Source organism: Actinoplanes sp. 13 (genome assembly GCF_056134165.1).
Map to the genome: position 1 here is coordinate 56,149 of NZ_JBVYOQ010000012.1, position 114,445 is coordinate 170,593.

Genomic DNA, 114,445 nt, shown 5'->3' on the forward strand with positions numbered 1-114,445 from the left:
TCTCGGCCGAGCAGGTCGACTACTACCTGGACCGGGGCTACGACCGGATCGCCGGGTTCGTGCACCGGGCCTCCGAGGTGGAGCATCTGCGCACGCCGGGTGAGTTGTTCGGCGCGCTCGGGCTGCTCTACGACTCGTCGCCGTTCCAGCCGGACGCCAAGGAGGCGTTCGTGCTGCGCTGGCCGGCGTTCCGGCCGAGCCTCTACCGCATTCCGTACGGCGGGCAGAACGAGCAGGCGTTGCGGGCGATGGACGGCTGGGTGATCGAGCGGCCGCCGTTCCGGGGCAACGGCTTCGCGCCCGGTGACGGCAACGACGTCATCGCCGAGTTCAAGGTGGACAGCGTCCGGCTGCCGCACGGCGCGCAGCTGTGGCGCATCGACGCGGACGGCAACGAGCGGATGCTGGCGATCTTCGACGCGGACGGGCCGCTGTGGCGCCGGGTGGGTGAGCAGTGATGCGTGACGGCTACGTGGTGAGCTGGCAGGGCCGGGAGTACGACGCCGCCCCCGACGGGGACCGGGTCCGCATCTACACGACCGGTCCGGCCGACGGCTTCCAGGAGGTCAAGCCGGGGCGGTACGTCCGGGTGCTGGAGCCCGACGAGTACGACGAGGTCGCGTACGTGCGGACGCTCTGCACCTGGCGTGGTGAGCCGTTCATCGTGCTCGCCGAGGCGGACGGCTGGCTGCGCCTGGAGTACACGGGTGGTCGCGCACCGGTGGCCCAGCATCTGGGCCTGGAGGAGTTCGATTACGGCGTGTACCAGGGCTGGGCGCCCACGCACGAGGTGCGCGATCGGTACGAGCACCGCGTCTGACCGGTAACGATCACGCTGGGGTCTTCAGCCAGCGCAGGATCTCGCCGGTCACCACGTCCGGCGCCTCCTGGTGCAGGAAGTGGCCGGTCTCCGGGATGAGGCGCCACTCGTACGGCGCGGTCACGTAACGGCCCGAGCCCTGCGCGGTCCGCGGCAGCACCGCGGTGTCCAGCTCGCCGTGCAGCTGGAGGGTCGGCACGTTCGACGGCCGCTGCATGAGCTTCACGAAACGGTATCCCTGGAGCCGCAGCGCGCTCCGGGCCACCCACCGGTACGCCTCCAGCGCGCAGAACGCCGCCTGCGGGATCTGCATCGCCTCCCGGCACCGGGCCGAGTAGGCCCCGAATTCGGGGGTGGCCGCGTAACGCGGGCTGCTCCATTGGGTCATCAGCTCGCCGACCAGCGCGGCGTCGTCCCGGGTCAGCACGTGCTCGAAGCGGGGCACCTGGAAACGCAGGATGGCCGAGGAGGCGGAGAGCTGCCCGCGCGGGTCGGCGAACAACGCCGCGCGCAGCCGGAGCGGATGGGCCGCCCCGAGGACGACCAGCCGGTTGACGAGTTTGGGGTGGAACGAGGCGGCCGCCCAGCCGATCATGCCGCCGGCACCCGCGCCGACCACGGTCGCGGATCGCTCACCGAGGGCGCGGATCAGTCCGGTCACGTCGGCGGCCATGGTGTATCCGTCGTACCCCCGGGGTGGTTTGTCGCTGGCACCGTAGCCCCGCAGGTCGATGGCGGCGGCTCGGAAGCCGGCGTCGGCGACGCGGGTCATGATGTCGTGCCAGGCCCACCAGAATTCCGGGAAGCCGTGCAGGAAGAGGACGAGCGGACCGGTCCCCACCTCCGCGACGTGGAAGCGGCTGCCGTTGGCGCCGACGAAGTGATGGCTCCACGGCCCCTCCGTCAGGACCACCGACTCGTCCACCAGACCGCCCATGTGGTCAGCCTATGCGCCGCTGTCACGCGGCAGCGCGGGCACCTGCGAAGAGGAATCCGACCGTGATCATTGGATCGGCTCGGCCTCGAGCATCGCCATCAGCTTGCCGGGACCGCAGTAGATGCGCAGCATCGTGGTCTCCAGGTTCACCTTGACCCTGGCTCCCTTGGTCAACTCGATGCCCTCGGTGGAGTGCAGCGCGTACCGGGTGCCGTCGTCGGCGATGAGGCCGTAGCACGGACCTGTACCCCCACGGGTGACCATTCCGGCCACCCAGCCGGTGCTCGGCAGGTTGTCGGTCGGTTCCCTGGGCGGTTTCGCGGGCTTGCTGAGGGTGGGGAGTGAGGTGCCGGGGGGCGAGACGGGCGCAGAGGAAGGCGGCGCAGGGGAAGGCGGCGCAGGGGAGGGCGGCGCCGGCGAGGACACCGCAGTGGACGGTGCAGGGGCAGAGGATGACGGTGTGCTGCCGGCACACCCGGCCAGGACCGCGCCGGCGGCCATGGCCAGGCCGATCCGGAACGTGGCGTGATCGCGCATCTGTTCATCCTTCCCGCGAAGAGCGTATGAGATCCGACGAATCGGGAGCCTCGACGGTTCCCGGAAACGGACGGCGCCCGGGGAGCGGACTCCCCGGGCGCCGTCACGACGGCAGCGGTCAGTACACGGCGACCGTCATCGAGGTCCCGATCTGGCTCAGCACCGCGATCCTGACGCCGACTCCCGGCAGCTTGACGCCGTGGTTCGGCAGCTCCTCGTAGAAGTACTTGTCCTTGTCGTGGAAGACCGGGTCACCGAACTGCGGCTTGATGACCGACTCCGCCCCGTTCAGGTGCAGTTTCATCCCGTCGGTGGGGTAGAGGCTGAACGGCGCGTCGTAGACCTGGACCCGGGACCGCCACGGCACACCGGCCGGGTTGATCAGCGGCTTCGGGTGCGCGTCGATGATCAGGTTGCGTCCCTGACCCGGGTGGACGTTGGTGTTGTTGTCCGCCTGGGAGGTGTCCCAGTACGAGATCAGCAGACCGGTCTGGTAGTTGTAGTGCTCCACCCAGTCCGGCTTGGTGGTCGCCCACCCGAAGTTGTACGGGCCGGTCGCCAGGTACTTGTCGTACGAGGTGTAGCTCCGGTACCCCGCGATGTAGTACCCCGCGAAGTCCCGGATGTACGTGTTCGCGACCGACTGGAAGCCCTTGAGGTTCCACGTCGTGGCCGCCTCGGCGCCGTCGGCCAGCACCGGCGCGCCGTCCGCGGTGACCGTGATCTCGTCACCGTAGAAGCCACCCTCGGCCGTCGCGGTGTCGGTCAGGTACCGCATCCGGAAGGAGATCTTCTTACCGGCGTACGCGTCCAGCGGCACCGTGATGTCGGCCCAGCTGCCCTTGGTGTAACCGGTCAGCGCCGGGAACTTGCCGGGGTCGCGCGGGAAGGCCGCGCCACCCACGGTGCCGTCGAGCGTGGTCCACGTGGTGCCGTCGGTCGACGCCTCGAAGTAGAGGTAGTCATAGTTCAGCTCGATCTGGTACCGGCCCTTGAGCGAGAGGCTCGCGGTGGACTTGCCGGTGAGGTCGATCTCGCGAGTCATCGTGGTGTTGAGGTCGTCCTCGTTGCCGGAGAAGTACTGCTTCGCCCCGGCGTACGGCGCTCCGGCGTCGAACTCCACCGGCTTCTCCGGCAGCTGCACCACCAAGGCCTGCTTCTTCTTGGTGTTGTACTCCTGCGGGCCGAGCGGGACGACCTTCTTGGTGCCGGCCTTGACCAGCTCGTAGTCCAGCCAGCCGAGCTGCAGCTTGTTCCAGGCGCCCAGGTCGCCCGGCCGGGTGCCGATGCCCTGGTCGTTCTTCGCGCCGAGACGGCTCTGCGCCATCAGCGTCCAGTACTCGCTGTTGTTGTCGCCCAGGCCGCTGGTGTCGTAGTCGTCCGGCAGGCCCAGGTCGTGGCCGTACTCGTGCACGAAGACGCTGAGGCCACCGTTCTCCGGCTGGATCGTGTAGTCGCCGATCCAGACGCCGGTGTCGCCGATCTGCGTGCCACCCCGCTTGTTGGTGCCGGGGCCCTGGCCGGAGTACCGGTTCACGTACCAGCGGTGGCTCCAGACCGCGTCCTCGCCCTGGTACGGGTCACCGTCGGCCTGGTCGCCGCCGGAGTGGACGATCTGGAAGTGGTCGATGTAACCGTCGGACTCGTTGAAGTCGCCGTCACCGTCGACGTCGTAGCGGTCGTACTTGTCGAACGACTTGACGTCGGCAGCGATCTCCGCGTCGCTTCGCCCGGCGGCGCGCTGGTCCGCGACCCACTGGTTGGCGGCGTCGGTCACCAACTCCCAGACGTTGGGGCAGTTGCTGCCGGCGCAGACCTTCGGGTCGTCACCGTTGGCATCGGCCGGGGCGTCGTTGGACCGGCCGTACCGAGCCTCGTTGTACTTGACCTTGACCCAGTCGGTGACCTCGCCCTCCACGCTGTAGCGGCCCGAGGACTGGCTCTCGAAGTAGGTCTTGACCGACTCGACGTCCTTGCCCTCGCCGAAGTACAGGTTCTGGAAGTACTCCCGGTTGTAGTCCGGCCGCCAGATCGTGGAGTTGTCCACCGACCGGTCCGGTTCCGGGATCGCGTTGTGCAGCGGGCCCTCGAAGGTCGACGGGCCGGCGAACTGCGGCGTCGTGTCCTTGTCCGGGAAGTCGGGGTGCCGCTCGTTGCCGAACTCGGCGAGGATCACGAAGATCCGGTCGGTCTGCTCGCGCGCGAGCTCCACGTACTGGTTCTTGCCGTAACGGCCGAAGCCGCCGTCGCCGTGCGTCCGTCCGAGGTTGACGACCTTGCTGCCGTTGCGGGTCTCCACCTTGGACTCGCCGCTGAGAACCTGGCTGATGGCCTGCTCACGCAGGGCCCGGCGCTTGTCCTCCAGCGGGTTCGGCAGGTCATCGGCCGGGAGCTGTTCCTCGGCCCGTGCCGCCGGAGCCGGATCTGCCGGCGGTGCCGCCTGGGCCGCGGCCGGAACCAGGGTTCCGACGCTGGTCACCATCGCGGCGCCGAGCAGTCCCACGACCACCTTGCGCACTACGTTTACCTCCGTTTTTGCGGCCGGGCGCTGGGTGCAGCGCGCCGGCGTCAAACGGCCCCGGGGTTCGGGACTGAAGGTGAACGTATGCAAACAAGCCGATGTGTGCGAGACGGCCGAGGGATTGATGATCAATGGTTATCTGATATGCCCTGGCCATAACATCGAAGTACGAGCATAAAAACAAGGGCTGATGGCACCGGGGTGCCACCAGCCCTTATAGGGTTTCGTCAGTCTTCGGACTTGGCCGATTTCATGCCGGTCGAGATGAGATCCATGACCGCCGAGTCCTGCAGCGTGGTCACGTCGCCGAGCGACCGGTTCTCCGCCACGTCGCGCAGCAGCCGCCGCATGATCTTGCCGGAGCGGGTCTTCGGCAGCTCCGTGACGAGCATGATCTGGCGCGGCTTGGCGATCGGGCCGAGCGTCTTCGCGACGTGGTTGCGCAGGTCCTTGATCAGCTGCTCGCCGGCGTCGCCCTCGGTGTCCACATTGCCGCGCGGGATGGTGAACGCCACGATCGCCTGGCCGGTGGTCGCGTCGGTGGCGCCGACCACGGCCGCCTCGGCCACCGACGGGTGCGACACCAGCGCCGACTCCACCTCGGTCGTCGAGATGTTGTGCCCGGACACCAGCATCACGTCGTCGACCCGGCCCAGCAGCCAGAGCGAGCCGTCCTCGTCCTTCTTCGCCCCGTCACCGGCGAAGTAGATCCACTCGTCCGAGGAGCCGCTGTCCGCGCCGGCCCCGAACCGCGACCAGTACGTGTCCAGGAAACGCTGGTCGTCGCCCCAGATGGTGCGCAGCATCGACGGCCACGGCTCGCGCAGCACCAGGAAGCCGCCACCGCCGTTCGGCACCGACTGCGCCTGGTCGTCGACCACGTCGGCGCTGATGCCGGGCAGCGGGGTCATGGCCGAGCCGGGCTTGGCGGCCGTCACGCCGGGCAGCGGGGAGATCATGATGGCGCCGGTCTCGGTCTGCCACCAGGTGTCCACGATCGGGGTCCGCTCGCGGCCGACGTGCTCGCGGTACCACATCCAGGCCTCGGGGTTGATCGGCTCGCCCACGCTGCCGAGGACCCGCAGCGACGACAGGTCGTACTTGGCGGGGATGTCGTCGCCCCACTTCATCATGGTGCGGATCAGCGTCGGCGCGGTGTAGAGGATCGACACCTTGTACTTGTCGACGATCTGCCAGAAGCGGCCGCGGTCCGGGGTGTCCGGCGTGCCCTCGTACATCACCTGGGTCGCGCCGTTGGAGAGCGGGCCGTAAACGATGTAGGAGTGGCCGGTGACCCAGCCGATGTCCGCCGTGCACCAGTAGACGTCGGTCTCGGGCTTCAGGTCGAAGGCCGCGTGATGGGTGTACGACGTCTGGGTGAGGTAGCCGCCGGTGGTGTGCAGGATGCCCTTCGGCTTACCGGTGGTGCCCGAGGTGTAAAGGATGAAGAGCGGGTGCTCGGCGTCGAACGGCTGCGCCTGGTGCTCCGTGCCCGCCTGCTCGACGGTCTCGTGCCACCACTTGTCCTTGTCGGTCCAGGCGACGTCCTGGCCGGTGCGGCGGACCACCAGCACGTGCTCGATGCTCTCGGTGCGCGACACCGCCTCGTCCACCGTCGGCTTCAGCGCCGACGGCTTGCCCCGCCGGTACCCACCGTCCGCGGTGATGACGACCTTGGCCGCGGCGTCCTGGATCCGGGTGGCCAGCGCGTCCACCGAGAAGCCGCCGAACACCACGCTGTGCGTGGCGCCGATCCGGGCGCAGGCGAGCATCGCCACCGCGGCCTCGGGGATCATCGGCATATAGATCATGACGCGATCGCCTGCCGCGACGCCGAGGTCCGTCAGCGTGTTGGCCGCCTGCGAGACCAACTTCAACAGCTCGGCGTACGACACTTCGCGCGTGTCACCGGGCTCGCCCTCCCAGTGGATCGCCACCTTGTCGCCGAGGCCCGCCTCGACGTGGCGGTCCACGCAGTTGTACGCGACGTTGAGCTCACCGCCGACGAACCACTTCGCGAACGGCGGGTTCGACCAGTCGAGTATCTGGTCCCACGGCTTCGACCAGGCCAGGCGCTCGGCCTGGCGCGCCCAGAAGGCGAGCCGGTCGGACGCGGCCTCCTCGTAGGCCTCCGCCTTGACGTTGGCGTTCGCCGCCAGGTCCGCGGGCGGCGGGAACTGCCGCGTCTCGGAGGACAGGTTCTCCAGTGTCTCGCTCATGAGGGCGGCTCCTCTGCCTGACCGGGTCTTTTCGTTGCACACTAGTTCTGCCGGGCGGCCCGGCGAAGGCTTGCACGACGGAGCGCGCCCGATGGTGTCGTACGCGCGCCGACTGGCGATGTGGTGATCGCTCCTGCGCGAATCTTGCCAGTTACGCGCTCATTTGTGCACCCCATGGGGCGGCTGTTTTACCGGCTACCGTGTTCGGGTGGATCCACTCGCTCCGTTGCTCGACCTCGCCGACGTCGCGCCCGCCCTCGCCCGAGCCCGTGACTCCGTCGACGCCGCGATGCGGCACCGCGCCCTGCGCCGGCACGGCGGCCAGGTCGCCGCCGAGGCCAGCCTCCGCGCGGCGGTCGCCAGCGCCGCGCTCGAAGGCAGCCGCCACGACCTGGAGGACGTACGCGGCGGCACCGTCACCGACCCGACCCTCCAAGGCGCGCTCCGGGTCGCGGAGGCGCTCGGCGGCCTTGTTGACCTCTGGCCCCGGGCACCCCGCCAGATCCTCGCCAAACTGCACATCCTGGCCGCCCGCGGCATCGTGCACGACCACGACCTGGGCCGCCTCACCTCCGGCGCGGACCGGATCGACGCCCTGGCCGGCCTGGTCGCCGGCAACGACGAGACCCCGCCTCTGCTGCTCGCCGCGATCGTGCACGCCGAGCTGATCACGTTGCGGCCGTTCGCCGGCCCGGCCGGCGTGGTGGCCCGGGCCGCGGCCCGCCTCACCCTGATCGGCCGGGGACTCGATCCGCGCGGCCTGGTCGCGGCCGAGGTCGGCCACCTCGAACGCGAGCCGGAATACGTCGGCTCGGCCGGCGCCTACGCCACCGGAACCCCCGACGGCGTACGGTCCTGGCTGCGCCATTACGCGGCGGCGATCGAGGCCGGCGCCCGGGAAATCGATCAGGTTGGCGACAGCGTCCTGGCCGGCGTCTGAACGGCGGCATACTTCACTGCGTGGGTGAGAACTGGATCCGTCCCTACACGCCCGGGAACGGCCGCTGGCTGGTGATCGTCTGGGAGGCGCTGGCACTGCTGTTCCTGACCTGGGCCACCGCTCAGCAGTTCGACCTGATGGGCCACGGCACACGAGCCGTGGCCGGGGTGCTTGCCGTGGTGTGGGTGGCCGGCTCCTGGCGGATCATGCAGCACGGGGTGTACGTGGGCGCCGAAGGTGTGCTGATCCGCGGCCTGCTGCGGTCCCGCGTGCTGCGCTGGGCGGACGTCGAAGGGGTGCGGCTGCACAAGGCGACCCACCGGATCGGTCCGTGGGAGATCGAGAGCGGCATGACCGTGCTGATCGAACGCCGCGACGGTGCGACGGTGAACACCGAGCTGTGGGCGCAGGGGATCGACTTCCACTCGCGGCCGAAGCTGTTCCGCGCCGTCTACCACGAGCTCCGCAACCGCCACCTGGCCGCTGCCCGCTCCTGACCCGCCGCAACCTGGCCGCCGGCCTCTGTCCGCCGCCACCGGTCGCCTGCTTCTGACCGCCGCCACCGGCCGCCTGCTTCTGACCGCCGCCACCGGTCGCCTGCTTCTGACCCGCCGCTTCCGGTACCGGCCGGCCCTGAACCTGTCGGCCCGTGAACGTTAAGAGCCGGCGTCCCTAGAGGGGCGCCGGCTATGCGCGTCCAGACCGGGTTATCAAGCGTGCACCTGGGTCGTTGTCGCCAGTCCAATGCCCTTGGCAAAGGTCCCGACGCAACGTGCCTGCCGTGGCTGATCGCGCGTGGGTTCCCGGTGGCCGTGCACGGTGCCCGAGGTTCCGGGCCCGCGAGTCATTTCTACGCCGGTTCCCACATGATCGCCAGGTATCAGCCCGGCAAACCTGGCGTACCGCAATTACTCAGACCAATGCCATCCACCCAGCTCACTACCCCTCCACCCGGCCAACCCTGTGTGGGGACTTGCGGTGCGGGGCGCACCCGAACTCCCCACGCTGGGTGGCTGGGCGCGGAGTGCGGGGACTTGCGGTGCGGAGCGCACCCGAACTCCCCACGCTGGGTGGCTGGGCGCGGAGTGTGGGGACTTGCGGTGCGGAGCGCACCCGAACTCCCCACGCTGGGGGGCGAACCGGTTCGGCGCCAGTCGAACTAGGCGACGGCGGCACGCAAGCGGCGGTGCCGCCCATAGAGCGCGAACCCGATCGCCACGCCGACCCCCACCCCGAGGGCAGCCGCCGCGACCGGCACCGCCGGCCGATCCCGCAGGCGCCGCCCCAACGGAACAGGGTGCCGGAACTCGAGGACCGGCCACGACCGCTCCACAGCCACCCTGCGTAGTGCACGATCAGGGTTGACCGCACTCGGGTGACCGACCGACTCCAACAGCGGAAGGTCGCTGCTGGAGTCGGAGTAGGCGAAGCACTCGGCCAGGTCGTACCCCCGCTCCGCCGCGAGCTCCCGAACGCCGACGACCTTGGCCGGCCCGGCCGCGTAGAACTCGACCTCGCCGCTGTACCGCCCGTCCGCGATCGCCATCCGGGTGGCGATGATGTCGGTGATGCCGAGCAGCGCGCCGATCGGGCGGACCATCTCGTCGCCGGAGGCGGAGACCAGCACGACGTCGCGCCCGGCGGCCTGGTGTTCCGCGATGAGCGCGGCGGCCTCGGCGTAGACATAGGGGTTGATCAGGTCGTTCAGGGTCTCGGCGACGATCTGCTGCACCTGCTCGACCCGCCAGCCCTTGCACAGGGCGGCCAGATAGTCGCGGGTGCGGGCCATCGCCTGCTCGTCGGTGCCGCCGCCCAGCCGGAACATCAGCTGCGCATAGGCGGATTTCACCACGTCACGGCGGCTGATCAGGCCATCACGGTAGAAAGGCCGTCCGAAGGCCAGGGCGCTGGACTTGGCGATGACGGTCTTGTCGAGGTCGAAAAACGCGGCGCTCAGGCCCACGGGCCGAAAGTGTAGCCGCAAGGTGCTCGTTCCGGCTGACCCGCTGGTGCGCACCCGCCGGTGACGCGCAGTGAAAACGGTCAGACGGGCAGGAGAGATGCATCGGGTTACATTCGGTACTCGACGGGGGGCCTGATTCTGAGGCAGACTTGTGTTCGCACTGGGAAGCGTGTTGTTACCGTCGCGTCCAGTCAACGCAAGTGACTCAGCCCTCGGCGACCGCGCCCCCCGCGGTTGGCCGAGTTGATTCGGCTCGACCCCCCCGGAGCCGAATCCAAGGACGACCCCCGTCTCCCCCGACGGGGGTCGTTCCCTCTCAAGCTCCGGTGGCCCGCGTCCGCATCAGCCCGAGCTCCGATTCATCAGCCCGAGCTCCGATTCGGCGAGCCCGAAGAAGCCGGCGAGGCCGGTGACGGTCAGGACCCGGCGGAAGTTCTCGCTGGGGTTCACCACGACGAACCGGGAGTCCTGCTCCACGGCCGCACGGTAACCCTCGATCAAGGCGCCCAGCCCGGTCGAGTCGATGAACGTGGCCGCGCGCAGATCCACGTGGACAGCCGGCGGCGACCAGTCGACAACGGCGTCACGGATGCCGTGGGCCACCTCGTCGGCGTTCGAAAAGTCGATCTCTCCCAGCACGGCGACGGTCACCGTGCCGTCGTCAGCGAGCGTGGTCCGGATCGGGCTGTCCATGCCAACTCCATCGGTGCGGGTCGGCCCCCAACATACCCAACCGGCTGGAAAACATTCGTCGAGCGTTATCAGATCGACGAGGCCGGTGGGGCTTGTCCACAGACCCCCAAGTTATCCACAGCCGAGCCGGGCTGGATTGCCGTGGCCGGGGCCGCGCGGCGACGGTGGGCGCCCCAACGCCGCTGGAGGTAGCGATGCCCGCTCGCCGTCCCCTCATCGTGTCCGCCGACCCGGACCTGCTCGACGACCTGCTCCGGCTCGCCGCGGCCGGTGGCACCGAGGTCGACGTGGCGCCCGATCCGTCGGCCGCCCGTGCGCGACTGCCCGGCGCGCCGCTCGTGCTGCTCGGCGCCGATCAGGTCGGGCCGTGCCTGCGAGCGCGCCTGCCGCGCCGGTCCCGGCTGTTCATCATCGGTCGCGGCGAGATCGAGACGCAGATCTGGCGGGCCGCCGATCTGATCGGCGCCGAGAACGTGGTGGTGCTGCCGACCGCCGAGTCGTGGGTGATCGACCTGTTGAGCGGCTCGGACAAACCGGTGCGGGCGGCGCGGACGGTCGCGGTGATCGGCGGACGGGGCGGCGCGGGCGCCAGCATCCTCGCTGCCGGGCTGGCGACCATGTCGGTGCGAGCCGGCTACCGGGCTCTGCTGCTCGACGTCGACCCGCTCGGCGGCGGCCTCGACCTGGCGCTCGGCTGGGAGCAGCTGGACGGTCTGCGCTGGCGGGCGCTGGCCGGGGCGGACGGCCGGGTGGATCCGCCGGCGCTGCTGGGTGCTCTGCCTCGCCGCGGTGACCTGGTGCTGCTGTCCTTCGACCGGTCCGATCGCGCTGCGGGGGAGGAGTTCTCCGGGATACCGGCCGAGGCGATGGCGGCGACCGTGGACGCGGCCCGGCGCGGTCGCGACGTGATCATCGCGGATCTGCCCCGGCAGCTCGACGACGCCGCGGTGATCGCGCTGCAGTCGGCCGACCGGACGCTGCTGGTCGTCCCGGCGGAGGTCCGGGCCGCGGCGTCGGCCAAGCGCATGGCGGCGACGATCAGCACCCATTGCGCGGATCTCGCTCTCGTGGTGCGCGGTCCGGCGCCGGGGAAGTTGCGGGCGCGGGACATCGCGAAGGCGCTGAAACTGCCGCTCGCCGGGTCGCTGCGGCCGGAGCCGGCGATGTGCCAGGCGCTGGAATTCGGTACGCCGCCGGCGGCCGACGGGAAGGGGCCACTCGCGGTGCTCTGCGGCCGGCTTCTGGACGAGCTGATGCGTACGACCGATGCGGAGGCCGTGGCATGACCGGCACCCGGCCGGTGGTGGACCGGGTGCGGCGGCGCTTCGCGTACGACGGGGTGGAGGCGACACCGGCGGCGGTGGTGAGCGCGGTCCGCCGGGAGACCGCGGTGTTCGGTGACACGGCCGTGCTGCGGCTGGCCGGCCAGGTAAGGGACGAGCTGATCGGCGCCGGGCCGCTGGCGCCGCTGCTGGCCGACGCCGAGGTCACCGACGTGCTGGTCAACAACATGCGGGTCTGGGTCGATCGCGGGGCGGGACTGCAGCTCACGGCCGTGCGTTTCACCGATCCCGAGGAGGTACGACGACTCGCGCAACGCCTCGTCGCGGCGTGCGGCCGGCGTCTCGACGACGGGCAGCCTTACGCGGATGCGCGGCTCCCGGACGGCACCCGCCTCCACGCGGTGTTGCCGCCGGTGGCGACGCACGGGCCGTACCTGTCGTTGCGCACGTTCCGCCAGCGGCCGTTCAGCCTCGACGACCTCGTCGCCAACGGGGCGGTCGCTCCGACGGCTGCTCCGGTGCTCGCCGCCGTGGTGGCGGCCAGGCTGGCTTATCTGGTGACCGGCGGGACCGGCTCCGGCAAGACGACCGTGCTGTCCACCTTGCTCGGTCTGGTCTCACCGGCCGAGCGCATCGTGCTGGTGGAGGACGCTGCCGAGCTGCGGCCGGCGCACCCGCACGTGGTGGGGCTCCAGGCGCGTACGGCCAACGTGGAGGGTGCCGGGGCGATCGGCCTGACCGATCTCGTCCGGCAGGCGTTGCGGATGCGGCCTGATCGGCTGGTGATCGGCGAGTGCCGCGGCGCCGAGATCGTCGACCTGCTGGGTGCGCTGAACACCGGACATGACGGAGGTGCGGGCACCCTGCACGCGAACGCACCGGGCGACGTGCCGGCCCGGCTGGAGGCGCTGGGAATGCTGGGCGGGCTGCCACGGCCGGCTCTGCACGCTCAGGTGCTGGCGGCTCTGCAGGTGGTGGTGCAGGTACGGCGTACCGGCCGGGGCCGGGTGCTCGAGTCGATCAGCGTGCTGGCACCGTCCGGCTTGGACCGGTTCGCGGAAGTGGTGCCGGCCTGGCGGCTGGGCGGAGGTGCCGGTCCGGGAGCCGGCGCGCTGGGCCGGATGCTCGCCGACCGCGGGGTGGCGGTGCCCGCTGTGTTGCGGCCGCCCGTGGTGTCGGGCCGGTCGCCGGTGGCCGGCCCGGGGCGGTCCGCGTGAGCTGGGTGACGGCGGTGGCCCTGCTGGCCGGGGCTGTGGTGATCGTCTGGCCGGGCGGTGGGGCGCGCGGGCGACTCGCCGAGCCCCGGGGCCGGCGCGAGGGGATGGACCTCGCCGGGCTCCGGCGAAGGATCGCGGCGACACAGTCGCCCCGGCGGGTGGCTCTCGGAGTGTCCGGCGTGCTGATCGCGGCGGCGCTGGCGACCGGCGGGCCGGTTGCCGCCGTCGTGGTGGCGGCCTACGCGGGGCTGGGCGCTCGGGAGTGGGTCCGGCGGGCCGCCGGCAAGCGGGTCGCCGCCGAGCGGGCGGCGGCTCTGGACGGGCTCGGTTCGCTGGTCGCCGACCTGCGGGCGGGGATGCCTCCGGCTGCCGTCGCGTCACCGGCCGGTGTCACCGGGGCGGCTTCCGTCTCCGGGGACGAGCGGATCGCCCGGCTGGCGGGTGCGGTGTGGCGCCTCGCCGAACAGACCGGGGCGCCGGCCGCCGACCTGCTCGACCGGGTCGAGTCGGACGCCCGGGCGTCGGACCGGGCGGCGAAAGCGGCCGCGGCCCAGGCAGCGGGTGCCCAGGCCACCGCGATGCTGCTGGTGGGGCTGCCGGTGGGCGGGATCCTGCTCGGCTACGCGATCGGGGCCGACCCGCTGCAGGTGCTGCTGCGGACACCGGCGGGGGCCGGGTGCGCGGTCGCGGCGGTGGCTTTTCAAGCTGCCGGGTTCCGGTGGGCGCAGCGGATCATCAGCGGCCCGGCAGATCGGGTCGGCGGCCCGGCGGATCGTGCGGTGCCGGCTGGGGGGTCCGTCCGTGCCGGCGGCACCGCGGCTCCCGCTCTGTTTGCCGATCGGCGGGTCCGATGAAGCCCGTGTGCGGTGCGGCGGAACTGCTGCGGCAGGGCGGCCCGGTCCGGGTGCCGCTCCGCGAGTGCTGCGCCGCCGCGCTGATCGGCGTGGACACGACCACCACCGGGTGCGAAGCCCTGGAGGTCGCGGAGATGTCACCGGGCCGACCGTTGACCACCGGATCGGGACGGGCGACGCCGTGATCAGTCTGCTGGTGATCGCCTGCGTCGTCGTAGCGGCCGTCGTGGTCGCCCTACCTCGGAACCGGCGGGCTTCCGCCGGCCGCCGCCTGGCGAAAGTCCGCCAGGACCCGGACACCGCCCCGCCGAGCCGGGACGACCGGCGAGTCCGACTGCTCCTGGCTGCCGCGGTCGGCCTGGGCTCCGCCGGGTTCATCGGCACCTGGTGGGGTCTGTTCGCCGGAGTTGTCGCCGGAGCCGCCACCGAGCGTTTCCTGCGCACCCGCGAGCCCGCCGCCGTCAAGCGGGACCGTCTGGCGGCGCTGGCCGGCCTGCCTCTCGCAGCCGATCTGCTGGCTGCCGCGCTGCGGGCGGGCGCTCCGGTGGACCGGGCCGCGGCGGCGGTCGCCGATGCGCTGGGCGGGCCTCTCGGCGACCGGCTCCGGCGCACCGCCCATTCGCTGCGGCTTGGCGCCGCGCCCGGCGAGGCCTGGACCCATCTCGGCGACGTGACCGGCACCGAGCGGCTGATCGCGGCGGCCGTCCGGTCCAGCGCCAGCGGCGGCGCGCTCGCCGGAGCGCTGGAACGCCTCGCCGGTGATCTGCGCTCCGACCGGGCGGCCGCGGCCGAGGCCTCCGCCCAGCGTGCCGGCGTCCTGATCGTCCTGCCGCTCGGCCTCTGCTTCCTGCCCGCGTTCGTGCTCGCCGGCCTGGTGCCGGTCCTGGTCGCCGTACTCGGCGACGTCTTGTGAATCTCCGTGACCGGACGCCACGGATTCCCGTGGCGCGACGTCACGGATCCCGTGGTGCGGCGCGCCGGGCGCCGTGCTGCCCAACCGAGGAGGTCCACGTGCACAAACTCATCGTCAATTTCCGGCGGCTCCGGGCGGAGGCCGCTGACGCCGGGATGAGCACCGCCGAGTACGCCGTCGGCACGCTCGCGGCGGTCGCCCTCGCCGGGGTGCTGCTCAAGGTCGTGACCAGCAGCACCGTGCAGGCGGCCCTGACCGGCATCATCGCCCGGGCGCTGAAGTGAGGAGGCGCCGGCGGCCCGGCCGGGATCGGGGAGCGTTCACCGCCGAACTCGCGGTCGGGCTGTCGGCGCTGCTGGTCTTCCTGCTGGGCGGGATGGCGGCGGTGTCCGCCGTGATGGTCAAGGCGCAGTGCCTGGACGCGGCCCGGGAGGCGGCTCTGGCCGCGGCGCGCGGCGAGCCGTCGGATGCGGCCGCCGGTACCGCGCCGGAGGGTGCCGACATCCAGGTCACGACCGGCGAGCAGAGCGTGACCGCGGTCGTGTCGGCCCGGCTGCGGCCGCTGGGCGGCAATCTGCCCGGCTTCACCGTACGAGCCACCGCAGTCGCCGCGAGAGAACCCGAAGGGGTCCCGCTGTGAAGCCGGGCGACGACCGCGGCGCCGCGTCGGTCTTCGTGCTCGCCGCGGGCGTCGTCCTGATGTCGGTGGGCCTGGTCGGCGCCGCGGTCGGTGCCGCCCGGGTGGCACGGCACGAGGCCCGCAACGCGGCGGACCTCGGCGCCCTGGCCGGCGCCGGCCGGACGATCGAGGGCGAGGTGGTGGCCTGTGCCGAAGCTGCTCGCTATGCCGCGGCCAACAACGCCCGGCTCACCGCCTGCGTGGTCACCGGCCTGGAGATCGTGATCGCCGTCGAGGTCACCGTCGAGCCCGTGCCCGGCATACCGGGGGTCGCCCGGGCCGCCGCCCGAGCCGGCCCGCTCACGTCCCGCTGACCTCCGCCGGAAGAGCCGCCAGCACCGTGTCCAGCACCTTCACCGCATCCGCCTTGTTGAGCGGATTGTTGCCGTTGCCGCACTTGGGCGACTGCACACAGGACGGGCACCCCGCCTCGCACACGCACGAGGCGATCGCCTCCCGGGTGGCCCGGAGCCACTCGGCCGCCGTCTCGTACGCCCGCTCCGCGAAGCCCGCACCGCCGGGATGCCCGTCGTAGACGAAGACGGTCGGCGCCTCCGTGTCCGCGTGGTTCGCCGTCGACAGACCGCCGATGTCCCACCGGTCGCACGTCGCGATCAGTGGGAACAGGCCGATCCCGGCATGTTCGGCGGCGTGCAGTGCGCCCGGGAAGTCGGCCGGTTCCACGCCCGCGGCCACGAGCGCCTCCGGCGACACGGTGAACCAGACCGCGACCGTGCGCAGCTCCCGAACCGGCAGGTCCAGCGGCCGGGTGTCGATGACCTCGCCGCTGCCGATCCGCCGCCGCTGATAGGAGACGACCTGGTTGGTCACGTCGACCTCACCGAGGAAGAGCCCCACCGGGCCGGCGTCCACGTACGACCGGACGTTCACCACCGACAGGTTCGTGACGTCCCGGGCGTGCGTGGTCCAGTCCGGTTCCTGCTGGTGGACCAGCGCGATGGCGTCCTCGAGATCGAGGTCGTCCACCACGTACGAGACGCCCTGGTGCAGGTAGACCGCCCCGTTGTGCAGCATCACGTGCGACGAGCCGTGGTCGACGGTGCCGAGCAGCCGCCCGGTCGCCGATTCGACCACCGAGACCGGTGCCCCGCCGGTGCCGCGCAGGTCCACCTCCGGCCGGCCGCGGTGCGTCCAGTACCAGCCGGACGGCCGGTGCCGGAGCACCCCTTCGGCGGCCAGCGCGCGGGCCGCGGCCAGCGCCGGTGCCCCACCGAACAGCTCAAGGTCGGCGTCGGTGATCGGGGCCTCCGAGGCGGCACAGCACAGTTGCGGCCCGAGCACGTACGGGTTGCCGGGGTCCAGCACAGTCGCCTCGACCGGCCGGCCGAAGACCGCCTCCGGATGGTGCACCAGGTAGGTGTCGAGCGGATCGTCGCGGGCGATCAGCACCGCGAGCGCCTCCCGCCCGGCTCGCCCGGCCCGGCCCGCCTGCTGCCAGAGCGACGCCCGGGTGCCCGGGTAACCGCAGATCAGCACCGCGTCCAGTCCGACCAGGTCGACGCCCAGCTCCAGCGCGTTCGTCGAGGCCAGTGCGAGCAGTTCGCCGGAGAGCAGCGCCCGTTCGATGGCCCGCCGGTCCTCCCGCAGATATCCGGCCCGGTACGCGGCGACCCGGTCGCCCAGCCCCGGCACCGCCTCGTCCAGGGCCCGCCGGGTCATCGAGGCGACCACCTCGGCGCCGCGCCGGGACCGGACGAAGGCGAGCGTGCGGGTGCCGGCGGCGACGGCGTCGGCCAGCAGGTCCGCGGTCTCCCGCAGCGCCGACCGGCGGATCGGCGGCAGTTCGATGTCCACGAACCCGTCACCGTCGCCGGCCTCCTCGACGTCACTGGGGCCACCGGCGTTCTCGGGTTCGCCGGTGATGGCCGAGTGGGCGGAGAGGGGCGCCGGGAGTGGGACCGACGGCTCGGGGGAGATGGCGACGGCCGACTTCGACACCTGGGTGGGCAGCGAGAGCGTCGACGCGGGCAGCAACGGCGGCTCCCACAGCGCGAAGGTCACCGCCCCGCGTGGCGAGCCGTCGTCGGTGACCGCCTGGACCGGCAGCCCCACCAGGCGGGACGCCGTCCCGGCCGGGTCACCCGAGGTCGCCGACGCCAGGATGAAGGTGGGCGAGCTTCCGTACCGCGCCGCCGCGCGCCGCAGCCGGCGCAGGACGTGGGCCACGTGCGACCCGAACACCCCGCGGTACGTGTGGCACTCGTCGACGATCACGTACTCCAGGCGGCGGAGGAAGACACCCCACCGGGAGTGGCCCGGCAGCAGGGAGTGGTGCAGCATGTCCGGGTTCGTGAGCACGAACCGCGCGTGCTGCCGGATCCACTCCCGCTCTTCACGGGGCGTGTCCCCGTCGTACGTCGCGGGCCGGATCCCGTCCATCTTCAGACGCGCGATTGCCCGCAATTGATCAGCTGCGAGCGCTTTGGTGGGTGACAGATAGAGCGCTGTCGCCTTAGGGTCCCTTGTCAGCGCGTTCAGCGCGGGCAGCTGGTACGCGAGGGACTTGCCCGATGCGGTGCCGGTGGCCAGCACGACGTGCGTGCCTTCCCAAGCGAGGGTGGCGGCGGCAGCCTGATGGTCCCAGGGTGAGACGATGCCTTGCGCGGTGAACGCATCGCGCACCGAGGAATCGGTCCACGCGGGCCACGGCGCGGCGCGCCCGGCCCGGGCGGGCACCCGTTCGATGTGTGTGATCGGGGACACTGTCGCCGAGGAACCGCGTGCCCGCAGCCGATGCAGCAGCTCAGCAGGACCGTAGGCGGTTGAGGTCACGCATAGCACTGTGTCACCGGAATGCCCCGAACCCCAAACGGGTAGGACGGTGGGTGCCACGCGTCGCGCGCTGCTGGTCGGTGGTTAGATTTCGCGGGGGGAGATCAGGGAGGAGGACCGATGGAGCTGTCGCTGGCGACCCGTACCGTCGCCGAGCACACGGTGCTCGAGGTCGGTGGCGAGGTGGACGTGTACACCGCCCCTCGCCTGCGCGAGCGTCTCATCGAGCTGGTGGACGCGGGTGCTCGGGACGTCGTGGTCGATCTGGAGCGGGTCGAGTTCCTCGACTCGACCGGGCTCGGCGTGCTCGTCGGGGCGCTCAAGCGGTTGCGGACCGCGAACGGGACGTTCGGGCTGGTCTGTGCGAAGGAGCCGCTGCTCAAGATCTTCCGGATCACCGCGCTGGACCAGGTCTTCCCGATCTTCCCGACGGTGGAGGCGGCGACCGAACGCGACGGCAGCGGTCCCACTTCGTGATGGCGACTGTTCGGCTGTCCTTCTCGCCGGCTCCGGTGCACGTGCGCACCGCACGACTGGTCGGCGTCGCCGTGGCCCGGCGTGCCGGAGTCGCCGAGGAGCTTCTCGACGAGGTCCGGCTGGCCATCGGTGAGGCGTGCACCCGCGCGGTGGCCCTGCACCGTCAGTACGGTCTGGCCGATCTCGTCACCGTGGAGATGTCCGACTCGGACTCGTACACCGTGCGCGTGATCGACCACGCGCCCATCGAGGCGAGCGTCGGCCTGGCGAAACTGCCGCCGGACGAGCTCGCCGACGAGTCGCTGACCGACGAGGCGCTCACCACCGGCGTGGGCTTCGCGCTGCTCGCCGGTTTCGTCGACGACCTGCAGGTGCGTCCGGTGGAGGACGGCCCGGGCACCGAGGTTCGCATGATCTGGCCGGTCGCCCGCCGCTGAGCGGCAATACCGGACACCCCCCAAGAGGGATAAATCGGACACTCCCTAGCGGGAACTCGCCGGCCATCTCCGGCCGGGATCATCTTTCACCCAGCAAGCTGGACCCCGCGTGCCCATCCGTGGCGGAGCCGAGAGCTGGTCCCTTCATGCCCGCCGACCTGCGGCGGGAGATCAACTGGGGTCCATACCCCTTTGCGCCGGTGCTAACACAGCGGTGAACATCACCGCGACACGGCTGGTGGCGCATGTGACGATCGCCACGCGAGGCCTATACAGTACGCGAGTTGTTAGCTACTGCTGGTCCCGCAGCCGCGGGTCCGGCCGGTCTTTCCCCGCTCCCCGGGGAACGCACTCGGTGGTCTCGTCCGCCGCCCGGGTGCGGTTCGGTGTACAGGAGGACATTGATGTCCGGGACCTCGATAAACCTCGCCGCCGAAGGCGGTGGAGTGTCCCTCAGTGGGTCGAATGTCACATTCGTCATCGTCGCGCTGGTATTCGCCCTGGTCGCTCTGGGCTTCGCGGCGATGTTCGTCCAATCAGTGCTGCGTGCCGGCCGGGGCACGCCGAAGATGCAGGAGATCGCGGGCGCCGTGCAGGAAGGCGCCTCGGCCTATCTGATCCGCCAGTTCAGAACCCTGGCGATCTTCGTCGTGATCGCGGTCGTCCTGCTGTTCCTGCTGCCGGTGCACGAGACCGACAACGAGACGTGGGTGAAGATCGGCAGGTCGCTCTTCTTCATCGTCGGTGCGGTCTTCAGCGCGTTCATCGGCGGCGCCGGCATGGCGCTGGCGACCCGCGCGAACCTGCGGGTGGCCGCGGCTGCCAGCGAGGAGGGTGGCCGGGAGAAGGCGATGGGCATCGCCTTCCGGACCGGTGGTGTGGTCGGCTTCCTCACCGTCGGCCTGGGTCTGTTCGGTGGCGCGCTGGTCGTGCTGATCTTCAACAACGACGCGCCGACCGTGCTCGAGGGCTTCGGCTTCGGCGCCGCGCTGCTCGCCATGTTCATGCGGGTCGGCGGCGGCATCTTCACCAAGGCGGCCGACGTCGGCGCCGACCTGGTGGGCAAGGTGGAGCAGGGCATCCCCGAGGACGACCCGCGCAACGCCGCCACCATCGCGGACAACGTGGGCGACAACGTCGGTGACTGCGCCGGCATGGCCGCCGACCTCTTCGAGTCCTACGCCGTGACCCTGGTCGCCGCCCTCATCCTGGGTTCGGCCGCGTTCGGCCAGGACGGTCTGGTCTTCCCGCTGATCGTCTCCACGATCGGTGTCCTGATCGCCATCATCGGTGTGTTCATCACCCGGCTGCGGCCGAGCGACCGCAACGGCCTCACCGCGATCAACCGGGCCTTCTACATCTCGGCCGCGATCTCCGCGATCGCCGTCGCCGTGGTCAGCTTCCTGTACCTGCCCTCCACGTTCGCCGGATTCGGTGACGCGGGCATCGGCGAGGAGATCGTGAACAGCGGGCGGGACCCGCGCTGGGTCGCGGTCGGCGCCGTCGTGATCGGCATCGTGCTGGCCGCCGCCATCCAGGCCCTGACCGGCTACTTCACCGAGACCAACCGCCGTCCGGTCCAGGACATCGGCAAGTCCTCGCAGACCGGTGCGGCCACCGTGATCCTCGCCGGCATCAGTGTCGGCCTGGAATCTGCGGTCTACTCGGCGCTGCTGCTCGGCGCGGGCGTCTTCGGCGCCTTCCTGCTCGGCGGCTCGTCGCTCACGCTGTCCCTGTTCGCGGTGGCGCTCGCCGGTATCGGCCTGCTCACCACGGTCGGCGTCATCGTGGCGATGGACACCTTCGGCCCGATCTCGGACAACGCGCAGGGCATCGCCGAGATGTCCGGTGACGTCGACGAGCGCGGCGCGCAGATCCTCACCGAGCTGGACGCCGTCGGCAACACCACGAAGGCGATCACCAAGGGCATCGCGATCGCCACGGCGGTCCTGGCCGCCACGGCGCTGTTCGGGTCGTACACGAACAGCCTGGCCAGCGCGTTGACCGACGCCGGCGTGAGCGACGTGGGCAACGAGATCCTCGCCCAGCTGAACATCTCCAACCCGCGCAGCCTGGTCGGCCTGCTGATCGGCGCGGCGGTCGTGTTCCTCTTCTCCGGCCTGGCGATCAACGCGGTCTCCCGCTCCGCCGGTGCAGTCGTGATGGAGGTCCGCCGCCAGTTCCGCGAGTTCCCGGGGATCATGGACGGCACCCAGCGCCCGGAGTACGGCCGGGTCGTCGACATCTGCACCCGGGACGCGCAGCGCGAGCTGCTCACCCCGGGCCTGCTGGCGATCATGGCGCCGATCGGGGTGGGCTTCGGCCTCGGCCCGGGCGCGCTGGCGGCCTATCTGGCCGGCGCCATCGGCACCGGCACGCTGATGGCGGTCTTCCTCTCCAACTCCGGTGGCGCGTGGGACAACGCGAAGAAGCTGGTGGAGGACGGCAACTACGGGGGCAAGGGCTCCGAGGCACACGCCGCCACGGTCATCGGCGACACGGTGGGCGACCCGTTCAAGGACACCGCGGGCCCGGCCATCAACCCGCTGCTGAAGGTGATGAACCTGGTCGCGCTGCTGATCGCCCCGGCGGTCGTGGCGCTCAGCTACGGCCCGGACGCCAGCATCGGCGTGCGGGTCGGCATCGCGGTCCTCGCGGTCGCGATCGTCACCGCGGCGGTGATCTGGAGCAAGCGCAAGCCCATCTCGATGGGCGAGCCGGCCGGCACGCCGATCGCCGGTGCCGCCGACACGGCTCGCGCGGCGCGGGACGCCCGCGAGACCGAGGCGTCCCGGATCAAGGACAACGTCTAGCACCTGGCGAGCAGGACGAAAGGGGCACCCGGCGCCGGGTGCCCCTTTCCATTTCCTCGATCGAGGCGTGTGGAGTGACACACCGGAGTCGTACGCTGCTTCCCATGCGCGCGGTCCGACTGATCTCCCTGGCTCTCGCCCTCGTGCTCGCCGCCCCGCTGGGCGGCTGTGCCTCGCAGCCGGGCCCGCAGGCGTGGGCGGCGTCGGTGTGCACCGCGCTCAGCCCCTGGCGCAGCGAGATCGACACCCTGACGAGCCGCACCCAGCAGCAGATGACCACCAAGACCACGCCGAGTCAGGCGAAGGAGAACCTGGCACGGCTCTTCGACGGCGCGGCGGCGGCGAGCGAGGCCGCCCGGGTCGGTGTGGAACGGGCCGGCGTGCCCGACGTGAGCAACGGCGACGAGATCGCGGAAGGCTTCATCGGCTCGCTGGCCGGCATCCGCGACGCCTACGGCAACGCGCGCAGCGGCATCGAGGCGCTGGCCACCCACCCGGCGAAGGATTTCTACGCCGAGGTGGGCAAGGTGGTCGAGCGACTCACCGCCGACTATCAGAAGAGCGACCTGGACACCACGAACCTGGAGTCGGTCGAGCTCAGACAGGCCTTCGACTCGCTGCCCGAGTGCCAATGAGCACAGCGTCCCTGAGCAGCGGGCCGATGAGCAGCGGGCCGATGAGCAGAGTGCCGGTGAGATGACCGAGATCGGGTGGCCGCTGATCCCGCGCGAGGTGCTTCCGCCGCCTGTTCCGGTGGCGAAGCGGACCTCTCAGCGCGTTGCCACCGGCCCGGAGGTTGGCCGGCAGCTGTCGATGTTCGGCGCGGAGACCATCGAGCCCTCGCCGGCCGATCTCGCCGGCCTGCTGGCCGGGCCAGGCCGGCTCGGCCGGATGGGCGGGACGGCGCGGGTCACGGTCCGCGTGGACGCTGCCTGGCGGGTGCATGTGCTGGTCGCCGAGCTGGTCGCGCGCGGCCTCACCGCCACCTGGGCTCCGGCGACGGAGACCGAGACCCCCGATGGGGTACGCGACGATGAGCCCCCGTCGCCGGAGAAGGCGATCGGCGACCCCGGGTCACCCGAGCCCGGCGAGACGCAGCTCACTGATCAGGAACAGATCGAGCCCGCGGGTGACCCAGACCCGCCCCGGCCGCTCTTCGACGTGCGTACCGCGTACTCCCGGAGGTTGAACAGCCTGGCCCGCGCGTGGCCGGCCGCCGCCGCCGAGCTTTTCCTCAGCGGACCTCGGCTGCGTCTCTGGGTGGCCGCCGCCGGCGGTCCCGGGCCCGGCGGTTACGCGCTCGGCCTCGACCCGGAGAAAGACCGTCGTCCGGTGGAAGCGGCCCTGGTCCGCGCGGGTCTGGCGGGCCGGCTGTCGGATGATGGACGGCACTATGTGATCGTCGGGCGGCGACGGCTGCGGAGGCTGGCCGAGCTGGTCGGCGAGCGTCCGGCCGCCGCGCCCGAGGAAGCGTGGCCCGGCGGCGCAGCTGCGTGATCTTCCTGGATTGTGTCCGACATAACAACGTCTTCCCGGTGTACGGTGTCGCGGTCGGACGCATGCGGTGGCCGTGCCGTTACCATCCGACTGCGGGGTTCCCCGGGAATGAGGGCTCGTCCGGCGCGTTACGTTGAACATCTGTGCTCTCGCCGGCCGACGACCGGGAGCACCGAGTCGCCGTGAAGATTTGGGAGTGCCGTGCCGAGTGAAACCAGGACGACCCGTCTGGTCATCGTCGAGTCCCCGTCGAAGGCCAAGACGATCGCCGGTTATCTGGGCCCCGACTATCTGGTCGAGGCCTCCATCGGCCATGTCCGTGACCTGCCCCGCAACGCCGCTGACGTCCCCGCGGAGTACGAGGGCGAGGCCTGGGCGAAGCTCGGTGTGAACGTCGACAACGGCTTCAAGCCGCTCTACGTCGTGTCCGCCGACCGCAAGCAGCAGATCGCGAAGCTGCGGAAGCTGGCCCGGGAGGTCGACGAGATCTTCCTCGCCACCGATGAGGACCGCGAGGGCGAGGCGATCGCCTGGCACCTGATCGAGACGATCAAGCCCAAGGTGCCGGTCAAGCGGATGGTCTTCCACGAGATCACCAAGCCGGCCATCCAGGCCGCCGTCTCCAACCCGCGCGACATCGACCAGGACCTGGTCGACGCGCAGGAGGCCCGCCGCATCCTGGACCGGCTGTACGGGTACGAGGTCAGCCCGGTCCTGTGGAAGAAGGTGCGCCCGAAGCTGTCGGCCGGCCGGGTGCAGTCGGTGGCCACCCGGATCGTGGTGGAGCGGGAGCGCCAGCGGATGGCGTTCCGCACCGCGGAGTACTGGGACATCCTGGCCACGCTCGCCGTGCAGGGCCGGGTCGAGGGCCCGCGGACGTTCCAGGCGACGCTGATCGCGCTCGGCGGTGACCGCGTCGCCACCGGTAAGGACTTCGAGCCCACCACCGGTCAGGTGAAGCCCGGCTCGACCGTGGTGCACCTCGACGAGGGCGGCGCCCGGGGCCTGGCCGCCCGGCTGGAGGGTCGCCCGTTCACCGTCACCCGGGTCGAGGAGAAGCCGTACAGGCGCCGGCCGTACGCGCCGTTCATCACCTCGACGCTGCAGCAGGAGGCGGCCCGCAAACTGCGTTTCTCCTCGTCGCAGACGATGCGCACCGCGCAGAAGCTGTACGAGAACGGTTACATCACCTACATGCGTACCGACTCGGTGAACCTCTCCGAGACGGCCATCGCCGCCGCGCGCCGGCAGATCGCTGACCTCTACGGTCCGGCGAACGTGCCGCCGCAGCCGCGCCGCTACACCACGAAGGCGAAGAACGCGCAGGAGGCGCACGAGGCGATCCGACCAGCCGGCGACAACTTCCGGACGCCGGGTGAGGTCGCCAAGGAGCTGAACACCGACGAGTTCAAGCTCTACGAGCTGATCTGGCGCCGCACCATCGCGTCGCAGATGACCGACGCGGTCGGCAACTCGGTCAGCATCCGGATCCGGGCGATCACGAGCGCGCAGGAGGAAGCCGACTTCGGCGCCTCCGGCAAGACCATCACCGACCCGGGCTTCCTGCGCGCCTATGTGGAGTCCTCGGACGACGAGAGCGCCGAGGCCGAGGACGCCGAGCGCCGCCTGCCGAACCTGGTCAAGGACCAGCCGCTGACCGCGGACGAGCTGAACGCGGTGGGTCACCACACCTCGCCGCCGGCGCGGTACACGGAGGCGTCGCTGGTCAAGGCTCTGGAGGAGCTGGGCATCGGCCGCCCCTCGACGTACGAGTCGATCATGCGGACCATCCAGGACCGCGGCTACGTCGAGAAGCGCGGCCAGGCGCTGGTTCCGTCCTTCCTGGCGTTCGCCGTGATCGGGCTGCTCGAGGGGCACTACCCACGGCTGGTGGACTACAACTTCACCGCCGCGATGGAGGGCCAGCTCGACGACATCGCCTCCGGCGACCACACCCAGCTGGACTTTCTCACCTCCTTCTACTTCGGCAGCCAGACCGGCGGGGCGGACGACGAGATCGCCAAGGCCGGCGGCCTGAAGAAGATGGTCACCGAGAACCTCAGCGCCATCGACGCGCGGACGGTCAACTCGATCCCGCTCCACACCGACGAGCAGGGCCGCCAGGTCGTCGTCCGGGTCGGCCGGTTCGGGCCGTACCTGCAGCGGCAGGCGCCGGACGCGGCCGAGGACTCGCCGGAGGACCGCGCCTCGGTGCCCGAGGGTGTGGCCCCCGACGAGCTGACTCCGGAGAAGGTCGAGGAGCTCTTCCTCGCCGGCAACGGCGACAAGGAACTCGGCGCGGACCCGGCCACCGGCGAGCCGATCGTGGTCAAGTCCGGCCGTTACGGGCCGTACGTGCAGAGTGGCGAGCGCAGCTCCTCGCTCTTCAAGACCCAGTCGCCGCAGACGCTCACGCTGGAGGAGGCCCTCCAGCTGCTCTCGCTGCCCCGGGTGGTCGGCAAGGACGCCGAGGGCAACGAGATCGTCGCCCGCAACGGGAGGTACGGGCCGTACATCGCCCGGGGCACCGACTCCCGGTCGCTGGCCGGCGAGGAGCAGCTTTTCACCGTCACGCTGGACGAGGCGCTGGCGCTGCTGGCCACGCCGAAGACCCGGCAGGCCCGGGCCGCCAAGCCGCCGCTGCGCGAGATGGGCAACGACCCGGCCACCGAGAAGCCGCTGGTGATCAAGGACGGCCGGTTCGGCCCCTACGTCACCGACGGTGAATACAACGCGTCTCTGCGGCGTGACCAGACCCCGGAGGAGCTGACGCTGCAGCAGGCCTCCGAGATGCTCGCCGAGAAGCGCGCGAAGGGCCCGGCGCCGAAGAAGCGGACGGCCGCGAAGAAGGCGCCGGCGAAGGCGACTGCGAACGGCGCGGACGGGACTCCGGCCAAGAAGGCGCCCGCGAAGAAGGCGGCCGCCAAGAAGACGACCGCGGCCAAGAAGACCACGACCGCCAAGAAGGCGCCGGCCAAGAAGGCCGCGCCCCGGAAGGCCGCCGCCTCGGCCGAGTGAGCAGGCGGTTCAGGCGCCGAGGACCCGATCCAGGTATTCGTTGGTGAAGACCCGGTTCGGGTCCAGGCGGTCGCGCACCGCCAGGAAGTCGTCGAACCGGGGGTACGCGGCACGCAGTGACGCCGCGTCCCGGTAATGCAGCTTCCCCCAGTGCGGCCGGCCACCCAGCGGCGCGCAGACCTCCTCCAGGGCCCGGAAATACGGCTCGTACGGACTGCCCGCGTACTGGTGGACGGCGATGTACGCGGACTCCCGGCCGTACCCGTGCGACAGCCACACGTCGTCCGGGCCGGTGAACCGCACCTCGACCGGGAACTGCACCTTGAACGGCAGCCGTTCGACGATGCCCTTCAGCGCGCCGACGACCTCGGGCAGCGCGGCACGCGGGATCTCGTACTCCATCTCGGTGAATCGCACCCGCCGCGAGGAGCAGAAGACGTGGTCGGAGCGGCCGGTGTATGTCCGTGCGGTGAGCGCCCGGGCCGCGATCCGGTTGATCGCCGGAACCGTGGCCGGGGCCCGGCGGCCCAGCTCGCACACGCCCTGCCAGAGGGTGTTGGAGAGGAACTCGTCGTCCAGCCAGGCACGGAACCGGGGCAGCGGCCGGTCGTTCACCGGCACCCGGGTGTTGCGTTTGAGCTGCCCCCGGTCGGTGTGCGGGTACCAGAAGAACTCGACGTGATCGTGGTTCGGGATCCACTCGTCCAGGCCGGCCACCATGTCCGCGAGCCGCATCGGCCGCTCGTCGGCGCGCAGGACGAACGCCGGCACGCAGCGCAGCGTCACGTCGACCAGCACGCCGAGCGCGCCGAGCCCGAGCCGGACCGCGGGGAACTCCGGCGAGTCGGCGGTGTAGCGCTCGACCTTGCCGTTCGCCATCACCATCGTCACCGCCTCGATGCTGGACGCCAACGTCGAGTACGCGGCGCCGGTCCCGTGCGTGCCGGTGGAGATCGCCCCGGCGACGGTCTGCGCGTCGATGTCGCCGAGGTTGGGCATGGCCAGGCCGTGCCCGGCGAGGACCGTGTTCAGAGTGGACAGCGTCATGCCGGCCTGGACGGTCACCAGCGGGCCGTCGACGGACACCAGACCGGTCAGCCGGTGCAGGAACATCCGCTGGTCGTCGGCGACGGCGATGGCGGTGAACGAGTGCCCGGAACCCACCGCCTTGAGCCGGCGTCCGCTTTCAGCAGCCAGGTTCACAAGGGCCGCCACCTCGTCGATACTGCCGGGGGTCAGCACCTCGGCGGTGGACTCCTGGGTACGTCCCCAGTTGGTCCAGCGGCGGGCGTCAACGGGTCGGGTCATTCGGGCCTTTGTCCTCCGTCCGAGCGGACACCGGTACCCGGCGTCCCGTCGATGCGCCTCGCTCGTTGATCCGAGTAACGTTCGATTTAACACTGCTGAGAGGGAGTGGCGACGCGTGTCGACACCAACCGTCAGTACCGGACCGCTGCGGCGGGTTCCGGTGCAGGGCAGAAGCGTTGCCCGGGTACAACGCATGCTCGACGCCTGCGCCGAGCTGGTGGACGAGGTCGGGTACGAAGGCCTGACCACCACCCTGCTCGCGGAACGGGCCGAGGTCGCCATCGGCTCGGTCTATCAGTTCTTCCCCGACAAACGGGCCATCGTCCAGGCCCTCGCGCTGCGCAACATGGACGCGTACCTGCAGAGCCTGTCCGACCGGTTCGCGCGCGAGACCTTCGCGCACTGGTGGGACGCGGTGGACGCAGCCATAGACGCGTACATCCACATGCACCGCAGCGTGCCGGGCTTCCGCACCCTGCACTTCGGTGACGTGGTGGACCTGCACCTGCTCGACTCGGACCGGGACAACAACGCGGTCATCGCCGAGCGGCTGGCCGAGCTGCTGGTCGAGCAGTTCCAGCTGATCGACCGGATCCGGTTGCGGTTCGCGCTGCAGATCTCGGTGGAGGCGGCCGACGCGCTGATCAAGTTGGCGTTCCGCCGGGACCCCGGCGGTGACGAGGCGGTCCTGACCGAGGCGAAGGCGCTGATCCGGGAATACCTTCACCGGCACGTCGACGCCTGAGCCGGTCCGTCCCACCGGCCTTTCAACCGAGGAACGCACGGCCTTCTCCGCGGTACGTCGGGGCCGGCGTCGCTGTCTCGCCGTCGACGAGGTGCAACTCGTTGACGTGCTCACACAGCTCGCCGGCCTTGGCGTGCCGGAACCAGACCCGGTCGCCGGGACCCAACTGCTCGGCGGCTGCGCCGAGCAGGGGTGTCTGCACCTCGCCGGCGCCCTCGTCGGCCTTGAACCGGAGCCCTCCGGGCAGATAGGGCTCCGGGAGCCGGGATCTCTCCGCGGGTCCGGACGCCACCCAGCCGCCGCCCAGCACGGTGGCGATCCGCGGCGCGGGGCGCCGGACCACCGACAGCGCGAAGAACGCGGCCGGGGTGGGACGCCAGCTCCGGTACGCGTCGAACAGCGCCGGGCCGTACAGGCCGGAACCGGCGGTCACCTCGGTCACCGCCAGATCGGCGCTGGTCACGGCCACACTGCCGGTCCCACCGCCGTTCACGAACTCCAGGTCGGCGTGCTGGCGGACCGCGCGGACGGCGGCGGCGCGGCGCTTGCGCAGCTCGGGAAGGGCCCGGTTCTGCATCAGCCGGATCAGCCGGCCCCGCAGCGCCTGCCCGGGCGGGTCGTCGCCGACACCGGCGATGTGCGCCTCGTAGGACATCATCCCGATCAGGCGGAAGCCCGGGCGGTCGGCGATCCGGCGGGCCAGCTCGCCCGCCTGCGCCACGGAGTGCACCGGCGAGCGGCGCACGCCCACGTGCAGTGGACCGGCCGGGCGCCAGGACGCGTCGAAGTCCAGGCAGAGACGCAGGTCCGGGCGGCCGGTGGGCGGCACGATCTGGTCGATCAGGTCCAGCTGGGCGGGGTGGTCGGTCATCAGGGTCACCGCGGCTGCCAGCGCGGGGTCCGCGGCGATCTCGCGCAGGCCGGCGCGATGCGCGGTGGGGTACGCGACAAGCACGTCATCCGTCAGGCCGGCGCGGACCAGCCAGACCGCCTCGGCAAGCGTGTAAGCCATCGCGCCGCGCCAGCCCGGCCGGGCCAGGACACGTTCCAGCAGCGCCCGGCAGCGGACCGATTTGGTCGCGACCCGGATCGGCTTCCCGGCGGCCCGGGCGCTCAGCTGTGCGGCGTTGTCGTCGAACGCGGCGAGATCCACCACGGCGACCGGGGTCTCGAGATGATCGGTGGCCTTGTCGAGCCGCTGGCGCAGGGCGATGCGGTCAGTGAGCACGTCAGCACGGTAACCCGTGATTCAACTAACACGAAAGACATTCATCTCTATGCCACCCGTACGTGCCGGAATGTCGCCCGACGGTGTGTACCCCAGTGGGCTGCACCGGCCGGTTACAGTGCTCCGAGCAGTGACCACGGGAGGTAAGGGCCATCAGCACGGACAAGCAACCGGACCCCGGGCCCGTTGACCTCTCAGGGGCGGCGGCGCTTCGGTCCGTCCTCCGCCTGCGCGGATTCCGGCGGTTGTGGCTGGTACTCGCGGCCGCCTCCTTCGGCGACTGGATCGGCCTGCTGGCCACCGGCATCTTCGCCTCCGCCCAGTTCGAGAACCCGGCAGCTCAGGGCGCCGCGTTCGGCGGCACCATCGCCGTCCGCCTGCTGCCCGCACTGCTGCTCGGGCCGATCGCCGGCGTCTTCGCCGACCGGTTCGACCGCCGCTACACGATGGTCATCACCGACCTGCTGCGGTTCGTCATCTACGGCTCGATCCCCCTGGTGCCACTGTTCGGCGGTTCGCCCGCACTGACCGTCGCCTGGGCCACCATCGCCACCTTCCTCGGCGAGACGATCACGATGATCTGGATTCCGGCCAAGGAAGCCGCGGTCCCGAACCTCATCCCGAAATCCCGGATCGAGGTCTCCAACCAGCTCACGCTCGTCACGACGTACGGGATCACGCCGATCCTCGCCGCGCTGACCCTGTCCGCGCTCACCGCCGGGCTCCAGCAGTCCGGGGTCACGCTGCCCGACTGGGCCCAGCCCGTGCAGATCGCGCTCTACATCAACGCGCTGGCCCGGCTGGCCACCGCGCTCGTCGTGTTCTTCGGCATCAAGGAGATCGGCGGCAAGAGCCCCGAGCGGGCCAAGGCCGCCGAGCAGAGCATGACACGCCAGTTCCTGGAGGGCTGGAAATACCTCGGCAGCACACCGATGGTCCGCGGCCTGGTGCTGGGCATCTTCGGCGCGTTCGCGGCCGGCGGCGTGGTGATCGGCGCCGCGCGGACCTTCGCCACCTCGCTCGGCGCCGGCGAGGCCGCGTTCTTCCTGCTCTTCGGTGTCATCTTCATGGGTCTGGCACTCGGCATCGGCCTCGGCCCGATGATCGTCAAGGAGCTGTCCCGGCGCCGCTGGTTCGGCATGAGCATCGTGCTCGCCAGCGGCTCGGTGATGTTCCTCGGCGTCGCCTTCCACCTGTCGATGGCGCTGGTCGGCGCCCTGCTCGTCGGTGCGGGCGCCGGCATGGCGTTCCTGGCCGGCACCACCCTGCTCTACGGCGAGATCGACGACGCGCTGCGCGGCCGGGTCTTCGCCGTGGTCCAGATCGGCGTCCGGATGGTGCTGCTGCTGGCCATCACGCTCTCCGGGTTCCTGGTCGGGCTCGGCAGCTCCCGCCGGGTCGAGTTCGGCCCGACGCACATCGACGTCTCCTCCACCCGGGTCCTGCTGCTGGTCGCCGGTGCGATCGGCATCTGGGTCGGCATCGGCTCGTTCCGGCAGATGGACGACAAGCCCGGCGTGCCGGTGCTGGCCGACCTCTGGAGCTCGCTGCGCGGCCGGCCACTGTCGCGGCCCGACGCGCTCGTCCGGTCCGGTGTGTTCGTGGTCTTCGAAGGCGGCGAGGGCGCCGGCAAGTCGACCCAGGTCACCCGGCTCGCCGAGACCCTCAAGGCGGACGGGCGCGACGTGGTGGTCACCCGGGAGCCCGGAGCCACCCCGGTCGGCTCCCGGATCCGCGGGCTCGTGCTGGACAAGGGCGACGCGCCGTCGCCGCGCGCGGAAGCCCTGCTCTACGCCGCCGACCGGGCACACCACGTCGCCACCGTGGTCCGGCCCGCACTGGCCCGCGGCGCCGTGGTGATCAGCGACCGATACGTGGACTCGTCCCTGGCATACCAGGGCGCCGGTCGTACCCTGCCGGTCCAGGAGATCTCCTGGCTCTCCGCCTGGGCGACCGGCGGCCTCAAACCCGACCTCGTGGTGCTGCTCGACGTCGACCCCGCCGTGGGCCTGACCCGGGTCGACTCCCGCGGCGAGGGCGCCGACCGGCTGGAGAGCGAGTCACGTACCTTCCACGAGCGCGTCCGATACGCGTTCCTCGACCTGGCCGCCGCCGACCCCAAGCGATACCTGGTGCTGGACGCGGCCCGGCCGCCCGAGCAGATCGCCGCCGCGGTCGACGAGCGGCTGGCGGCACTGCTCACCGCGCTGGACAAGTCTGCCGCGGACGCCCAGCCCGAGCCGGAGGACGCGACGGCCCCGGAACCGCCGCCACTCCGCCCGCGCTGACCACCGACCAACTCACCCGCACCGACCATCGGGCGCTCACCCGCGCCGCTCACCCGCGCCGACCATCGGCCCGCTCACGCCCGGCACCACCGGTACCGCGAGCCACCCCGCTCAGCGGGAGTCACGCGCACCCGGGCCGCCCGCTGAGCGCGCATCACGGGCAGCTCGGGCCATTTGCAACACCCGCTCAGCCCCCGCCACCCTGGCGCGTCAGCTGCGCAGTGTGTGAAGTTGCGGTGCGGATTGGACCGCAACTTCACACGGTGGGTTGGGTGGGCAGCTTTGCCCGCCGGTGGCGTCAACTGCAGTGTGTGAAGTTGTGGTGCGGATGGGACCGCAACTTCACACGGTGGGGTGGGCTGGAGTGGGCAGCTCCGCCCGGCGGTCGCGTCGCCGGGCCCAGCCCGGCAATGAGGCCGCGGGGTAGCCCCGGGACTGGTCATGGGCGTACTGAATCAGAGTTTCTGTTCTGGTCAGTCGCGGAAGAGGTGCAGCGGGACGGCGGCCGCCATGGCTGCCATTCCGGCGTCGTTGGGGTGCAGGTGATCTCCGCTGTCGTAAGCCGGGTCGAGGCGCAGCGGATCAGCGGGATCGCGCACCGCGCGGTCGAAATCGATCACCGCGTCGTACTCGCCCGACGTGCGGATCCACTGGTTGAGAGCGGATCTCCTGCGCTCGTTCTCCGGTGTGAAGAAGCCGAGGGTGTCGTCCTTGAACGGCAGGATCGTCGCACCGTACGGGCGTAGGCCGGCCTGCCGTGCCCGTGCGATCAGCTGGCGGTGGCCCCAGATCAGGTCGTCGGCGGTGACCACCTCGTCCGGCGGCGCGACTGTGCCGGGGTGACCGAGATCGTTCACGCCGATCAGCACCACCAGATAGGCGGCGCCCGGCTGCGCGACGACGTCGCGGTCGAAGCGGCGCAGAGCGCTGTGCCCGAAATAGGCGGCGAAAGTCTCGGCGTTGCTGCCGGCCGGCGGATTGGGGTCGTGCAGCAGGCGGTTGCCGGAGATGCCGACGTTTGCCACGCCGTGCTCCCGGCGGGCCGCGCGGAGCCGGGCGGCGAGATAGTCGGGCCAGCGGTGGTTGGCGTTCGTCTCGGTGTTCGCGCCGTTGGTGATCGAGTCGCCGAGCGTGACTATCGCGTTCCGGCTGCTGCGAACGCTGACGCCGGAGAGGAAGAGGAACTGGCCGACGGTGCGCGACGGCGTGATCCGGCGGGCCGCGGTGACGTTGCCGGCGGCGACGGCGTTGTCCTGGAACGCGAAGGCGGCCAGCGTGGTGACCGGGGTCGCGGTGGGCAGGTAGATGCTGACGACCAGGTCGGCGCCACCCTTGACCGGCAGCCGGACCGGATCGCTGACCAGGGGGGCGCCGGCCGGCACGCGGGTCGCGGTGCGGCCGCCGAAGGTCACCCGGCGGTCGGTGCCCGGGACGGCGTCGGTGCTGGCTCCGCTGCCGGCGCGGACGGCGACGTGCACCTCGCCGATGTGCAGGGGCGTCGCGCCGAACTCGTTGGTGAGGCGCAGCCGCAGCTGGTCGCCGCCGACGCTGGTGTGCACGACCTGGCGGACGGTCTCGTTGTCGATGACCTGTGGGGCGCCGGGCGGGATCGTGGTCGGCGCGGCCGCCCAGGTGGCGACCCAGTCGCCGGACCGGTGTCCGCTGTCGTGGCCGGAACTTCGGCTTGCGCTGTCCGGGCGGTCTTCACTGTTTCGGTTGGCTGCTGTGGCGGTGGCCGCGGCGACGGCGGCCCCGGATGCCAGGGTGAGCAGATCACGACGAGTCGACATGAGACGCTCCGAAAGTTTCGGAAACCGGGCGGTCGAGTGGTCGTAACGTAGAGCGGGTCCGTCGATGCCGTCAAGGATGCTGGTTAACGGAGTAAATACTCCGAAGTTCGTCGATGTGAACATGTTGACGCGCAGGGTCCGCTGGGCATAGCTTGCCGAATTGAGGTCGGAAGTTTCGGCGATCCATGGGTGGGGTGCTGCCTGGTGTGGTGTTCTTCGGTGAAGCGTTTGCGCAGCTCGTGATGCTTCGGCCGAGGACCGGCGGCGGCTCTGCCCATCCGGAACTGAGCGGGGGACGACCGCACCGCGGCCGTGCCGGCACCGTCCGCCGGCACGGCCGTGGTGCCCTCCGGGGTTGTGCCCGGCACGGCGGTGTGAGCCCTCCGAGATCGCGCCGGCGTGGCCGTGGTGCTCGGCGGTCGTGCTCAGTGCGGCTTTCGCCGAGTGGTCAGCCGCGCCAGAGGGTGACCATCATGGCCTCGACGGCGATCTTGGGCTTGACGTTCTGCTCGATCGCCTCGCGGCAGGCCAGCACGGCTTCCAGGCGACGTAGTGCGCCCTCCGGCGACCACTTCCGGGCAGCCGCCTCCGCCTGGTCGGCGGTGTCACGGTGCACCACCGGGACCGGTGCCTGAAGTGCTGTGATCAGCACGTCCCGGTAGAAGCCCGCGAGGTCGACCAGGGCCCGGTCCAGCGCGTCCCGCTGGGCGCGGGTCGCCCGTGACTTCTGCCGTTTCTCCAGGTCTTTGATCTGCCCCGCGGCGCCCCGCATGGCACCGGCCGCACCCCGGCCGGTGCCGCCCGCGCCCAGCGCCTGCTCGAGAGCGGCCCGTTCGCCGGCGTCGTTCATGGCGACCGCGGCGGCAGCCTCCGCCTCGGCCGCCTCGATCAGGGCGGCGGCCGCGTCGAAGCAGGCGCCGATGCCGGTCAGCCGCCGGGGCACCGACAGCACCGCCTCCCGGCGGGAGCGCGCCTCCGGGTCGGCGGCGAGCAGTTTTGCCCGGCCCACGTGACCCTGCGAAGCCGCGGCGGCCCAGGCCGCCACGTCAGGGGTGACGCCGCCCCTGGTCGTCAGCACCTCGGCGACCGCGTCGGCCGGCGGTTGACGCAGGGCGACCACCCGGCAGCGGGACCGGATCGTCACCGAGATGTCGTCAGGATGGGTGGAGGGCGTGCAGAGCAGGAAGACCGTCCTCGGCGGCGGCTCCTCGATCGCTTTCAGCAGGGCATTGCCGGCCGCCTCGGTGAGCCGGTCGGCGTCCTCGATGACCACCACCTGCCAGCGCCCGCCGGACGGGGCGCTGGCCGCCCGCAGCACCAGCGCCCGCATCTCGTTGACGCCGATCGAGAGGCCCTCCGGCACGACGAACCGCACGTCGGCGTGGGTGCGCCCGAGCGCGGTGCGGCAGCCGTGGCAATCGCCGCACCCGGCCCCGCCCCGTTCGCACTCCAGCGCTGCCGCGAACGCCCGCGCCGCCTCGGAGCGCCCCGACCCGGGCGGCCCGGTGAAGATCCAGGCATGGGTCATCCCCCCGCCACCCGGCTCGCCGGCGACGACGCGCGCGGCCGCCGCAGCGGCCCGGCGCAGGGTCTCGACCGGTTCGTCCTGGCCGACCAGCTCCGAGAAGACGTCATGCGAGCTCACCCGACGATGGTATGGCCAACCCCCGACAACATCCGGACCGGTTGTCCCGCCGCTTCACCCGGCCCGCCGTCGCTCGTCTCGCTCCACCTACTCGTGGGGACTTCGGGTCCGATCCGCACCCGGACTTCACACACGGGGGTTGGGCCGACGGCTTTCGCTCATCTCGGCCGTCGAGTGACGAATACGGATGAGCGGCCGATTACTGTGAGTTATGTTTGCGGTCATCTCCGTAACTTTTCGTGGAGCACGAAGGAGTTATCCACAAGGGACTCCTTGGCGTAGCGGGGCCGTTACCAAAACGGGTACGGTCTGATGCCGGAACGCGACGGCGACATGACGCGCGGTGAGGAGCCATCAATGGCCCGCGAAATCGACGAGGCGTGGATCGACGAGGCGATCGAGCGATATCGGCAGATCGAGAAGTTGCGCGCCGAGTTCGACAAGGCCGTTGTCGCACACACCGTGTCGGTGCACTCGCCGGACCAGACGATCGAAGTGGTGGTGACCGCGGCGGGAGACATCGTGGACGTTCGGTTGCACGGTGCGCTCAGCCACCGCGACCCGGCGGAGTTCGCGCGGCAGATGAGAGCGGTGGTGACCAGCGCGGCGGAGGCCGCCCGTTGGGCGCGGGACAAGCTGCACGGCGAAGTATTCGGATCGTTCCGCACGCTGGAGGGGCACTGAGGTGGACCGACTCGCCGACCAGATCGACAGCGCGGCCGCGACGCTGGCCACGATGGACCGCCGCGTCCCCTCGCTCGCGCCGGCTGCAGCCAGCTTCGGTGCGGAGGAGGCGGGACGGCCAGGTCGCATCGGCCGGGCGCTGTACGCGGGGTGGACTGCCGTCCTCGCCGCCCGGGCCCGCGAGGCTTCGGAGGCATCCGTGCGACTCAGCGAGATCGCCGCGTCGGTGCGCACCAGCGCACGCGACTACGCGGGGACCGACGACACGGTGCGCCGCAGGTTCGAGCGGGGCCTGTGATGGCTGACCGCCTGGACCGCCTGCTGGAAGCGGCGAACCCGCTGCTCGGCCGGGTCGACGTCGTGCTCGCCGGAATCGGCGCACCGGAGGGGCATGCGGTCTGGCCGGAGCTGCGCCGGGTGCGGCTGCTGCCCGGTGACGCCGTGCGGGCGGTGGGGGAGATGCGTCCCGAGTCGATCCGGGAGGCCGCGCCGGAGCTGCGTGCCGAGGCCCGTGCCTACGCCCACGTCGCGGATGCGCTCCCGCTGCCCGGGGCCTGGACGGGCGAGGCGGCGGAAGCCTATGAGAAAGCGCGTCGACGGGCGGCGGAGCAGCTCAACGGTGGTCCGGACAGCCTCGGCCGGCGGATGGAGGCGACCGCCGATCTCGCGGAGGCCCTCACCGAGTGGATGAGCCGGTCGCGGGAAGACCTGGCGTCGGTGCTGATGGAGATCCTCACCTCCGCCGAGGCGATCACCCTCACCGGGGGCGGCGACGTCACACCGGATCAGGAAGCGCGCGCGGCGGCCGAGGTGGCGGCCCTGCTGCTGCGGACGGTGGCCGACAGTTACGACCGGGGTGAGGCTCTGCTCGAGGAATCCGCACCGCTGCAGGAGCCGTTACGGGCTTAGGTCCGTCCACTTTGTTGCGTGCGGGCGGCCGTTGCCGCGACCGCCCGCACACGCATCCTCGCCAGATCTGAGCTTGACCACCCACTTCAGCCCGGCGGCCGCGCTGCGGCCCGGAGTGGGCAGGAGGCCGCGGGGTAGCCCCGGGACAGGATCGATGGCGTTTGTGGGGCCGATTGTGCGTACCAGATGAATGCAGGGCGGGGCCGCTGGGGCGACCCCGCTCTGATCAGGGGTTGAGGCGGCGCTTGCGGGAGGTGAGCTGGACCGCGCCGATGCCGCCGAGCAGCAGGGCGACGCCGCTCAGGACGAGCGAGACGGCGCGGGGGCCGGTGATGGGCAGGCCCGCGACGCCGGTGCCGCCGCCGGCACCGGATCCGGGCCCGGCGGGGACGGCGCCCGAGGAGACGCCGGCGGCGGGCTGCGGGGCTACGGCAGCGCCCTCCAGCAGGCCGATGCTGAGGTCGGCGACCAAAGAGGACGGACCGTAACCGGGCTTGACACGGGTGTTCCGGACCGGTTTGTGGTCCCGCACCATGAAAATCCGGATGGCGTCGGCACGGGCCGCCACGGCCTTGTCCTTGCTGGCCTGGCGGACGTCGCCGAGCGAGATCCGCAGCTTCGTGCCGCCGCGCCGGACGGGTGCGGGCGTCGTCTCGGGCTCGCCGGTGCCGGGCATGTCGCCGATCGGGGGCAGCGGTAGTGGGCCGATCGGCTCGATCAATGTCGGCACGGACTCAAGTTCACGGACCTCATTACTGAGCGTTACGTCAACATGGTCACGTACTGTCTCGATTCTCTTCGTCGGGATGCTCTTACCGGAGACCTCGATGACGGCGGGCCGGTAGTCGACCCGGTGGTTTCCGGCGGCGGACGTGCTGACCTGCAGCGTCGGGGCCCGCAGCACCCGGATCCGCACCTCGCCGTCGGCCAGGCTGATCCGGCCGGCGGTCATGGTCGCCGACGCGACCGACTCGATCCGGCCGTTCTGGTTGCGCAGCGCGGTGCTGCTGAGGCCAGAGATCTTTTCTGGTACGCGGAGAAGCGACTCGTTGCCGGCGCCGGTCAGAGTGATGCGGCCGACCTCGGCGGACGAGGTCGCGGCTTCGGTGGTGGCACATCCGACCCCGGCGTTCCAGCGGGCGTGGGCGCTCAGCTTGCCGGCGCCGGCGCGCAGCGGGCCGAACCGCTTGTCGGCGGTGTGCTGGCCGGCGGGCCTGGGGTTGTCCGGCGGCGCCTGCTGCACGACCATGTCGTTCGTTGCCGGGGAGCCGGCCGCCCGGCCGTCCAGGAGGCGGGCGGCGGCCCCGGAGTGCACCGGGTTGTCGGCGATCAGAACGGTGCGGGAGTCGCCCAGGCCGACGCCGCCGATGGACCGGGGGGTGGGCTCCCGGTAGCCGGCCGGCAGAGTGGTGCCGAGGACGCCGGCGCCGGAGCCGCCCGTTCCGTTCTCGCTCTTCTCCGCGGGGGAGGGCGGGGTCTTCCGCTGCTCGGAGCTGTCGGATCCGTGCCCGTTCTGCCGGTCTCCAGGCGAGCCGCCGCCCTCATCCCCGGGCGACCACTTCGCTGCCGGGCCTCGCTTCGAGGGCCGGTCGGCGGCGCCCGAAGGCCGGTCCGCGGCGTCCGAAGGCCCGCCGGCGGCGCCCGAAGGCCGGCCCGCGGCGCCCGAAGGCCCGTCCGCGGCGCCTGAGGGCTCGTCCGCGGCGCCGCGCCGGTTGCTCGGCGTGGCCATCGGCCCCAGGTCCAGCCGGTTGATCCTCAGGACCTGTGCCCCCGCCTGAGCCGCGTAGTGATCGACGAGTTGGCAGGGCGCGGGGTTGGCGAAGGCGGGCACGGGCGCGGCGAGTGTGCTCGCGAAACCGAGCGCGACGACACTGGCGGCCACCGACCTGACGGGTGTCATGGCAGTTCCTTCCGAAGGCTTGCCGCGGAGGCGGCGCAGGGCTGATCGCTGCGCCGACGCAGAGGTCTGCGGCTGTGGTGACGTCTACGGGACTGGCCAACGAAGGTCGATTAGTCCGGTTGCGCGGCATCTATGCGACAACCCGCCCGGGTAGTTCAAATCCGGCATTTGGTGCGGCTTGCTTGCGGCCGTAGGGTGGATCGCATGGGCATGCTGTGCGCGGTCAGCTTCAACCGGTACGGCCGCCTCTACTACCTCGACCCGAACGGGTTCACGCCGTCCGTCGGAGACCGCGTGCTGGTCCCGACCGAGGACGGTCCGGAGGTGGCGGAGTGCGTCTGGGCGCCGCAATGGGTTGACGAGGAGACCACCGGTTTCCCCAAGGTCATCGGCATCGCGGACGACCGCGATCTGCGCCGTGACGAGCTGTTGCGCAAGCGGAAGGCGGAGGCGAAGGTCGCCGCCAAGAAACTGATCAAGGAACACGAGCTGCCGATGAAGGTGGTCGCCGTCGACCACGTCCTGGACCACGCGGGCACCGGCAGCGCCCGGACGACCATCTACTTCACCGCGCCGCACCGGGTCGACTTCCGATCCCTGGTCCGGGACCTGGGCGCCACCCTGCACTGCCGGGTCGACCTGCGCCAGCTCTCGGCGCGCGACTCCGCCCGCGTCCAGGGCGGCATCGGCTCCTGCGGCCGTGACCTGTGCTGCGCCACGTTCCTCACCGACTTCGAGCCGGTCACCATCCGGATGGCGAAGGACCAGGACCTGCCGCTCAACCCGCTGCGCATCTCCGGCGCCTGCGGCCGGCTGATGTGCTGCCTCAAATACGAGCACCCGCTCTACCAGCAGTTCCAGGCATCGGCGCCGGCTGTCGGGACGCGGGTGACGACGCCGGAGGGTGACGGCCGGGTGGTCGCGCACAGCGTCCCGAAGGACTCGGTCGTGGTGCGGCTGGACTCTGACGGGTCGCGGTGCTCATGCAGCCGGGCGTCGGTGTGCGGGCCGCGCCAGGCGCACGACGCCCATTACGGCGAAAGCTGACCCGACCCCGCTTCTCCGGAACGTAGGACTGTGCCCGCCGGCCTCGGCCCCGCCCTCAGGGCCGGGCGGACCTGGGCCCCGCAACCACGATCGGATCCTCGATGCGGTGGGCGGCCAGCGGCCCCACCGGTCGCACCCACGGGGCCTGGGAACTGCCGTCCGGGTCGGCGGCCCACTCCTTGCAGATCTTGTCCACGCCGAGGGGATGGATCGTCAGGGTCCCGTCCGCGGCGATGTGCATACGCAAGAAGCTCTTGCCGTCCTCGATGCTCTGACCCGCATAGAGCTCGTTGTGATTGACCCCGAAACGGGCCGAGATCAAAAGGTAGAGCGCGCACAACTGGGTCGACACGACGGCGGCCAGCGGCCCGTAGACGACCGCGGCGACCACCAGCGGCCCCGGCCACTGCCAGTCCCGGAACGGGAACTGCAACCACACCCATGCCCCGCCAGCCGCCAGCGCGATCTGGGCCAGGCCGTGTGCCACGCCCAGCAACCAGTGCCGGGCGTGCTTCGCCGACTCCGCGCCGGGCGGTTTCGCGAACAGGACGGTGGCCGCCATGATGATCACGAGCATCAGCACCAGCGGGATGCTGAACAGGCGCTGGATGTCCCCGCCCTGACCGGCCGCACCGGCCATCGCGAGCATCGTCAGCGTCTGCATGATGCCGAGCATGGTGGCGAAGCCCGTGTTGCGGCGCGGCAGGCGGTGGAAGACGCCCCGGCCGAGCTTGCGCGATGTCGGCGCGTCCGGGAAACGGGACACCAGGTCGTACACCCGGCTGCGGCTCTTGCTCCTGGTCAGCGTCTCCCGGGGCGGCACGGTGATCTGATCCGGCAGGTTCTGGGTGCCCAGCGTGTAGGCCCCGCCGCCGCCACAGGTGATCAGCTCTCGGTCGTCGCCCGAGTATCTCGCGTAGTGGTGCAGGTCGCCGGAGACGAGCACCCGCACATGCGCCTGGGTGGGCGCCAGGATCGTCCGGATGAAGTAGTCGACGGCGTCGTACGCCTCCGAGTTGTCGACCGCTTTCACCCACGTCGGCGACGGCGTCATCAGGATCACCCGGTCGTCCGGGCCCACCTCCCGGGCAGCCTTCTCGAAATAGAGCAGCTGCGGGTCGTCGATGTAGGCCCCGAACTGCTCGTCGACCGCGAACAGCCACCAGTTCCCCGGCAGCTTGACAGCGAAATACGACCGGCGCTGCTCCGTGCGCCAGCCGCCGATGTGACCGTCCTTCCGGCGGGCGAACAGCCGCAGGAACGCAGTCAGACCGTCGTACCAATCGTGGTTGCCGGGCAACGCGAAAAGCGTGGGCCGCGGCACCCCGGCCGGCGCCTCCGGCAAGGCCGCGCGGTAGGGCCCCTTCATCCGGTTCTCGTAGCCGTCGCCGCTGGCCAGCGGATAGACCTGGTCACCGCCCATCAGCAGCAGCCGGCCGCGGGGTAGGCGCTCACCGTCGACCTCCAGCTCGGGCTGGGCCATCAGCCACGCCACCGAATAGGTCGCATCGAACCCGTCCCCCAGGTCGGCCACGTAATCCATCCAGATGTCGCCGTCGGCGGTGGCGGAGTGATCGAAGAAGTCGCCGTCGAGCGCGTTCTGCAGCTCACGCTTGTCGAGGTAGGCCCCGAACAGGGTGGCGAGCAGCGCCCGCAGCCCGGTGCTGAGCAGCAGCAGCGGCGCGAGCCAGCCGATCGGCCCTTTCGGCGTGAAACCGAGCTCCTGCGGATCGAGACTGTGCGGCCGGTCGGGCACGGTCGGCTGGGACTCGGCGGGACCTTGCCGGGAAGCGATCGCCATCGACTCGTCGTCCGTCACGACATGCACACTAATCAAGGCGTACGACATTGCACGTCCCCTGCCGAGCCGGGAAGTCCGATGCCGTACACTGGCTCTCGTTGCCGCCTTAGCTCAGTCGGCTAGAGCGACGCACTCGTAATGCGTAGGTCGACGGTTCGATTCCGTCAGGCGGCTCAGTGAGAAACCCCAGGTCAATGGCCTGGGGTTCTTCTTTTGTCCAGGCCGACGACAGCGTCTGGAGCCTTCAGTCCGCAAATGGTCCGCACCCCGCGTGGCAGCCTGGTCGAGGCGATCCGCGACCGGGTCCAGGGCGTCTTCGAACAGGTCCGCACACACGTCGGGAATCATTGCCGCGGAGGCGTGGCCCAGCATCCGCTGCACTGCCTTGACGTTGGCGCCGGCGCGAAGAACCGGGGGCGGAAAGTTCGTGTTGCGTAGCGGCCCGCCGTTCGGTGCGGTGAACAGGAGCGCGTCTCGGGGCTTGCCGGCCCCGTGGGCGGCATCGGCCGGCGCGCCGGCCGTGAGGGCTCAGCGCAGGTGCAAAGTAGAACGCCCGTCAAGTGATCGGATGACTCGCGCTTCGATGCGCCTGCCAGGCAACGACCACCTGCATTCGAGCCGGCCCGGCGGCTATACGCCTTGATCCGGCGGTCGGGGGTGCTTGAGGAAATCCGTGCGGGCGGTGACCTTTGGCTCAACGTGCGGCTCGCGGCTGTCTACCACGACGGAGACGCACCCCCGTTCCTTTACAGGTGGAACCGTTTGGTTGGACTTCGATCTTTCCAGCGGAGAGTGGGCGCATGAGATTGAGCGCGTCCAGGCCGGGGACTACGTGGAGCTTTTGGTGCCGCCTGCTGACGGCGAAGACTATGCCGACGCAGGTCGGGGCATGCTGCGTTCACCCGCACAACCCGATCTGTCGATCAGCGTGTTGCTGCGTCTGCGCGGGGTAGCGCAAAGGTGAAGGTGCTGCCACGGCCGACCTGGGATTCGACGGTTATTGCGCCCCCCATGCGTTCCGCCAATAACCGTGCGTACGGCAAACCCAGGCCGGTGCCCGTAGCAGTCGACCCGGGTAGCCGCTCGTACGGCTGGAAGATTCGCTCGAGTTCGTCAGGGGTGATGCCGGTTCCGGTGTCTGTGACGTCCATCGCGACGCGTTCGGCCTGGCTGTGCAAGCGGACGTCTATGGTGCCGTGTTCGCGGTTGTATTTGATTGCGTTGGACAACAGGTTGGTCAGGATTCGGTGCACGTGGACCGGATCCGCGCGGACACGCGATGTGGTGTCGGTGGGTGTGTGCACGGCGACGCTGAGGTTGCGGCGTTGGGCGAGGGGGCGGACGGCCGCGACTGCGGCGTCAACCGCTTCTGCCGGGTCCAGCACCGTGGTGCGGTCGGGCAGTTGGCCCGATTCGGCGCGGCTGCGGTCGAGCAATTCGTTGACGAGGTCGAGCATGCGTTCGCCTCCTCTGGTGATGTGGTCCAGCAGTTCGGACTGTTCGGAGTCGAGGCCCTCGGTGTGCATGAGCTCGGCGGAAGCCAGGACGGCCTGCAGGGGTGTGCACAGTTCGTGAACGATGTGGGCAACGTGCATCTGCACCATGCGGCGTTCATCCGCAGCCTGCTTACGCCTGGTGGTCAAGCGGTTGATCCGGGCGAGCAGTTCCCGCTGGGGGGTCGGCATGGTGACGACGTCGTCGGCCGCAATGAGCACGCTCGCCGGAAGGGCCGGACGGTCGCCCGCCCGGGTGAGCAGCATGATTGGCGGGCCGCGCCAGGATCCCTTGTCCTCCGGCGTCATCGGGTCAGGAGCCGGCCGGTCCGCTGCGATGAGCGCTTGCTGCAACGATCGGGGATCGGCCAGCAGAAGGTCGACCGGGCTGTCCGTCATCTCGCCAGTCGCCACCACCTCGACGTCGAATTCGTGGTGAGTCAGCGCCTGCTCGATGAGCTGGCGGTTACGTCCGGCAGGCATGAGCAGGCCGATGCGACTCACCACCTCGCTCCTCGCCACCGGTATCGTCGCAATCGTGGCCGCCGTTCGAGCTGACGGCCGGCCGGCCTGGTGCGCGGATGTTCGTTCATCGCGGTGGCGCGTCCAGCAGCGTGGGTGTGCCGTGCAGGATGCCGCGCATGTTTGTCAGTGCTGCGCCTACCTTCACGCCGTATTTGGTGATCTCGAACTCGCGCATGGTCTTCTCGAAGTTGCTCATCCGCTTCTTCAGCACACCGAGAACTTTGCGTAATTCGCCATGGATCTCGATGTACCGCAGGTAAATGATGTTGTCCGCGAGATAACTGATGGCGTTGTCGGTGGCACGGAACTCGCCGGTGATGTTGGTGGTTTCGTTGATGAGGATCGTCGTGACGCCCATGTTGCGCAGGTACTTGGCCACCGCGTGCAGATAGATCTCCGGCTCTTCCTCGCGCATGCACATCGCAAATCCGGAAGTGCTGTCGATCATGACGATGCGGGTATCGGCGTGCTCGACCTCCTCGCGCACCATCCGGCCGAACTGGTCGGCGGTGTAGCGCAACGGCTCGATCTGCACCATGGACAGATTGCCGGTCGCCACCATGTTGGCGATCGGAATATTGACCCCCTGCGCTCGGTACGCGAGCACCTCGGCGTTCTCTTCGAACGTGTAGACCACCGAGCGCTCGCCGCGTCCGGCCGCCTCTTTCATGAACTGCAGACCCAAGGTGGTCTTTCCGACTCCGCTGGGCCCGGACATGATGGTCACGGTGCCGCGTTCGATACCGCCGCCCATCAGCTCGTCAATCTCCGGAACGCCGGAAGAGAGGGTTTCGGCGACGAACGGCTTACCGTGGTCCTGAGGCATCAACCGTGGATACACGTGCATTCCGTCAGCCTCGACGCTCACGCTGTGAGTGCCGGCAGTGAACGCCGAGCCACGCAACTTCGACACCATGACGGTGCGTAATCCACTGTTGTTACCCATGTGGATGACGCCGTCGGCCATGAATTGCAGGTCCGCATCCTGGTCGGCGTGCTGGCTCTCCGAGGCGAACAGAACAGTCGCACCCTGCGAGACGAGAAACCGCAACAGCGAGATCGCCTGCCGGCGGAAGTGAACTTCGTCCAGCGACAAGTAGCGCAGCTGGGTCATCGCGTCGAGGAACACCCGGGTGGGCCGTTCCTTCTTGACGGCTTCGATGATCGCTTGGGTCGTCGGTTCGAGTTCGACCTCGGCGGGATGGAAGATGTCGTACGACTGGCCCTCGGTGAACAACGTTGCCGACGGGGTAAGGTCGAGGAAGGTGACGCCGCCCACGTCGAGGCCGATCGCCGCCGCGTTGGCCCGCACTTCTTCCTCGGGTTCCCCTTGGTTGATGAACAACGTCGGTTCATCGGCCGCAACACCCTGCGTGAGAAAGTGCAAGCCCACTGTCGTCTTGCCGCTGCCCGGTCCACCGCGCACCAGGTATGACCGTTGTGCGAGCAATCCGCCGTGGAGGATCTCGTCCAGTCCCTCGATGCCGGTAAGCAACCGGTCCGCCACGAGCCACTCCCCACACCAGGCGCCGATGCCCTCACCATGGCATAGGGCCGGAGCCCTCTGCGGCGGTTTGCCGTGGTCCGGTCGAAATCCACCCAAAGTTTGGATCCCGCCCGTCCTGCCCCACTGCCTATGCGACGTCGTCGGGGCGGGGAGCCGTACGGCCTTCACCGTCGAGTTGGCGCAGTTGGGTCCACCCGAGGATGCCGGTGACGTTGTCCAGTTGCCGTCCCACGGTGAGGCCGCGGTCATCGATGTGAATCTCGTACAGGCCCGCCGCGTGTCGGCTGTTACGCATCTTGGTGATGTTGACAGCTCGGCCGATCTGAGTGTTGAACTCGACGTAGCGCAACAGGACCACGTTGTGGAACAGGAACATCAGTCCGTCCCACGGCTGACCGGCTGCACCGATGGCGGTGGACTCGCTGGTTACCAGCAGCGAGGCGCCGGCCGCTCGGATCCCTGCCATCAGGGCGCGTTTGTAGGCGGGGAAGCGTTCGGCCTCGCCGGCGGCGTAGACGAGGTCCTTCAGGCTGTCGATCACGACTCGGCGGATCTCGCCGTTGCGCAGTGCGGCGACCACTCGTACGGCGAGAGCGTCCAGGTCGAGTTCCTCGATGGGAACGTACTGGAACTGGAGTTGGCCGGCGGCATAGGCGGAGTCGAGATCCTGGCCGAATTCCCGGGCCCGTTGCAGGATCTCGTCGGGTGTTTCCTGGAACGTGATGTAGAGGCACTGCTCGGCGCGTCGGATGCCGTCGATGATGAAGCCGAGCGCCATGGTGGACTTGCCGATCCCGGACGGGCCGACCACGACGGTGGCGTCACCGGCGGCCACGCCGCCGCCCATGATCTCGTCAAGGCCGGCGGTGCCGATCGGGATCCGGCCGGTCGGTGCAGGTGGTCGGGTGGTCAGTTGGCGGGTTTCGATACGGGGGAACACCTGCACCCCGTCGGCGTCGATGCGGAAGGTGTGTCTGCCGTCCAGGATGTCGCGGCCGCGCATCTTCACGACCCGCAGCCAGTGCCGGTCGGCCGGCACGCGGGATTCGTAGGCGAGATGGATGATGCCGTCGGCCAGCGCGAACTCGGCTCCGCTGTCGTTGATCTCGTCGATGGTGTATTCGCCGACCATCAGCAGAACGGTGTCGGTGTGACCGATGCGGCTGGTCAGGTCGTACAGCGCCATGCGGATCTCGGTGTCTTCCACGAAGTCACGGAGCATGCGGATGCTGTCGATCACCATCACGGCGGGCTGTTCGTCGAGGGCGGCGCGGACCACTTCCGACACGAAGGGGCCGAGGCCGTCGGTCTGCGCTTGCCGCAGCAGGTCCCCCAGGTGTACGTACTCGACACGCGAACCGAGAGCCGCCGGGTCGAAGAATCCGAACGGCTGAAGATGTTGCACCATTTTGGAGTGCGGCTCGGACATCGTGGTGTAGTAGATGGCCTTGTGTTCCGTGGTGGCATTGGCGAAGCAGAGCTGCTGAGCGGTGATTGTCTTCCCGGCACCGGCCGCGCCCGCGATCACCACCATCGAACCCAGCGGGAGGCCACCGCGGAGAATCTCGTCCAGGCCGGGGACACCGGTCGGTAGTTCGTTCATCAGGACTTCGCCTCCTCCGAGGTCAGCAGGCCCGCCAGGGAGGCCAGCAGATCCCGCCTCTGGAAAGGTTTGGGCACGATCACGTCAGCCTCGACGGCCAGGTGCGGATCACCGCTCACGGCCAGGATCGGGATCGTGGCCGTGAGCGGCTCGGCGCGCAACCGCTTGATCAGCTCAGCCCCGCCCATCACCGGCATCATCATGTCCGTCACCACCAGGTCCGGCGGGGCTGCAGCGACCATGTCCAACGCGGCAGCACCATGCCCCGCCTCGCTCACCTGATGGCCGGCTCCTTCGAAGATCCGGCGCAGGAGGAAGCGCAGATCGGGCTCATCGTCAACCACCAGGATGTGGACCACCCGTCACCGCTTCCTCCGTAGCCAGCTCACTGTCAGCATATGGTTACAAAAGATCCATAATGTCCGAGACGGCTGGAGTTGCCGTGCCGGTTCCTTGCCAGGCGGCGTGCGCCGGCGCGGCGTCACAACAAGCCCCCTCGAATCCGTCGATGGCGATAGTCCGTCAGATGAGGGCATGCCGTATCAACCGATGACGTCGCCTGAAGGCTCGATCGCCGGCGTGCTCCGGGCCGCCCGCCGGTCCTATGCGGAAGCGGTGCGACAGGGCCGGCCGGATCTGGCGGCCGCGGCCGGGCGGGAGTTCGCGCAGGTCCTCACCGAGATGAACGCGCTACCGGCGGCGCTGGCGATGACTGCGGCCGACAGCACCGAATCGTGCCGGGCGGCGCTGTCGGCGCCCGGCCGGCCGGAGGCATGGGTGCCGGCAGCCCTGGCCGCCCTGCGGTTGCACCGCATCGCGGAGGGTCTGGCCGATCCGGACTGCACCGAGCTGGCCCGCCGGCGGCTGGCCGACTGCCGGCGTGCCGCCGCGGCGCTGCCCGCGACCCTCCGCGAGGTGACCGGGATCGCCGATGCCATCCGGGACGTGGAGGACGCGTACGCCCGGAGCGGCCCGCTGCACCACCGCCACCGAGCAGCCCGGGAGGACGACAGGGGGCGGCCTGCTGAGGGGCGCCGGATCCGGGAGGAGGCGCGGTCGTCGGCGCCGCGGGGAACCTATCTGGAGACGGCGCTGACCATCGAGCTGGACCTGATGGCGGAGGCCGGACGGCAGCTCGACCGGCTTGCCCTGGACGACGTCGAAGTTCTGGCATACCTCAATCAGCTGGCCGGGCGTCCGGCCCAGGCCCGGCGGATCCTGCGCCGGCGGCCGGCACGCCTCGACGCCGACTGGGTCGCGTTGTCCCGCCGGGCCGCCATCGCCCTCGACCTGGCGGAGCACGCCGAGGCCGAAGCCCTGGCCGGTCAGGCGATCGAGGTGTTCAAGGCGCTGTCGGCCGAGGCGGCGCACGACTATTACCGGACGCTGGCGACCGACCACGTGGCGGTGGCCGAGATGTACCACGTGGCGGTCCGGGCCCGGCTGGCCCGCGACGATGTCGGCGGGGCGTTCGCGCTGGCCGACTACAACCGGGCCGGCATGATCCGCGATTCGGCCGGTGACCTCCCCGGCCGGCGGGCCGCCTCGGCGCGGCTCGCTGCCGTCCACGAGCGGTTGCAGAAGGCCGCCCTGACCGGGATTGCTCAGCGCCATGCGGACGTGGTCGCCGAGGTCATGGCGGCTGAGGACGCGGTGGACCGGGCAGCTCCGCAGCGGTCCACCCGGCCGGATCCCGCACCCGGAGTTGCGGAGATCCAGAGAGCCCTGCCTGCGGACGCCGCTCTGGTGCTCATCCAGTCGTTCGACCAAGATCTGATCATCTGGGTGGTACGCCCTGGCGAGCTCGTGGTGAAGTCGCAGACCTACCCGCGCCGGGATCTGATCCGTGCCGTCCGCGAGCTGCACGCCGCCTGCGCGGACTTCGCCACCGACGGCGCCGTCGCCGGGGCACTGGCCGCCCGCCTCGCCACCCGCCTGATCGACCCGGTCGCCACCGCCCTGGCCGAGGTGAACCGCCTCTACCTCGTCCCGCCGGCCCACCTGATGCTGCTGCCGTTCGCGGTCCTGCCGCTGAACGGTGTCCCGCTCGGCGTGGACCGGGCCCTGTCCGTGCTCCCGGCCGCGGCCCTGCTCACCCGCGCCGGCAGCGTCCCGGATCTGGGTGACCCGGACCGGCCGACGGTGCTGGTCGGCGACCCGGCATATGCCGGGCTGCCCCGCCTGCCCGGCACCGGCGCCGAGGTCCGGGCGATCGCCGCGCGCCGCCGGGCGGCCGTGATCCTGACCGGCGAGCACGCCACGGCGCGCGACTTCGCCCGGTACTCCCGCGGCCGGTCCGTCGTGCATCTGGCCACGCACGGCCTCGTCGACGAACGTCACCCGCACCTGAGCGAGCTGGCCCTCGCCGGCCACGACCGGATCACCCTGCCCGACCTGGCCGGCCTCGGACCCGGCATCGACCTGCTCGTGTTGTCGGCCTGCCACACCGGCCGCGGCCGTGCGACCGCCGGCGGCGACGTGTTCGGGCTGGCCCGGGCCGCGATCTCGGCGGGGGTACGGCAACTGGTCGTCTCCCTCTGGCCGGTGGACGACCCTGAGCGCCTACTCACTGATGACCGCGATGTACGACCACCTGGCCGACGGATCCGATGTCGCCGAGGCGCTCGCCCGGGCTTCCCGCCAGGTTCGCGGGGCAGATCACGACACCGGAGCCGGCAGCCGGACCCGGGACCTCAGCCCGGCCGGGACGACCGGCGCCAACCGGATCGCGCACTGGGCGCCGTTCGTTCACATCGGGGTCTGAGCGGTTTTCCCCTCCGGGGCGGGTGGCCGGAGCACCGGTGTCATCACGATCGACAGGACCAGCAGCACCCCGACCGCCATCAGCCCTTTCAGCACCGTCACATGGTCACCGAGGAAGCCGATCAGCGGCGGTCCGCCGAGGAAGGCGCAGTACCCGATCGACGCGACCACCGAGACCCGGGCCGGGGCCTTCGACGGCTCATCGGCCGCCGCGCTCATCCCGACCGGGAAGCCCAGCGACGCGCCCAGCCCCCACAGCAGCGCCCCGCCGAACGCCACCGCCGGGATCGACCCGAAGACGAACAACACCAGGCCGACCAGCGCGGTCACCGCCATCACGCGCAGCACCACGATCCGGCCGTAACGGTCCAGCAGCGCCGGCCCGAACCAGCGGCCGATAGTCATGGCGGCGAGGAAGACCGCGAACGCCAGGGTGGCGATCGACGCCGACACCCCGTAGTCGTCGATCATCGCCACGCTGATCCAGTCGATGCCGGCGCCCTCGGTGAAGGCGAAGGCCAGCACGAACACACCGATCAGCAGAGTTCGCGGCTCCCGCCACATCGCGAAGGCGCCACCGCCGGCCCCGGATTCCGGCGAGGAGCCGGAGTCCGGAGCGTAGTGGCGCACCGAGGCCAGCACCGCGACCGTCACCAGTGCGCAGGCGACGATCACGTGCGCGGTGACCGAGATGCCCAGGGCCACCGCTCCCGCGCCGGCCAAGGCTCCGGCCACGGTCCCGACGCTGTAACCGGCGTGGAACCGCGGCATGATCGACCGGCCCAGACCGCGTTCGACGATCGCGCCCTGCACGTTCATCGCGACGTCCCAGGCGCCGGTGGAGAAGCCGTACAGGTAGAGGCCCACGATCACCGGGACCACGCCGAACTGGTATCCGATCGCCACCGCGGACAGCGACGCGCCGAGCAGCACGGCCATCACCGCGACCGTCCGCCGCGAGCCGAACTTCCCGACGATGCCGCCGGCGAGCGGCAGCGCGGTGATCGAGCCGACGGCGATGGCGAGAAGCACCAGCCCGAGACGGGACGGTGTCAGGCCGAGCGCATCCCGGATCTGAGGGATCCGGGCAGCGAAGCTGGCCATGGCCACGCCGAGGAAGATGAAGGAGATGTAGACGGCTCGGGTGGATGCCCGCAGGTCCGTTGCCACGCCTGTGCTCAAGAGTCGCCCCGTGAATGGTGAGGAAGGTTCACCGGTGACGCTATACAACAGCGCGGGCCAGCCATAGCGGTTGGGCGGCCGGCCGGCTGACGCGCGGTCGGCCGCTGAAGATAGGGAGCCCGGACAGGGGCCGGTCGGATCAGCTGCTCGGAACTGCCGTCGACCGCAGCTGAGCGGAAAGATCCGGCCCGGGAGATGACGGGGTCACGCCCGCACCTGCCAGGGAGCCCACTGCACCGGCTCGGCGAAGCCACTGCGTCGTGCCTCCCGAGCCCCGGCCGCGGAAAGCGGCCCTTCCTGTCCGGTCTTCACCCCGATGCCGATCAGCCTGGCCTCGAACCAGGACCCGCTCATGCCACGACGGACGCGTTCCCAGAGCCCGCCCTCGATCAACGCGGCGGTGTGGCGGTGCAACTGCTCCACCAGCTCTCCCGGGTCCGCACCGCAGTCGTCGCACGGACAGGCCGGCAGCGTCTCACTCCACCAGCGCCCGATGTGCAGGATCAGCCCCGGGTCGGTGAAGTGAATCGCCAGCGGCGCAGCCGTCGGCATGCGGGGAATCAGCCGGACTGTCCGCACGAGCGCTTCGTCGGGCCCGAGCGGTTCCTTGCTCTCCCGCCGTTCCACCAGGTAGCGGCCGGTGAGCTCGTCCAACAGGTCGTCGGCCGCCTCGTGCAGAACAGCGAAGCGGTCGAGGTCGGTGGCGCGTGCGTAGCCGTCCACCCCTGCAGTATGCCGCGCTCGGCCCGCGGCACCCTGCTGCTCCGGCAGAAGCGGAGTCATTCGAAACTGAAGTCGCCGGCCTTGACTCCTGCGACGAACGCGTCCCACTCGGCCGTGGTGAACCGCAACGGCATGCCGTTCGGTTCTTTGGAGTCACGGATGAGGAAGTCATCTCCCATCCGGGCCACCTCGACGCAGGAGCCCGCGGAACAATGACCGCTGCGACGCCAATGCGGCTCTTCCGTCCGTTTGATCATGTGTGTGCACCTCCGTGACGGTTCGAGTCCCACCGTAAGCGAACGGGGCGGAGGCGCAGGATGAATGAAAACGAAAGGACGCCGCTTATCACCTCAAATGTGAGGTATGCGGCGCCCGTTGGGGAGGATAAACGCTTTTTGCGTCAATTATTTGACGGCCCGCCCTGTGTCGGATGTCAGCACAAGGCGGGCGGCCGAAATCTCAGAAGCGGAACTCGCCCGCGTTGACACCCGCGACGAACGCGTCCCACTCGGCCTTCGTGAAGCTCAGGGGGGCGGCCTCGGGATTCTTGGAGTCGCGGATGAGGTATTGATCGTCGATCTTGGCGACCTCGACGCAGGTCGACGTTCCGCAGCGGCTGCTCTTACGCCAAGCGGGCACGTTCATCTCTCCCATTGGTGGACCTTCCACGGTTTAGTTGCCGGAAACGGCGAAGACCGCCCGGCGCTGTACTTGTCATTCGTCCTGAGGCGGCAGACTCTTCTGGCCGTTCTCGAGAACCTCTATCTGCCGCCCGATGAATTCGATCGTGTCGGCCTCATCCGCGACCTCTTCCCAGACCTTGTCGAAACGAGCGCGGTGTTTCGCGATCGTGTCCCGGTCCTCGATCAGTTCGTCGCTCAGACCGGTCTCCCGGTAGAGCACCTCGCCCTCGCTCAGAACGAGGAGGTCGAAGCTTGCGTTGTTGGTCACCGAGGCGTCGAGCGAGAACGGCACCATCCGGATCCGCAGCGCACCCGCCTCGACCTGTTCCCGCAGGTACCGCAGCTGCTGAGCGAACACCCTCGGGCCGCCGACGGTGCGCCGCAGCACGGACTCGTCGAGCATGAGCAGCAGCTGCACCTCGGTGCCACCCCGGGCGAGCAGGGCCTCGCGACGCTTCGTCCGGGCCTGGATGCGCCACTGCCGCTGGTCCTCGCTGAGTTCGTCCTCGTAACGGGTCATCAGCGCGGTCGCATAGTCGGCGGTCTGCAACCAGCCCGGGATGTAGTAGATCGAATACGACCGGATCTCGGCAGCCTCGGCCTCGTACTCGATCAGTTTACGCAGCGCGTCGGTCAGATTTTCGCGGAACGGCGGTCCTTGGTACCACGCCTGGCGCTGCCTTGTGCGCGCAACCCGGGTATCCGCGATGAGCGAGGTGACGGCGGCCTTGTCCTTCACCCCGAGGAAGCCCAGAAGTGGCCTCAAGTCGTTCGGGGACACGGTGACGTCACCGTTCTCGATCCTGATCACCTTGCTCAGGGACCAGTCCATCGCGTCGGCGACCTGGTGCTGGGTGAGGTTCGCTCGCTCCCGCGCTTCACGGAGCGCGAGACGCACGCGCCGGCGCGCAATCGTAGGCGAGTCGCCCTCAGCCATGAGTCCTTCATCGTCGAAGAAATGGAGCTACTGACAGTAGTGGATCTCCCGCTATCTGCTACCTCGCTGACTGCCAAGTGGCAGGCAGCGAGGTTGCGGACATCCTATTACTGTGCATCAGAACGACGGGGTCAAGGAGCGGTTTTGATCAAATAGCAATCTCACCCGAGAGGGCTTCACGAATGGCCTGGTCACGCTGCTGCCAGGCCATAACCCCAAGAGGTGCGCCGAGTGTCCTCCATGGCTCTGCGCAGGGCCCGGCTCACCTGATTGAAGACCCGTGAGTCAGCCGAGGAGTAGAGCACCACGGCGCGGTCCCGGTACTGCGCGTGGAGTTCCCAGTGGCGCGGCTGGCGCCAACTGGCCGCTACGGCCGGTATGGACAGGGCGAGGAAGCCGACGACGTACAGCATGGGGTCCGCCAGCATGGTCCAGCCGGCCGTCGCCGCGACCACGACGCCCGCGGCGAGAGCCGGAGCGAAGGGCCGCACACGTGCCGGCGCCTGAACGAGGCCGACATTGCGCAGATGGTGAACGTTGAAGACCAGCCTCGCGGGGCTGGTCCGCCAGATGAACTGGTCATCCGTCACTGTGGCGTCGGGTCCGTCATAGTAGGTGCGTGTGCGCATGGCGAACTCCTTCTCGCTTTTCCTTGCGAGGGGGAGAAGAGCGGGCCACCATTGGCGCGAGAGAACATCCCCGCCTCGCTTGTCGCAATGAACGCCTCGCTCGTCGCAATCAGCTTTGCCGCAAACAGGATTGTCGCAACCAGCGTTGTCGCGGCCAGCCTTACCGCAACGAGTGCGGCGTCGTAACGACGGTAGTGCTCGGAATAGCCCGGGCCGGAGGCGGACAACGGCACCCGTTTGCCGCCGGGTGCCGTTGTTTGTCTCTCCCTCCGACTCCGCCCTTTCTTGCTCTACTGGTAGTGAACCACGCCACCCCGCTGCCCGCCACCATTCAATCTGCCATGTTGCAGACTGCGTACAAGCTGCCTCGATGATGTGTGTCGTCCCCCTCGGGCGGGCAACGAGCGGTTTCGGTCCCCCGGGGATCGGGTAGGCCCCATACGGATGCCGCGACGAACCTATATTTTCGCAGGTGGGAAGGGCGTTGACCGGATGGAGAGCCGATTGATTGTCGCGGGACAGGCGGTGCAGCCAATACTGGTGATGTTCCCGTTGGGCCTCTTCGCGATGGCCGGTATGTTCGATATGGCGGACTTGCTGGGGGGCCCTAGCATGCTCGGGCAGCTGGCCTACTGGAACGTCGTTGCCGGCCTGGTCGCCGGGCTGCTGGCAGCGGTCGCCGGCGCGATCGACGTGGTCTTCGTGCGCCATCCCGGAGCGCGCCGCCTCGGCGTGCTGCGCACTCTTCTCAATATGGGCGTGCTGGTCATTTTCATGGTCATTCTGATGCTCCGGATGCAGGCACCGGACCGGGTCGTCGGTGGCGGGCTCTTCGTCGTCGAACTGCTCGCGCTCGCGATCGCCGGATATGGCGCCTGGTTCAGCGGACAGATCGCCACCGGACAGACTCCGGCGTTTGCTCGCGCCGTTGCCGGGAACCGCAACTGAGGACGCCCCCGGTATCGGAAGGAGCAACACGATGACCGCATCGATCAAGGGGAAACGAGTGGCTTTCCTGGCGACCGATGGCGTGGAGGAAGTCGAGTACACCGAGCCGCGCAAGGCCGTGGAGTCGGCCGGCGGCACGGCGGAGCTCATCTCGATCAAGAACGGCGAGATTCAGGCCGTCAACCACATGGACAAGGCCGGCACGTACCCGGTGGAGCGGCAGGTCACTGAGGCCGACGCCACCGACTACGACGCGCTGGTGCTGCCCGGCGGGGTCGCCAACCCCGACTTCCTGCGGGCGGACCCGGACGCGGTGCGCTTCGTCCGCGAGTTCGTCTCCACGGGCAAGCCGGTGGCCGCGATCTGCCACGGCCCGTGGACCCTCGTCGAGGCGGGCGTGGTCGACGGGCGGACGCTGACCAGCTGGCCGAGCCTGCGCACCGACCTCGTGAACGCCGGCGCCACCTGGGTCGACGAGGAGGTCTACGTGGACGGCGAACTGATCACCAGTCGCAACCCGGACGACCTGCCCGCCTTCTGTGCGGCGCTCGTCGACAAGGTCGGGGCCAAGCAGCCGGGCTAGGAACGCCGACGCTTCACGCGTACCCCCGCAGGGGTTCTGTGGCGCACGGCAAGCTTGCCGTGCGCCACATGCGTGCGAGGTGACTAGGTCCGCTCGGCGGCGGACGCCGCCCACGCCTCGTCGGCGGCCTTCTTCAGCGCCATGCCGTCCCTGCCGTTGTAGCGGACCAGCTTGGGCAGCGCCGCGGCCAGGGCCAGGGTGCCGGCCACGCAGAGCACGCCGCCGGCCCAGATGGAGCCGGAGATGCCGAGCGAGGTCCGGGCCATCGCCCCGGCGCGGAGCTGGCCGAGCAGAGGGCCGGTGGTGTACGAGAGCATCTCGATGCCGGCCAGGCGCCCGCGCAGGTGGTCGGGGATGGTCTGGTTCCAGATGATCATGCGGAAGATGCCGGAGATCATGTCCGCGGCGCCGGCGAAGGCCAGGCAGAACAGGGTCAGCCACAGAGTCTCGGAGAGGCCGACGCCGATGATGCCGACGCCCCAGAAACCGGCGGCGACAAGCACCATGAGGCCGTGCCGGTGCACCCGCCCGGTCCAGCCGGAACCGAACGTGGCGAGCAGCGAGCCGACCGCCGGGGCGGCGTAGAGCAGGCCGAGCACCTGCGGGCCGCCGAGCTTGGTGGCCAGGAACGGGTAGAGGGCCGACGGCATGCCGAAGAACATCGCGTTGATGTCGACCAGGTAGGTGCCGAGCAGCTCGGGACGGGACCTGGCGTACCGCAGGCCGGTGACGACGCTGCGCAGCGACGGGCGGTCGGCGGCCGGGGGCGGGGGGACGGCCCGGACCAGGCTCAGGCAGACCAGCGAGACGGCGAAGGTCAGCAGGTCGAACGCGTACACCCAGGCCAGGTCGAAGCTGGCCACCAGGATGCCGGCCAGCGGCATGCCGAGGAGCTGGGCGAACTGCATGCCCATCGACTGCAACGCCATGGTGGCCGGCAACTCCTCCGGCTTCACCAGGCGCGGGATCATCGAGTCCAGCGCGGGACGCTGCAGGCCGGCGACCGCGGCGGTGAGGAACGCCGCCACGTAGAGCAGCCACAGATGCGGGGTCTCGGCGAGCGAGTTGACCAGCAGGATGCCGCAGATCAGCGCGAGCATCGCCTCGCTTGCCCGGACCAGGACGCGGCGGTCGATGTAGTCGGCGAGCGCGCCGCCGACGAACGACATGATCAGCAGTGGGGCCAGCTCGCAGACGCCGATCAGGCCGACCATCAGCGGGTCGTTGGTCAGCTCCGCCACCTGGAACGGGATGGTGACATAGCTGATGAACGAGCCGAACGCCGTCACCACGCCACCGGTGAAGACGAGCCGGAAATCCCGGGAGGTGCGCAGCGGGGTGAGGTCCAGCGCGAAGCGGCGTTTACGGGATGTCACGTCGGGCCATCCTGCCTCGGACGGCCCGGGCGCGCATCGCGATTTTCGTTACTTCATGACGAGCCGGCCGGTGCTCCGGAAGGTGGCCAGGTCGGCCAGCGCCTCGTCGATGATGAACGACTTCGGGCCGGGCAGGGCGTCCAGCGCGAAGAAGCCGGCGTCCACGCTCTCGTCGGTCTGCCGGAGCAGCTCACCCTCCCAGCTGTCCACCACGAACGTCATCAGCACCTGCTGGTAGGTGTGCTGGTATTCGTTCGTGTAGGTGTACGCCGTGTAGAACGCGTACGGCGTGAGCGCGGTCGCCCGGAGCCCGGTCTCCTCCCACAGCTCCCGGACCGCGCACTCCTGCATGCTCTCGCCGAGCTCCATCGCGCCGGCCGGGATGGCCCAGCGCAGGTTGTCGGAGCGCTGGATCAGCAGCAGCCGGTCCTGCTCGTCGAACACCACGGTCCGTGCCCCGACGAAGAAGATCGTGTCGGTGTCGCCGACGCTCGCCCGCACTCGGCCCAGGTAAGACTCTGCCCACGTCAATGCCACACGGCGAGCCTAGCTAGGCGCTCTTGCGAGCTGCGGGCGCCTTCTTGGCCGCGGGTGCCTTCTTCGTGGCGGTGGTCTTCTTCGCAGCGGCCTTCTTGGCGGGTGCCTTCTTCGCGGGTGCCTTCTTCGCCGGGGCCGGCGCGTCCTCCTCGCCACGGGCCTTGCGGGCCCGCTCCACCGAGGCCTTGAGCGCCGCCATCAGGTCGATCGCCGCGGCCGGCTCCTCGTCGGCCTCGTCCGGCTGCACCACCTCACGGCCCTCGACCTTGGCGTCGATGACCTCCTGGAGCGCGGCCCGGTAGTTGTCGGTGAAGTCGTCAGCCTTGAAGCTGCCGGCCATCGAGTCGATCAGAGAACTCGCCATGGCCAGCTCGGCGGGGCGGGTCTCGATGTCCTCGTCCAGGAAACCGAAGTCCGGGGTGCGCACCTCGTCCGGCCACATCATGGTGTTGAGGACCAGCACGTCGTCGCGGACCCGCAGGGTGGCCAGCTGCTCCCGCTGGCGGATCGCGATCTTCACGATCGCCACCCGGTCGGCGTCCCGCAGCGCGTCACGGAGCAGCACGTACGGCTTGGCGGCCTGCCCCTCGGGCTCCAGGTAGTACGACTTGGCGAACAGGATCGGGTCGATCTGCTCGGCCGGCACGAACTCCAGCACGTCGATCGCACGGGAGGTGCTCAACGGCAGGTCGGCGAAGTCCTCGTCGGTGAGGATCACCATCTCGCCACCGCCGATGTCGTACCCCTTGGCGATGTCGTCGTAGCTGACCACCTCGCCGTCGACCGAGCAGGTGCGCTGATATTTGATCCGGCCGCCGTCGGTGCGGTGCACCTGGTGGAAACGGATGTCCTTCTCCTCGGTCGCCGAGTACAGCTTCACGGCGATCGACACCAGGCCGAAGGAGACCGCGCCTTTCCAGATCGCTCGCATGTTCGACTCCTCATCGAGATCGAGTGTCCGGACCCCTGATCAGAATGGCATTAGTGAGACGCCTGCGTAAGGTGAACGCTTCTGCCTATGGTGATCGGGTGCCGGGTACGCCCCTGTCTCCGATGCTCGCGACCACGGGCGGACTGCCGGTGGGCCCGGACTGGAGCTACGAGTTCAAATGGGACGGTGTCCGCGTTCTCGCACTCTTCGCCGGCGGTCCACCGGAGCTGTTCGCCCGCTCCGGAGCGGTGGTGACCGCGGCCTACCCGGAGATCGCCGACCTGCACCTGCCGGAAGGCACCCTGCTGGACGGCGAGATGGTGGTCCTGGACACCCGGGGGCGGCCGTCGTTCACCGCGCTGGCCGAACGGATGCACGTGCGGGAACGACACCGGGCGGCCCGGCTGGCGGCCACCCTGCCGGTCACCTACATGGTGTTCGACCTGCTCTTCCAGAACGGGATCGACTACACCCACCTGCCCTACCTGGCCCGCCGGGAACGCCTGGAGGAACTCGACCTGGCCGGCACCCGCTGGATGGTGCCGCCGTCGTTCGGTGACGGGCCGGCCACCGCGGCCGCCGCCCGGGAGAACCACCTCGAGGGCGTCATCGCCAAGCGCACACACTCGGTGTACCTGCCCGGACAGCGCTCCCCGGACTGGGTGAAGGTGAAGTTCGACCAGACCGGCGACTACGTGATCGGCGGCTGGCGTCCGGGCGCCCGCAAGCTGGGCGGGCTGCTGGTGGGCGTACCGACCCCGCGGGGCCTGGCCTTCCGTGGACGGGTCGGCGGCGGGATCGGCGCAGCCCGGGAGAAGGAGCTGCTAGCACGGCTGGAACCGCTCGCGATCGGGGAGTCGCCGTTCGTGCCGGGCGCGGTGCCGCGTGAGGATTCACGCGGGGCGCACTGGGTACGACCGGAACTGGTCGCCGAGATCCGGTACGGCAACCAGACGCCCGACCGGCGGCTTCGGTTCCCCCGGTTCCTCCGGTTGCGGGACGACAAGATGCCCGAGGAGTGTGCCGAGGATGCCCCGTGATCGGTTCCTGACCCGGGTCGACGGCCGCGACCTCGAGGTCTCCAACCTCGACAAGGTGATGTACCCGGCGGCCGGGTTCACCAAGGGCGAGGTGATCGACTACTACACCCGGATCGCGCCGGTGATGCTGCCGCACCTGCGGGACCGGGCGGCGACCCGGATCCGATATCCCAACGGCGTCGAGGGCATGCACTTCTTCGAGAAGAACAAGCCCGGCGGCACCCCCGACTGGGTCCGCCTGGAGACGCTGCCGGTGCCCGGATCGACGAAGAGCCGGGAGACCATCGAGTTCGTCGTCGTCGACGACCTGCCCACGCTGGTCTGGCTGGCCAACCTGGCGGCGCTCGAACTGCACACCCCGCAGTGGCGGATCGGCGCCCACCCCGACCTCATGGTGGTCGACCTGGACCCGGGCGCGCCGGCCGGGCTCAAGGAGTGCTGCGCGGTCGCCACACTGATGCGGGACCGGCTCGCCGAGGACGGGATCGAGGCATATCCGAAGACGTCCGGGAAGAAGGGCATGCAACTGTGCTGCCCGATCTCCGGCACACAGGATTCGGAAGTCGTCTCGTCGTACGCCAAAAAGGTGGCCGAGGAGCTGGCGGCGATGGTGCCCGGCTCGATCACCGCGAAGATGGCCAAGGCCGTCCGGCCGGGCAAAATTTTCATCGACTGGAGCCAGAACAACGCGGCCAAGACCACCGTCACGCCGTATTCGCTGCGTGCGGGCGCGGAGCCGACCGCGTCGACGCCGCTGACCTGGGACGAGGTCATGGCGATGGGCACCGGTGAGCTGGCGGCGCGGCAGTTCGGCGCGGCCGAGGCGCTGGACCGCGTGGATGAGCACGGCGATCTGCTGGCCGGCGCGCTCAGCGGTGGACCGGCCGTCCCGGATTGATCAACACCGGTATGGTGCGCCGGTGGGTATCTCCCGTGGCGCCGCGATCGCGACCCTGACGACGTCTCTGCTCCTCGCCGGCATCGTGCCGGCCTCCGCCGCCCTGACCGAGCCGGACACCACGGAACCGGTCGTGACCAGCACCGGGCTCACCGCCGGCGAACTGCTGCGCCGGCAGCCCACGTTCACCCCGGTCTTCACCGACGACACCGGTGTGGTGATGGTCGAGATCCTGGTCGACGGCGTCTCCAACCGGATGCACTCGATCCAGGGCGGCACGCCGCGACAGCTGCACGCCTGGCTTGCCGACGTGCCGGACGGCAGCGAGGTGGACCTGACCGTCCGCGCCTACGACGCGGCCCGCAACTTCGGCGAGCTCACCACCCGGGTGCGGGCCGACAGCGTCGCGCCGCAGGCCACCTTCTCGCCCGGCACCGAGGTGGTGCTCGGCGGTGGCGTCACCACGATCGTCGTGACCGAGACCTCGGCCGACACGGCGTCGATCGTGCTGCGCGAGGCGGGCGTGGAGAAGAGCCGGGCCACCGCGGCGCCGTGGGAGCTGCGGTGGGACACCCCGGACCGGGCTTCGTTCGGGTCGGTCACGCTTGTCGTCACCGACCGGGCCGGGAACGCGACCCACTACGACCGGGGCTACCAGCTCGACACCGCCGGCCCGAAGATCGAGGCGAGCACCAACTGGATCCGGGAGGTCGTGGGCGCGGGTCGCGCCACGATGGGCGTCGTCGCCGACGACCCCGCGGACGTCGCGCGCATCGAGTGGTGGGTCGACGGAGCGCTGCGGGGGACCGGCGCGGGAATCAGCCACGACTTCGGCCGGGTGAGCCGGACCGTTCCGGTGCAGGTGCGGGCGTTCGACGCGATCGGCAACGTCACGGCGCTGAACCGGCAGGTCCGCGTCGACGCGACGGGCCCGGCGGTCAGCTGGGTCGCACCCGCGCCGGGCGCCCTGCTGCGCGGGTCGTGGATCTCGAGCACGGTCCGGGCCACCGACTCCGCCGGCATCAGCCGGGCCAACCTGAACGGCTGGGACGCGACGCCGGGCAACGTGAACCGGCGCTCCGTGCGGTTCGGCGAGGGCCGGGCCACGCTGACCTGGATCGTCTACGACGGGTTGCTGAACACCACGACGCTCCGGCGCACCGTGACCGTGGACAACACCCGCCCGGCGGTCAAGGTGACCCGGGCGCCGAAGAACAAGGCCAAGGTCAAGGGCACGGTCACGGTCGTGGCGGCGGCGAGCGACCGGAACGGGATCGCCCGGGTCGAGCTGCTGATCAACGGCAAGGTGGTGGCCCGCGACCACCGGTCGGCGTACCAGTTCTCGATCAGCACGAAGAAGTACGGCAAGAAGATCAAGGTCCAGGTGCGGGCGTACGACAAAGCCGGCTGGGTGACCACGACGGCCGCGCGGACCTGGTCCCGCTGACCACCCGGTGACCGTGGATGGGCCAGACTGGGGCGCATGACTGACGCGACCGGTCCCCGCGTGCCCGCGTACCGGCGGATCGCGGCAGATCTGGCCGCCAGGATCAAGGCGGGGGAGTACCGGCCGGGCGACGCCCTTCCGGCGCAACGCGACCTCAGCTCGCGGTACGGCGTAACGCTGATGACCCTGCGCCAGGCCCTCCAGCAGCTCCGGGACGACGGGCTGATCGTGCAACAGGCCGGTCGTGGCACGTTCGTCGCACCGGCCCAGGCCGCCTACCGGGTCGACACGCTGCGCAGCTTCGTCGACGACCTGCGGGAACAGGGGCACGAGGTGTCGACCGAGGTGCTGGAGGCGGTCCTGGAGCCGGCATCCGGCACCACCGGGCCGGCGCTGCGGCTGGTGCGTCTGCGCCGGCTGGGTGGTCGGCCGGCCATCCACCAGACTTCCTGGGTACGACCTCCGCACGGCGCCGCGGTCTCCGGTGACGACTTCCGGGTCACGTCGCTCTACGCCGCGCTCGCCGCGGCGGGCGTGACGATCGTGCGGGCGTCCGAGCGGATCGTCCCCGGCCTGCTCGACGAAAACGTCGCGCGACATCTCGGGCAGCCGGCGGGCGGGGCGGTGTTCATCAGCGAACGGACCACCTTCGCCATCGACGATCAGCCGGTGGTGGTGGACCGGGCGGTCATCCTGGGCGAGCTGATGGAGATCCGGGCCGAGCGGGCGGCGACCCGGCTCTCACTGCAGTGGGTGGCGGGCTAGCGTCTGTCCCGCGGCGGCGACCTTTGCGTCGATCATGGCTTGTCCGGCCGGGGTGAAGGCGCCACGCGGGATGCCGGTCTGCATCGCGCCGTGCTTGACCAGCCAGACCTCGCGGTGCCGGCGGGCCCAGGACAGCCCCGACCACTTCAGGGTGGAGTCGCTGGACGCCGTCACGATCCGGATGTCCGCGTCGGTGATCTCGTAACGGACCGGGTGGGCGTACAGATCGCGCTGAGTCCGCCACGTGATGACCGCGAGCAGTTCCGGCATGGCGACCGCGAAGACGGCCCCCGCGATGATCACGACGAGCTGGGTGGTGACCCCGCGCATCGACATGCTCAGCACGGCCAGCGGGACGACGACCAGGGCGGCGACCCGCACGCCGATCACCCGCTTGCGGCCGAACGCTTCCAGCGCCATCCGCCGGACCAGGGGATAGCCGAATCGGAATTCACCGATGATGTGCATGCCGGGAGTATCCCAACCAAACGATCTTGGTGGGGGGCGGGGCCACGGCGTAATCTGCACGCCGATCATCGATGCCTGGATTGGCGGGGAAGCATGGCCACGCTCGCACTGGACCTGAAGCACCCGGCGTCCGCGTTCCTCTACAACGCGACGACGCCCCGGATCTTCATCGACGGCACGCAGGTGCCGAACGCCGGCTGGGGACAGAACATGGTCCCGGTGGCGCCCGGCCCGCACCGGGTGGAGATCTACGTGCCGTACGTCATGCCGCGCAAAGCCGGCCGTGCCGCCCTCGACCTCACCGTCCCCGAGGCAGGCGTCTCCCTGGAATACATGGCGCCGACTGTCACTTACGCCCGCGGCTCGCTCGGCGCCCCCGGTCAGCAGAAGTCGACCGGGCTGCGGACCATCCACACCCTGAACATCGTGGTCATCGCGCTCGTGGTGATCGGCGTGGTGGTGGCCCGCTTCCTCTAGAGGTCTGTCCCGCGGGACAGACCCCTAGTCCACGCTGGGCAGCGGCGGCCCGAGGACGTCGTCGGCGTCCACGATCGTGTAGGCGTACCCCTGCTCGGCGAGGAAGCGCTGGCGGTGAGCCGCGTACTCGGTGTCGATGGTGTCCCGGGAGACCACGGTGTAGAAGTGCGCCTGCCGCCCGTCACCCTTCGGCCGCAGCACCCGGCCGAGCCGTTGCGCCTCCTCCTGACGTGAGCCGAACGTGCCGGACACCTGGATCGCCACCGCCGCCTCCGGCAGGTCGATCGAGAAGTTGCCCACCTTCGACAGCACCAGGGTCCGCAACGACCCGTCGCGGAACGCGTCGAAGAGCCGCTCCCGCTCCTTGTTCGTCGTCGAACCCTGCACGATCGGCGCGTCGAGATAGTCGCCGAGCTCGTGCAGCTGATCGAGGAAACCACCGATGACCAGCACCTGCTCGCCCGGGTGCTTCTGCACGAGCGCCTTGACCACGGGCAGCTTGGTGCGGGCGGTCGCCGCCACCCGGTAGCGCTCCTCGGCCTCGGTCACCGCGTACGCCATCCGCTCCGCCTCGGTGAGCGTGACGCGCACCTCGACACACTCGGCCGGGGCGATCCAGCCCTGCGCCTCGATGTCCTTCCACGGCGCGTCGTACCGCTTCGGGCCGATCAGCGAGAACACGTCGCCCTCGCGGCCGTCCTCACGCACCAGCGTCGCGGTGAGGCCGAGCCGGCGGCGGGCCTGCAGGTCGGCGGTGAACCGGAAGATCGGCGCGGGCAGCAGGTGCACCTCGTCGTAGACGACCAGGCCCCAGTCTCGCGCGCCGAACAGGTCCAGGTGGGTGAAGGCGCCACCGCGGCGCGAGGTGAGCACCTGGTAGGTCGCGATGGTGACCGGCCGGATCTCCTTGCGCTCGCCGCTGTACTCCCCGATCTCCTCCTCGGTGAGCGTGGTGCGGGCGAGCAGCTCCCGCTTCCACTGGCGGCCGGCCACCGTGTTGGTGACCAGGATCAGCGTGGTCGCCTTCGCGGTGGCCATCGCGGCCGCCCCGACCAGCGTCTTACCGGCGCCGCAGGGCAGCACGACCACCCCCGAGCCCCCGGCCCAGAAACCGTCCACGGCCTCCTGCTGGTAGGAGCGCAGGTTCCAGCCGTCCTGCCGTAGGGCGATCTCGTGCGCCTCGCCGTCCACGTAACCGGCCAGGTCCTCGGCCGGCCAGCCGAGCTTCAGCAGCGCCTGCTTGAGCCGGCCCCGCTCCGAGCCGTGCACCGCGATGGTCTCGTCGTCGATCCGCGCGCCGAGCATGCCGGCCAGCTTCTTCGACTTCGCCACCTCGATCAGTACGAACTTGTCGAGGCCGCGCAGGACCAGCCCGTGATTCGGGTCGTTCAGCAGCTGCAGCCGTCCGTACCGGTCCATCGTGTCGGCGACGTCGACGAGCAGGGCGTGCGGCACCGGGTAACGGGAGAACTTGATCAGCGCGTCGACCACGCTCTCCGCGTCGTGCCCGGCCGCTCGGGAGTTCCACAACCCCAGAGGGGTCAGCCGATAGGTGTGGACGTGCTCCGGGGACCGCTCCAGCTCGGCGAAGGGCGCGATCGCCATCCGGCACGCCTGGGCGTCCGGGTGATCCACCTCCAGGAGCAGGGTCTTGTCCGACTGCACGATCAGTGGTCCGCTGCTCACCCGTACACCTCTCTGTGCCGTTTGCATCCGGCAGAAAGCCGACCATCCAGTCTGCCACGAAATCCGATGCAACGTTTTCGGCCGCCTTCACGTGTAACTCGTGACGGGTGTGCTGGGTCGTGCATCAAACGGGGGTGCACGATCCAGCGCGCCGAATCAGCCGACCAGCGCGTGGGGACTTCGGGTCAGATCCGCACCCGAAGTCCCCACGCTGGAATTGCCCACAACGGTGAGAGGCCGCTTACTCCTCGGTGACCGCCGCGGTGATGCGGTGCAGGGCGAACGTGTGCAGGCTCTCGCCGCGCTCGTCCTCGGCCCGCAGGTAACCCGCGCTCAGCGACACCGGCCGGACCAGGCGCGACAGCGTGGCGCCGTGCGAGTCCACGTACCCCACCCAGACCTTCGCCTTGTCCCGCACCGCCTGCTGGAGCACCGCCATGGCCTGCGAATGCTGCTGCACCGCGGTCAGCCCGGGCACCGCCTGCCCCTGCGCGGCGCGCACGGTGACCGGGGCACGCCGGGCCGCGCGGGTGGCGATGTCGCCGCGCCGCAGCTGTTCGACGACGCCGGCCAGGCGGGGGCCGGCCAGGGCCGGCGGGCCGGACGGTTCGGCGATCCTGGGGGTACGGGTGGGCGCGCGCCGGGCTTTCGGCCGGGAGAGCATGGTCGCGCCGCCGACGTCCTCGGCCACCGGGGCGTAACCGGCCTCCCGCAGCACGCCCAGCAGCCGGGCCACCGGCCGTGGGCTGACCAGCACGGTCGGCGCGATCCGGCGCAGGTCCGCCGAGCCGGCCCGCTTGTCCGCGAGCACCTCGGTGAGCAGCGCCTCGTCGTCGCTGCGCAGATAGGAGCCGGCCGAGCCGCTGCGCAGGCCGCCGTGCTTGCGGGCGGTGTCGTCGATCAGGTAGGTCAGCGTCTGCGGCACCGGTGTGCGGGACCGGCGGCGGAAGAGCGTGTGCAGGTCGTCGGCGCGGTAACCGACGTCCAGGGCGCGCCGCAGGCTGGCCGGGGTGACCCGGAAGACGCTCGCGCCGCCCGCGGACTCCGGCTCGGCGATGTCGTCCAGTTCGGCGGCCAGTTCCGGCTCCGGCGGGCCGGGCACGACCACGGTGAGGTCCGCCTGCACCAGGAAATGGTCCACCGGGGCGGGCACCAGCTGGTCCAGCGCGTGGACCGCGTCGGCGGGCGCGTCCTCCGGATGCACCCCGAGCGGGTCACCCTCGTCCGGTTCGTCGCCTGCGAGAAGGAGACGGGCGTACGACGTCAGGGCTCCCAGCCCGGTGATCCCGAGCAATGCGGCGCCGGTGAGCGCGTCCCGGTGTGAGCCCTCCCGGCCACGGGCCCGGCGGGGCGCCTGCCAGGCCAGCAGCGCGAGCAGGTCGTCGGCGGACGGCGCGGCGCCCTGTTCCAGGCCGGCGAGGGCGTCCAGCGCCTCCCGGCGGGCCTGCGGCGCCCCGGCCCGTTCCGCGTCCGGTGCCAGTGCGTTGATCGGGCGGTCCCGTTCGTCGCGGCGGCCGATCAGTCCGGTCTGCCGGGTCATCGCCAGCCACGCCCGGGCCAGCACCGCCCAGCGGTGCGCGACGCCGGTGGCCTTCCACAGGTCGTACGCCCCGGTGGGCAGGAAGACGTCCTGGGCGCCGGTGGACCGGCCGGCGCTCAGCTCGGACTCGCCGAGCAGGCCGGCCGCGTACGCCACCTCGATCAGCAGTGCGGCGGACGGTTCGTCGTAGCCGGCCGCGCGGGCCAGCCGCCGGAGGTCGCGAACGCCCAGGCCGCCGGTGCGCAGGACCGGGGCGGCTTCGGCGGCCAGCGCGTCGAGGATCGCCTCGGTGGCGCGTACCGCCTCCATGACCTGTCCGGTCCCGGCGGAGTCGGCGGCCTTGCGGTCGCGCATCGGGGCGTCCGGGACGGGCGGGAACGGGCGCAGCGGACCCAGCGGACCGGTCTCGCGGCGCAGCAGCATGCCGACCTCGCGGGGCAGCTCGACCAGCTCGCCGTCGCCCCGGGGCGCCCGGCCGGCCTCGGAGACCGGGACCAGGATGTGCTGCTCGACGAGCCAGCGCACCGGCTCGGCGACCGACTCCCGGTTGAGGGCCCCGATCGGGGGACCCGCCGCCAGGCGCTCCAGCACCGCGCGGGCCCCGGGCGGTGCGGCCAGCACGGTGCGCCGCAGCTTGGCGCCGTCCGCCACGAGGATGGCGGCGTGCACGTCCAGGTAGTCGGCCGGCCGGCCGAGCCCGGCCGGGTAGGGCGAGGTGACCTCGTCGACGGCGCCGACGACCTGGAGGGCTTCCGGCGGGCCGTGCAGCAGGAAGCGGGCGCGCAGGCGGTCGATCGCCGCGTGCACCTGGTCGGCGGCGACCCCGGCGGTCAGCTCCAGGATCGCGTCCACCGAGGTCAGGGCGGTGTCGGAGGCCCGGCTGAGCCGGGCGGCGTCGAGGACCAGCAGGGTGAACTCGTCGAGCGCGTCCAGGCAGCGGGCGACCGAGTTACGCGACTGGGCGCGGACAGCGAGAGCCGAGATGTCGGCGGGCACCGGCACGACGAGGTCGGGGCGCAGCTGTATGAGCGCGCCCAGTGCTTCGTCGGGGAGCGACCGGAGTTGATCGGCGAATGTGGTGGCCATCGTCTTCAACGCTAACGTTCATGGGACGATGGTGGTGGGTCCGGGCGTGGCCGGGCCCCGATCGCGAGGAGGAAAGAAAGTGGCGTCACAGGCCAAGAAGCAGGCTCCGGAGAAGAGGGAGGCCGCTGTCGAGGGCCACCTCGAGGTCTCCGAGCTGCTCTCCGACCGTCCCGCCGCTCCGTCGCCGTTCGGTGACGACCAGACCTTCCCGCTGCCGGTGGAGCGCCTGACCTACAAGTACACGATGGGGCAATGAGCGCGGCGGTCGGTTTCGACCTGGACATGACCCTGATCGACTCCCGGCCGGGCATCCGGGCCGCCTATCGGGCGCTCACCGCGCGGACCGGGGTGCACGTCGACGCGGACCTGGCGGCGTCCCGGCTCGGCCCGCCGTTGCGCACCGAGCTGGGCCACTGGTTCCCGCCCGAGGAGCTCGAGGCGGCCGTCACGACCTACCGCGCGCTGTACCCGGAGTACGCGATCGTCCCGACCGTCCCGACTGCCGGCGCCGTCGCGGCGCTGGAGGCGGTCCACGCGGCCGGTCTCCGCGTGGTCGTGGTGACCTCGAAACTGGGCCGGCTGGCCCGTCTGCACCTGGATCATCTGGGTCTGCGCGCCGACGAGCTGGCCGGCGACCTGTTCGCCGAGGGCAAGGCGACCGCGCTGGCCGAGCACGGCGTGCAGTGGTTCGTGGGTGATCACGTGGCGGACATGGTGGCCGCCCGCACTGCCGGGATCCCGGGTATCGGGGTGACCACCGGTCCCTGCTCCGAGCAGGAGCTGCGTGATGCCGGCGCGTCGTGGGTGCTGCCCGACCTCACCGGGTTCCCGGAGCTGCTGGCCGAGATTGCAGTTGGGTCCCGGCCCGGTCCTGGATAGCCTTGCCGTGAGCAGTTGTGTCCATTGAGTGAAGTTGAGGTCAGCGGTGCCCACGGGTCGAGTGAAGTGGTACGACGCTACGAAGGGATTCGGGTTCGTCACCAGTGATGAGGGTGGTGACGTGTTCCTGCCCAAGGGCGCGCTGCCGGCGGGGGTCACCGACCTCAAGACGGGTCAGCGGATCGAGTTCGGTGTCGTGGACAGCCGCAAGGGCGCCCAGGCGCTCGGCGTGAAGCTGCTGGACGCTCCGCCGTCGCTGACCGAGCTGCGCCGCCGCCCGGCGGACGAGCTGGCCAGCATGATCGAGGACATGATCAAGGTGCTGGAGAGCCAGGTGCAGCCCGCGTTGCAGCGGGGCCGTTACCCGGACAAGAAGAGCGCGCAGAAGATCGCTCAGATCGTCCACGCCGTCGCCCGCGAGCTTGAGGTTTAGAGCGACCGGAACGGCTGGACCCTAGGTGTGAGACCCGCCGCCGCCGCGCGCCCGAGCAGGGCGTCGGCGGCGGCGAGTCCTTCTTCGCCCAGGTCGAGGGTGAACTCGTTGACGTAGAGCTCGATGTGCTGCCGAACCACCTCGGGTTCCATCTCCTGCGCGTTGGCCAGGATGAAGTCGGCACTGGCGGCCGGGTCGAGCCAGCCGCGGCGCAGCGAGTCGCGGACCCATTCGGTGGCTTCGGCGGGGTCGACAGTGCCGCGCTTGGCCAGGATGGCGCCGAGCGGGATCGGCAGGCCGGTGTCCTTCTCCCACCACTCGCCGAGGTCGGCCAGGGCGGTCAGGCCGTACCGCTGATAGGTGAAACGGGCCTCGTGGATGACCAGGCCGGCGTCGAACCGGCCGTCGGCGACGCCCGGCATGATCTGGTGGAACGGCACGACCTCGATCCGGGCCGGCGGGGTGTCGGCCGCCCAGAGGCGGAACAGCAGGTACGCCGTGGTCCGGTCACCGGGCACGGCCACGGTCGCGCCGGTCAGGCCGGTCCGGTCCCGGGTCAGCACCAGCGGTCCGCAACCCCGGCCGAGCGCGCCGCCGCAGGGCAGCAGCTGGTAATCGTCGAGCAGCCACGGCAGCGCCGCGTAGCTCACCTTGACCAGGTCGAACGCGCCGTTCTCGGCTGCGGTGTTGGTCACGTCCACATCGGCGAAGGTGAGGTCGACCGGGGGAGCGCCGGGCACCAGCCCGTGGATGAGCGCGTGGAACACGAAGGTGTCGTTAGGGCACGGGGAGACTGCCAGGGAGAGCGCCACGGTTTCACGCTAGCCGCGTCCGGGGATGAGTGGCTCGTCGCCCCGCTGTCCAGCTCCACACACCCGGCTATGCGAAAGAAAAAAGATTCATCTTCGCCTCTAGATCTCTGGTGTGACGCTTCTTACACTCGCCTTTGTTGGATCAGATGATCGATCAAAGGGGGTGTCCCGTGTCGCGACTTCGTGCGCTGACCGCGGGCGTCCTGGTGCTCGGCCTCGTCGGTGGGCTGCCCGCGCCCGCCGCCATGGCCGCGAGCTGGACGCCTGCAAACGACCTGGAGGGCGCGTGCGTGAGCCTCCAGGTCTTCGACGGATCCACTTCACGCGGTTACGTACGCCGGGACTCGGTCGGCTACGGCTTCACCGGCACGGCGGCGAGCGCCGAACCGTTCCGGTTCGAGGCCACCCAGCTCGGGCGTTACCTGCTGCGGGACTCCACCGGCAAGCCGCCGTACCAGAGCGTGCTGGGCTGGGTGTGGGCCGGCGACGCGTACGGGGACCGGGCCGACTGGACGGTCAGCAGGGCCGACGGCCGATACCGCTTCCTCAACACCGCCACCGGGCAGCAGCTGGGCGTCCACCTCGGCGGGCTCGGCGCGGGGAATGCCAGCTCCACCGTCGCGCTCGCGCCCGCCTCGGGGTGCGCCGCGATCCCGGACATCACCACCGGGGTGAGCGGCACTCCCGCCCCCGGCGTCGACGCCGGCGGCAAGCTGTCCGGCTGGATCGACGCCCACGCGCACATCACCGCGGCCGAGGCGTTCGGTGGATCACTGCACTGCGGTGACGCGTACGCCCCGGGCGGCGCGCCGGTCGCGCTGAAGGGCTGTGCCTCGCACGCGACTCTCGGCTGGGGCGCCCTGCTCGAAGCGATCATCGCGGGCACCGACCCGATCAACTCGGCCGAGGACGGCTGGCCCACCTTCAACGACTGGCCGCAGCACGACACGATGCTGCACGAGGCCTCGTACTTCCGCAGTTTGGAACGGGCCTGGAGGTCCGGCCAGCGGGTGATGAACGTGCTGCTGGTGGCGAACCGGGTGATCTGCGGTCTGACCCTGGAGCACACCTCCTGCGACGAGATGGACCAGATCCGCGCGCAGTCGGATTACCTGCGCAAGATGCAGGACTATGTGGACGCTCGCAGCGGCGGTCCGGGCAAGGGCTGGTTCCGGCTGGCCACCACCCCGGCGCAGGTGCGCCAGATCGCCGCTCAGGGCAAGCTGGCCGTGACCATCGGCGTGGAGAACTCCGAGCTCTTCGGATGCCGCGAGATCAACGACGTGCCGCAGTGCACCAGGGCGCAGATCGACGCCGGGCTCGACGAGCTGGAGAGCATGGGCGTCAGCGGTCTCTACCCGGTGCACAAGTTCGACAACGCGTTCGGCGGCACCCGGTTCGACGAGGGCGTCACCGGCGCCGCGGTGAACGTCGGCAACCTGATCTCCACCGGCCACTGGTGGCAGGCGACCAGCTGCACCGGCCCGTCCGACAATGAGCAGCCGCTGGTCAGCGACGACTTCGCCAAGCTGCTCCAGCTCGGCGTGGACCTGCCGGCCGGAGCGATCCTGCCGGTCTACCCGAGCGGCAAGATCTGCAACGTTCGCGGTCTCACCCCGCTCGGCAGATATCTGATCGAGCAGATGATGGACCGCGGGATGATCATCCACGTCGACCACATGAGCGTGAAGACCGCGTCCGCCGTGCTCGACCTCGCCGAGCAGGCGAAATACCCGGGCGTCACCTCCGTGCACAGCTGGTCCGACCCGAGCATGATCAACCGGATCCTGGGGGTCGGCGGGTTCGTCGCGAGCTACGCGTTCTCGGCGCATGACGACGGCCAGGACACGCCCACCTTCCTGGAGGAGTGGCGGACCAACAGGGGTCTCACCAACGGCTCCAAGATCGCCGGGTACGGGGTGGGCACCGACGTCAACGGACTGGGCCCGCAGGCCGCTCCCCGGTTGAACGCCGGTTCCAGCCCGCTGACCTACCCGTTCACCGCGACCAACGGCACCACGGTGAGCAGGCACGTCTACGGCTCGCGGACCTTCGATCTGAACACCGACGGCGTCGCCCAGTACGGCCTCTACGCCGACTGGATCGTCGACCTGATCAACCAGTCGGGATCCGATGCCGCCCTCCTCCGCAAGCAGCTGCTCAGCGGCGCCGAGGCCTACACGGTGATGTGGGAGAAGGCTCGCTTGTGAGTCTGGTGACCGCCGATCCAGCGGCGCCGGTCCGGCGCCGCTGGATGGTCGCTTACGCGCTCGCCATGATCGGCGTCGCGGCCGGCTGGTTCGGGCCGATCCAGATCCTGCTGCCCGAGCAGGCGGCCCGGCTGGCCGGCGAGGACGGCAAGGAGGCGCTGCTCGCCCTGGTCACCGCCTGGGGCGCCGCGGCCTCGATGGTGGCCAACCCACTTTGGGGCGCGCTGTCCGACCGGATCGGCTCCCGGCGGATGCCGATCTTCATCGCCGGCGTCGTGATCGGGGTGGCCGGCCTGCTGGTGCTCTCGGCAGCGGACACCACCACCACGATGGTGTCCGGCTGGATCCTGGTCCAGATCGGACTGAACGGACCGCTTGCGGCACTGGCCGCGCTGATCGGCGACCGGGTCCCCGAGGGCCAGCGCGGCACGGTCGGCGCGCTCTTCGGAGTGGCTCAGATCGTCGGCGTGGTGCTGGGCACCGCGGTGGCTGTCGCCGTGGGCCAGGGCGCGCCGGGTTACATCGCGGTGGCGATCGCGGTGCCACTCCTCGGCACCGCCCTCGTCCTGATCAACAAGGACGCGGCCGGCGTCCGGCGGGAGCCGGCCCACTGGGCCGCGCTGCGGCGGCCGGGTACCCGGTTCGCCTGGGCCTGGCTGATCCGTTTCCTGCTCAACCTGGTCAACGCGCTGGTCCTGGTCTACCTCTTCTACTACCTCTCGGATCAGGTCGGTGTGGCCGACGCCGCCGGCTGGGTCCTGATCCTGACCGTGGTCAACGTGCTCTTCGCCGGCATCTTCGGCTTCGCCGGCGGTGTGCTGTCGGACCGCTGGGAACGCCGCAAGGTCTTCGTCGCCGCGGGCGCGGTGATCCTCGCCGCCGGCACGACGCTGATGGCGCTCTTCCCGGTGGTCCCGGTGGTGGTCGCCGCGTCGGTGCTGATCGGCGTCGGCTGGGGCGCGTACATCGCGGTCGACATGGCGGTGCTCACCCAGGTGCTGCCGGACGCCGAGACCCGGGCCACGATGCTGGGCGTCGCCAACATCGCCGGGACCCTGCCGCAGTTGCTCGCGCCGGTGCTCGCCGCGCCGATCGTCACGGCGCTGGGCGGCTATCGCGTGCTCTACCTGGTCACGGCGGCCTTCGCGCTCGTCGCACTGGCCTGCCTGCCCCGCCTGACCGCAATCAAGTGAGAAGCGTGTGAACTTCGGGCTCGATACGCACCCGAAGTTCACACGCAGGTTCGACGCGAGAGGATCCACTGTGTACCCGCAGTTCCCGCCGGGCTTCCGGTTCGGCATGTCGACGTCCGCCTACCAGATCGAGGGTGCGGCCGAGGTCAACGGGAAAGGCCCGAGCATCTGGGACACCTTCACCGGCCGGCCCGGCGTGGTGCGGCACGGCGAGGACGCCCGGGTCGCGATCGACCACTACCACCGGTACGCCGAGGACATCGGTCACATCGCCGCCGCCGGGGCGCACGACTACCGGTTCTCCTTCTCCTGGACCCGGGTGCGCGCCGACATCGACTTCTACGACCGTCTGGTGGACACCGTCCTGGCGGCCGGCTTGCGCCCGGTCCCCACGCTCTACCACTGGGACCTGCCGCAGGACCTGGAGGACGCGGGCGGGTGGACCAACCGGGACACCGCGCACCGGCTGGCCGATTACGCCGGCACCCTCGCAGTGCGTCTCGGCGACCGGATCCGGGACTGGATCACCATGAACGAGATGAGCGTGCACACGCTCTACGGGTACGCGCTCACCGATCACGCCCCGGCCCGGGGACTGGGGCTGGAGGCGCTGCCCGTGGCCCACCACCAGCTGCTCGCGCACGGGCTCGCCGTGCGGGTTCTGCGGTCGCACGGCGCCGCCACGGTCGGGGTCGCCAATCAGCACTTCCCGGTGACACCGGCGAGCGACGACGAGGCGGACCGGATGGCGGCCGGCCTCTTCGCCGACCTCACCAACTGGACGTTCGCCGACCCGATCCTGCGCGGCGGATATCCGGACGAGCTGGTCCGGGCCGGCGTCGGGGTGCCGGACGCCCAGCTGGACCGGGACCTCGAGCTGATCGGGGCACCGCTCGACTTCTACGGGGTCAACTACTACGAACCGACGATGATCGAGGCGCCGAAGGCCGGCAAGGACTACTCCGGGGTGCTGGAGGTCGACATCCCGGACGGGCTCCCGTTCTCCCCGGTGCCGGTGAAGTGCGACGAGCGGACCGACTTCGGCTGGGCGATCGTGCCGGCCGGCCTCACCGAGATCCTGGTGACCCTGCGCGACCGTTACCCGAACCTGCCACCAGTGATCATCACCGAGAACGGAGCGTCGTTCCACGACGCCGCACCCGGGCCGGACGGGCGTGTCCACGACCCGCGCCGGATCTCCTATCTGGACTCCCACCTGCGCGCGGTCGCCGACGCGATCGACGCGGGCGTGCGCGTGGACGGATATTTCGTCTGGTCCGCGATCGACAACTTCGAATGGGCCGCGGGTTACGACGAGCGGTTCGGCCTCGTCCACGTCGACCGCGAGACATTGGAGCGAACCCGCAAGGACTCCTGGTACTGGTACCGCGACCTGATCGCGGCTCAGCGCCGCAACTGATCCACGAACGTCGTCGCGAGGCGGGACAGCCGTTCGGCGCGTCCCTCCTCGGCCCAGCCGTCCACCAGGCTGAGCAGCGTGCTGCCTTCGACCAGGATGATGAAGTCGTCGATCACGGCTTCGTCGTCCACGCCGGGCCGCAGCTCGTCCGTCTCCCGGGCCTCCCGCAGACAGTTCCGCAGGTGCACACGGATGTCCCGGTGCGACTGCCGGCGCGACTCGGCGAGACGGGGATGGGACAGCGCCGCCCCGGCGAACGCGACATTCACATGCGCGTCGGCCGCCCGCTCCTCGTCCAGCGGCAGCACGGCCTCCAGAGCCGCCCGCAACCCGGCCAGCCCGTCCCGGTTCTGCCCGATCCGGAAAGCCCGCTCGACGATCCGGTCGTAGACCGCCTTCTGCGCCGCCACCAGGATGTCGTCCTTGCCGCCCAGAAAGTGCGCGAGCACGCTGAGTGAACACCCGGCCTCGTCGGCGATGGCCCGCGTGGTGGTCCCCTCGACACCACGTGCCCGCACCACACGCCACGTCGCCGCGAGCAGCTCGGCGCGTCTCAGATCGTGGTCCACCAACCTCGGCACACAACTGAGCGTAGCCACCCGCCCCGACACCCCCGACAACCGAGGTGGTCCCGCTTTTTCCCATTCATTTAGTACGAGCAATGCAAAGTCCCGTGGCCACCCCGCGACCTCCCTGCCGGGCCGCGCCCGGCGACGCGACCGCCGGGCGGAGCTGCCCACTCCAGCCCACCCCACCGTGTGAAGTTCGGGTTCGTTTCGCACCGCAACTTCACACGCTGCCCCGCCGACCGCCCAGCGTGTGAAGTTCGCGTTCGTCCCGCACCGCAACTCCCCACGCTGCCCCGCCGACCGCCGAGCGTGTGAAGTTCGGGTTCGTTTCGCACCGCAACTTCACACGCTGCCCCGTCGACCGCCGAGCGTGTGAAGTTCGGGTTCGTTTCGCACCGCAACTTCACACGCTGGAATGCAGCTCCGCCCGGCGGTCGCGTCGCCGGGCGCGGCCCGGCAGTCAGGTCGCGGGGTAGGCCCGGGACGCTTGGATTCGGCGGGGACGAGGGTTACGCGTACCAAAAAGGGTGGAAAAGGTTCGGTGGACCGCTCAGCGTTGGTGGGCGGCGGTGAGGTGGGTGGGCAGGCGGCCGGCTGGATGGCGGTGAGGTGGGTGGGCAGGCGGGCTAGGCGGGGGTGGGGACGGTCAGGGTGCGCAGGCGGCGGGCCAGCGGGAGGGTGGCGATCACCGCTACCACCGGGATGAGGAAGGCGATCTGCAGGCCGACCGGTTCGGAGAGGGCGCCGAGGAGTACCGCGCCGAGGAGGGCGCCGCCGTAGTTGAAGAGGTTGACCTTGGCGATGACCTCGTCGCTGCTCTGTGCGGCGGCCTCGCCGGCGGCGCTGAAGGCCAGCGGGACCAGGACGCCGACGCCGATGCCGGCGATCGCGAAGCCGGTGACCGCAGCACCGACCGTGGGGAGGACGGCGACCAGGCCGCAGCCGGCGCCGCAGGTGGCCAGGGCGGCCAGGACGATCGGCGTGCGGCCGGCTCGGGGCACCACGTGGTCGGCCACCAGGCGGCTGACCAGCACGGCGGCCTGGTAGGCGGCGTAGCCGAGCGGGGCGGCCGAAGCGGTGGCGGAGAGCGAGTCCTGCAGGTAGACCGAGCTCCAGGTGCTCACCGCGGAGTCCACCAGGAACGCAGTGAAGATCAGCATGCCGCAGACCCAGACCACCGGACGGATGCTGCGGCCGTCCTCGGCGTGCACGATCGCAGCCCGGCGGGTGCGGCCGGGCTCGAAGGCGCGCCAGCCGAGGAGGCCGATCAGTACCGCGTAGGCCGCCGCGATCGCGAGGGCCGCTTCGGCGCCGGCGCCGATCTCGAGGAAGCCGGACATCAGCAGGGCGGCGGCGATCGCGGCGGCGGTGTAGCAGGCGAACAGGCGGCTCATCACGCTGCGGCCCAGCCGGGCCTGGACCAGGACGCCCTGCATGCTCAGCGAGGCGTCCACGGCGCCGAGGCCGATGCCGTAGGCCAGCAGGATCGTGATGAACAGCGGGTTGGGGGTGGTCAGCGTCGCGCCGCCGAGTCCGGCGCCGATGAACAGCAGGCCGGAGGCGAGGGCGTACCGGCTGCCCCAGCGGTTGGCGATCCGCTCGGCGAGCATCGAGCCGCCGGCGGCGGCCACGACGACGCCGAGCAGGACCGCCGAGACGAAGGTGTCGTCGATGTCCTGGCGGTCCTTGAAAGCCGGCAGCGCGGTGACCAGAGCCGCATAGCCGAGGCCTTGAGCGGCATAGCCGGCGCCGATGAGACGAGCCCGGGCGGCGGCGCTCATGTCCTTCATCGGGCCTCGCTTAATGTCGGCAACGACTGTCAGCGCAGCATGACGGGCGTAATGAACAACATCAACACTTGTTTGTAAACGAGTGTGGCCCGATTGTCCGGAAGTTCACCCGACGGTAGTCAGCGCGGGTGCCGCCGTCCGCAACGCGGCGAACGCGTCGGCCAGCCACCAGGCGGCCCGGTCGCGCGGGCCGACCGGGTTCGAGATGGTCCGCAGTTCGGCGAAGGGCACGCCGGCGCCCTCGGCAGCGGTCGCGACGCCGTGTCCCTCCATGGCCTCGGCGACCGCGTCCGGGAAGCGTGCCGCCAGGCGTTCGGCGGTCCCGGCAGTCCCGGTCACCGTGCTCAACGTCAGCACCTCGCCGGTCACCGCGCCGGGCAGGGCTGCCTGCAACGCCTTGAGGAATGCGGGGTCGCAGTCGATCCGGCTGCTGCCGAAGCCGAGCTCCTCCACCGGGAGGAAGCCGCCGGGCGTCTCAGCGCCCAGATCGGCGGCGATGCTGCGGGAGGCGAGCACGGTGCCCCCGACCTCGGCCCGGCCGGGGAAGCCGCCGGCGATGCCTGCGCTGAGCACGGCGCGGAACGAGCGGGCGGCGAGCAGGCGGGCGGTGCCGGCGGCAGCGGCGGCGGGGCCGACACCGACCGCCTCGACCACGATCAGGTGCGGGTCGATCCCGCTGCGCAGGGCGTCCGCCTCGGCGGGCACCGCGGTGACGACGAGCAGGGGGTACGGGCTCACGCGTCCTCGCCGTCCGCGGGTTTGTCGACGCTGGAGGGCCGGTAGACGTGGAAGCCGGGCGGGGCGACCGGCCGCGGCTCCTCCCGGGTCTTCGGCTCCTGCCTGGTCTTCGGTTCCTCGCGTGTTTTCGGTTCGGTTCTGCTTTTGCGCCACCTGGACCTGGCGGGTGGCTCGGCCAGCGTGGTGCCCGATGGCCTCGTCCGGGTCGGCGCCGGTGCGGGGCCGGGCTCCGGCTCCGGCACGGTGGGGGCCTCCGGCCAGGGGTCGGTCGCCGTCATCGCTTCGTCGCCCGCCGGTTCCGCGCTGCCCGGCCGGCCGGCCAGCCGCTCGTTGTGCAGCCGGGCGGCGGCCCACGCCGCGCGGGCGGCCGCGAGGGACGCCAGCAGGGCGGCCAGGCCGAGACCCCACTGCCCGGAGAGCGGGATGAGGCCGATGCCGCCGCCGGTCACCCAGGCCAGCATCAGCACCGTCTCGGAGTGCGCGAACGCGGTGGCGCGCTGCTTCTCCGGCACGCGTTCCTGGATGCTGGCATCGACGGCCAGCTTCGCTATCCCGCTGAAGATCGCGGTGAGCAGCGCCAGCAGGGTGACCATCGCGAGGTTGTAGAAGACGGTGGTCAGGACCGCCACGCCGGCCGTGACGATCAGGCCGCTGGACTGCAGGGCGAGAGGGCGGCGGATGGTCAGGCCGGTGCCGGCGGCGGTGGAGAGGAACGTGCCGAGGACCAGTGCGGCACCGACCACGCCGACCGCGGCGCCCCGCGCCATCTCCTGACCGAACACCGTGGCGTTCAGATCACCGCCCATGATCGCGAAGGTGAGGAAGAGCAGCAGGAAGCCGTAGAGCAGACGCAGACTGGAGCTTCCGATGAGGGTGGCCAGCACCAGACGGTTGGCGAGCGGGCGGTCGGCGCGGCGGCCCACCCGCAGGACGGCCCGCCACGGGCGCGGCATCGCCTCGGGCGGCTCGGAGTCGGCGCGGGGCGGCAGGCGCAGTGACACCACGACCCCGACCAGGAAGATGATCGCCGCGACCCGCAGCGGCCACTGTGGCCCGAACCTGAACGCGAGCAGGCCGATCGGGGCGACCAGCGCGCCGGCGAACGTGCCGTAGACGCTGGCCCGGGCGCCGACCTGGGACAGCGCGACCCCCTCCGGGAGCAGGCGCGGGACCGCGGCGGAACGCGCCACCCCGTACGCCCGGGAGAAGGCCAGCACCCCGAACGCCGCCGGATAGAGTCCCCAGCCCAGCAGGTTGTCGGCCATCACATAGGCCAGGAAGGCGCGGCCCAGCATGGTGGTCGCCAGCGCGTACCGCCGGCCGTGGCGGAAATGGTCGAGCAGTGGGCCGACCACCGGCGCCAGCAGCGCGAACGGCACCATCGTGATGAGCAGGTAGAGGGCGACCTTGCTGCGCGCCTCGCCGAGCGGGACGCTGAAGATGGTCCCGGCCAGGCCGATCGCGATGAGCGCGTCGCCGGCACAGGAGATCGCGTGCAGGTCGAAGAGCCGGATCATGCCGACCTCGTTGGCGGCGCCACGGGCTCGCGCCGACCCGACCCGGCGGGTGGCCCAGGCGCTGCCGCGCACCGAGCCGCGCACCACCAGGCGCACCGCCTTGACGCCGGTGCCGACGGTGCGTCCGAGCGTGGGAAGCAGCGGCATGGGAACCATCCTGACTGATGCGGGCGAACGATGCCCCCTCCCGCGCCCGTGCTTTTGGGGAGTCGTTGCGGGGCCGCCGGTGCGGTAGGCAACAATGGGCGGGTGACCTCTCGGACCACTTCCCGCGCCGCCCGACTCGACCAGGTCTGTGCCGATGCCGTCGGGGTGGCGCGCGGTGCCATCACCGAAGTGGACCCGAGTGATGTCGGGGACCACCTCGAAGCGATCGCCGAAGGCGACCGTGTCGTGACTCACTTCTTCGACAGCCACCTGGACGGCTATCAGGGCTGGCGCTGGGCGGTGACGGTGACCCGGGTGCCCCGCAGCCGGCACGTCACGGTCTGCGAGACGGTGCTGCTGCCCGGCCCGGATGCGCTGCTCGCTCCCGGCTGGGTCCCGTGGAACGAGCGGGTGCAGCCGGGCGATCTGGGCGTCGGTGACCTCATGCCGACCGCGCCGGACGACGACCGTCTCACCCCGGGCTACGTGCTGAGCGACGACGCCGCGGTCGAGGAGGTCTCCTGGGAGATCGGCCTGGGCCGGCCCCGGGTGATGTCGAAGGAAGGGCGGATGGAGACCGCCCAGCGGTGGTACGACGGGGAGTCCGGCCCGGAGGCGGCGATCTCGACCGCCGCGCCGCGCAACGCCCGGTGCGGCTCCTGTGGTTTCTACCTGCCGCTCGCGGGTTCGCTGCGGCAGATGTTCGGCGTCTGCGGCAACCTTTACGCGCCGGACGACGGCCGGGCGGTCAGTGCCGACCACGGGTGCGGCGCCCACTCCGAGGCGCTGCTCGCCACCGTCGAGCAGCCGGTCGACGAGCTGCCGACGGTGTACGACGACAGTGAGGTCGAGGCCGTGGCGGTCAGCCGCGGGCACGGCTCGGTGGAGTCGGGCGAGCCGGCCGAGGATTACGGCCACAGCTGAGGTCAGTCGCGGACGCTGAACTCCGCGTGCGTCAGCGCACGACGGCGTTTGCGGTTCCGGTCGTGCACGACCATGGTCAGCGTGCCCGGAAGACCCCAGACCAGGCCGGCCAGGCAGATCTCGACCCACTCATCCGGTGCCCCGGACAACCAGGTGACCAGCAGGGCGATGGCGAACGCGGCGACGCCGGCCAGCGCGAACGGGACCATCGGCGGGTCCAGTGGCTCGGGCCGTGGTTTCGTCCCGGTCACCACGGTGAGGGCCGGCAACGGATCGCCGGTGTGCGTGGCGGGAGACAGGTCACTCACTCCGCCAGGGTAAGGCCACTACGCACCGCATCGGTGTAGCGCGTGAGAGTTGTAACATCGCTTGGCTTTTCCCGAGGTAGGGGCATCTGCAAGCATGCGATCACATGTCCACAGAAATCGAATCGCCTCCGAGGAACGGCTTCGACCGGTTCTTCGAGATAACCAAGCGCGGGTCCACGCTGGGTCGTGAGATCCGTGGTGGTGTCGTCACGTTCTTCACGATGGCCTACATCGTGGTGCTCAACCCGCTGATCCTGGCCGGCGGCGCCGACGCGACCGGCGCCCAGCTGCCGATCGCCGCCCTCGCTGCCGGAACCGCTCTGGTCGCCGGCCTGATGACCATCCTGATGGGCGTCGCCGCCCGCTTCCCGCTCGCGCTGGCCGCCGGCCTGGGCGTGAACGCGCTGGTGGCGTACGAGATCGCGCCCGAGATGACCTGGGCCGACGCGATGGGCCTGGTCGTCATCGAGGGTGTGCTGATCGCCGTCCTGGTGCTGACCGGCCTGCGCACCGCCGTGTTCAAGGCGGTCCCGACGCAGCTCAAGACCGCGATCGGGGTGGGCATCGGCCTGTTCCTGATGATCATCGGGCTGGTCGACGCCGGCTTCGTGCACCGGGTCCCGGACGCCGCCAACACCACCGTCCCGGTCGAGCTCGGCCTGGGCGGCAAGCTGATGACCTGGCCGACGCTGGTCTTCGCGCTCGGCCTGCTGTTCACGCTGGTGCTGTTCGTCCGCAAGGTCAAGGGTGCGATCCTGATCGGCATCCTCGGCACCACGGTGCTGGCGATCATCGTCGAGGCGGTGGCGAACCTGGGCCCGGCGATCCAGAACCCGCACGGCTGGTCGCTGAACGTGCCGACGCTGCCCGACCAGATCATCGACACGCCGGACCTGTCGCTCGTCGGCCAGTTCAACGTGCTCGACTCGTGGTCGACGGCCGGTCCGCTGGTCGTGCTGATGTTCATCTTCACGCTGCTGGTGACCGACTTCTTCGACACCATGGGAACGATGGTCGCGGTGGGTCAGGAGGGTGACCTGCTCGACTCCGAGGGGATGCCGCCGCGGACCAGGGAGATCCTGCTGGTCGACTCGGTCGCCGCGGCGGCCGGCGGCGCGGCCAGCGTCTCCAGCAACACGTCGTACGTGGAGAGCGCCTCCGGTGTCGGTGAGGGTGCCCGCACCGGTGTGGCCAGCCTGGTGACCGGTGTGTTGTTCCTGATCGCCATGTTCTTCGCCCCGCTGGTCAAGATCGTGCCGTTCGAGGCGGCCTCGACCGCGCTGGTGGTGGTCGGCTTCCTGATGATCAGCACGGTTCGCCAGATCGACTGGTCGGACTACACGATCGCGGTGCCGGCCTTCCTCACCGTGACGCTGATGCCGTTCACGTACTCGATCTCCAACGGCATCGGGGCCGGGGTCATCACCTATGTCGTGCTGAAGCTGGCGACCGGCCGGGCGCGGGAGATCCACCCGCTGATGTACGGGATCGCCGCGCTGTTCGTGCTCTATTTCGCCCGGGGTCCGCTGGAGGCCTGGATCCTCTGAATCCGCTGATGTCCACCGTCGCCGGTTGCGCTACCGTGCCGGTGACGGTGGTCATACGGGCGGTTTTCCGATGTCGTTAGCCATGCTCATTAGCTAGGCTAAGTATTGTGATGGAGCGGGTGATGACGACGGAGCGTACGACAGCCGAACCGCTGGCCAAGACGCTGCGGGACGCGATCACCCGGCTCGGCCGCCGAGTCCGCCAGGCCCGCCCGGTCGGTGACCTCACGTTCAGTCAGCTCTCCGCACTGACCAGCCTCCAACTGGCCGGCGCGCTGACCCCTCGTGAGCTCGCCGACGTGGAACGGGTTCAGCCCCCGACGATGACCAAGATCGTCGGGAAGCTGGAGGAGCGTGGACTCGTGGCGCGGACGCCGCATCCCACCGACGGGCGCCAGGTGATCCTGGCCGCCACCGACGAGGGGCGCGCGGTTTACACGCAGTACGAGCGGGCACGAAACGAATGGCTGGCCAAGCAGCTGGTGCAGCTGACCCCCGAGGAACGGGACACCCTGGCTCGAGCTGCGGAGATCCTGCAGCGCGTCGCTCGGGGCTGAACCCGTCAGGTCGATCCGCTTCGTCACACGACGATGACGCGTACGACCGAACCGGAGGGGGCACAGCCACGTGCGGGCAGCTCTAGGCTCCACATTCCGATCCCTGCACGTCCCGAACTACCGCCTCTTCGCCGGCGGACAGCTGGTGAAGCTGGTCGGCGTGTGGATGATGTTCACGGCCCAGGACTGGCTGGTGCTGGAACTCTCCGGCAACTCGCCGGGCGCCCTCGGCATGGTGACTGCGCTCCAGTTCGTACCGGTCATGCTCCTGACGCTCTGGAGCGGCCGCCTGGCCGACCGGTACGACAAGCGCAAGCTGCTGATCGGGGCGAACGCCGCGTTCGCGGTGTTCGCCATCGCCTTCGCGGTGCTGGTCGCCAGCGGGGTGGTCGAGCTTTGGCACGTCTTCGTCTTCGCCCTGCTGCTCGGCATCGCGAACGCCGTCGAGACACCGGTCCGGCAGTCCTTCGTCTCCGAATTGGTCGAGCTGCGGCTGCTGCCGAACGCCCTGGCCCTGTCCGCCGCGACCTTCAACATCGCCCGGATCAGCGGCCCCGCCCTGGCCGGTGTGCTGCTCGCCGTGCTCTCCACGCCCGGCGTGTTCCTGATCTCGACGGTGCTCGCGGTCGCGCCGGTCTTCACCTATCTCCGGATGCGTTCGGCCGACCTGCTCCGCACCGAGCGCAAGAGCGGCGCGAGCACCCGGGTGATCGACGGCCTGCGGTACGTCGGCAAGCGGCACGACCTGCTGCTCCCGATCTGCCTGATGTCGATGATCGGCATGATCGGCTTCAACTTCCCGGTCACCCTGGCGGCCCTCGCGAAGATCGACTTCCAGGCCGGCCCGTCGACGTTCGGCCTGCTCACGACGGCCCTGGCGATCGGCTCCCTCGGTGGCGCGCTGGCCGGGACCCGGCGCAGCACGCGGCCCGGCGTCTACAAGGTGATCGGTGCCGCGATGCTCTTCGGGCTGTTCGAGGTGGCCGTCGGATTCTCGCCGAACTTCCTGGTCGCGGCGCTGCTGCTGGTGCCCACCGGGTTCTTCTCGATCTATCTGGCGCAAGGTGCCAACCACCGGGTGCAGATGGGCGTGGACCCGGCTTACCGGGGGCGGGTCATGGCGCTGTACGTCCTGGTCTTCCTCGGAACCACGCCGATCGGCGCGACCCTGGCCGGGTGGTGGGGCGAGCACTACGGCGTGCCGTCGAGCATCTGGGCGGCCGGGATGGTGAGTTTCCTGGCCGCCGTGGGTGCGCTGGTGTGGCAGCTGCGGGTCGGCGGGGATCGGGTGGAGGTGCGGGTCCGGCCGCGGCTGCGGGTGCGGGTGCTGGCCGGGGTTCCGGACACGCTTGCTTCGGACTCGCCGGCTTCCAGCTCGCCGGCCTCGGACTCGTCCGCTTCGAGCTCGCCCGCTCCTGAGCCGCCTGCTTCTGATTCGCCGGCGCCGACCGGTGTTCGGGTTGCCGCCTCGCCGCACGCCGAGCCGCTGGCTCGTTCCGGTCCGGCGGCTCGATCGGGGCCGGTGGCTCGGATCTGAATCCAAGATCTTGTCGAGTTCAGCCCTGTTGAGTGCTCTTTCCGGATTTTGCCGGGCTGAACTCGACAAGATCCGCGTTTCTGCTGGTGAAGGTGGCAGAGCGGTTCCACCAAACGGTTATTCCGGACCCAACCGCCGAGGGCCTAGCGTCGAACCGTGGCAATCGTGCACATCGCTGTGCTTTCGGCGGCGCTCTCGGCGCTGCTCGTGTTGCCGTGCGCGGCGGCGGCCCTGCTCGCCCCCGACGCACGCCTCATCCGTCGCATGCTCACCCGGCGCGGCTGCCGGCAGCTGCAAGGCCTGGACAGCACCCTGCGGGTCCTCGACGTGGACGCCCGGCTCGCGGCTCTGGACGACCCGGCCATCGAGCAGATTGCGTACGACCTCCGTCGCCTCGACCACCAGCGCCGCAGTGACCTGACCCGCTCGTCGAAGGTCTGGCTCGCGGCCGTCCAGAGCGCCTATGACATCCGCCTGCAGATCGCCTGCCGTCAGCTCGGTGTGGACGAGCACCTGCAGCCCCTCAACGGCGTGGACCGCGAGATCGAGCGGCTGCGTGTGGAGGGTCAGCTGGAGGCGGCGGGGCTGACGCTGCGGCGTCCTGGCTCGGACAGCTCCCGCTGATCGGCACCGGCGGCTTGCGCCGGTGGTGGGCCGCCGCCACGGCCAGCGCCACGGCCAGCCCCGCCGCCACGACCGTGCCCACCAGGCTGGGCAGGCCCAGCTCACCACGCACCGCGTAAGACATGACTGACGTTGTCAGCACGCCCGCGGCGTAGGCGAATCCCACGGTGAGGGTTGGGGCGGCTGCTCCGGGCGGCAGCAGCGCTCCGGCGAGCAGAACCGCGCAGAGGATCAGGTCGGGAACCAGGAAGATGTTGTCCCGGCGCCAGGAGTCGTGCAGGAAGAGAAAGCCGAAGGTGCAGAGGCTCAGGCCGGCCGCGATGACGCGGCCCGTTAGGAGGAGTCGCATGTCTACACCGTAGACATGCGGCGAGCCGGTGTCTACGCCGTAGACTGCCGTTGTGCCGAAACGACCCCTCAGCCCCACGCTCATCGCCGAGGCAGCGCTCGGCCTCGGCGACCGCGAGGGTGCGGCCGCCATGTCCATGCGCCGCATCGCCGCCGACCTCGGTTGCGATCCGATGGCGATCTACCGGCACTTCCCCAACCGGGAGGCTCTGCTGGACGCCGTCGCCGACCTGGCCGTCGCCGAAGTCACCGCACCGGGGTCCGGGGTGGCCTGGCACGAGCGGGTGCGGGCGATCCTGACGTCGGTGCGGGCCGTCGCGCTCGGGCACCCCGGCATCGCGGCGCACATCGCGGCGCGGCCACCGCTCGGACCGAACGGCCGTCGCCTCGCGGGGCAGCTCAACGCCGCTCTCGCGGAGGCCGGCCTGCCGCCTGCGGGAGTGGTCCACGCCGCGCAGGCGCTGATCGCCTATGTCGCGGCGGCGCTGGCGATGGCCGTCAACGCCGGGGTGCGGGACGAGCGCTGGCACCAGGTGAGCGAGGCGATGGGCGGCGGCCTGCCGGGTGCCGAGATGCCGGTGGTCGGGTCCGAGGAGCAGTTCCGCTACGGCCTACGCCTGATGATCAACGGCATCCGCGCCGAAGCGGCTCCGTAAGGCGCGGTCCACCCGGGCCGGCGGGTGTCGTTCAGGGGTGCTCGGAGCTCGGCGGACCGAACGTGGGCTGGTGGGTCGGCCAGGCGTGGAGGCGGTGGTACTCGCCGGCCGCGCTCAACACCAGCCAGAAGGCGTCGACCTGCCAGAGCGGACCGGCGTAGTCCCGCAGCGCCTCGTGGATGCCCCGGTGAAAGCGGTAGGAGACGGTGAGGTGCGGGCGGAACGGACGCTCGTCGATCGGGAAGCCGGCTTTGAGCAGGGTGGACCGCATGTCCTCGCGGAAGGTGGCCAGCTTCTCGACGTCGCCGCCCAGTCCGGCCCAGAGCACTGTGCCGAAACGGCCACCGCCGGCCAGCCGCAGCGCGATCGGGCCGGGCGGAGGAAGCTCGGCCAGCGCGCGGGCGACCTCGCCGGCCCGGTCGGCCTGATCGGCGGAATCGGCAGTGTCAGGGCCGAGGAACGCAAGCGTCACGTGCCACTTGTCAGCGCGACCCCCGCCGGCAGGCAGGTGGCGTTTCAGGTGCAGCCGGGCGTCCTCGTCGGGGAAGACGGCGACGAACAGGCTCAGGAGGACTCCCGGGCGGCGGGGCCGCCCCCGAAGAGCACGTCGTCCCAGCTGGGCAGGCGCTTGCGGGGCTTGCTGCTGCCCTCCTCGGCCTCCGAGTTGGCCGGGGAGTTCTGACCCACCGTGCGGCGCGGGCGCAGCACTGCCAGCGACGGCACGGCCGGCACCTCTTTCGGCAGGTCGGCGTCGTCGTCGAAGGCCGAGCCGGAACCGCCGCCGAGCAGGGCCGCGGCGCCGCCGGCGACCGGGCGGCGGGACGGCTGGTCGAGGTTGCGGCCGGAACTGCCCTCGAGCGGGCGGTCCAGGGAGGCGAGCAGGGCGTCACGACCGGCGCGGATCGGGTCGCGGTTGGGCCGCGACGGCGCGTTGTCGGCGGAGGGCAGGCCGTGACCGCCGCGGGACGGCTCGTTGCCGCGGGCCGGGCCGGGCAGGCCGTGGCCGCCGCGCTCGGGCACCGGGTCCTGGCCGAGGATCTGGGTGGGCCGCTCGGCGCACAGGTATTGCGCCATGTCGTCGTGCGGCGAGACCACCTGACGGCCCTTGTCCAGGTCCCAGATGGCCTGGGCGGTGGCCTTGCCGGACGGCCAGGTGGCGACGATGCGCCAGGTGCCGTCGTCGCGGCGGAACGCGTCCCAGGAGATCTTCTCGGTGTCGATGCCGTGCTGCGCGAGCCGACTGTCGACCACCTCGGCGAGCGGCTGCCCGGAATCCGACGTCTTCAGCCGGGTGCGGCGGGCGTGCTGCGCGAGCATCGCGCGCTCCTGCAGGACCGGGCCCGCGTAACGCAGCACCCGGTCGACCGGGACGCCGGCGATCCGGGCGACGTCCTCGGCGGACTCACCGGAGCGGATGCGTGCCTGAATGTCACGCGGAGAGAGCGACGGCGCCATCTCGGGTGCCATCACCGCCAGCGCCGTCCCCGATGCCGTCGGCGGCCCCTCGTTCAGCGCTCCCGCGATCCGTTCGTCGATGGGGAGGGCCAGGAGCCGGCCGACCTCGTCGGCGAGCACCAGGGCCTGACCGTCCTCGGAGAGGGCGACGAAGCGTACCGGCCGCATGCGTTGCCTCCGTCCCGTCGCGTTGGCCTGTGCTCCCGAGAGTCAGCCACCCGGGCGCGTTTCGGAACACGGTACGCGCCTTGGTCACCCTATGGGGGTAAGCCACGCCGTCAAACTGGCTGACCAGCGATGATGATCTTCAAGTTCCAGATTCGTGATCCATTCAAACCCAGCAAACCCTTTTAGGGGTACGGGTGTCCGGTAGTCAACTCCAATGAGCCACGTCACGCCCTCTTTCGAGACCTCCGCACCGGCGCGCCGACCTGAGGTCTCGAGCCCGCCCCAAGCCACCACAGTGCACGAGCCGGCGTGGTGACTCGGGGTGCGGAGCGCGCAGGCCCGCGATCTGCGTGGTGACTTGGGGTGCGGAGCGCACCCGAAGTCACCACAGTGCGTTGGTCACCCGCTGGGGTGAGTGGGCAGCTCCGCCCGGCGCGGGCGGCAAAGGCCGGCGTGGCAGCCAGGCCGCTGCGGTATCCGGGGACTTGTCATGGCTCGTACTAAAAAAGCAGTTAAGGGTCGAAAGATTTAGAGGCGCTCGACGACGTAGTCGATGCAGGCGGTCAGCGCGGCCACGTCGGACGGGTCGACGGTGGGGTAGAGGGCGATGCGCAGCTGGTTGCGGCCGAGCTTGCGGTACGGCTCGGTGTCCACGATGTCGTTGGCGCGCAGGATCTTGGCGATCGTGGCCGCGTCGATGCTGTCGGCGAAGTCGATGGTGGCGACCGCCGAGGAGCGCAGCGCGGGGTCGGTGATGAAGGGCTCGGCGAACGAGGAGCGGTCGGCCCAGCCGTAGACGGTGGCGGCGCTCTCGGCGCTGCGCTTGACCGCCCAGGACAGGCCGCCCTGCGCGTTCATCCAGTCCAGCTGCTCGGCGGCGAGGAAGACTGTGGCCAGCGCGGGAGTGTTGTAGGTCTGCTCCAGCCGGGACTGCTCGATGGCGGTGACCAGGTCGAGGAACTGCGGGATGTAACGGCCGCTGCCCTTGATCTCGAAGGCGCGCTCGATGGCGGCGGGGGACATCAGGGCCAGCCAGATGCCGCCGTCGGAGCCGAGGGCCTTCTGCGGGGCCAGGTAATAGACGTCGGTCTCGCGCAGGTCGACGTCGAGGCTGCCGCCGCCGGAGGTGGCGTCGGTCAGCAGCAGCGCACCCGGGTCGGCGCCCTGGACGCGGCGGACCGGGACCGCGACACCGGTGGAGGTCTCGTTCTGCACGCTCGCGTAGACGTCGACGCCGGCCTCGGCGGTCAGGAAGGCGGCCTGGCCGCCCGGCGCCTTGTGCACGGTGGGCTGGTCGAGGAACGGCGCGGCGGTGACGGCCTGGACGAACTTGGCGCCGAACTCGCCGAACTCGGCGAACTGCGCCTTGCTGCGGACCAGGCCGAACGTGGCGACCTCCCAGAAGGCGCTGGTGCCGCCGTTGGCGAGGACCACCTCGTAGCCGTCCGGCATGGCGAAGAACTCGGCGAGGCCGCGGCGCAGACGGGCGACCTGGTTCTTCACCGTGCGCTGACGGTGCGAGGTGCCCATGAACGTGCGGGAGACCGCGGAGAGCGCCTCGACACCCTCGGGGCGGACCTTGCTCGGCCCGGAGCCGAACCGTCCGTCGACGGGTTTGATCTCGTCAGGAATCCGGATATCAGCCACGGTCACACATTATGCGTGAGCTGATCCCAGCCCTCGACCTCCTGCGGCTTGCGCGGCTCCGGTCCCACATAGTGGAGGCTGGGCCGCAGGATCCGGCCGAGGCGTTTCTGCTCCAGGATGTGCGCGCTCCACCCGGCCACCCGGGCGCAGGTGAACATCGAGGTGAACATGTGCGCCGGCACCTCCGCGAAGTCCAGGACCACGGCGGCCCAGAAGTCGACGTTGGTCCACAGCTCCTCGTCCGGCTTGCGCTCGCGCAGCGCGGCGAGCGCGGCCGCCTCCAGGGCTTCGGCCACCTCGAACCGGGGCGCGCCGAGATCCTTGGCGATGCGGCGCAGCACGCGGGCGCGCGGGTCCTCGGCGCGGTAGACCCGGTGGCCGAATCCCATCAGCCGCTCGCCGCGGTCGAGGACGTCGGACACGTAGGACGCGGCGTCGCCGCTGCGCTCGACCGCCTCGAGCATGTGCAGCACCCGGGTGGGCGCGCCGCCGTGCAGGGGGCCGGAGAGCGCGCCGATGCCGGAGGAGATGCAGGCGGCCGCGTCGGCGCCGGTGGAGGCGACGATGCGGGCGGTGAAGGTGGAGGCGTTCAGCCCGTGCTCGGCGGCCGAGATGAAGTAGGCGTCCACCGCCTTGACGTGCCGTGGATCCGGCTCACCGCGCCAGCGGCGCATGAACCGCTCCACGATGGTCTCGGCCTTGTCGATGTCCTTCTGCGGGACGGCCGGCAGACCCAGGCCGCGGGCCGCCTGGGCGACGAACGAGAGCGCGGTCACCGACACCCGGGCCAGGTCGGAGCGGGCCCGCTCACCGGAGATGTCGAGCATCTGGGACAGCCCCCAGTAAGGCGCGAGCATCGCCACCGCGGACTGCACGTCGACCCGGATGTCGCCGGAGTGCACCGGCACCGGGAACGGCTCGGCGGGTGGCAGCCCGGGCCCGAATTTGCCGTCGACCAGCAGGCCCCAGACGTCACCGAAGGAGACCTGTCCGATCAGGTCCTCGATGTCGACGCCCCGGTAGCGCAGCGCGCCGCCGTCCCGGTCGGGCTCGGCGATCTGAGTCTCGAACGCGATGACGCCCTCGAGTCCCGGCTTGAAGTCGGTCACGGCACTCCCTGGGGAAACCGAACTGCGGTGAGTGATTCATCTTGCCCGCCGGGTAACCGCACGGTCGACCCGTCGCGATTGTGCTCTCGATGACACCCATCCTGGTTCACCTGACTCCCGGGCCGGGGCGACTTAACGTCGTTGCATCCGAATCGAGAGACTGGGGTGCGATGACTGCCTCGCCTGCCGGGATGCGCCGCGACTACACCGGGCGTACGCCGCTTCTGGAGAGCGCGCTGGCCGGGGACTGGGTCACGCAGTTCGACGGCTGGTTCGCCGAGGCCGCGGCGGCCGGCCTGCCGGAACCCAACGCGATGATTCTGGCCACGGCGGATGCTGCCGCGCGGCCTTCGGCGCGGACGGTCCTCCTCAAGGGGTACGACCGAAGCGGTTTCGTCTTCTTCACGAACTACGAGTCCCGGAAAGGCACGGAGCTGGCGGCCAACCCGTACGCCAGCCTGGTCTTCCCGTGGTTCCCGATGCAGCGCCAGGTGCTCGTCACCGGTTCCGTCGAGCGGGTGACCCGGGCGGAGACCGAGGAGTACTTCGCCTCCCGGCCGCGCGGCTCCCAACTCGGGGCCTGGGCCTCGCCGCAATCCCGGGTGCTGCCCGGCCGGGCAGCGGTGGAAGCGGGCCTATCGGCGGCGACCTCGCGGTTCGCGGAGGGGCCGGTGCCGGCGCCGCCGCACTGGGGCGGGTTCCGGGTGGTGCCGGACGCGGTGGAGTTCTGGCAGGGGCAGAGCAGCCGGCTGCATGACCGGCTGCGGTTCCGGCGGGCCTCGGACGGGTGGGTCGTGGAGAGGCTCGCCCCTTGAGCCAGGGGCTCTCCGAACAACGCCGGTCCTGGATGATCGACACCCGCCCGCTGCGGGTGGCGACGTTCCGGCGGACGTGGATCGGCAACTCCGCGTCGTACTTCGGGTTCCAGTTCACCGCGGTGGCGGTGCCCGTGCAGATGTTCTCGATCACCGGCTCGCCCACCTGGGTGGGCCTGCTCGGCGTCGCCGGGCTGGTGCCGCTACTGATCTTCGGGCTGTGGGGCGGCGCGGTCGCCGACGTGGTGGACCGGCGCCGGCTGCTGCTGGCCAGCTCCGTGCTGACCTGGCTGACCACCTGCGCGCTGCTGACCCAGGCGCTGCTCGGTGTGCGCAGCGGGCACCTGTTGCTGCTGCTGACCGCGGTGCAGTCGGCCGGGTTCGCGATCAGCTCGCCGGCCCGGCAGGCGATCGTGCCGCGGATCGTCCCGGCGGCGATGGTCCCGGCCGCGAACACGTTGAACTACACGGCCACCACGGCCGGTGGGGTGCTCGGCCCGCTGACGGCGGGTCTGATCATGGGGATCTGGTCGACCGGGTCCGGCGTGATCGTGGCGTACGCGCTGGACGCGTTGCTGTTCACCGTCACGTTCTGGGCGACGTGGCGTCTGCCGCCGATCCCGCCGGTGACCTTCGACGCGTCGGAGAAGCCGTCGGCGGGGCTGCGCGGCATCGCCGTCGGGCTGAAGTTCCTGGTCACCCAGCCGGTTCTGCTGCTCTCCCTCGCGATCGACCTGGTCGCCATGGTGTTCGCCATGCCGCGGGCGTTGTTCCCGGCGGTGGCCGAGGACCAGTTCGGCGGGGGCGCGGCGGTCGGCTGGCTCTACAGCGCCATCGCGATCGGCTCGGTGCTCGGCGGTCTCACCTCGGGCTGGATCGGCCGGGTCCGGCGACAGGGCCTGGCCCTGGTGGTGGCGGTGGTCGGGTGGGGCGTCGCGATCGGGTTCTCCGGCCTGGCGAACCAGCTGTGGCTGATGGTGCTGCTGCTCGCGATCGCCGGCGCGGCGGACCTCGTGAGCGCGGTCTACCGCCAGACGATCATGCAGACGTTCGCCCCGGACCGGCTGCGCGGCAGACTGCAAGGGGTATTTACCGTCGTCGTTGCCGGTGGCCCCCGTCTGGGCGACCTCCGAGCGGGCGCCACAGCCGACCTGACCAGCGTCTCCGCCTCCTGGGCGGGGGGTGGGTTCGCCGCCGCGGGGATGGCCGTACTGCTGGCGGCGGCGTCTCCGGCGCTGATCCGCTACCGGCCCGACGGGGACGGATCCGGGGACCGATAGTGTCGCGGGTATGAGCGCAGAGTCAGCCGCGAGGTCCGGCGAACAGTGGTCGATCGAGGCGGACGGCCACCGGGCCGTCCTCGCAGAGGTCGGAGGCACGCTCCGGGCGTACTCCGTCGACGGCGTCGACGTGCTGGACGGCTTCGGGACCGATGAGATCTCCCCCGGCTCGGCGGGTCAGATCCTCGCGCCATGGCCGAACCGGATCCGTGACGGGCAGTACGAGTTCGAGGGCGCGGAACATCAGCTCGCGCTCACCGAGCCGGCCCGGCACAACGCCATCCACGGCCTGGTCAACTGGGCCTCGTGGCGGCTGGCCGAGCGGTCGGTGGACGCGCTGACGCTGGAGTTCGTGCTGCCCGCGCAGGTCGGCTACCCGTGGTCGCTGCTGCTGCGCAGCCACTGGTCGGTGTCGGCGGACGGCCTGCGCTGCGTCCAGGAGGTGCTCAACACGTCCGGGTCGAACGCGCCGTGGGGATACTCGGTCCACCCGTACCTGCGCCTGCCCGGTGTGACGGTCGACGACACCGTGCTCCAGGTCCCGGCGAAAAGCCGGATCATCGCCGACTCCCGGCTGCTGCCGATCGGCGCGGTCAAAGTGACCGGCACCGAGTACGACTACGCCGAACCGCGCCGGATCGGCAGCGCGGTCCTGGACACCACGTTCGGCGACATCGACTTCGACGCCGACGGGATCACCGCGGTCACCCTCGCCGACCCGAACTCGGACCGGCGGATCGTGGTCTGGGCCGACGAGAAGTTCCGGTACTGGCAGGTCTACTCCGGCGACACCCTGAACGGGGAGCGGTTCCGCCGCTCGGTCGCGGTCGAGCCGATGACCTGCCCGCCGGACGCCTTCCGCACCGGCCGGGACCTGATCGTGCTGGAGCCGGGCAAGACCTGGACCACCTCCTGGGGCATCCGGGCCTGATGGAATTCGACGAGGTGGTCCGCCGGCGACGGATGGTCCGGGGGTACGACCCGGACCGTCCGGTGCCACCGGAGCTGATCGACAAGATCGTTCGGCACGGGCTGCGGGCCCCGTCGGCCGGCTTCTCCCAGGGGTGGAGCTTCCTGGTCCTCACTTCGCAGGCGGACCGGGATCTCTTCTGGGAGAGCACGGCGTCGCGGGACGGGGACCCGGGCGGCTGGCTGGACCGGATGCGCACCGCGCCACTGATCATCGTGCCGTTCTCCAACAAATCGGTCTATCTGGACCGGTACGCCGAGTCCGACAAAGGCTGGGCGGACCGGGACGAATCACGCTGGCCGGTGCCGTACTGGGACATCGACACCGGATTCGCCGCGCTGCTCATGCACCTCACCGCCGTCAACGAGGATCTCGGCTCCTGTTTCATCGGGGTGCCGCCCGCGTCCGTCGGCAAGCTCCGGAGCGCTTTCGGGGTGCCGGACGATTTCACGCCGATCGGTGCTCTGACTGTCGGCTATCGGGGTACCGACAAGAGGTCCCCGTCACTGCGGCGCGGGCATCGCCCGGTGGCCGACGTGGTGCATCATGGCCGGTGGGCTTCGTCCGGCGAGGCCTGACCGCCACGCGGTTACGCTGACAGGCGACGCACGGTCCAGGGCATACGGTCCAGGGCGTACGGTCCAGGGCGCACGTTCAAGGGAAAGGGGCAGCCGCCGTGATCTTCAAAGCGGTCCGGGACGGAGCCCCGTACCCCGATCATCAGACGACGCTGAAGGAGTGGGCGGAGATTCCACCGCGCCCGATCCGGCTCGCCGAGCTGATCACCACGAAGCGGGAGCTGGCGCTCGACAAGCTGCTCGCCGAGGACTCGACCTTCTACGGCGACCTCTTCCCGCACGTCGTGGAATACCAGGGCGCCCTCTATCTGGAGGACGGTTTGCACCGGGCACTCCGGGCCGCCCTGCAGCAGCGGAACCAGATTCACGCTCGCGTGTTGGTAGTCGAAGGGTGACATAGCGTGATCACCCCATTAGCTTGTGTCTATGGGTGTCAGACCGCTTGACCTGCTGGATCTTGACGAACTGCTCACCGATGACGAGCGTGACGCTCGCGCACTGGCCCGCCGAGTGGCCGACGATCATGTAAGACCGGACGTGGCCGAGTGGTACGAGAACGGTGCCGCCCCCATCCGTGACCTGGCCATCGAATTCGGCAAAGCCGGCCTCCTCGGCATGCACCTCAAGGGGTACGGGTGCGCCGATGCCTCCTCGGTCGTCCTCGGCCTGACGTGCATGGAACTGGAGGCCGCCGACTCCGGGATCCGGTCCCTCGTCTCGGTGCAGGGCTCCCTGACGATGTACGCCATCTGGAGATACGGCTCCGACGACCAGAAGGAGCAGTGGCTGCCCGGCATGGCCGCCGGCCGGCTGCTGGGCTGCTTCGGCCTGGCCGAACCCGATCACGGCTCGGACCCCACCGGGATGTCCACCCGGGCCCGCCGAGACGGCGGCGACTGGGTGCTCGACGGAGTGAAAACCTGGATCCTGAACGCGCCGATCGCCGACGTGGCGGTGATCTGGGCCCGCGCCGAGAAAGGCGTGACCGGGTTCGTGGTCCCCACCGACACCCCCGGCTTCGACGTGCGGCCCATCGACCACAAGATGTCGCTGCGCGCGTCGAGCACCGGTGAGATCGCCCTGAACGGTGTGCGCCTGCCGGAGAGCGCGCGGCTACCCGGCGTGCGCAGCCTGATGGCGCCGCTCGCCTGCCTGACCGAGGCGCGGCTGGGCATCATCTGGGGAGTGCTGGGCGCCGCCCGGGACTGCCTGGACACGGCGCTCGACTACGCCGGCCGCCGCGAACAGTTCGGCCGGCCCATCAGCGGATTCCAGCTCACCCAGGCGAAACTCGCCGACATGGCGGTCGAACTGCAGAAAGGTTTCCTGCTGGCGATGCACCTGGGCCGGTTGCGGGACGCGAGCGACAAGCCGCTGCGCCCCGAACAGGTCAGTGTCGGAAAGTTGAACAACGTGCGCGAGGCGATCCGGATCGCCCGGGAGTGCCGGACCATCCTCGGTGGCAACGGGATCCTCCGCGAATATCCGGTGATGCGGCACGCCAGCAACCTGGAGAGCGTGCTGACCTACGAGGGGACGTCCGAGATTCATCAGCTCTCGATCGGCCAGAAATTGACCGGGTTGAACGCATTCGCTCGGTAGCGGGTGCGGTTGTCGTACCCCCTGCTTACCGTGGAGGCATGGCAACCTCTCCGGATGTCGACGAACCGACCCGGGAATACCCCGCGGTCGCAGACGAAGGCCGGAAGACGAGCGGCTTCGCCCGGCTTCTGATCTTCATCGGTTTCGTCTTCGCGCTGATCGTCCTCGCCTGCCTCGGGCTGCGCGCGGTGAACGTGCTGCCCACCTTCGACAACCCGTTCGAGGACAAGACCGTCGACCGCAGTCAGCCCGTGCTGCTCCAGTCCATGCGCGACCTGAACCGTTACGTCGCGGCCGACGGCACCTTCCAGGTCATCGTCGACCTCCAGGAGAACAAGGAAAATGTGCCGGACTTCCTGATCAACCGGCGGACGCTGTTCGTCGGATCCGGCACCGTCGAGGTCTACGTCGACTTCAGCGTGCTGGCCGGCGACGCCCTCAAGGTGGACCAGGAGAAGCAGTCGATCGAGCTGACCCTGCCGCCGCCGGAGCAGTCCACCGCGGCGCTCGACATGGCCAAGAGCTACGTCGTGGCCGAGGAACGCGGCGCACTCACCCGGATCGGTGACGCCTTCGGTGACGACGCGAACCGGCAGCAGCAGGTCTATCAGCTCGCCCAGGAACGAATCACCCAGGCGGCCCGTGACAGCGGGCTGGACCAGCGCGCCAAGGAGAACACCGAGCGGATGCTGGAGAGCCTCTTCGCCCGTCTGGGCTACACAACCGTCACCGTGACCTTCGCCAACCCCTGATCCGGTCCCGCCTCCTCGCTTCCCGCCGGCTCCCTGCCTGCGCCGGCTCCCTGCCTGCGCCGGCTCCCTGCCTGCGCCGGCTCCCTGCCTGCGCCGGCTTCCTTTGCGCTGGGTGGCGGTGGTTGCGCGGGCTGGGACGGTTTTGGGGCAGGGATGGCCCACTCCGGGCGGTCAAGCTTGATCCCTGCGTGGACCATCCCTGCCCCAAAACCTTGGCTGCTCACGGCTGGTGCGGCGACTCACGGTAGGTGAGCGCCAGTAGTCGGCCTTCTGCCGGACCGGCAGGCTTCTGCCTTGCCACGCGGCCGTCGCGGCCCTGAGCCGACTGCCGCGACCTACGGCTGGGCGGGCGGCAGCGGTCGGCCCTCCGGCCCCGGCAAGCAGCTGATCGACCGCGACCGCAGCACCCCGAAGCGCGCCATGCCTCGCGCCGGCGGAATGTCGCTCGCCCGGCAATCATCAAAGCCACCGCGCCATGCCGTGCCGCCGTGCCGCCGCCGCGCCGCCGTGCCGCCGTGCCGTGCCGGCGCGGCTGGTGTGTTGATCGGGTGGGTGGAGCGGTTGGCTGGCCGTGGTGCATATCCTTCGGCGTTTTAGCCGCGTGGTTGCCAGCTGAGGGTGACGGGCCGGCCGTGGTGCATGATCCTTCGGCGTTTTGCCTGCGTGGGTGCCGGCCGGGGTGCCTCGCCGGCGATGGTGCGTGGTGCTTCGTCGCCTGGCCGGCATGGTTATCCGCGACGCGTCGTCGGCCGTGGCCCGGAGGCGCGGCAGCGAGCGTGAGTAGGCAAGGTTTTGGGGCGGTGCTGGTCCACGCAGGGATCAAGCCTGACCGCCCGGAGTGGGCCAGCACCGCCCCAAAACCGTCCCGCTTGCGGGCGGTTGATCGGGCCGTTGAGCGTGGGTGGAGACGGGGCCGGGCGGCCCGGAACCGGGCCGCCCGGGAGGCGTTAGCTGTGGGGGAGGGGGGTCACTGCTCGTTGGGGAGCAGTGCCCACAGGATCAGGTACGCCAGGAACTGGGGGCCGGGCAGCAGGCAGGAGACCACGAAGAGCAGCCGGACCGTCCCGGGCTTCATGCCGAACCGGCGAGCCAGACCGGCGCAGACGCCGGCGATCATGCGGTTGTGGCGAGGGCGGGTGAGAGTACGGGTCTTGAGGTTGTAGGACACGATCATCCGCTCCTTCAGCAGTGGTCGTGGCGTTCTGCCACGTCCACTTCGACGGTAGGTACCGGGACGGGAGCGTCCCTCGGTCTCCAGGTGGATACCTGCGGTCCAGCTCCCGTAAGGGTCACCCGTACCCGATGGATTCCCGCTGTTAACCTGAACCCGATTTCGGGCGCTCACGAGGAGTTGAACGGTGACCCTTGCCCTCCTCTATGCCCGGACCAGCGACGCCATAACACCCGCTGACGCCGATCGGCTCGCGGCGGAGCTGACTTCGGCGCTCCGTTCGGCCGGCGCCGCGGTTATCGACCGTCCGGCCAGGCAGGAAGACACGGCGGCGCGTCTGCGCGAGCTGGCCCGGCAGGCCCGGGACGCCGGCGAGCCGCTGCTGATCTGCCCGGACAACCTGGTGGCGCACGGCAGCCTGCTCTGGACCCTGTCCACCGAGCCGGCCGGGCGCAGCACCGTACTGGTCGCCCCTGACCCGGCCGGTGATCTCCGGGAGGACCGCGGCCGGGTGGTTCCCGCCGAGGCGGGCGCCGGCACGGTGCGGTTCCTCGGCGCGATGTGCCTGGCCCCGGCCGATCTGCCGGTGCTGGAGAAGGTGGCCGACCGGCCCGACCTGCTGCCCGCGCTGCTCGAGGCGGGGCTGGTGCCGATCGCCACGCGCACCAGGTTGCTGCACGCGGAACAGGTGAGCACCGAGGCTGAGCTGGTCGCGGCGCGGGACGCGGTCGCCGCGGTGGACGAGGACGCGGCGCGCCTGCGGCTCGCCGTCAAGGAGCAGGACGACTTCTTCACGACGTACGCCGTGAGCACCTGGTCGCCGCTGGTCACCAAGGCGGCTGCCCGGCTCCGGCTGACACCGACCGGGGTGACCGCGCTGTCGGTGCTGTTCGCGGTCGGCGCGGCGCTCGCCTTCTGGCAGGCGTCCCGGCCCGCGATGATCGCGGGCGGCGTCCTGCTCTATCTGGGTTTCGTGCTCGACTGCGTGGACGGGCAACTGGCGCGGTACACGAGGCAGTTCGGCGCGTTCGGCGGCTGGTTGGACACGATGGCCGACCGGGCCAAGGAGTACGCGGTCTACGCCGGTCTGGCGGCCGGTGCGGAGCGGATCGGACTGCCCTATGCGTGGCCGCTGGCGATCACCGCGATCGTCCTGCAGACCGCCCGGCACATGACCGACACCTGGTACGGCGCGCTTCACGACGAGGCCGCTGCCCGCCCGGTCGCGCCGGCCGCCTCGGGTGTCGGGGCACGGCTGTCGGCGGCGTCGGTGAAGGCGCAGAGTCAGCGGGGTTCGCTGATCTATTGGCTCAAACGGATCGTGGTCTTTCCGATCGGTGAGCGCTGGGCGCTGATGGCGGTGCTGGCCGCGTTCACCAACGGGCGGGTCGCGCTGGCCGCGGTGGTCGGGTTCGGGTTGTTCGCCGCGGCGTACACGCTGGCGCTCCGCTCGTTGCGGGCGCTTTCCATGCGGGTCGGCGTGCTGCACACGGTCGACACGATGCGGCATCGCGACGACGGCCCGCTGGTGCGCGCTGTGCTGAGCCGGGCCGGCGTCGGCCGTCCGCTGCCGTTCGCCGCGCTGTTCGTGGTGTATTCGCTGGTCACCGTCGGTGTGCTGGTGGCCGGCGAGCCGTCGGGCCGGTCGTGGTTGCTCGCGCTGGTCGTGGTTCCGGTGCTCGTCTGCGGGTTTCCGGCGCGGAGCCGGCACGGTGGGGCGCTGGACTGGCTGGTGCCGGCTGCGTTGCGGGCCGCGGAATATCTGATGGTGGTCGCGGTCGGGCTTTACGGCTCGGTGCCGCCGGCGGTGGTTTTCCTGCTGCTGTTCATGCTCGCGCTGCGGCATTACGACCTGACCGCGCGGATGGAGAAGGGTGCGCCGGCGACCGGCGCGGGCGGCGCGCTGCTGGGTTGGGACGGGCGGGTCCTGCTGCTGGTGGCGGTGGCCCTGCTCGGATATGGCACGGCGGGGGCGGCCGTGCTCGCCGCTCTGGTCGGCGGAGCCTTCACGCTGGTCGCTGTTCAGGACTGGCGCGCCAGCCGCTCCTGATCCGCGTGCGTGGTGATTCAGGGCGCGGAGCGAACCTCAAGTCCCCACGGAGCTCGCGCGGTGATTTGGGGCGCGGAGCGCACCCCTAAATCACCACACATCTGGATTGGGCTGCAGATGGCGAAGGGACAGGCATGTCCGTCATGTCTCTTGGTGCTGTGCACGTGCACAGTTGATCTCCTAATGTTCAGATCTCCGTAATCGATTGATCACTATGTGCGAATGGCACTTTCGTCCGATGGCAAAGCATCGAAGGCACTCGCAGAGTTAGTGCCCGATCGCCGACCGTCGTGGGCCTCGGGATCGCGGCAGAGCGGGGAGGTTGGCGGTGTCCACCGTCGCACTCAAAGACGTCACCAAGATTTGGCCGGACGGCACATATGCCGTCGACAACCTCAGCATGGATGTGCGGGACGGCGAGTTCATGGTCCTGCTGGGGCCCTCTGGCTGCGGTAAGTCGACCGTGCTCCGGATGATCGCCGGTCTCGAGGACCCCAGCGAGGGCGAGATCCTGCTGAACGGTGAGCCGGTTCTGGAACTGCCCCCACGCGACCGCAGCATCGCGATGGTTTTTCAGGACTTTGCGCTCTATCCGCACATGACCGTCGCGGAGAACATCGGATTCCCGCTGAAGCTCTCCGGTGTCGAGCCGACGCCCCGCCAGGACCGGGTCGGCGCCGTGGCCGGTGCGCTCGGCATCGGTGAGGTGCTCGGCCGCCGTCCCAGTCAGCTCTCCGGCGGGCAGCGGCAGCGTGTCGCGATGGGCCGCGCCATCGTCCGCCGCCCCGGCATCTTCCTGATGGACGAGCCGCTCTCCAACCTGGACAGCGGCCTGCGCGCCGAGCTCCGTGCCGAGATCACCAGCATGACCCGCGAGCTGGGCGTCACCACGATGTACGTGACGCACGACCAGGCCGAGGCGCTGACCATGGCGGACCGGGTCGCGATCATGCGCAAGGGCGTGCTGCAGGACGTGGGCACGCCGACCGACGTCTACCGGCGGCCGGCCACGCTCTATGTCGCGGCCTTCCTCGGCTCGCCGAAGATGAACCTGCTCGAGGCCTCGGTCTATGTGCACCTGGATCAGTACATCGCGCTCAACTTCGGCGAGCAGACGCTCTACATGCCGTGGAACGACCCGCGGGCGCGGGCGGTCGCCCGGTACCACGGTGACCGGATCGTGGTCGGCATCCGGGCCGAGGCGCTCACGCCGGTGACCCCGCAGACGCCGGGGCACATCTTCCAGGGCCGCATCCGCTATCTCGAGCACCACGGGCACGAGTCCCTGGCATACCTCGACATCGGCGCCACCGCGATCGTGGTGGACGAGATGAGCGGTCCGGTGCAGGACCACATGCCGGCCGAGGGGGCGCTGAAGCGGCTCGGCGGCGCGCTCCAGCGGCTGACCCGACCATCCTCGGTGCTCGACACGCCGAGGCTGCCACCCAGCCGTGATCGGGGCAGCGTGCTGAACGACCCCGGCCGCCACTCACGCAAGCCGGCCGAGCTGGCGGTGCGGCTGGCCCCGTACCCCCAGGTTTCTCCCGGTCATCCGCTGGCCATCTCGGTGCGGATGGAAGCGGTGCACTTCTTCGACGAGCGGGGTGACCGGATCGATGTCGGCTGGCGGTGAGCCCGGGACGCGCGCCACTTCCGGGGCGGAACACCGATGCCTCCCGCCACTGGTCGGCCACAGCGCGTAGGCTGCACGACGGTGGAGGACAGGATCGGTCAGAGCGTTCGCTCGGCTCCCGGAACGGAGCCGAGAGGCGACGGTGCGCCTCCACGGGGCGATCGGGTGGTGCTGGACCGCTCGTTCGGGCACGACGACATCACCACCCTGCGGCATGAGGTCTCGGCTCACCTCGGCCCGCTGGGGCTCGGCCCGGACCGCCGGCACGGTTATCTGCTGGCCGTGAACGAGGTCATCACCAACGTGGTGCTGCACGCCGGTGGGAACGGCCGGCTGGTGCTGCGCGTCGAGGGCGGCTCGGTGTGGTGTGTGGTGACCGATTCCGGTCCGGGCATCCCCGGGGGCTATCTGAACGATCTTCAGGCGCCCGAGGCGTTCGAGGTCGGCGGCCGCGGATTGTGGCTGGCGCACCAGTTGTGCGACGAGGTGACCACCGCAACGGGCCCGATCGGTACCTCGATCGGATTGCGTATGGCGGTGGATGCGGTGCCGGATTCCTGAAGAAACAGCAGCTTGAACGAGCTGTGAACGATCGAGGAAATGTGAAGCCGCCCTTCCGGTCTCGTCGCGCTTCCCCTCCGGCTACATTGGGCGCGTGCTCGGACTTCCTTCCCAGGTGACCGCTTGCCTCTTCGATCTTGACGGTGTGCTCACGCAGACCGCGCTGGTGCACAATGCCGCGTGGAAACAGACGTTCGACTCGTTCCTGCAGACGTGGGCCGAACGCACCGGACAACCGTTCGTCCCCTTCGACTCCGGCTTCGACTACCACCAGTATGTGGACGGGCGGCAGCGGGCCGACGGCGTCCGCACCTTCCTGGCCTCCCGTGGCATCACCCTGCCCGAGGGGGAACCCGACGACGGTCCTGACCAGGAGACCGTCAACGGCGTGGGCAACCGCAAGAACGTGCTCGTGCTGCAGAAGATCCAGGAGGGCGCCGTCCAGGTCTACCCCGGATCGGTGGAGTACCTGAAGGCCGCCAAGGCCGCCGGCCTGCGCCGGGTCGTCGTCTCGGCGAGCGCCAACTGCAAGGACGTTCTGGAGGCCGCGGGCATCGCGGACCTGCTGGAGGCCCGTGTGGACGGCGTGGTCGCGCGAGAGCTCGGTCTTCCCGGCAAGCCCGCTCCCGACACCTTCCTCTATGGGGCTAAGCTGCTCGATCTCGCCCCGGAGAACTGTGCCGTGTACGAGGACGCCCTGGCCGGTGTGGCCGCCGGACGGGCGGGTGCGTTCGGCATCGTGATCGGGGTGGACCGGGTCGGCCAGGCGGAGGCGCTCCGTGCCAACGGCGCCGACGTGGTGGTGACCGACCTGTCCGAACTCCTCACTCAGTGAGACCTCCTCTTATTCGTAACGAGAGGCACGACCGTGATCCGTGAACGGGCCTACCCCGTCGACCCATGGCACATCCGGGAGACCCGGCTCGACCTGGACCTGCTGGCCCAGTCCGAATCGGTGTTCGCTCTCTCGAACGGCCATATCGGGATACGCGGAAATCTGGACGAGGGCGAGCCGCACGGCCTCCCCGGCAGCTACCTGAACTCGTTCTACGAGCTGCGGCCGCTGCCGCACGCGGAGGCCGGGTACGGCTTCCCCGAGTCCGGCCAGACGATGGTCAACGTGACCAATGCCAAGCTGATGCGGCTGCTCGTCGACGACGAGCCGTTCGATGTGCGCTACGGCGAGCTCCGGTCCCACGAGCGCTGCCTCGACCTGCGGGCCGGCACGCTGGAGCGGGTCGTCGAGTGGGTGTCCCCGTCGGGCCAGGGTGTGCGCGTGCGTACCGTGCGGCTCGTCTCGTTCACCCAGCGCGCGGTGGTCGCCTTCCTCTACGAGGTCGAGCCGCTGGCCGGCCCGGCCCGGCTGATCCTGCAGTCGGAGCTGGTGGCGAACGAGCAGCTCCCGCCGATGAGCAAGGACCCGCGGGTGGCCGCGGTGCTGGACCGGCCGCTGCAGGCCGAGGAGATGATGGAGCAGCCGACCGGCGGCATCCTGATCCACCGCACCAAGGCCAGCGACCTGCGGATGGCCGCGGCCATGGAGCACCTGGTGGAGACGCCGGGGCGGCACGCCATCACCACCGAGGGGCACCCGGACTGGCTGCGGACCACGGTGGCCTGCCGGCTGGAGCCGGGTCAGAAGCTGCGGGTCGTCAAGCTGGCGGCGTACGGCTGGTCCAGCATGCGCTCGCTGCCGGGCCTGCGTGACCAGGTCGGCGCGGCACTGGCCAGCGCCCGCCTGGACGGCTGGGACGGGCTGGTCCAGCAGCAGCAGGAATACCTGGACGCGTTCTGGGACCACTCCGACGTCCGGGTCGACGGCGACCCGGAGGTGCAGCAGGCGGTCCGCTTCGGGCTCTTCCACACGCTGCAGTCCGGCGCCCGTGCGGAAAAGCGCCCGATCGGCTCCAAGGGCCTCACCGGGCCGGGGTACGACGGGCACACCTTCTGGGACGCCGAGACGTTCGTGCTGCCCGCTCTGACGTACACCCAGCCCTCCGCGGCGGCCGACGTGCTGCGCTGGCGGCACTCGACGCTGGACCTGGCCCGGGAGCGGGCGCAGACGCTCGGCCTGCAGGGCGCCGCGTTCCCGTGGCGGACCATCCGCGGGCAGGAGTGCTCCGGCTACTGGCCGGCGGGCACGGCCGGCTTCCACATCGGCGCCGACATCGCCGACGCGGTCCGCCGGTACGTGCAGGCCACCGGGGACTACGACTTCGAGCGTGAGGTCGGCCTGGAGCTCCTGGTCGAGACGGCGCGGCTGTGGCGCTCGCTGGGTCACCACGACCGGCACGGCCGTTTCCACATCGACGGCGTGACCGGGCCGGACGAGTACACGGCTGTGGTCAACGACAACATCTACACCAACCTGATGGCGCAACAGAACCTGATGACCGCGGTCGAGGCCTGCAAGCGGCATCCGGACCTGGCCCGGCAGTTCGGCGTGGACGACGAGGAGACGGCGTCGTGGCGGGACGCGGCGGCGGCCGTGCACATCCCGTACGACAAGGAGCTCGGGGTGCACCAGCAGTGCGAGGGCTTCACCCGGCTGCAGGAGTGGGACTTCGAGAACACTCCGCCGGAGGGCTACCCCCTGCTGCTGAACTTCCCGTACTTCGACCTGTACCGCAAGCAGGTGATCAAGCAGGCCGACCTGGTGATGGCGATGTACATCCGGGGTGACGCGTTCACCGCGGAGGAGAAGGTCCGCAACTTCGCGTACTACGACGCGCGGACCGTGCGGGACTCGTCGCTGTCGGCCTGCATCCAGGCCGTGCTCGCGGCCGAGACCGGTCATCTGGAGCTGGCCCACGACTATCTCGGCGAGGCCGCCCTGATGGACCTGCACGACCTGCACCGCAACGCGCGGGACGGTGTGCACGTGGCCTCGCTGGCCGGCTCCTGGATCGCGCTCGTCGCGGGTCTGGGCGGGATGCGGGACTTCAACGGTCAGCTGAGCTTCGCGCCGCGACTGCCCAGCCGGATCAACGCCCTGGAGTTCTCGCTGCTCTGGCGCGGGCTGCGGCTGCGGGTGAGCGTGACCGCCGACGAGGTGACGTACTCGTTGCGCAACGGCGGCGGCTCGGCCCGGCTGACCCTGCTGCACCACGGCAAGGAGATCGAGGTGACCCAGGTGCGGCCGGTGACCATGGCGATCCCGCCGGGGCACCCGGTCGGTCCCGCGCCGGCCCAGCCGCACGGCCGGGCCCCGGTGCGCCGCGCGGTGCACTGAGCCTGCACCGACCAGCAAAAAAGCCCCCGCCCGAACCGGGCGGGGGCTTTTTCGGCGTTCTTTACAGCATCGACACGTGCACGTGGTCCGTGTGGTCGCTGGGACCGGAGTACGACCGCCACTCGCCGGTGGCCGGGAACCAGATCTGCTTGTACCAGATGACGTAGTAGATGCCGAGACGGTCGGCGTTACGCACCAGGAACGCGGTCAGGTCGTTGCCGTACCGCAGCATGTCGTTGTTGTGTGCCGACGAGAATCCGCTCTTCTGCAGCGACCAGTCACAGGCGCGGCCCTTGGGATGCTCGAACGGGCCGCCGGTGCGGTGGCAGCCGACGAAGCGTTTGAAGCCCGCCTTGCGGGTCTCCTTGTACATGTGCAGGGTGCGCTTGGTCACGCAACCGCCGGTGGTCGGGTCCTTCTCGGTGCAACCCTCACCCGAGAAGCCTCCGCTGCCGTTGCGCGGTGCCGGCGCCGCGATGGCCGACTTGGCGTCGACCAGGCCGTTCGTGACGGACCGGTTGATGCCGGTGCCACCACCCACCAGGTCGAGCTGGTTCTCGGCGGCGTCCTTCTGCTTCTGCAGCACGGTCAGCTGCTGCTGCTCGTTCTTGAGCTCGGCGTCCAGCCTGGCCTTGTTCTCGCTGATCTCGGCGATCGCCGTGTTCAGCTCGTGCAGCTTCTCGTCATGCAGCTTGTTGATCTCCTCCAGGGAGATCGCCTTGCTCATGAAGTCGTTCGACGAGCTGGCGTTGAGCAGGAAGCCCATGGCACTCAGATTGCCGGTCTGGTATTGCTGCCGGGCGATCGAGTTGACCTCGGGAATCAGGACGTCACGCCGGCCCTCGGCTGCTTTGATGTCGGCGGCCAGCTTCTTCTGGTTCTTGCGGGACGCGGCGACGGCGCCCTTCGCGGCGACGTAGCGCCGGTTGGTCGCCTCCATCACGGCCGACAGGTCAGCACTGCCCTCCTCGTCGGCGTTGGGCGAGTTACTTCCCGGTGCCGCGGAAGCCGTGGTGCCGGTGAGCAACGTGACCGGGGCCACGAGGAACACGGCAGACACGAGCGGCGCCAGGGCGAGTATCAGCCACCGGCGGGGACTTGCGGTCATCAACAGTTCCTTCCGTGTCACCGCCGACCGAGTTAGCTGACGGGTTCGGGACGGAAGCAATCCCTACCGCAAACTGCGGATTCACCCCAGTGACCTGGTTCCCCGGCTCACCTTTCACGGCGATTGGGCGGCGGCCTGCCGGCAACTCGGGGGCGGTGCCGTCCTGGCAGGACCGAGAGGAGTTTACCTGAGATATCGCCGCGCATCAGGACCCACTGAGCTGCGAAAAGTGTTACCGCCTAACGACATTCCGTAATGGTGTCACGTGGTGTGTCCGCGCAATCGCAGCGAGTACGAGAACTGTCGATCTGTCGATGAAGTGGGTATGGTCGGACCGGTTCCCACCCGGGGACCGCCGCCTAATCGCCCGTTGCGGCGAGCCGGGGAACCATATTTCCTCCGGGGTGAATCCGCAGTTTGCGGTAGGGATTTCCTTCGTCCCGAACCCGTCAGCTAACCCGGCCGGCGGCCGACGGAAGGAAATGTCTGTGCAGGAACACACTGCGCGGCGACGATTGGCGGCGGTAATGGCGCTGCTCGTCGCCGTGTGCGGGCTGGTCATCGTGGCGACGCCGGCGTCCGCGGCCCCCGGTGACAACGGCGACGACGGCGAGGGCGGCTCGAAGTCGCTGATCACCCAACTCGAGGACGCCACCCGTGGCTTCGTGGATGCCAAGAACAAGTTGAAGAAGTCCAAGGAGCAGCAGACCAAGCTCTCCGCGGAGCTCAAGCGCCTGGAGGCGGCGATCGGGCCGCAGCAGCAGGCGCTCGACGAGATCGCGCAGCAGGCGTACACGACGGGCCGGATCGGCCCGATGTCCGCCCTGGTCACCGCCGCTTCGAGCGAGACCTTCCTGGACCGCGCCGAGGCCCTGGGCGTGATCGCGGCGCAGCAGAACGCCGCGATCGCCGATCTCAAGAAAACTCTCACCGACCGGCAGCGCGCCAAGATCGCCATCGACACGGCCATTCGTGACCAGCAGAAGCAGGTCACCGTGATGGCCAACAAGAAGACCCAGGCGGAGACCGCGCTGGCGAAGGCGAACCAGGGTCAGGACGCCGGTGATGCGCCGTCCTCCGGCGGCGGAGGCAGTGCCAAGGCCGAGCCGGGACCGACCGGCGGTGGCTGCTCCGAGAACGACCCGACCAGCGGCGGCTGTCTCACCCCGGCGACGCTGCACGCGATGAAGCAGGCGAAGGCGGCCGGCTTCACGCGGTTCGTGGCCTGCTGGCGCGAGCAGAACAGCGGTGAGCATCCGAAGGGCCGGGCCTGCGACTTCGCCGCCGACAAGAACGGCTTCGGCGGCGACGCCACGGGTTCCAGCAAGACCTACGGCGACAACCTGGCGGACTACTTCATCGCCAACGCCGACGAGCTGAACGTGCTCTACGTCATCTGGTACCGCCGGATCTGGCTGGCCAGCAGCGACCGGTGGAAGTCGTACAGCGGGGCGGGCGGCGACCCGTCCAGCGACCATACGAACCACGTCCACCTGTCGGTGAACTAGCAGGTTGCCGGGAGTACGAGCCCTACTTGCGCATGTAGGCCTCGTACTCCCGCATCACCTCGTCGGTCGGCCCGTCGGCCCGGATCAGGCCGGACTCCAGCCAGATGCTCCGGTCGCAGGTGTCCCGGATCGACTGCTCGCTGTGGCTGACCAGGAAGACCGTGCCGGCCTGGGCGCGCAGCTCACGGACCCGCGCCTCGCTGCGGCGGCGGAACTTGGCGTCACCGGTGGCCAGCGCCTCGTCGATCAGCAGGACGTCGTGCTGCTTCGCGGCGGCGATGGAGAACCGCAGGCGGGCGGCCATGCCGGACGAGTACGTCCGCATCGGCAGCGAGGAGAAGTCACCCCGCTCGTTGATGCCGGAGAACTCGATGATCCCGTCCTTCTTCGCCCGCACCTCGGCCGGCGACATGCCCATGGCCAGGCAGCCCAGCTCGACGTTGCGCTCGCCGGGCAGCTCGTTCATCAGCGCGGCGTTGACGCCCAGCAGGGACGGCTGGCCGGCGGCGTAGATCTTGCCCCGGGCCACCGGCAGCAGGCCGGCGACCGCCCGCAGCAGGGTCGACTTCCCGGAGCCGTTGCTGCCGATCAGGCCGATCGCCTCGCCGCGGTACGCCACGAAGCTCACGCCCTTGACTGCGTGCACCTCGCGGACGTTCGCCGACCGGGAGCCGGTGACCAGCCGCTTGAGGCTGGCCACGGGACTGCCGCTGCCCGGCGACGCCGAGCTGTGCACCTTGTAGATGACGTGGGCGTTGTCCGCGATGACGGTGGGGACGCGCTCGTTGTCAGCCACGGCCGTAGCCCTTCTCTCCGCGCCAGAAGTAGACGAAACCGCCGATGCCCACGACCAGGGTCCAGATCACGGCCTGGGTCCAGAGCAGCGCCGGCGGGCCGGCCAGCTCCACGTCCTCCATCAGCGCGTGGCGCATCAGCTCGATGAAGATGAGCAGCGGGTTCGCCTCGACGACGGCCAGCTTCCAGCCGGACAGGTGGTCGGCGAAGAGCTGCACCGGGTAGAGCACGGCCGAGCCGTACATCCAGAAGCGCATGACGAACGGAATCAGCTGCTTGACGTCGCGGACCTTGGCGCCGAACTTCGCGGCGGCCAGGGCGAGCCCGGTATTGAAGATCGACTGGAGCAGCAGCACCGGCAGGACCAGCAGCCACTGGGCGGTGATCGGCTCGCCGGTGATCAGCATGATGCCCATCAGCACGGCCAGCGCCACGACGAAGTTGCGGATCTCCACGAGCGCCACCGACAGCGGCAGGCTGGCCCGCGGGAAGTGCAGCGCGCGGATCAGCCCGAGGTTTCCGGTGATCGCGTTGATGCCGGTTCCGACGATCGACTGTGTGAATTGGAACACGAACACGCCGGCACAGAGGTACGCGATGAAGTTCTGCACACCGTCGCGGCCACCCAGGATCACGCCGAAGATCACGTAGTAGACCGCGGCGTTGATGATCGGGGTGAGAACCTGCCAGACCATGCCGAGCTTCGTGTTGCCCAGCGCCGAGGACATCTTCGCGCTCGCGTGCGCCTGGATGAAATGCCGGTAGGACCACAGCTGGCGTGTGTACTCGAGGAGGCCTGGGAGGCGTCCTGAAGCGCTCAGGCCGTGCCGTCGGGCCAGCTCCTTGGGGGAGAGCCCGGCGCCGGCCTCGGCGACCGCCGTCTCTGGCATGGGGTGGTGCTCCGATCCAGTAGGCCCGAAGGAGGCAGCGGGTTCCACATGTAGAAGCATGACAGGCACCCGGCGCCACCGATGGAACGGGTTCGTATCGACGTGGCTGTTGACGGTAGCTGACCAAACGGCGGAACGCAACCGTTACGTCGTAGCGCTATAGTGACTCTGTGGCGACAGTAAAGCGCGCACCAGCCGGAGCGGCGGTGCTCCGAGGCGACATCACCGTGGCGATCCGCAACGCGGTCATGAACGAGTTGGCGGAGGTCGGTTACGGCCGATTGTCCATCGAGGCGGTGGCCCGCCGCGCGGGGGTCGGTAAGACCGCGATCTACCGGCGGTGGAGCAACAAGCTCGAAATGGTCATGGAGATCATCTCGGACGTCGCGGAGCGCAAGGTGCCACTCCCGGACACCGGGAGTTTCGCCGGCGATCTGGCGCTGCTCATGATGATCGTCAGCAAGGCGCTCCAGCACCGGATCGCGTCGCAGATCATCCCGGACCTGATGGCCGAGGCCGCCCGGAACCCGCAGATCGCCGAGACCCTGCAACGGGCGCTGCGCACCCACCAGCAGTCGGTGGGAGAGAAGCTGGTCGGTCAGGCGGTCACCCGCGGTGAACTGCCCGAGGGCACCGATGCGCACCTCGCCGTCGACCTGATCCTGGGCCCGCTCTACTGGCGGCTCGCGGTCGCCCGGCAGCCGCTGAGCGACGACGCTCTGGAGAAACTCACCGTGGCTGTCACGGCGGCGCTGAAGGCAACCACCACCGACTAGCAACCAGAGAATCTCTTCGCCGCGCCCGGTGGGGGTCGAAGGAAAGGGCTGACCCCGACGCACCCCCCGGAGGCGGCTCTGTGAATTCCTTGCTCGAGACCCGTGTCGGCACAGCTGTGCTGGACACCACAGTGCTGGACGCGGCCGCACTGCTCGCCATCGCCATGGGTGGAGCGTCCGACGTCGGCACCTGCCCGGTGACCGGGCGCCCCGCGACGGTGACCGACGATGCCGTGGTCGGCGCCTGGCGCAGCGCCGACGGGGTGGTCCGGCTCCAGCTGCGCACCGACGGCACGTACGCCGGAGCGGTGGCCGGGCGTCGCCGCCAGGCCCGCGGGACGTACCGGATCGACGGCGCCTCGGTGCTGCTGCGCGACGACTCCGGCCTGAACACCCCGGTCACCGTCCACGACGGCGAGCTCGAGATGGCGGGACACCGGCTGTTGCCGGTCTGAGAACACGCCGCCGACTCCTCATGTCGGCGCCGCATCGGCCGAATCCAGAAGCATGCGTCGTACGAGGATCGTGATCAGCCTGGCCGCCCTGCCGCTCGTTCTCAGTGGCTGTGCCGCGATCGGCGCCGCAGGCGTCGCCGGGGACTCGTCGGCCACGCCTGCGGCCGGTGACTCCTGGGTCCTCGTGGACGCCGGCAAGCGGACGCCGAGCCCGGCGCCGAAGCGGGGCACCGCGACGCCGACCACCGACCCCACGGTGCCGGCCCCGGCCCCCGACCCCAGCTGCACCAAGCTCTGGCCGCGGACCGAGCCGGTGATGATCCCGGTCGAGGTGACGCCCGGCGCGGGCTCGCTGAAGGTGGAGTGGCCGGCGCAGTACCCGTCGAACTACCGGGTGACCGCGGTGCCGCAGGATCTGGTCACGGGCCGGCAGCCGGAGCCGGTGTGGAAGAACGTCCCGCCCGGCAGTGGGTGCACGGTCACCACGACGATCAGCGGGCTCACGCCCAACCGGGCGTACATCGTCTGGCTGGACGCGCCGAACACCGGGCGCGAGGTCGACGGGACGCGGTATCTGTACAGCGGGCGCTCGGGCGTGGTCCATCCCCGGTAGGTCTCACGGCGTGGTCGGCAGGCCGGCGGCCTTCCAGGCGGCGAATCCGCCGTCCAGGTCGGTCGCCTTGTGCAGGCCGAGGTCCTGCAGGGAGGCCGCGGCCAGGCTGCTGGTGTAGCCCTCCTGGCAGGTGACGATCACGGGGAGCCCGTAGTCGCCGGCGAACGGCAGGCGCGCATCCGACCGGGGGTCGAGGCGCCACTCCAGCACGTTGCGTTCGATCACCACGGCGCCCGGGATCTCGCCGAACTCGGCGCGCTGCGCGGCCGGGCGGATGTCCACCAGGATCGCGCCCTCCTCGATCGCGGCCTGCGTCTCGGCCGGCCCCAGCCGCCGCAGCCGGGCGCGGGCCTCGGCCAGGATCTCGTCGATGCCCTTGGATCCGGGTGGCGGTGTGGTCACCACTGCGCGCCGGCCCGCTCGACAGTGAGCACCTCGAGGCCGGTGGGGGCGACGCGGTACTTGGTCATGGTGGTCAGAGCCGGCCCGTAGACGTGGATGCTGACCGCCGGCCGGGCGGACCTGTTGATGATCCGGTGGATGTGCTGCGCGCCGAACCGGCGGCCCGCGCCCTCGCCCAGCTCGCGCGAGACGATCCGCGGCGTGCCGTCGGCGCCGGTGGACACGGTGTCCTCGGTCAGGGTGCCGCCGTGGACGTGGAACGCACCCGCCGAGCCGCCGTGATCATGGATCTCGGTGGCCTGACCGGGCAGCCAGGTGAGGAGCCACACCTCGTAATCATCCGCCACCGCGAGCCGGTGGTACCACCGGTCCACGGGATTGAAGCGCGGCGCCACCGGCCACAGGCCGGGCAACGCGGAGAAGTCGCGGGCGACGGCGAGATGATCGTTCATCATGGCTCCTTTATAGCCTATAGGTTAGATAGGTTTTACCACGGGGGTGACCCGTGTGGGTACGGAACTCGCGAATCGGACGGGGCGGGCGGTATCGAAAGAGGCTTAGTGAGCTATGCCTCTTTCCGAACCAGGCGCGAAAAACTTCAATGCGCAATGAGGTCGATACGCTGCGTCGACCAAAGTGGCCTGTCTGTCACCAGTTCGGCCTACCCGCCTCCGCCGTTACGGCGGAATTGCTGGTCAGCCGGTCCCTGGCCCATCGAGATGGCTATATCGTGAGCGGCGCCGCCGAGAACCGGTTGCCGGAGGCCGCCCGCGACCCTCCTCCGATGCCCCGATGAACGAGGACGGACAAGTGTTGATGTCTCGCCGCGGCCTGCTCGCCGCCGGCCTCACCGTCGCCGTGATCAGCACGATCGGAGTCGCATCGACTCTCAACGCGGGCGCGGAACAGATCCCGGACGCGCCGGCGCCGGCAGCGGCTCCCGCCGCCCCGTCGGACGAAACCGCCGACGCGCCCGCCACCGTGACGCCGCCGGCGTTGCTGCCGTGGGGTGAAAAGCCGCGCAGCATCCGCAAAGGACGCAACGGAGCAAGCAGCAAGTCGCTGAAGGCGGCCGGCCTCAGCGCCGCCCCCGACACGGTGAGCGAGTCCCGCGGCAACCGCTACGCCCCCAAGGGACGGTCACCGCGGACCGGGGTCCACAAGTCGCGGACCGTGGTGCCGCCGGTGCCGGCGCCCGCGCCGTCGTCGACCGCGAACGCCGCCGCCCCCAGAGCCGACGTCTTCTTCCACTACAACGTCGGTTCCCAGCGCGCCACGGCCGACGGGGCGTACGCGAACCTGACGATCAGCAAACCGGCACTGCAGACGGAGGACTACCACACGCTCGCTGAGGTGGCTGTGCGGTCGGCGGACCAGAAGCACACCGTCGAGGTGGGCTGGACCGTGGACCGTGAGCTCAACGGTGACGACGACCCGCACCTGTTCGTCTTCCACTGGGTCGACGACAAACCCGCCTGCTACAACACCTGCGGCTTCGTGCCTTGGGAAGACATCAAACCGGGCGCCACGCTCCCGCAGGACACCCCGAAGCGTTTCGGCATCCAGTACGCCGGTGGCGCCTGGTGGGTGGCGTACGACACCGGTTGGGTCGGCTATTTCCCCGGTGAGAACTGGGGCAACAAGTTCGAGAAGACCGGCCTGGTGCAGATGTTCGGCGAGGTCGCGGCGGCCAAACTCGAGACCTGCACCCAGATGGGGAACGGCCTCCCGTCCTTCCAGGGCAAGGCCACCAAGATCGGCAGCGTGGCGTACCTGGAGGGGCCCGACCCGGACATGTTCGTGTACAGCCAGGTCCGTGGCCCAGGCATCCCCGAGCTCCCCAACGGCCAGGCTGTCCCGTCCCCGATCTTCCCGATCTACGCGAAGACGAAGGCGAGCGCCCGCACCTTCCGGATCGGCGGACCCGGCTGCGCGCCGGTGGAAGAGCCGGAAGAGCCGAAGGGCTGACCACCGGATCGACATGATGCCCGGTTTCCCGGCAGGGAGCCGGGCATCGATGTTTTCCCGGGTTTCCGGGCCACCCCTTGAACCGGTCCGCGTGCCAGGATGTACATCCGGGTGGCCGGGCGGAACCCGAGGGGAGCTGGCGCCGATGAAGCGACGGGTGAGCCCCGACGAGCAGCTGATGACCGCGCTCTACACCGAGCACTATGCCGTCCTGATCAACTTTGTGTCCCGGTACGTCTCGGACCGGCACAAGGCGGAGGACCTGGTGCAGGAGACTCTCCTACGGGCCTGGAAGCACATCGACCACCTCGACCCGGAACCGGGCCGAACCAGGTCGTACCTGCTCACCATCGCCCGTAACGTGGTGACCAACGCCTGGCGTGCGGAACAGCGCAGGCCACGCCTGGTCGCCGACGAGAACGCGGTCAACTCGGCGCCGTCGGCGGACAACGTGGATCAGATGGTGGAGGGCTGGCTGGTGGCCGAGGCGATGGAACGCCTCTCGCCGGAGCACCGTGCCGTCATCCAGGCGATGTATTACGAAGGGCAGAGCGTGGCCGATGCCGCGCGGAAGCTGTCGGTGCCGGAGGGCACGGTGAAATCACGCGCCTATTACGCAGTGCGCGCGCTGCGCACCGTCTTCGAGGAGATGGGGATGCTGCGATGAGCGGACGAAGTGAGCTCAGGAACGGGCTCGGCGCTTCTCACGGCGGCCCGGAGCGAAGCGGAGGGGTGTCATGAGCGACCTCGACGAACACGACGCTCTGCACCGGTTGCTCGGCGGCTATCTGCTGGGCGGACTCGACGAGGCCGACACCGATCGGCTCGACGAGCATCTGCACGACTGCGCCGACTGCCGGGCCGAACTGGACCGGCTGGCGCCCGTCCCGGAGATGCTGCAACGCCTGCCGGACG

General features: G+C 70.3%; 108 protein-coding genes, 1 tRNA gene, 1 pseudogene and 2 riboswitches (2 of these 112 running past the window's edge). Of the genes and pseudogenes, 65 read left to right on the plus strand and 45 right to left on the minus strand.

Going from position 1 to position 114,445, the window contains the following annotated elements:
* Positions 1-458: the final stretch of an SseB family protein gene (locus AC0NH5_RS23135; RefSeq protein ID WP_474407602.1), read on the plus strand. It extends 2,434 nt beyond the left edge of the window; only the last 458 of its 2,892 coding nucleotides appear in the window; the start codon falls outside the window, past its left edge; it ends in the stop codon at positions 456-458.
* Positions 455-820 (plus strand): hypothetical protein, encoded by a 366-nt coding sequence (locus AC0NH5_RS23140; RefSeq protein WP_474407268.1) that lies wholly within the window; start codon positions 455-457, stop codon positions 818-820. Before AC0NH5_RS23135 ends, AC0NH5_RS23140 begins: the two co-directional genes overlap by 4 nt.
* Before the next feature lie 10 nt (positions 821-830).
* Here AC0NH5_RS23140 and AC0NH5_RS23145 read toward each other — a convergent pair whose 3' ends face one another.
* From AC0NH5_RS23145 to acs, 4 genes are all read right to left on the minus strand, one after another.
* Positions 831-1,757, minus strand: a complete 927-nt coding sequence (locus tag AC0NH5_RS23145; protein WP_474407270.1) for an alpha/beta fold hydrolase — start codon at positions 1,755-1,757, stop codon at positions 831-833.
* Between the two features lie 66 nt (positions 1,758-1,823).
* The gene (locus tag AC0NH5_RS23150; protein WP_474407273.1) at positions 1,824-2,294 is read right to left on the minus strand and encodes a hypothetical protein; all 471 of its coding nucleotides are present in this window, start codon (positions 2,292-2,294) and stop codon (positions 1,824-1,826) included.
* Positions 2,295-2,412: 118 nt separating this feature from the next.
* A complete protein-coding gene (locus AC0NH5_RS23155; RefSeq protein ID WP_474407604.1) occupies positions 2,413-4,797 on the minus strand; it encodes an immune inhibitor A domain-containing protein in 2,385 nt (794 codons plus the stop codon).
* Positions 4,798-5,042: 245 nt separating this feature from the next.
* The gene (gene acs / locus AC0NH5_RS23160) at positions 5,043-7,034 is read right to left on the minus strand and encodes an acetate--CoA ligase (RefSeq protein ID WP_474407276.1); all 1,992 of its coding nucleotides are present in this window, start codon (positions 7,032-7,034) and stop codon (positions 5,043-5,045) included.
* A gap of 208 nt (positions 7,035-7,242) precedes the next feature.
* Between acs and AC0NH5_RS23165 the strand changes: the two genes are divergently transcribed.
* Positions 7,243-7,974: a Fic family protein gene (locus AC0NH5_RS23165; protein WP_474407278.1), complete on the plus strand. Its 732-nt coding sequence runs from the start codon at positions 7,243-7,245 to the stop codon at positions 7,972-7,974.
* Between the two features lie 20 nt (positions 7,975-7,994).
* Positions 7,995-8,471, plus strand: coding sequence for a PH domain-containing protein (locus tag AC0NH5_RS23170; RefSeq protein ID WP_474407280.1), 477 nt, complete (start codon positions 7,995-7,997; stop codon positions 8,469-8,471).
* A gap of 662 nt (positions 8,472-9,133) precedes the next feature.
* Here AC0NH5_RS23170 and AC0NH5_RS23175 read toward each other — a convergent pair.
* Together AC0NH5_RS23175 and AC0NH5_RS23180 are read right to left on the minus strand one after the other, a co-directional pair.
* Positions 9,134-9,937 carry an HAD family hydrolase gene (locus AC0NH5_RS23175; RefSeq protein WP_474407282.1) on the minus strand — a complete coding sequence of 268 codons (804 nt, stop codon included), beginning with the start codon at positions 9,935-9,937 and terminating at the stop codon, positions 9,134-9,136.
* A 342-nt stretch (positions 9,938-10,279) separates the two neighbouring features.
* Positions 10,280-10,630 carry an STAS domain-containing protein gene (locus AC0NH5_RS23180; protein WP_474407284.1) on the minus strand — a complete coding sequence of 117 codons (351 nt, stop codon included), beginning with the start codon at positions 10,628-10,630 and terminating at the stop codon, positions 10,280-10,282.
* 218 nt (positions 10,631-10,848) lie between these two features.
* On the opposite strand from AC0NH5_RS23180, the gene ssd reads away from it, so the two are divergent.
* The 8 genes from ssd to AC0NH5_RS23220 all read left to right on the plus strand — a co-directional run bounded on the left by ssd (position 10,849) and on the right by AC0NH5_RS23220 (position 15,890).
* Complete coding sequence (ssd, locus tag AC0NH5_RS23185; protein WP_474407606.1) at positions 10,849-11,916, plus strand: septum site-determining protein Ssd; 1,068 nt, start codon at positions 10,849-10,851, stop codon at positions 11,914-11,916.
* The gene (locus AC0NH5_RS23190) at positions 11,913-13,130 is read left to right on the plus strand and encodes a TadA family conjugal transfer-associated ATPase (protein ID WP_474407286.1); all 1,218 of its coding nucleotides are present in this window, start codon (positions 11,913-11,915) and stop codon (positions 13,128-13,130) included. Before ssd ends, AC0NH5_RS23190 begins: the two co-directional genes overlap by 4 nt.
* Entirely contained in the window at positions 13,127-13,984 is an 858-nt protein-coding gene (locus AC0NH5_RS23195; protein WP_474407289.1) for a hypothetical protein, read from the plus strand. The genes AC0NH5_RS23190 and AC0NH5_RS23195 overlap by 4 nt, the downstream gene beginning before the upstream one ends.
* On the plus strand, positions 13,981-14,169 hold the full coding sequence (locus tag AC0NH5_RS23200; protein ID WP_474407290.1) for a hypothetical protein: 189 nt from the start codon (positions 13,981-13,983) through the stop codon (positions 14,167-14,169). The genes AC0NH5_RS23195 and AC0NH5_RS23200 overlap by 4 nt, the downstream gene beginning before the upstream one ends.
* Positions 14,170-14,255: 86 nt before the next feature.
* A complete protein-coding gene (locus AC0NH5_RS23205) occupies positions 14,256-14,897 on the plus strand; it encodes a type II secretion system F family protein (protein WP_474407609.1) in 642 nt (213 codons plus the stop codon).
* Positions 14,898-15,052: 155 nt separating this feature from the next.
* Positions 15,053-15,181: a DUF4244 domain-containing protein gene (locus tag AC0NH5_RS23210; RefSeq protein WP_474407612.1), complete on the plus strand. Its 129-nt coding sequence runs from the start codon at positions 15,053-15,055 to the stop codon at positions 15,179-15,181.
* On the plus strand, positions 15,178-15,537 hold the full coding sequence (locus AC0NH5_RS23215; RefSeq protein ID WP_474407292.1) for a TadE family type IV pilus minor pilin: 360 nt from the start codon (positions 15,178-15,180) through the stop codon (positions 15,535-15,537). Before AC0NH5_RS23210 ends, AC0NH5_RS23215 begins: the two co-directional genes overlap by 4 nt.
* Positions 15,534-15,890 (plus strand): Rv3654c family TadE-like protein, encoded by a 357-nt coding sequence (locus tag AC0NH5_RS23220; protein WP_474407293.1) that lies wholly within the window; start codon positions 15,534-15,536, stop codon positions 15,888-15,890. Before AC0NH5_RS23215 ends, AC0NH5_RS23220 begins: the two co-directional genes overlap by 4 nt.
* Here AC0NH5_RS23220 and AC0NH5_RS23225 read toward each other — a convergent pair.
* Positions 15,877-18,378 carry a DEAD/DEAH box helicase gene (locus AC0NH5_RS23225; RefSeq protein ID WP_474407296.1) on the minus strand — a complete coding sequence of 834 codons (2,502 nt, stop codon included), beginning with the start codon at positions 18,376-18,378 and terminating at the stop codon, positions 15,877-15,879. The two genes, AC0NH5_RS23220 and AC0NH5_RS23225, sit on opposite strands and share 14 nt — an antisense overlap.
* 111 nt (positions 18,379-18,489) lie before the next feature.
* Between AC0NH5_RS23225 and AC0NH5_RS23230 the strand changes: the two genes are divergently transcribed.
* From AC0NH5_RS23230 to topA, 6 genes are all read left to right on the plus strand, one after another.
* Positions 18,490-18,846 carry an STAS domain-containing protein gene (locus AC0NH5_RS23230; protein ID WP_474407299.1) on the plus strand — a complete coding sequence of 119 codons (357 nt, stop codon included), beginning with the start codon at positions 18,490-18,492 and terminating at the stop codon, positions 18,844-18,846.
* Positions 18,843-19,283, plus strand: a complete 441-nt coding sequence (locus AC0NH5_RS23235; protein ID WP_474407302.1) for an ATP-binding protein — start codon at positions 18,843-18,845, stop codon at positions 19,281-19,283. The genes AC0NH5_RS23230 and AC0NH5_RS23235 overlap by 4 nt, the downstream gene beginning before the upstream one ends.
* Before the next feature lie 404 nt (positions 19,284-19,687).
* Positions 19,688-22,096 (plus strand): sodium-translocating pyrophosphatase, encoded by a 2,409-nt coding sequence (locus tag AC0NH5_RS23240; RefSeq protein WP_474407304.1) that lies wholly within the window; start codon positions 19,688-19,690, stop codon positions 22,094-22,096.
* A gap of 104 nt (positions 22,097-22,200) precedes the next feature.
* Positions 22,201-22,731 (plus strand): hypothetical protein, encoded by a 531-nt coding sequence (locus tag AC0NH5_RS23245; RefSeq protein WP_474407306.1) that lies wholly within the window; start codon positions 22,201-22,203, stop codon positions 22,729-22,731.
* A 61-nt stretch (positions 22,732-22,792) separates the two neighbouring features.
* Entirely contained in the window at positions 22,793-23,593 is an 801-nt protein-coding gene (locus AC0NH5_RS23250) for a hypothetical protein (protein ID WP_474407309.1), read from the plus strand.
* 201 nt (positions 23,594-23,794) lie between these two features.
* Complete coding sequence (gene topA / locus AC0NH5_RS23255; RefSeq protein ID WP_474407312.1) at positions 23,795-26,611, plus strand: type I DNA topoisomerase; 2,817 nt, start codon at positions 23,795-23,797, stop codon at positions 26,609-26,611.
* A 9-nt stretch (positions 26,612-26,620) separates the two neighbouring features.
* On the opposite strand, the gene AC0NH5_RS23260 is transcribed toward topA, so the two are convergent.
* Positions 26,621-27,919 (minus strand): D-arabinono-1,4-lactone oxidase, encoded by a 1,299-nt coding sequence (locus AC0NH5_RS23260; protein WP_474407315.1) that lies wholly within the window; start codon positions 27,917-27,919, stop codon positions 26,621-26,623.
* A 115-nt stretch (positions 27,920-28,034) separates the two neighbouring features.
* Here AC0NH5_RS23260 and AC0NH5_RS23265 point away from each other — a divergent pair, with 115 nt between their 5' ends.
* Positions 28,035-28,664, plus strand: a complete 630-nt coding sequence (locus AC0NH5_RS23265; RefSeq protein WP_474407317.1) for a TetR/AcrR family transcriptional regulator — start codon at positions 28,035-28,037, stop codon at positions 28,662-28,664.
* Positions 28,665-28,686: 22 nt separating this feature from the next.
* On the opposite strand, the gene AC0NH5_RS23270 is transcribed toward AC0NH5_RS23265, so the two are convergent.
* Positions 28,687-29,892: an amino acid deaminase/aldolase gene (locus AC0NH5_RS23270; protein ID WP_474407320.1), complete on the minus strand. Its 1,206-nt coding sequence runs from the start codon at positions 29,890-29,892 to the stop codon at positions 28,687-28,689.
* Between the two features lie 245 nt (positions 29,893-30,137).
* Between AC0NH5_RS23270 and tmk the strand changes: the two genes are divergently transcribed.
* Positions 30,138-32,180: a dTMP kinase gene (gene tmk, locus AC0NH5_RS23275; protein WP_474407321.1), complete on the plus strand. Its 2,043-nt coding sequence runs from the start codon at positions 30,138-30,140 to the stop codon at positions 32,178-32,180.
* A gap of 473 nt (positions 32,181-32,653) precedes the next feature.
* On the opposite strand, the gene AC0NH5_RS23280 is transcribed toward tmk, so the two are convergent.
* Positions 32,654-33,970 (minus strand): SGNH/GDSL hydrolase family protein, encoded by a 1,317-nt coding sequence (locus AC0NH5_RS23280; RefSeq protein ID WP_474407324.1) that lies wholly within the window; start codon positions 33,968-33,970, stop codon positions 32,654-32,656.
* Positions 33,971-34,418: 448 nt separating this feature from the next.
* Positions 34,419-35,615 (minus strand): DNA polymerase III subunit delta', encoded by a 1,197-nt coding sequence (locus tag AC0NH5_RS23285; protein ID WP_474407326.1) that lies wholly within the window; start codon positions 35,613-35,615, stop codon positions 34,419-34,421.
* Between the two features lie 357 nt (positions 35,616-35,972).
* On the opposite strand from AC0NH5_RS23285, the gene AC0NH5_RS23290 reads away from it, so the two are divergent.
* Genes AC0NH5_RS23290 through AC0NH5_RS23300 form a run of 3 tightly spaced genes read left to right on the plus strand, consistent with a single transcriptional unit; the run spans position 35,973 to position 37,208 of the window.
* Entirely contained in the window at positions 35,973-36,299 is a 327-nt protein-coding gene (locus tag AC0NH5_RS23290; RefSeq protein ID WP_474407329.1) for a YbaB/EbfC family DNA-binding protein, read from the plus strand.
* Position 36,300: 1 nt separating this feature from the next.
* Positions 36,301-36,597 (plus strand): hypothetical protein, encoded by a 297-nt coding sequence (locus AC0NH5_RS23295; RefSeq protein ID WP_474407332.1) that lies wholly within the window; start codon positions 36,301-36,303, stop codon positions 36,595-36,597.
* Positions 36,597-37,208 (plus strand): hypothetical protein, encoded by a 612-nt coding sequence (locus AC0NH5_RS23300; RefSeq protein WP_474407335.1) that lies wholly within the window; start codon positions 36,597-36,599, stop codon positions 37,206-37,208. Before AC0NH5_RS23295 ends, AC0NH5_RS23300 begins: the two co-directional genes overlap by 1 nt.
* Positions 37,209-37,434: 226 nt before the next feature.
* Here AC0NH5_RS23300 and AC0NH5_RS23305 read toward each other — a convergent pair whose 3' ends face one another.
* The gene (locus AC0NH5_RS23305; RefSeq protein WP_474407337.1) at positions 37,435-39,108 is read right to left on the minus strand and encodes a hypothetical protein; all 1,674 of its coding nucleotides are present in this window, start codon (positions 39,106-39,108) and stop codon (positions 37,435-37,437) included.
* Between the two features lie 204 nt (positions 39,109-39,312).
* On the opposite strand from AC0NH5_RS23305, the gene AC0NH5_RS23310 reads away from it, so the two are divergent.
* Positions 39,313-40,155, plus strand: a complete 843-nt coding sequence (locus tag AC0NH5_RS23310; RefSeq protein ID WP_474407340.1) for a PSP1 domain-containing protein — start codon at positions 39,313-39,315, stop codon at positions 40,153-40,155.
* 55 nt (positions 40,156-40,210) lie between these two features.
* Here the strand turns inward: AC0NH5_RS23310 and AC0NH5_RS23315 are convergent, their stop codons facing one another.
* Complete coding sequence (locus AC0NH5_RS23315; protein WP_474407614.1) at positions 40,211-41,956, minus strand: metallophosphoesterase family protein; 1,746 nt, start codon at positions 41,954-41,956, stop codon at positions 40,211-40,213.
* 100 nt (positions 41,957-42,056) lie between these two features.
* Here AC0NH5_RS23315 and AC0NH5_RS23320 point away from each other — a divergent pair.
* A tRNA-Thr gene (locus tag AC0NH5_RS23320) sits at positions 42,057-42,130 on the plus strand.
* A 749-nt stretch (positions 42,131-42,879) separates the two neighbouring features.
* Here AC0NH5_RS23320 and AC0NH5_RS23325 read toward each other — a convergent pair.
* From AC0NH5_RS23325 to AC0NH5_RS23340, 4 genes are all read right to left on the minus strand, one after another.
* Positions 42,880-43,953: an ATP-binding response regulator gene (locus tag AC0NH5_RS23325; RefSeq protein ID WP_474407343.1), complete on the minus strand. Its 1,074-nt coding sequence runs from the start codon at positions 43,951-43,953 to the stop codon at positions 42,880-42,882.
* Positions 43,954-44,038: 85 nt separating this feature from the next.
* Positions 44,039-45,481 carry an ATPase domain-containing protein gene (locus tag AC0NH5_RS23330; protein WP_474407345.1) on the minus strand — a complete coding sequence of 481 codons (1,443 nt, stop codon included), beginning with the start codon at positions 45,479-45,481 and terminating at the stop codon, positions 44,039-44,041.
* Positions 45,482-45,608: 127 nt separating this feature from the next.
* The gene (locus AC0NH5_RS23335) at positions 45,609-47,084 is read right to left on the minus strand and encodes a DUF7125 family protein (protein WP_474407348.1); all 1,476 of its coding nucleotides are present in this window, start codon (positions 47,082-47,084) and stop codon (positions 45,609-45,611) included.
* A complete protein-coding gene (locus tag AC0NH5_RS23340) occupies positions 47,084-47,443 on the minus strand; it encodes a response regulator (RefSeq protein WP_474407350.1) in 360 nt (119 codons plus the stop codon). Before AC0NH5_RS23340 ends, AC0NH5_RS23335 begins: the two co-directional genes overlap by 1 nt.
* Positions 47,444-48,719: 1,276 nt before the next feature.
* Here AC0NH5_RS23340 and AC0NH5_RS23345 point away from each other — a divergent pair.
* Both AC0NH5_RS23345 and AC0NH5_RS23350 read left to right on the plus strand, forming a co-directional pair.
* Positions 48,720-49,577, plus strand: a pseudogene (locus AC0NH5_RS23345) (CHAT domain-containing protein); the annotation flags it as partial.
* A 79-nt stretch (positions 49,578-49,656) separates the two neighbouring features.
* The gene (locus AC0NH5_RS23350) at positions 49,657-49,848 is read left to right on the plus strand and encodes a CHAT domain-containing protein (RefSeq protein ID WP_474407352.1); all 192 of its coding nucleotides are present in this window, start codon (positions 49,657-49,659) and stop codon (positions 49,846-49,848) included.
* Here AC0NH5_RS23350 and AC0NH5_RS23355 read toward each other — a convergent pair.
* The 6 genes from AC0NH5_RS23355 to AC0NH5_RS23380 form a co-directional block, all read right to left on the minus strand.
* Positions 49,833-51,017: an MFS transporter gene (locus tag AC0NH5_RS23355; protein WP_474407355.1), complete on the minus strand. Its 1,185-nt coding sequence runs from the start codon at positions 51,015-51,017 to the stop codon at positions 49,833-49,835. The two genes, AC0NH5_RS23350 and AC0NH5_RS23355, sit on opposite strands and share 16 nt — an antisense overlap.
* Positions 51,018-51,233: 216 nt before the next feature.
* Entirely contained in the window at positions 51,234-51,752 is a 519-nt protein-coding gene (locus AC0NH5_RS23360; protein WP_474407357.1) for a DUF6226 family protein, read from the minus strand.
* A 56-nt stretch (positions 51,753-51,808) separates the two neighbouring features.
* Complete coding sequence (locus AC0NH5_RS23365; RefSeq protein WP_474407359.1) at positions 51,809-52,009, minus strand: DUF397 domain-containing protein; 201 nt, start codon at positions 52,007-52,009, stop codon at positions 51,809-51,811.
* 202 nt (positions 52,010-52,211) lie between these two features.
* Positions 52,212-52,406: a DUF397 domain-containing protein gene (locus AC0NH5_RS23370; protein ID WP_474407361.1), complete on the minus strand. Its 195-nt coding sequence runs from the start codon at positions 52,404-52,406 to the stop codon at positions 52,212-52,214.
* Positions 52,407-52,466: 60 nt separating this feature from the next.
* Positions 52,467-53,333, minus strand: coding sequence for a helix-turn-helix domain-containing protein (locus AC0NH5_RS23375; RefSeq protein WP_474407364.1), 867 nt, complete (start codon positions 53,331-53,333; stop codon positions 52,467-52,469).
* Positions 53,334-53,563: 230 nt separating this feature from the next.
* A complete protein-coding gene (locus tag AC0NH5_RS23380) occupies positions 53,564-54,001 on the minus strand; it encodes a DUF6232 family protein (RefSeq protein ID WP_474407366.1) in 438 nt (145 codons plus the stop codon).
* Between the two features lie 492 nt (positions 54,002-54,493).
* Here AC0NH5_RS23380 and AC0NH5_RS23385 point away from each other — a divergent pair, with 492 nt between their 5' ends.
* On the plus strand, positions 54,494-54,949 hold the full coding sequence (locus tag AC0NH5_RS23385; RefSeq protein WP_474407369.1) for a DUF2231 domain-containing protein: 456 nt from the start codon (positions 54,494-54,496) through the stop codon (positions 54,947-54,949).
* A gap of 31 nt (positions 54,950-54,980) precedes the next feature.
* A complete protein-coding gene (locus tag AC0NH5_RS23390) occupies positions 54,981-55,532 on the plus strand; it encodes a type 1 glutamine amidotransferase domain-containing protein (RefSeq protein ID WP_474407371.1) in 552 nt (183 codons plus the stop codon).
* Between the two features lie 83 nt (positions 55,533-55,615).
* On the opposite strand, the gene AC0NH5_RS23395 is transcribed toward AC0NH5_RS23390, so the two are convergent.
* From AC0NH5_RS23395 to ku, 3 genes are read right to left on the minus strand one after another with little or no spacing between them, the layout of a single operon-like run.
* A complete protein-coding gene (locus AC0NH5_RS23395) occupies positions 55,616-56,908 on the minus strand; it encodes an MFS transporter (RefSeq protein ID WP_474407374.1) in 1,293 nt (430 codons plus the stop codon).
* Positions 56,909-56,956: 48 nt separating this feature from the next.
* Positions 56,957-57,445, minus strand: coding sequence for an NUDIX domain-containing protein (locus tag AC0NH5_RS23400; RefSeq protein WP_474407376.1), 489 nt, complete (start codon positions 57,443-57,445; stop codon positions 56,957-56,959).
* A gap of 13 nt (positions 57,446-57,458) precedes the next feature.
* A complete protein-coding gene (gene ku, locus AC0NH5_RS23405; RefSeq protein WP_474407378.1) occupies positions 57,459-58,376 on the minus strand; it encodes a non-homologous end joining protein Ku in 918 nt (305 codons plus the stop codon).
* Between the two features lie 98 nt (positions 58,377-58,474).
* Here ku and ligD (AC0NH5_RS23410) point away from each other — a divergent pair, with 98 nt between their 5' ends.
* Genes ligD (AC0NH5_RS23410) through AC0NH5_RS23425 form a run of 4 tightly spaced genes read left to right on the plus strand, consistent with a single transcriptional unit; the run spans position 58,475 to position 62,526 of the window.
* Entirely contained in the window at positions 58,475-59,416 is a 942-nt protein-coding gene (ligD, locus tag AC0NH5_RS23410; protein ID WP_474407381.1) for a non-homologous end-joining DNA ligase, read from the plus strand.
* Entirely contained in the window at positions 59,406-60,314 is a 909-nt protein-coding gene (ligD, locus tag AC0NH5_RS23415) for a non-homologous end-joining DNA ligase (RefSeq protein ID WP_474407383.1), read from the plus strand. The genes ligD (AC0NH5_RS23410) and ligD (AC0NH5_RS23415) overlap by 11 nt, the downstream gene beginning before the upstream one ends.
* A gap of 22 nt (positions 60,315-60,336) precedes the next feature.
* Positions 60,337-61,761: an Ig-like domain-containing protein gene (locus AC0NH5_RS23420; RefSeq protein ID WP_474407386.1), complete on the plus strand. Its 1,425-nt coding sequence runs from the start codon at positions 60,337-60,339 to the stop codon at positions 61,759-61,761.
* Between the two features lie 36 nt (positions 61,762-61,797).
* A complete protein-coding gene (locus tag AC0NH5_RS23425) occupies positions 61,798-62,526 on the plus strand; it encodes a GntR family transcriptional regulator (RefSeq protein ID WP_474407389.1) in 729 nt (242 codons plus the stop codon).
* On the opposite strand, the gene AC0NH5_RS23430 is transcribed toward AC0NH5_RS23425, so the two are convergent.
* On the minus strand, positions 62,503-62,994 hold the full coding sequence (locus tag AC0NH5_RS23430; protein ID WP_474407391.1) for a hypothetical protein: 492 nt from the start codon (positions 62,992-62,994) through the stop codon (positions 62,503-62,505). The genes AC0NH5_RS23425 and AC0NH5_RS23430 overlap by 24 nt on opposite strands.
* 93 nt (positions 62,995-63,087) lie before the next feature.
* Here AC0NH5_RS23430 and AC0NH5_RS23435 point away from each other — a divergent pair, with 93 nt between their 5' ends.
* Entirely contained in the window at positions 63,088-63,471 is a 384-nt protein-coding gene (locus AC0NH5_RS23435) for a hypothetical protein (RefSeq protein ID WP_474407394.1), read from the plus strand.
* A 24-nt stretch (positions 63,472-63,495) separates the two neighbouring features.
* Here AC0NH5_RS23435 and AC0NH5_RS23440 read toward each other — a convergent pair whose 3' ends face one another.
* Together AC0NH5_RS23440 and AC0NH5_RS23445 are read right to left on the minus strand one after the other, a co-directional pair.
* Positions 63,496-65,157 carry a DNA repair helicase XPB gene (locus AC0NH5_RS23440; protein ID WP_474407397.1) on the minus strand — a complete coding sequence of 554 codons (1,662 nt, stop codon included), beginning with the start codon at positions 65,155-65,157 and terminating at the stop codon, positions 63,496-63,498.
* A 241-nt stretch (positions 65,158-65,398) separates the two neighbouring features.
* A complete protein-coding gene (locus tag AC0NH5_RS23445) occupies positions 65,399-67,783 on the minus strand; it encodes a helicase-associated domain-containing protein (protein ID WP_474407399.1) in 2,385 nt (794 codons plus the stop codon).
* 79 nt (positions 67,784-67,862) lie between these two features.
* On the opposite strand from AC0NH5_RS23445, the gene AC0NH5_RS23450 reads away from it, so the two are divergent.
* The 3 genes from AC0NH5_RS23450 to AC0NH5_RS23460 are packed head-to-tail and all read left to right on the plus strand — an operon-like array spanning position 67,863 to position 69,095.
* Complete coding sequence (locus AC0NH5_RS23450) at positions 67,863-68,039, plus strand: hypothetical protein (protein WP_474407402.1); 177 nt, start codon at positions 67,863-67,865, stop codon at positions 68,037-68,039.
* Complete coding sequence (locus tag AC0NH5_RS23455; protein ID WP_474407405.1) at positions 68,036-68,662, plus strand: HAD family hydrolase; 627 nt, start codon at positions 68,036-68,038, stop codon at positions 68,660-68,662. Before AC0NH5_RS23450 ends, AC0NH5_RS23455 begins: the two co-directional genes overlap by 4 nt.
* Positions 68,663-68,708: 46 nt before the next feature.
* Positions 68,709-69,095, plus strand: a complete 387-nt coding sequence (locus AC0NH5_RS23460; RefSeq protein ID WP_474407408.1) for a cold-shock protein — start codon at positions 68,709-68,711, stop codon at positions 69,093-69,095.
* On the opposite strand, the gene AC0NH5_RS23465 is transcribed toward AC0NH5_RS23460, so the two are convergent.
* Complete coding sequence (locus AC0NH5_RS23465) at positions 69,092-69,907, minus strand: 1,4-dihydroxy-6-naphthoate synthase (RefSeq protein WP_474407410.1); 816 nt, start codon at positions 69,905-69,907, stop codon at positions 69,092-69,094. The two genes, AC0NH5_RS23460 and AC0NH5_RS23465, sit on opposite strands and share 4 nt — an antisense overlap.
* Positions 69,908-70,077: 170 nt before the next feature.
* Here AC0NH5_RS23465 and AC0NH5_RS23470 point away from each other — a divergent pair, with 170 nt between their 5' ends.
* From AC0NH5_RS23470 to AC0NH5_RS23480, 3 genes are all read left to right on the plus strand, one after another.
* Complete coding sequence (locus tag AC0NH5_RS23470; protein WP_474407412.1) at positions 70,078-72,117, plus strand: hypothetical protein; 2,040 nt, start codon at positions 70,078-70,080, stop codon at positions 72,115-72,117.
* Positions 72,114-73,310 carry an MFS transporter gene (locus AC0NH5_RS23475; protein ID WP_474407415.1) on the plus strand — a complete coding sequence of 399 codons (1,197 nt, stop codon included), beginning with the start codon at positions 72,114-72,116 and terminating at the stop codon, positions 73,308-73,310. The genes AC0NH5_RS23470 and AC0NH5_RS23475 overlap by 4 nt, the downstream gene beginning before the upstream one ends.
* Before the next feature lie 70 nt (positions 73,311-73,380).
* Complete coding sequence (locus AC0NH5_RS23480) at positions 73,381-74,730, plus strand: GH1 family beta-glucosidase (RefSeq protein WP_474407418.1); 1,350 nt, start codon at positions 73,381-73,383, stop codon at positions 74,728-74,730.
* Here AC0NH5_RS23480 and AC0NH5_RS23485 read toward each other — a convergent pair.
* The 4 genes from AC0NH5_RS23485 to AC0NH5_RS23500 form a co-directional block, all read right to left on the minus strand.
* A complete protein-coding gene (locus AC0NH5_RS23485; protein ID WP_474407420.1) occupies positions 74,715-75,311 on the minus strand; it encodes a TetR/AcrR family transcriptional regulator in 597 nt (198 codons plus the stop codon). The two genes, AC0NH5_RS23480 and AC0NH5_RS23485, sit on opposite strands and share 16 nt — an antisense overlap.
* A 614-nt stretch (positions 75,312-75,925) precedes the next feature.
* On the minus strand, positions 75,926-77,089 hold the full coding sequence (locus tag AC0NH5_RS23490; protein WP_474407422.1) for an MFS transporter: 1,164 nt from the start codon (positions 77,087-77,089) through the stop codon (positions 75,926-75,928).
* A 105-nt stretch (positions 77,090-77,194) separates the two neighbouring features.
* The gene (locus AC0NH5_RS23495) at positions 77,195-77,827 is read right to left on the minus strand and encodes a futalosine hydrolase (protein WP_474407423.1); all 633 of its coding nucleotides are present in this window, start codon (positions 77,825-77,827) and stop codon (positions 77,195-77,197) included.
* Positions 77,824-79,491, minus strand: a complete 1,668-nt coding sequence (locus AC0NH5_RS23500) for an MFS transporter (RefSeq protein ID WP_474407425.1) — start codon at positions 79,489-79,491, stop codon at positions 77,824-77,826. The genes AC0NH5_RS23495 and AC0NH5_RS23500 overlap by 4 nt, the downstream gene beginning before the upstream one ends.
* Positions 79,492-79,521: 30 nt before the next feature.
* Here AC0NH5_RS23500 and AC0NH5_RS23505 point away from each other — a divergent pair, with 30 nt between their 5' ends.
* Positions 79,522-80,415, plus strand: coding sequence for a DUF3027 domain-containing protein (locus tag AC0NH5_RS23505; RefSeq protein ID WP_474407427.1), 894 nt, complete (start codon positions 79,522-79,524; stop codon positions 80,413-80,415).
* Positions 80,416-80,417: 2 nt separating this feature from the next.
* Here AC0NH5_RS23505 and AC0NH5_RS23510 read toward each other — a convergent pair whose 3' ends face one another.
* A complete protein-coding gene (locus tag AC0NH5_RS23510) occupies positions 80,418-80,624 on the minus strand; it encodes a DUF2530 domain-containing protein (RefSeq protein WP_474407616.1) in 207 nt (68 codons plus the stop codon).
* Between the two features lie 203 nt (positions 80,625-80,827).
* On the opposite strand from AC0NH5_RS23510, the gene AC0NH5_RS23515 reads away from it, so the two are divergent.
* From AC0NH5_RS23515 to AC0NH5_RS23535, 5 genes are all read left to right on the plus strand, one after another.
* The gene (locus AC0NH5_RS23515; RefSeq protein ID WP_474407430.1) at positions 80,828-82,270 is read left to right on the plus strand and encodes an NCS2 family permease; all 1,443 of its coding nucleotides are present in this window, start codon (positions 80,828-80,830) and stop codon (positions 82,268-82,270) included.
* A 122-nt stretch (positions 82,271-82,392) separates the two neighbouring features.
* Positions 82,393-82,827 carry a MarR family winged helix-turn-helix transcriptional regulator gene (locus AC0NH5_RS23520; RefSeq protein ID WP_474407433.1) on the plus strand — a complete coding sequence of 145 codons (435 nt, stop codon included), beginning with the start codon at positions 82,393-82,395 and terminating at the stop codon, positions 82,825-82,827.
* Between the two features lie 70 nt (positions 82,828-82,897).
* Positions 82,898-84,364 (plus strand): MFS transporter, encoded by a 1,467-nt coding sequence (locus AC0NH5_RS23525; RefSeq protein WP_474407435.1) that lies wholly within the window; start codon positions 82,898-82,900, stop codon positions 84,362-84,364.
* Positions 84,365-84,520: 156 nt separating this feature from the next.
* Complete coding sequence (locus tag AC0NH5_RS23530) at positions 84,521-84,988, plus strand: hypothetical protein (protein WP_474407437.1); 468 nt, start codon at positions 84,521-84,523, stop codon at positions 84,986-84,988.
* Positions 84,989-85,389: 401 nt separating this feature from the next.
* Positions 85,390-85,992, plus strand: coding sequence for a TetR/AcrR family transcriptional regulator (locus AC0NH5_RS23535; RefSeq protein WP_474407440.1), 603 nt, complete (start codon positions 85,390-85,392; stop codon positions 85,990-85,992).
* 31 nt (positions 85,993-86,023) lie between these two features.
* Here the strand turns inward: AC0NH5_RS23535 and AC0NH5_RS23540 are convergent, their stop codons facing one another.
* From AC0NH5_RS23540 to AC0NH5_RS23555, 4 genes are all read right to left on the minus strand, one after another.
* Positions 86,024-86,464 (minus strand): 2'-5' RNA ligase family protein, encoded by a 441-nt coding sequence (locus tag AC0NH5_RS23540; RefSeq protein ID WP_474407442.1) that lies wholly within the window; start codon positions 86,462-86,464, stop codon positions 86,024-86,026.
* Positions 86,465-86,556: 92 nt separating this feature from the next.
* Entirely contained in the window at positions 86,557-87,615 is a 1,059-nt protein-coding gene (sepH, locus tag AC0NH5_RS23545; protein ID WP_474407443.1) for a septation protein SepH, read from the minus strand.
* A gap of 528 nt (positions 87,616-88,143) precedes the next feature.
* On the minus strand, positions 88,144-89,262 hold the full coding sequence (gene serC / locus AC0NH5_RS23550; protein ID WP_474407445.1) for a phosphoserine transaminase: 1,119 nt from the start codon (positions 89,260-89,262) through the stop codon (positions 88,144-88,146).
* 2 nt (positions 89,263-89,264) lie between these two features.
* Positions 89,265-90,371: a citrate synthase 2 gene (locus tag AC0NH5_RS23555; protein ID WP_474407447.1), complete on the minus strand. Its 1,107-nt coding sequence runs from the start codon at positions 90,369-90,371 to the stop codon at positions 89,265-89,267.
* A gap of 170 nt (positions 90,372-90,541) precedes the next feature.
* On the opposite strand from AC0NH5_RS23555, the gene pdxH reads away from it, so the two are divergent.
* The 7 genes from pdxH to AC0NH5_RS23590 all read left to right on the plus strand — a co-directional run bounded on the left by pdxH (position 90,542) and on the right by AC0NH5_RS23590 (position 96,368).
* Positions 90,542-91,186, plus strand: a complete 645-nt coding sequence (gene pdxH / locus AC0NH5_RS23560; protein ID WP_474407450.1) for a pyridoxamine 5'-phosphate oxidase — start codon at positions 90,542-90,544, stop codon at positions 91,184-91,186.
* Between the two features lie 32 nt (positions 91,187-91,218).
* Positions 91,219-92,466: an MFS transporter gene (locus AC0NH5_RS23565; RefSeq protein WP_474407618.1), complete on the plus strand. Its 1,248-nt coding sequence runs from the start codon at positions 91,219-91,221 to the stop codon at positions 92,464-92,466.
* Between the two features lie 10 nt (positions 92,467-92,476).
* Complete coding sequence (locus AC0NH5_RS23570; RefSeq protein WP_474407452.1) at positions 92,477-93,397, plus strand: aldose 1-epimerase family protein; 921 nt, start codon at positions 92,477-92,479, stop codon at positions 93,395-93,397.
* Complete coding sequence (locus AC0NH5_RS23575; RefSeq protein ID WP_474407455.1) at positions 93,397-94,014, plus strand: nitroreductase family protein; 618 nt, start codon at positions 93,397-93,399, stop codon at positions 94,012-94,014. The genes AC0NH5_RS23570 and AC0NH5_RS23575 overlap by 1 nt, the downstream gene beginning before the upstream one ends.
* A 98-nt stretch (positions 94,015-94,112) precedes the next feature.
* On the plus strand, positions 94,113-94,409 hold the full coding sequence (locus tag AC0NH5_RS23580) for a type II toxin-antitoxin system VapB family antitoxin (protein WP_474407458.1): 297 nt from the start codon (positions 94,113-94,115) through the stop codon (positions 94,407-94,409).
* 31 nt (positions 94,410-94,440) lie between these two features.
* Positions 94,441-95,616: an acyl-CoA dehydrogenase family protein gene (locus tag AC0NH5_RS23585; protein WP_474407461.1), complete on the plus strand. Its 1,176-nt coding sequence runs from the start codon at positions 94,441-94,443 to the stop codon at positions 95,614-95,616.
* 38 nt (positions 95,617-95,654) lie between these two features.
* Positions 95,655-96,368 carry a DUF4230 domain-containing protein gene (locus AC0NH5_RS23590; protein ID WP_474407464.1) on the plus strand — a complete coding sequence of 238 codons (714 nt, stop codon included), beginning with the start codon at positions 95,655-95,657 and terminating at the stop codon, positions 96,366-96,368.
* A 967-nt stretch (positions 96,369-97,335) separates the two neighbouring features.
* Here AC0NH5_RS23590 and AC0NH5_RS23595 read toward each other — a convergent pair.
* A complete protein-coding gene (locus AC0NH5_RS23595) occupies positions 97,336-97,542 on the minus strand; it encodes a PspC domain-containing protein (RefSeq protein WP_474407467.1) in 207 nt (68 codons plus the stop codon).
* A gap of 184 nt (positions 97,543-97,726) precedes the next feature.
* Here AC0NH5_RS23595 and AC0NH5_RS23600 point away from each other — a divergent pair, with 184 nt between their 5' ends.
* From AC0NH5_RS23600 to AC0NH5_RS23620, 5 genes are all read left to right on the plus strand, one after another.
* Positions 97,727-99,589 carry a DUF5941 domain-containing protein gene (locus tag AC0NH5_RS23600; RefSeq protein ID WP_474407470.1) on the plus strand — a complete coding sequence of 621 codons (1,863 nt, stop codon included), beginning with the start codon at positions 97,727-97,729 and terminating at the stop codon, positions 99,587-99,589.
* Between the two features lie 328 nt (positions 99,590-99,917).
* The gene (locus AC0NH5_RS23605) at positions 99,918-101,222 is read left to right on the plus strand and encodes an ABC transporter ATP-binding protein (RefSeq protein WP_474407473.1); all 1,305 of its coding nucleotides are present in this window, start codon (positions 99,918-99,920) and stop codon (positions 101,220-101,222) included.
* 165 nt (positions 101,223-101,387) lie between these two features.
* Positions 101,388-101,783 carry an ATP-binding protein gene (locus AC0NH5_RS23610; RefSeq protein WP_474407475.1) on the plus strand — a complete coding sequence of 132 codons (396 nt, stop codon included), beginning with the start codon at positions 101,388-101,390 and terminating at the stop codon, positions 101,781-101,783.
* Positions 101,784-101,877: 94 nt separating this feature from the next.
* Complete coding sequence (locus AC0NH5_RS23615) at positions 101,878-102,618, plus strand: beta-phosphoglucomutase family hydrolase (RefSeq protein ID WP_474407478.1); 741 nt, start codon at positions 101,878-101,880, stop codon at positions 102,616-102,618.
* Between the two features lie 33 nt (positions 102,619-102,651).
* Positions 102,652-105,015, plus strand: coding sequence for a glycoside hydrolase family 65 protein (locus tag AC0NH5_RS23620; RefSeq protein WP_474407480.1), 2,364 nt, complete (start codon positions 102,652-102,654; stop codon positions 105,013-105,015).
* 61 nt (positions 105,016-105,076) lie between these two features.
* Here AC0NH5_RS23620 and AC0NH5_RS23625 read toward each other — a convergent pair whose 3' ends face one another.
* Positions 105,077-106,123, minus strand: a complete 1,047-nt coding sequence (locus tag AC0NH5_RS23625) for a coiled-coil domain-containing protein (protein ID WP_474407482.1) — start codon at positions 106,121-106,123, stop codon at positions 105,077-105,079.
* Between the two features lie 6 nt (positions 106,124-106,129).
* A riboswitch (cyclic di-AMP (ydaO/yuaA leader) is annotated at positions 106,130-106,263 on the minus strand.
* Between the two features lie 206 nt (positions 106,264-106,469).
* Positions 106,470-106,607, plus strand: a riboswitch (cyclic di-AMP (ydaO/yuaA leader).
* Here AC0NH5_RS23625 and AC0NH5_RS23630 point away from each other — a divergent pair.
* On the plus strand, positions 106,606-107,631 hold the full coding sequence (locus AC0NH5_RS23630; RefSeq protein ID WP_474407484.1) for a coiled-coil domain-containing protein: 1,026 nt from the start codon (positions 106,606-106,608) through the stop codon (positions 107,629-107,631). (Overlaps the previous riboswitch by 2 nt.)
* 22 nt (positions 107,632-107,653) lie before the next feature.
* Here AC0NH5_RS23630 and AC0NH5_RS23635 read toward each other — a convergent pair whose 3' ends face one another.
* Together AC0NH5_RS23635 and AC0NH5_RS23640 are read right to left on the minus strand one after the other, a co-directional pair.
* The gene (locus AC0NH5_RS23635; RefSeq protein ID WP_474407486.1) at positions 107,654-108,427 is read right to left on the minus strand and encodes an ABC transporter ATP-binding protein; all 774 of its coding nucleotides are present in this window, start codon (positions 108,425-108,427) and stop codon (positions 107,654-107,656) included.
* A complete protein-coding gene (locus tag AC0NH5_RS23640) occupies positions 108,420-109,316 on the minus strand; it encodes an ABC transporter permease (protein ID WP_474407488.1) in 897 nt (298 codons plus the stop codon). The genes AC0NH5_RS23635 and AC0NH5_RS23640 overlap by 8 nt, the downstream gene beginning before the upstream one ends.
* Positions 109,317-109,486: 170 nt before the next feature.
* Between AC0NH5_RS23640 and AC0NH5_RS23645 the strand changes: the two genes are divergently transcribed.
* The 3 genes from AC0NH5_RS23645 to AC0NH5_RS23655 all read left to right on the plus strand — a co-directional run bounded on the left by AC0NH5_RS23645 (position 109,487) and on the right by AC0NH5_RS23655 (position 111,160).
* On the plus strand, positions 109,487-110,092 hold the full coding sequence (locus tag AC0NH5_RS23645) for a TetR/AcrR family transcriptional regulator (RefSeq protein ID WP_474407491.1): 606 nt from the start codon (positions 109,487-109,489) through the stop codon (positions 110,090-110,092).
* A gap of 80 nt (positions 110,093-110,172) precedes the next feature.
* On the plus strand, positions 110,173-110,547 hold the full coding sequence (locus tag AC0NH5_RS23650) for an Atu4866 domain-containing protein (protein WP_474407494.1): 375 nt from the start codon (positions 110,173-110,175) through the stop codon (positions 110,545-110,547).
* 52 nt (positions 110,548-110,599) lie between these two features.
* The gene (locus AC0NH5_RS23655) at positions 110,600-111,160 is read left to right on the plus strand and encodes a hypothetical protein (RefSeq protein ID WP_474407496.1); all 561 of its coding nucleotides are present in this window, start codon (positions 110,600-110,602) and stop codon (positions 111,158-111,160) included.
* A 3-nt stretch (positions 111,161-111,163) separates the two neighbouring features.
* On the opposite strand, the gene AC0NH5_RS23660 is transcribed toward AC0NH5_RS23655, so the two are convergent.
* Both AC0NH5_RS23660 and AC0NH5_RS23665 read right to left on the minus strand, forming a co-directional pair.
* Positions 111,164-111,562, minus strand: a complete 399-nt coding sequence (locus AC0NH5_RS23660; protein ID WP_474407499.1) for a rhodanese-like domain-containing protein — start codon at positions 111,560-111,562, stop codon at positions 111,164-111,166.
* Positions 111,559-112,014 carry a cysteine dioxygenase gene (locus tag AC0NH5_RS23665; protein ID WP_474407502.1) on the minus strand — a complete coding sequence of 152 codons (456 nt, stop codon included), beginning with the start codon at positions 112,012-112,014 and terminating at the stop codon, positions 111,559-111,561. The genes AC0NH5_RS23660 and AC0NH5_RS23665 overlap by 4 nt, the downstream gene beginning before the upstream one ends.
* A 364-nt stretch (positions 112,015-112,378) precedes the next feature.
* Between AC0NH5_RS23665 and AC0NH5_RS23670 the strand changes: the two genes are divergently transcribed.
* The 3 genes from AC0NH5_RS23670 to AC0NH5_RS23680 all read left to right on the plus strand — a co-directional run.
* Complete coding sequence (locus tag AC0NH5_RS23670; RefSeq protein ID WP_474407620.1) at positions 112,379-113,530, plus strand: neprosin family prolyl endopeptidase; 1,152 nt, start codon at positions 112,379-112,381, stop codon at positions 113,528-113,530.
* Positions 113,531-113,675: 145 nt separating this feature from the next.
* Complete coding sequence (locus AC0NH5_RS23675) at positions 113,676-114,197, plus strand: sigma-70 family RNA polymerase sigma factor (RefSeq protein ID WP_474407505.1); 522 nt, start codon at positions 113,676-113,678, stop codon at positions 114,195-114,197.
* Between the two features lie 70 nt (positions 114,198-114,267).
* Positions 114,268-114,445, plus strand: the 5' end (the start) of a protein-coding gene (locus tag AC0NH5_RS23680) for a zf-HC2 domain-containing protein (RefSeq protein WP_474407508.1). It continues 545 nt past the right edge of the window; 178 of the gene's 723 nt are visible here — the first part of the coding sequence; it begins with the start codon at positions 114,268-114,270; its stop codon lies off the right edge, out of view.

Coding starts and splice junctions, on each gene's coding strand:
- AC0NH5_RS23145 (WP_474407270.1), bottom strand. CDS start 1,757: ATGGGCGGTCTGGTGGACGAGTCGGTGGTCCTGACGGAGGGGCCGTGG.
- AC0NH5_RS23150 (WP_474407273.1), bottom strand. CDS start 2,294: ATGCGCGATCACGCCACGTTCCGGATCGGCCTGGCCATGGCCGCCGGC.
- acs (WP_474407276.1), bottom strand. CDS start 7,034: ATGAGCGAGACACTGGAGAACCTGTCCTCCGAGACGCGGCAGTTCCCG.
- AC0NH5_RS23180 (WP_474407284.1), bottom strand. CDS start 10,630: ATGGACAGCCCGATCCGGACCACGCTCGCTGACGACGGCACGGTGACC.
- AC0NH5_RS23190 (WP_474407286.1), top strand. CDS start 11,913: ATGACCGGCACCCGGCCGGTGGTGGACCGGGTGCGGCGGCGCTTCGCG.
- AC0NH5_RS23200 (WP_474407290.1), top strand. CDS start 13,981: ATGAAGCCCGTGTGCGGTGCGGCGGAACTGCTGCGGCAGGGCGGCCCG.
- AC0NH5_RS23210 (WP_474407612.1), top strand. CDS start 15,053: ATGAGCACCGCCGAGTACGCCGTCGGCACGCTCGCGGCGGTCGCCCTC.
- AC0NH5_RS23230 (WP_474407299.1), top strand. CDS start 18,490: ATGGAGCTGTCGCTGGCGACCCGTACCGTCGCCGAGCACACGGTGCTC.
- AC0NH5_RS23240 (WP_474407304.1), top strand. CDS start 19,688: ATGTCCGGGACCTCGATAAACCTCGCCGCCGAAGGCGGTGGAGTGTCC.
- AC0NH5_RS23245 (WP_474407306.1), top strand. CDS start 22,201: ATGCGCGCGGTCCGACTGATCTCCCTGGCTCTCGCCCTCGTGCTCGCC.
- AC0NH5_RS23250 (WP_474407309.1), top strand. CDS start 22,793: ATGACCGAGATCGGGTGGCCGCTGATCCCGCGCGAGGTGCTTCCGCCG.
- AC0NH5_RS23260 (WP_474407315.1), bottom strand. CDS start 27,919: ATGACCCGACCCGTTGACGCCCGCCGCTGGACCAACTGGGGACGTACC.
- AC0NH5_RS23280 (WP_474407324.1), bottom strand. CDS start 33,970: ATGTCGACTCGTCGTGATCTGCTCACCCTGGCATCCGGGGCCGCCGTC.
- AC0NH5_RS23290 (WP_474407329.1), top strand. CDS start 35,973: ATGGCCCGCGAAATCGACGAGGCGTGGATCGACGAGGCGATCGAGCGA.
- AC0NH5_RS23300 (WP_474407335.1), top strand. CDS start 36,597: ATGGCTGACCGCCTGGACCGCCTGCTGGAAGCGGCGAACCCGCTGCTC.
- AC0NH5_RS23305 (WP_474407337.1), bottom strand. CDS start 39,108: ATGACACCCGTCAGGTCGGTGGCCGCCAGTGTCGTCGCGCTCGGTTTC.
- AC0NH5_RS23310 (WP_474407340.1), top strand. CDS start 39,313: ATGGGCATGCTGTGCGCGGTCAGCTTCAACCGGTACGGCCGCCTCTAC.
- AC0NH5_RS23315 (WP_474407614.1), bottom strand. CDS start 41,956: ATGGCGATCGCTTCCCGGCAAGGTCCCGCCGAGTCCCAGCCGACCGTG.
- AC0NH5_RS23335 (WP_474407348.1), bottom strand. CDS start 47,084: ATGAACGAACTACCGACCGGTGTCCCCGGCCTGGACGAGATTCTCCGC.
- AC0NH5_RS23350 (WP_474407352.1), top strand. CDS start 49,657: ATGACCGCGATGTACGACCACCTGGCCGACGGATCCGATGTCGCCGAG.
- AC0NH5_RS23365 (WP_474407359.1), bottom strand. CDS start 52,009: ATGATCAAACGGACGGAAGAGCCGCATTGGCGTCGCAGCGGTCATTGT.
- AC0NH5_RS23370 (WP_474407361.1), bottom strand. CDS start 52,406: ATGGGAGAGATGAACGTGCCCGCTTGGCGTAAGAGCAGCCGCTGCGGA.
- AC0NH5_RS23380 (WP_474407366.1), bottom strand. CDS start 54,001: ATGCGCACACGCACCTACTATGACGGACCCGACGCCACAGTGACGGAT.
- AC0NH5_RS23385 (WP_474407369.1), top strand. CDS start 54,494: ATGGAGAGCCGATTGATTGTCGCGGGACAGGCGGTGCAGCCAATACTG.
- AC0NH5_RS23390 (WP_474407371.1), top strand. CDS start 54,981: ATGACCGCATCGATCAAGGGGAAACGAGTGGCTTTCCTGGCGACCGAT.
- ku (WP_474407378.1), bottom strand. CDS start 58,376: ATGCGAGCGATCTGGAAAGGCGCGGTCTCCTTCGGCCTGGTGTCGATC.
- ligD (WP_474407383.1), top strand. CDS start 59,406: ATGCCCCGTGATCGGTTCCTGACCCGGGTCGACGGCCGCGACCTCGAG.
- AC0NH5_RS23425 (WP_474407389.1), top strand. CDS start 61,798: ATGACTGACGCGACCGGTCCCCGCGTGCCCGCGTACCGGCGGATCGCG.
- AC0NH5_RS23430 (WP_474407391.1), bottom strand. CDS start 62,994: ATGCACATCATCGGTGAATTCCGATTCGGCTATCCCCTGGTCCGGCGG.
- AC0NH5_RS23435 (WP_474407394.1), top strand. CDS start 63,088: ATGGCCACGCTCGCACTGGACCTGAAGCACCCGGCGTCCGCGTTCCTC.
- AC0NH5_RS23445 (WP_474407399.1), bottom strand. CDS start 67,783: ATGGCCACCACATTCGCCGATCAACTCCGGTCGCTCCCCGACGAAGCA.
- AC0NH5_RS23455 (WP_474407405.1), top strand. CDS start 68,036: ATGAGCGCGGCGGTCGGTTTCGACCTGGACATGACCCTGATCGACTCC.
- AC0NH5_RS23490 (WP_474407422.1), bottom strand. CDS start 77,089: ATGAAGGACATGAGCGCCGCCGCCCGGGCTCGTCTCATCGGCGCCGGC.
- AC0NH5_RS23500 (WP_474407425.1), bottom strand. CDS start 79,491: ATGCCGCTGCTTCCCACGCTCGGACGCACCGTCGGCACCGGCGTCAAG.
- AC0NH5_RS23505 (WP_474407427.1), top strand. CDS start 79,522: ATGCCCCCTCCCGCGCCCGTGCTTTTGGGGAGTCGTTGCGGGGCCGCC.
- AC0NH5_RS23510 (WP_474407616.1), bottom strand. CDS start 80,624: ATGGTCCCGTTCGCGCTGGCCGGCGTCGCCGCGTTCGCCATCGCCCTG.
- AC0NH5_RS23515 (WP_474407430.1), top strand. CDS start 80,828: ATGTCCACAGAAATCGAATCGCCTCCGAGGAACGGCTTCGACCGGTTC.
- AC0NH5_RS23520 (WP_474407433.1), top strand. CDS start 82,393: ATGACGACGGAGCGTACGACAGCCGAACCGCTGGCCAAGACGCTGCGG.
- sepH (WP_474407443.1), bottom strand. CDS start 87,615: ATGCGGCCGGTACGCTTCGTCGCCCTCTCCGAGGACGGTCAGGCCCTG.
- pdxH (WP_474407450.1), top strand. CDS start 90,542: ATGACTGCCTCGCCTGCCGGGATGCGCCGCGACTACACCGGGCGTACG.
- AC0NH5_RS23565 (WP_474407618.1), top strand. CDS start 91,219: ATGATCGACACCCGCCCGCTGCGGGTGGCGACGTTCCGGCGGACGTGG.
- AC0NH5_RS23570 (WP_474407452.1), top strand. CDS start 92,477: ATGAGCGCAGAGTCAGCCGCGAGGTCCGGCGAACAGTGGTCGATCGAG.
- AC0NH5_RS23575 (WP_474407455.1), top strand. CDS start 93,397: ATGGAATTCGACGAGGTGGTCCGCCGGCGACGGATGGTCCGGGGGTAC.
- AC0NH5_RS23585 (WP_474407461.1), top strand. CDS start 94,441: ATGGGTGTCAGACCGCTTGACCTGCTGGATCTTGACGAACTGCTCACC.
- AC0NH5_RS23590 (WP_474407464.1), top strand. CDS start 95,655: ATGGCAACCTCTCCGGATGTCGACGAACCGACCCGGGAATACCCCGCG.
- AC0NH5_RS23595 (WP_474407467.1), bottom strand. CDS start 97,542: ATGATCGTGTCCTACAACCTCAAGACCCGTACTCTCACCCGCCCTCGC.
- AC0NH5_RS23625 (WP_474407482.1), bottom strand. CDS start 106,123: ATGACCGCAAGTCCCCGCCGGTGGCTGATACTCGCCCTGGCGCCGCTC.
- AC0NH5_RS23630 (WP_474407484.1), top strand. CDS start 106,606: ATGTCTGTGCAGGAACACACTGCGCGGCGACGATTGGCGGCGGTAATG.
- AC0NH5_RS23640 (WP_474407488.1), bottom strand. CDS start 109,316: ATGCCAGAGACGGCGGTCGCCGAGGCCGGCGCCGGGCTCTCCCCCAAG.
- AC0NH5_RS23655 (WP_474407496.1), top strand. CDS start 110,600: ATGCGTCGTACGAGGATCGTGATCAGCCTGGCCGCCCTGCCGCTCGTT.
- AC0NH5_RS23665 (WP_474407502.1), bottom strand. CDS start 112,014: ATGAACGATCATCTCGCCGTCGCCCGCGACTTCTCCGCGTTGCCCGGC.
- AC0NH5_RS23670 (WP_474407620.1), top strand. CDS start 112,379: ATGTCTCGCCGCGGCCTGCTCGCCGCCGGCCTCACCGTCGCCGTGATC.
- AC0NH5_RS23675 (WP_474407505.1), top strand. CDS start 113,676: ATGAAGCGACGGGTGAGCCCCGACGAGCAGCTGATGACCGCGCTCTAC.